Source organism: Oerskovia flava (assembly GCF_026163685.1).
Classification (GTDB): Bacteria; Actinomycetota; Actinomycetes; order Actinomycetales; family Cellulomonadaceae; genus Oerskovia_A; species Oerskovia_A flava.
The window spans coordinates 1-112774 of the sequence record NZ_JAOXSR010000008.1 but is presented as its reverse complement, the minus strand read 5'-3'; the positions used below and the strand labels follow the sequence as shown (position 1 = coordinate 112774).

Annotated in this window: 104 protein-coding genes (1 of these 104 cut by a window edge); 66 read left to right on the top strand and 38 right to left on the bottom strand. The window is 73.0% G+C overall.

Annotation, left to right across the window (positions count from 1 at the left end):
- Both OHL10_RS13665 and OHL10_RS18665 read right to left on the bottom strand, forming a co-directional pair.
- Positions 1-746: the 5' portion of a hypothetical protein gene (locus OHL10_RS13665; RefSeq protein ID WP_265522778.1), read on the bottom strand. Its footprint begins 10 nt before the window's first position; 746 of the gene's 756 nt are visible here — the first part of the coding sequence; its start codon is at positions 744-746; its stop codon lies off the left edge, out of view.
- Between the two features lie 55 nt (positions 747-801).
- On the bottom strand, positions 802-1353 hold the full coding sequence (locus tag OHL10_RS18665; protein WP_322645562.1) for a sugar O-acetyltransferase: 552 nt from the start codon (positions 1351-1353) through the stop codon (positions 802-804).
- Between the two features lie 89 nt (positions 1354-1442).
- On the opposite strand from OHL10_RS18665, the gene OHL10_RS13655 reads away from it, so the two are divergent.
- Positions 1443-2372 carry a LysR family transcriptional regulator gene (locus OHL10_RS13655; protein ID WP_265522777.1) on the top strand — a complete coding sequence of 310 codons (930 nt, stop codon included), beginning with the start codon at positions 1443-1445 and terminating at the stop codon, positions 2370-2372.
- 97 nt (positions 2373-2469) lie between these two features.
- Here OHL10_RS13655 and OHL10_RS13650 read toward each other — a convergent pair whose 3' ends face one another.
- The gene (locus OHL10_RS13650; protein WP_265522776.1) at positions 2470-2922 is read right to left on the bottom strand and encodes a helix-turn-helix domain-containing protein; all 453 of its coding nucleotides are present in this window, start codon (positions 2920-2922) and stop codon (positions 2470-2472) included.
- A gap of 133 nt (positions 2923-3055) precedes the next feature.
- Between OHL10_RS13650 and OHL10_RS13645 the strand changes: the two genes are divergently transcribed.
- A complete protein-coding gene (locus OHL10_RS13645) occupies positions 3056-3922 on the top strand; it encodes an AraC family transcriptional regulator (protein WP_265522775.1) in 867 nt (288 codons plus the stop codon).
- 42 nt (positions 3923-3964) lie between these two features.
- On the opposite strand, the gene OHL10_RS13640 is transcribed toward OHL10_RS13645, so the two are convergent.
- Positions 3965-4531: a MarR family winged helix-turn-helix transcriptional regulator gene (locus tag OHL10_RS13640; RefSeq protein ID WP_265522774.1), complete on the bottom strand. Its 567-nt coding sequence runs from the start codon at positions 4529-4531 to the stop codon at positions 3965-3967.
- An 82-nt stretch (positions 4532-4613) separates the two neighbouring features.
- On the opposite strand from OHL10_RS13640, the gene OHL10_RS13635 reads away from it, so the two are divergent.
- A complete protein-coding gene (locus OHL10_RS13635; RefSeq protein ID WP_265522773.1) occupies positions 4614-6224 on the top strand; it encodes an LLM class flavin-dependent oxidoreductase in 1611 nt (536 codons plus the stop codon).
- Between the two features lie 14 nt (positions 6225-6238).
- Here the strand turns inward: OHL10_RS13635 and OHL10_RS13630 are convergent, their stop codons facing one another.
- Positions 6239-7507 (bottom strand): nucleotide disphospho-sugar-binding domain-containing protein, encoded by a 1269-nt coding sequence (locus OHL10_RS13630; RefSeq protein ID WP_265522772.1) that lies wholly within the window; start codon positions 7505-7507, stop codon positions 6239-6241.
- Positions 7508-7620: 113 nt separating this feature from the next.
- On the opposite strand from OHL10_RS13630, the gene OHL10_RS13625 reads away from it, so the two are divergent.
- The 3 genes from OHL10_RS13625 (at position 7621) to OHL10_RS13615 (ending at position 12830) form a co-directional block, all read left to right on the top strand.
- Positions 7621-8862, top strand: a complete 1242-nt coding sequence (locus OHL10_RS13625; RefSeq protein WP_265522771.1) for a MalY/PatB family protein — start codon at positions 7621-7623, stop codon at positions 8860-8862.
- Between the two features lie 38 nt (positions 8863-8900).
- Positions 8901-10898 carry a penicillin-binding transpeptidase domain-containing protein gene (locus OHL10_RS13620; RefSeq protein ID WP_265522770.1) on the top strand — a complete coding sequence of 666 codons (1998 nt, stop codon included), beginning with the start codon at positions 8901-8903 and terminating at the stop codon, positions 10896-10898.
- Positions 10899-11342: 444 nt separating this feature from the next.
- Positions 11343-12830 (top strand): dicarboxylate/amino acid:cation symporter, encoded by a 1488-nt coding sequence (locus OHL10_RS13615; RefSeq protein WP_265522769.1) that lies wholly within the window; start codon positions 11343-11345, stop codon positions 12828-12830.
- 83 nt (positions 12831-12913) lie between these two features.
- On the opposite strand, the gene OHL10_RS13610 is transcribed toward OHL10_RS13615, so the two are convergent.
- The 5 genes from OHL10_RS13610 to OHL10_RS13590 form a co-directional block, all read right to left on the bottom strand.
- Positions 12914-13399 (bottom strand): SRPBCC family protein, encoded by a 486-nt coding sequence (locus OHL10_RS13610; RefSeq protein ID WP_265522768.1) that lies wholly within the window; start codon positions 13397-13399, stop codon positions 12914-12916.
- Positions 13400-13446: 47 nt separating this feature from the next.
- Positions 13447-13869, bottom strand: a complete 423-nt coding sequence (locus OHL10_RS13605; RefSeq protein ID WP_265522767.1) for an MmcQ/YjbR family DNA-binding protein — start codon at positions 13867-13869, stop codon at positions 13447-13449.
- 85 nt (positions 13870-13954) lie between these two features.
- Complete coding sequence (locus tag OHL10_RS13600; protein ID WP_265522766.1) at positions 13955-14416, bottom strand: hypothetical protein; 462 nt, start codon at positions 14414-14416, stop codon at positions 13955-13957.
- A gap of 203 nt (positions 14417-14619) precedes the next feature.
- Positions 14620-14916: a hypothetical protein gene (locus OHL10_RS13595; RefSeq protein ID WP_265522765.1), complete on the bottom strand. Its 297-nt coding sequence runs from the start codon at positions 14914-14916 to the stop codon at positions 14620-14622.
- A gap of 171 nt (positions 14917-15087) precedes the next feature.
- Positions 15088-15990, bottom strand: a complete 903-nt coding sequence (locus tag OHL10_RS13590) for a quinone oxidoreductase family protein (protein ID WP_265522764.1) — start codon at positions 15988-15990, stop codon at positions 15088-15090.
- A gap of 249 nt (positions 15991-16239) precedes the next feature.
- Between OHL10_RS13590 and OHL10_RS13585 the strand changes: the two genes are divergently transcribed.
- From OHL10_RS13585 to OHL10_RS13575, 3 genes are read left to right on the top strand one after another with little or no spacing between them, the layout of a single operon-like run.
- A complete protein-coding gene (locus OHL10_RS13585) occupies positions 16240-16818 on the top strand; it encodes an ArsR/SmtB family transcription factor (RefSeq protein ID WP_265522763.1) in 579 nt (192 codons plus the stop codon).
- Positions 16815-18719, top strand: coding sequence for a S9 family peptidase (locus OHL10_RS13580; RefSeq protein WP_265522762.1), 1905 nt, complete (start codon positions 16815-16817; stop codon positions 18717-18719). The genes OHL10_RS13585 and OHL10_RS13580 overlap by 4 nt, the downstream gene beginning before the upstream one ends.
- Positions 18716-19054 (top strand): TraR/DksA family transcriptional regulator, encoded by a 339-nt coding sequence (locus OHL10_RS13575; protein WP_265522761.1) that lies wholly within the window; start codon positions 18716-18718, stop codon positions 19052-19054. The genes OHL10_RS13580 and OHL10_RS13575 overlap by 4 nt, the downstream gene beginning before the upstream one ends.
- 12 nt (positions 19055-19066) lie before the next feature.
- Here the strand turns inward: OHL10_RS13575 and OHL10_RS13570 are convergent, their stop codons facing one another.
- Entirely contained in the window at positions 19067-20317 is a 1251-nt protein-coding gene (locus OHL10_RS13570) for an amidohydrolase (protein ID WP_265522760.1), read from the bottom strand.
- Positions 20318-20403: 86 nt separating this feature from the next.
- Here OHL10_RS13570 and OHL10_RS13565 point away from each other — a divergent pair, with 86 nt between their 5' ends.
- The 3 genes from OHL10_RS13565 (at position 20404) to OHL10_RS13555 (ending at position 22544) form a co-directional block, all read left to right on the top strand.
- Positions 20404-21096: a Pr6Pr family membrane protein gene (locus tag OHL10_RS13565; protein ID WP_265522759.1), complete on the top strand. Its 693-nt coding sequence runs from the start codon at positions 20404-20406 to the stop codon at positions 21094-21096.
- 10 nt (positions 21097-21106) lie between these two features.
- Positions 21107-21796 carry a hypothetical protein gene (locus OHL10_RS13560; RefSeq protein WP_265522758.1) on the top strand — a complete coding sequence of 230 codons (690 nt, stop codon included), beginning with the start codon at positions 21107-21109 and terminating at the stop codon, positions 21794-21796.
- 85 nt (positions 21797-21881) lie between these two features.
- Positions 21882-22544: a copper resistance CopC family protein gene (locus tag OHL10_RS13555; protein WP_265522757.1), complete on the top strand. Its 663-nt coding sequence runs from the start codon at positions 21882-21884 to the stop codon at positions 22542-22544.
- Between the two features lie 297 nt (positions 22545-22841).
- Here the strand turns inward: OHL10_RS13555 and OHL10_RS13550 are convergent, their stop codons facing one another.
- Positions 22842-24005, bottom strand: coding sequence for a CobW family GTP-binding protein (locus tag OHL10_RS13550; RefSeq protein WP_265522756.1), 1164 nt, complete (start codon positions 24003-24005; stop codon positions 22842-22844).
- A gap of 164 nt (positions 24006-24169) precedes the next feature.
- On the opposite strand from OHL10_RS13550, the gene rpmB reads away from it, so the two are divergent.
- From rpmB to OHL10_RS13495, 11 genes are all read left to right on the top strand, one after another.
- Positions 24170-24406 carry a 50S ribosomal protein L28 gene (rpmB, locus tag OHL10_RS13545; RefSeq protein ID WP_265522755.1) on the top strand — a complete coding sequence of 79 codons (237 nt, stop codon included), beginning with the start codon at positions 24170-24172 and terminating at the stop codon, positions 24404-24406.
- Positions 24406-24573 (top strand): 50S ribosomal protein L33, encoded by a 168-nt coding sequence (gene rpmG, locus OHL10_RS13540; RefSeq protein ID WP_265522754.1) that lies wholly within the window; start codon positions 24406-24408, stop codon positions 24571-24573. Before rpmB ends, rpmG begins: the two co-directional genes overlap by 1 nt.
- 3 nt (positions 24574-24576) lie before the next feature.
- Positions 24577-24882, top strand: coding sequence for a 30S ribosomal protein S14 (gene rpsN / locus OHL10_RS13535; RefSeq protein ID WP_265522753.1), 306 nt, complete (start codon positions 24577-24579; stop codon positions 24880-24882).
- Between the two features lie 13 nt (positions 24883-24895).
- Positions 24896-25180, top strand: a complete 285-nt coding sequence (locus OHL10_RS13530) for a type B 50S ribosomal protein L31 (protein WP_265522752.1) — start codon at positions 24896-24898, stop codon at positions 25178-25180.
- A complete protein-coding gene (ykgO, locus tag OHL10_RS13525; protein WP_265522751.1) occupies positions 25177-25299 on the top strand; it encodes a type B 50S ribosomal protein L36 in 123 nt (40 codons plus the stop codon). The genes OHL10_RS13530 and ykgO overlap by 4 nt, the downstream gene beginning before the upstream one ends.
- Positions 25300-25406: 107 nt before the next feature.
- Entirely contained in the window at positions 25407-26906 is a 1500-nt protein-coding gene (gene aztD, locus OHL10_RS13520; RefSeq protein WP_265522750.1) for a zinc metallochaperone AztD, read from the top strand.
- Positions 26907-26999: 93 nt separating this feature from the next.
- Positions 27000-27950, top strand: coding sequence for a metal ABC transporter substrate-binding protein (locus OHL10_RS13515; RefSeq protein WP_265522749.1), 951 nt, complete (start codon positions 27000-27002; stop codon positions 27948-27950).
- 170 nt (positions 27951-28120) lie between these two features.
- Positions 28121-28402, top strand: coding sequence for an HU family DNA-binding protein (locus OHL10_RS13510; RefSeq protein WP_265522748.1), 282 nt, complete (start codon positions 28121-28123; stop codon positions 28400-28402).
- Between the two features lie 203 nt (positions 28403-28605).
- Positions 28606-28773, top strand: coding sequence for a 50S ribosomal protein L32 (gene rpmF / locus OHL10_RS13505; RefSeq protein ID WP_265522747.1), 168 nt, complete (start codon positions 28606-28608; stop codon positions 28771-28773).
- Between the two features lie 55 nt (positions 28774-28828).
- Positions 28829-30151 (top strand): YibE/F family protein, encoded by a 1323-nt coding sequence (locus OHL10_RS13500; RefSeq protein ID WP_265522746.1) that lies wholly within the window; start codon positions 28829-28831, stop codon positions 30149-30151.
- A gap of 29 nt (positions 30152-30180) precedes the next feature.
- Complete coding sequence (locus tag OHL10_RS13495; protein ID WP_265522745.1) at positions 30181-30519, top strand: hypothetical protein; 339 nt, start codon at positions 30181-30183, stop codon at positions 30517-30519.
- A gap of 97 nt (positions 30520-30616) precedes the next feature.
- Here OHL10_RS13495 and wecB read toward each other — a convergent pair whose 3' ends face one another.
- The 3 genes from wecB to OHL10_RS13480 form a co-directional block, all read right to left on the bottom strand.
- A complete protein-coding gene (wecB, locus tag OHL10_RS13490) occupies positions 30617-31822 on the bottom strand; it encodes a non-hydrolyzing UDP-N-acetylglucosamine 2-epimerase (RefSeq protein WP_265522744.1) in 1206 nt (401 codons plus the stop codon).
- Between the two features lie 95 nt (positions 31823-31917).
- On the bottom strand, positions 31918-32604 hold the full coding sequence (locus tag OHL10_RS13485) for a hypothetical protein (RefSeq protein WP_265522743.1): 687 nt from the start codon (positions 32602-32604) through the stop codon (positions 31918-31920).
- A gap of 69 nt (positions 32605-32673) precedes the next feature.
- A complete protein-coding gene (locus OHL10_RS13480) occupies positions 32674-33102 on the bottom strand; it encodes a hypothetical protein (protein ID WP_265522742.1) in 429 nt (142 codons plus the stop codon).
- 316 nt (positions 33103-33418) lie between these two features.
- Here OHL10_RS13480 and OHL10_RS13475 point away from each other — a divergent pair, with 316 nt between their 5' ends.
- Positions 33419-34372 carry an Ig-like domain-containing protein gene (locus OHL10_RS13475; RefSeq protein WP_265522741.1) on the top strand — a complete coding sequence of 318 codons (954 nt, stop codon included), beginning with the start codon at positions 33419-33421 and terminating at the stop codon, positions 34370-34372.
- A 224-nt stretch (positions 34373-34596) separates the two neighbouring features.
- Here OHL10_RS13475 and OHL10_RS13470 read toward each other — a convergent pair whose 3' ends face one another.
- Both OHL10_RS13470 and OHL10_RS13465 read right to left on the bottom strand, forming a co-directional pair.
- Positions 34597-35799 (bottom strand): MFS transporter, encoded by a 1203-nt coding sequence (locus OHL10_RS13470; protein WP_265522740.1) that lies wholly within the window; start codon positions 35797-35799, stop codon positions 34597-34599.
- Positions 35796-38378: a helix-turn-helix transcriptional regulator gene (locus OHL10_RS13465; protein ID WP_265522739.1), complete on the bottom strand. Its 2583-nt coding sequence runs from the start codon at positions 38376-38378 to the stop codon at positions 35796-35798. The genes OHL10_RS13470 and OHL10_RS13465 overlap by 4 nt, the downstream gene beginning before the upstream one ends.
- A 308-nt stretch (positions 38379-38686) precedes the next feature.
- On the opposite strand from OHL10_RS13465, the gene OHL10_RS13460 reads away from it, so the two are divergent.
- The 11 genes from OHL10_RS13460 (at position 38687) to OHL10_RS13410 (ending at position 50116) form a co-directional block, all read left to right on the top strand.
- Complete coding sequence (locus tag OHL10_RS13460) at positions 38687-39619, top strand: Ig-like domain-containing protein (RefSeq protein ID WP_265522738.1); 933 nt, start codon at positions 38687-38689, stop codon at positions 39617-39619.
- Positions 39620-39783: 164 nt separating this feature from the next.
- Positions 39784-40797, top strand: a complete 1014-nt coding sequence (locus OHL10_RS13455) for an Ig-like domain-containing protein (protein WP_265522737.1) — start codon at positions 39784-39786, stop codon at positions 40795-40797.
- 155 nt (positions 40798-40952) lie between these two features.
- Positions 40953-42869, top strand: coding sequence for an acyltransferase family protein (locus tag OHL10_RS13450; RefSeq protein ID WP_265522736.1), 1917 nt, complete (start codon positions 40953-40955; stop codon positions 42867-42869).
- A 114-nt stretch (positions 42870-42983) separates the two neighbouring features.
- Positions 42984-43892, top strand: a complete 909-nt coding sequence (locus OHL10_RS13445) for an Ig-like domain-containing protein (RefSeq protein ID WP_265522735.1) — start codon at positions 42984-42986, stop codon at positions 43890-43892.
- Positions 43893-44038: 146 nt separating this feature from the next.
- Positions 44039-44941: an Ig-like domain-containing protein gene (locus OHL10_RS18660; protein ID WP_322645561.1), complete on the top strand. Its 903-nt coding sequence runs from the start codon at positions 44039-44041 to the stop codon at positions 44939-44941.
- 200 nt (positions 44942-45141) lie between these two features.
- Positions 45142-45306 carry a hypothetical protein gene (locus OHL10_RS13435; RefSeq protein WP_265522734.1) on the top strand — a complete coding sequence of 55 codons (165 nt, stop codon included), beginning with the start codon at positions 45142-45144 and terminating at the stop codon, positions 45304-45306.
- On the top strand, positions 45303-45872 hold the full coding sequence (locus OHL10_RS13430; RefSeq protein ID WP_265522733.1) for an archaeosortase/exosortase family protein: 570 nt from the start codon (positions 45303-45305) through the stop codon (positions 45870-45872). Before OHL10_RS13435 ends, OHL10_RS13430 begins: the two co-directional genes overlap by 4 nt.
- Before the next feature lie 39 nt (positions 45873-45911).
- Complete coding sequence (locus OHL10_RS13425; RefSeq protein WP_265522732.1) at positions 45912-47372, top strand: glycosyltransferase family 2 protein; 1461 nt, start codon at positions 45912-45914, stop codon at positions 47370-47372.
- Positions 47369-48982, top strand: coding sequence for a glycan biosynthesis hexose transferase WsfD (wsfD, locus tag OHL10_RS13420; RefSeq protein WP_265522731.1), 1614 nt, complete (start codon positions 47369-47371; stop codon positions 48980-48982). The genes OHL10_RS13425 and wsfD overlap by 4 nt, the downstream gene beginning before the upstream one ends.
- Positions 48979-49266, top strand: coding sequence for a hypothetical protein (locus tag OHL10_RS13415; protein WP_265522730.1), 288 nt, complete (start codon positions 48979-48981; stop codon positions 49264-49266). Before wsfD ends, OHL10_RS13415 begins: the two co-directional genes overlap by 4 nt.
- 157 nt (positions 49267-49423) lie before the next feature.
- The gene (locus OHL10_RS13410) at positions 49424-50116 is read left to right on the top strand and encodes an RNA polymerase sigma factor (RefSeq protein WP_265522729.1); all 693 of its coding nucleotides are present in this window, start codon (positions 49424-49426) and stop codon (positions 50114-50116) included.
- Here the strand turns inward: OHL10_RS13410 and OHL10_RS13405 are convergent.
- The 3 genes from OHL10_RS13405 to OHL10_RS13395 form a co-directional block, all read right to left on the bottom strand.
- Positions 50113-50868, bottom strand: a complete 756-nt coding sequence (locus OHL10_RS13405) for a hypothetical protein (RefSeq protein ID WP_265522728.1) — start codon at positions 50866-50868, stop codon at positions 50113-50115. The genes OHL10_RS13410 and OHL10_RS13405 overlap by 4 nt on opposite strands.
- A gap of 129 nt (positions 50869-50997) precedes the next feature.
- Positions 50998-53694, bottom strand: coding sequence for a LuxR C-terminal-related transcriptional regulator (locus tag OHL10_RS13400; RefSeq protein WP_265522727.1), 2697 nt, complete (start codon positions 53692-53694; stop codon positions 50998-51000).
- A gap of 224 nt (positions 53695-53918) precedes the next feature.
- Positions 53919-54404, bottom strand: a complete 486-nt coding sequence (locus OHL10_RS13395; protein WP_265522726.1) for an Lrp/AsnC family transcriptional regulator — start codon at positions 54402-54404, stop codon at positions 53919-53921.
- 136 nt (positions 54405-54540) lie between these two features.
- Between OHL10_RS13395 and pdhA the strand changes: the two genes are divergently transcribed.
- The 11 genes from pdhA (at position 54541) to OHL10_RS13340 (ending at position 70171) form a co-directional block, all read left to right on the top strand.
- Positions 54541-55704 (top strand): pyruvate dehydrogenase (acetyl-transferring) E1 component subunit alpha, encoded by a 1164-nt coding sequence (gene pdhA, locus OHL10_RS13390; protein ID WP_265522725.1) that lies wholly within the window; start codon positions 54541-54543, stop codon positions 55702-55704.
- Positions 55701-56735 (top strand): alpha-ketoacid dehydrogenase subunit beta, encoded by a 1035-nt coding sequence (locus OHL10_RS13385; protein ID WP_265522724.1) that lies wholly within the window; start codon positions 55701-55703, stop codon positions 56733-56735. Before pdhA ends, OHL10_RS13385 begins: the two co-directional genes overlap by 4 nt.
- A complete protein-coding gene (locus tag OHL10_RS13380; protein WP_265522723.1) occupies positions 56735-58198 on the top strand; it encodes a dihydrolipoamide acetyltransferase family protein in 1464 nt (487 codons plus the stop codon). The genes OHL10_RS13385 and OHL10_RS13380 overlap by 1 nt, the downstream gene beginning before the upstream one ends.
- Positions 58195-59820, top strand: a complete 1626-nt coding sequence (locus tag OHL10_RS13375) for a carboxyl transferase domain-containing protein (RefSeq protein WP_265522722.1) — start codon at positions 58195-58197, stop codon at positions 59818-59820. The genes OHL10_RS13380 and OHL10_RS13375 overlap by 4 nt, the downstream gene beginning before the upstream one ends.
- Before the next feature lie 5 nt (positions 59821-59825).
- On the top strand, positions 59826-61952 hold the full coding sequence (locus tag OHL10_RS13370; protein WP_265522721.1) for an acetyl/propionyl/methylcrotonyl-CoA carboxylase subunit alpha: 2127 nt from the start codon (positions 59826-59828) through the stop codon (positions 61950-61952).
- Positions 61949-63115: an acyl-CoA dehydrogenase family protein gene (locus OHL10_RS13365; protein WP_265522720.1), complete on the top strand. Its 1167-nt coding sequence runs from the start codon at positions 61949-61951 to the stop codon at positions 63113-63115. Before OHL10_RS13370 ends, OHL10_RS13365 begins: the two co-directional genes overlap by 4 nt.
- A 135-nt stretch (positions 63116-63250) precedes the next feature.
- Positions 63251-63769, top strand: a complete 519-nt coding sequence (locus OHL10_RS13360) for a MaoC family dehydratase (RefSeq protein ID WP_265522719.1) — start codon at positions 63251-63253, stop codon at positions 63767-63769.
- Complete coding sequence (locus OHL10_RS13355; protein WP_265522718.1) at positions 63766-64638, top strand: HpcH/HpaI aldolase/citrate lyase family protein; 873 nt, start codon at positions 63766-63768, stop codon at positions 64636-64638. Before OHL10_RS13360 ends, OHL10_RS13355 begins: the two co-directional genes overlap by 4 nt.
- Positions 64635-65411, top strand: coding sequence for a CoA transferase subunit A (locus OHL10_RS13350; protein ID WP_265522717.1), 777 nt, complete (start codon positions 64635-64637; stop codon positions 65409-65411). The genes OHL10_RS13355 and OHL10_RS13350 overlap by 4 nt, the downstream gene beginning before the upstream one ends.
- Position 65412: 1 nt before the next feature.
- The gene (locus tag OHL10_RS13345) at positions 65413-66081 is read left to right on the top strand and encodes a 3-oxoacid CoA-transferase subunit B (protein WP_265522716.1); all 669 of its coding nucleotides are present in this window, start codon (positions 65413-65415) and stop codon (positions 66079-66081) included.
- Between the two features lie 85 nt (positions 66082-66166).
- A complete protein-coding gene (locus OHL10_RS13340) occupies positions 66167-70171 on the top strand; it encodes an SCO7613 C-terminal domain-containing membrane protein (protein ID WP_265522715.1) in 4005 nt (1334 codons plus the stop codon).
- 12 nt (positions 70172-70183) lie between these two features.
- Here OHL10_RS13340 and OHL10_RS13335 read toward each other — a convergent pair whose 3' ends face one another.
- Complete coding sequence (locus tag OHL10_RS13335) at positions 70184-70486, bottom strand: helix-turn-helix domain-containing protein (protein ID WP_265522714.1); 303 nt, start codon at positions 70484-70486, stop codon at positions 70184-70186.
- Between the two features lie 64 nt (positions 70487-70550).
- On the opposite strand from OHL10_RS13335, the gene map reads away from it, so the two are divergent.
- Positions 70551-71327, top strand: coding sequence for a type I methionyl aminopeptidase (gene map / locus OHL10_RS13330; RefSeq protein ID WP_265522713.1), 777 nt, complete (start codon positions 70551-70553; stop codon positions 71325-71327).
- Positions 71328-71370: 43 nt separating this feature from the next.
- On the opposite strand, the gene OHL10_RS13325 is transcribed toward map, so the two are convergent.
- Positions 71371-74202 (bottom strand): lysylphosphatidylglycerol synthase transmembrane domain-containing protein, encoded by a 2832-nt coding sequence (locus OHL10_RS13325; protein WP_265522712.1) that lies wholly within the window; start codon positions 74200-74202, stop codon positions 71371-71373.
- A gap of 194 nt (positions 74203-74396) precedes the next feature.
- Here OHL10_RS13325 and OHL10_RS13320 point away from each other — a divergent pair, with 194 nt between their 5' ends.
- Entirely contained in the window at positions 74397-75425 is a 1029-nt protein-coding gene (locus OHL10_RS13320) for an HdeD family acid-resistance protein (protein WP_265522711.1), read from the top strand.
- A gap of 11 nt (positions 75426-75436) precedes the next feature.
- On the opposite strand, the gene OHL10_RS13315 is transcribed toward OHL10_RS13320, so the two are convergent.
- A complete protein-coding gene (locus OHL10_RS13315) occupies positions 75437-76234 on the bottom strand; it encodes a CPBP family intramembrane glutamic endopeptidase (RefSeq protein ID WP_265522710.1) in 798 nt (265 codons plus the stop codon).
- 116 nt (positions 76235-76350) lie between these two features.
- Between OHL10_RS13315 and OHL10_RS13310 the strand changes: the two genes are divergently transcribed.
- The 5 genes from OHL10_RS13310 (at position 76351) to OHL10_RS13290 (ending at position 80515) form a co-directional block, all read left to right on the top strand.
- On the top strand, positions 76351-77631 hold the full coding sequence (locus OHL10_RS13310) for a hypothetical protein (protein ID WP_265522709.1): 1281 nt from the start codon (positions 76351-76353) through the stop codon (positions 77629-77631).
- A gap of 164 nt (positions 77632-77795) precedes the next feature.
- The gene (locus tag OHL10_RS13305) at positions 77796-78482 is read left to right on the top strand and encodes a hypothetical protein (protein ID WP_265522708.1); all 687 of its coding nucleotides are present in this window, start codon (positions 77796-77798) and stop codon (positions 78480-78482) included.
- Between the two features lie 19 nt (positions 78483-78501).
- Positions 78502-78807, top strand: a complete 306-nt coding sequence (locus tag OHL10_RS13300) for a transcriptional regulator (RefSeq protein WP_265522707.1) — start codon at positions 78502-78504, stop codon at positions 78805-78807.
- Complete coding sequence (locus tag OHL10_RS13295) at positions 78804-79727, top strand: ABC transporter ATP-binding protein (RefSeq protein ID WP_265522706.1); 924 nt, start codon at positions 78804-78806, stop codon at positions 79725-79727. Before OHL10_RS13300 ends, OHL10_RS13295 begins: the two co-directional genes overlap by 4 nt.
- Positions 79724-80515: an ABC transporter permease gene (locus tag OHL10_RS13290; protein ID WP_265522705.1), complete on the top strand. Its 792-nt coding sequence runs from the start codon at positions 79724-79726 to the stop codon at positions 80513-80515. Before OHL10_RS13295 ends, OHL10_RS13290 begins: the two co-directional genes overlap by 4 nt.
- Positions 80516-80599: 84 nt before the next feature.
- Here OHL10_RS13290 and OHL10_RS13285 read toward each other — a convergent pair whose 3' ends face one another.
- The 3 genes from OHL10_RS13285 to OHL10_RS13275 form a co-directional block, all read right to left on the bottom strand.
- A complete protein-coding gene (locus OHL10_RS13285; protein ID WP_265522704.1) occupies positions 80600-83059 on the bottom strand; it encodes a heavy metal translocating P-type ATPase in 2460 nt (819 codons plus the stop codon).
- 55 nt (positions 83060-83114) lie between these two features.
- On the bottom strand, positions 83115-83486 hold the full coding sequence (locus OHL10_RS13280) for a heavy-metal-associated domain-containing protein (protein WP_265522703.1): 372 nt from the start codon (positions 83484-83486) through the stop codon (positions 83115-83117).
- Positions 83487-83572: 86 nt separating this feature from the next.
- Positions 83573-83932 carry a metal-sensitive transcriptional regulator gene (locus tag OHL10_RS13275; protein WP_265522702.1) on the bottom strand — a complete coding sequence of 120 codons (360 nt, stop codon included), beginning with the start codon at positions 83930-83932 and terminating at the stop codon, positions 83573-83575.
- A 217-nt stretch (positions 83933-84149) separates the two neighbouring features.
- Between OHL10_RS13275 and OHL10_RS13270 the strand changes: the two genes are divergently transcribed.
- Positions 84150-86078 (top strand): glucoamylase family protein, encoded by a 1929-nt coding sequence (locus OHL10_RS13270; protein WP_265522701.1) that lies wholly within the window; start codon positions 84150-84152, stop codon positions 86076-86078.
- A 73-nt stretch (positions 86079-86151) separates the two neighbouring features.
- Here the strand turns inward: OHL10_RS13270 and OHL10_RS13265 are convergent, their stop codons facing one another.
- Complete coding sequence (locus tag OHL10_RS13265) at positions 86152-87162, bottom strand: LacI family DNA-binding transcriptional regulator (protein ID WP_265522700.1); 1011 nt, start codon at positions 87160-87162, stop codon at positions 86152-86154.
- 258 nt (positions 87163-87420) lie between these two features.
- Here OHL10_RS13265 and OHL10_RS13260 point away from each other — a divergent pair, with 258 nt between their 5' ends.
- The 7 genes from OHL10_RS13260 (at position 87421) to OHL10_RS13230 (ending at position 94422) form a co-directional block, all read left to right on the top strand.
- Positions 87421-88698, top strand: a complete 1278-nt coding sequence (locus OHL10_RS13260; protein WP_265522699.1) for a sugar ABC transporter substrate-binding protein — start codon at positions 87421-87423, stop codon at positions 88696-88698.
- 4 nt (positions 88699-88702) lie between these two features.
- On the top strand, positions 88703-89638 hold the full coding sequence (locus tag OHL10_RS13255; protein ID WP_265522698.1) for a carbohydrate ABC transporter permease: 936 nt from the start codon (positions 88703-88705) through the stop codon (positions 89636-89638).
- 11 nt (positions 89639-89649) lie between these two features.
- On the top strand, positions 89650-90564 hold the full coding sequence (locus OHL10_RS13250) for a carbohydrate ABC transporter permease (protein WP_265522697.1): 915 nt from the start codon (positions 89650-89652) through the stop codon (positions 90562-90564).
- A 72-nt stretch (positions 90565-90636) separates the two neighbouring features.
- On the top strand, positions 90637-91821 hold the full coding sequence (locus tag OHL10_RS13245; protein ID WP_265522696.1) for a glycoside hydrolase family 1 protein: 1185 nt from the start codon (positions 90637-90639) through the stop codon (positions 91819-91821).
- A gap of 80 nt (positions 91822-91901) precedes the next feature.
- Positions 91902-93041: a DUF2330 domain-containing protein gene (locus tag OHL10_RS13240; RefSeq protein WP_265522695.1), complete on the top strand. Its 1140-nt coding sequence runs from the start codon at positions 91902-91904 to the stop codon at positions 93039-93041.
- Between the two features lie 168 nt (positions 93042-93209).
- The gene (locus OHL10_RS13235; RefSeq protein ID WP_265522694.1) at positions 93210-93689 is read left to right on the top strand and encodes a hypothetical protein; all 480 of its coding nucleotides are present in this window, start codon (positions 93210-93212) and stop codon (positions 93687-93689) included.
- Positions 93690-93813: 124 nt separating this feature from the next.
- A complete protein-coding gene (locus OHL10_RS13230; RefSeq protein WP_265522693.1) occupies positions 93814-94422 on the top strand; it encodes an HdeD family acid-resistance protein in 609 nt (202 codons plus the stop codon).
- A 53-nt stretch (positions 94423-94475) separates the two neighbouring features.
- On the opposite strand, the gene hemL is transcribed toward OHL10_RS13230, so the two are convergent.
- From hemL to hemE, 6 genes are all read right to left on the bottom strand, one after another.
- Positions 94476-95822, bottom strand: coding sequence for a glutamate-1-semialdehyde 2,1-aminomutase (gene hemL, locus OHL10_RS13225; protein WP_265522871.1), 1347 nt, complete (start codon positions 95820-95822; stop codon positions 94476-94478).
- Positions 95823-95857: 35 nt separating this feature from the next.
- Positions 95858-96886, bottom strand: a complete 1029-nt coding sequence (hemB, locus tag OHL10_RS13220; RefSeq protein WP_265522692.1) for a porphobilinogen synthase — start codon at positions 96884-96886, stop codon at positions 95858-95860.
- Positions 96883-97788, bottom strand: coding sequence for a uroporphyrinogen-III synthase (locus OHL10_RS13215; protein WP_265522691.1), 906 nt, complete (start codon positions 97786-97788; stop codon positions 96883-96885). The genes hemB and OHL10_RS13215 overlap by 4 nt, the downstream gene beginning before the upstream one ends.
- Positions 97785-98855, bottom strand: a complete 1071-nt coding sequence (gene hemC / locus OHL10_RS13210) for a hydroxymethylbilane synthase (protein WP_265522690.1) — start codon at positions 98853-98855, stop codon at positions 97785-97787. The genes OHL10_RS13215 and hemC overlap by 4 nt, the downstream gene beginning before the upstream one ends.
- Positions 98856-98949: 94 nt before the next feature.
- A complete protein-coding gene (locus OHL10_RS13205; protein WP_265522689.1) occupies positions 98950-100488 on the bottom strand; it encodes a protoporphyrinogen/coproporphyrinogen oxidase in 1539 nt (512 codons plus the stop codon).
- Complete coding sequence (gene hemE, locus OHL10_RS13200; protein WP_425499012.1) at positions 100485-101483, bottom strand: uroporphyrinogen decarboxylase; 999 nt, start codon at positions 101481-101483, stop codon at positions 100485-100487. The genes OHL10_RS13205 and hemE overlap by 4 nt, the downstream gene beginning before the upstream one ends.
- A gap of 145 nt (positions 101484-101628) precedes the next feature.
- On the opposite strand from hemE, the gene OHL10_RS13195 reads away from it, so the two are divergent.
- The 4 genes from OHL10_RS13195 to OHL10_RS13180 all read left to right on the top strand — a co-directional run bounded on the left by OHL10_RS13195 (position 101629) and on the right by OHL10_RS13180 (position 105120).
- Positions 101629-103038, top strand: a complete 1410-nt coding sequence (locus tag OHL10_RS13195; protein ID WP_265522687.1) for a glutamyl-tRNA reductase — start codon at positions 101629-101631, stop codon at positions 103036-103038.
- A gap of 9 nt (positions 103039-103047) precedes the next feature.
- Positions 103048-103983 (top strand): Ppx/GppA phosphatase family protein, encoded by a 936-nt coding sequence (locus OHL10_RS13190; protein ID WP_322645560.1) that lies wholly within the window; start codon positions 103048-103050, stop codon positions 103981-103983.
- A gap of 85 nt (positions 103984-104068) precedes the next feature.
- Positions 104069-104410, top strand: coding sequence for a PadR family transcriptional regulator (locus tag OHL10_RS13185; RefSeq protein WP_265522686.1), 342 nt, complete (start codon positions 104069-104071; stop codon positions 104408-104410).
- On the top strand, positions 104407-105120 hold the full coding sequence (locus tag OHL10_RS13180) for an HAAS signaling domain-containing protein (protein WP_265522685.1): 714 nt from the start codon (positions 104407-104409) through the stop codon (positions 105118-105120). Before OHL10_RS13185 ends, OHL10_RS13180 begins: the two co-directional genes overlap by 4 nt.
- Positions 105121-105127: 7 nt before the next feature.
- Here OHL10_RS13180 and OHL10_RS13175 read toward each other — a convergent pair whose 3' ends face one another.
- Both OHL10_RS13175 and OHL10_RS13170 read right to left on the bottom strand, forming a co-directional pair.
- A complete protein-coding gene (locus OHL10_RS13175) occupies positions 105128-106513 on the bottom strand; it encodes a CoA transferase (RefSeq protein WP_265522684.1) in 1386 nt (461 codons plus the stop codon).
- A gap of 31 nt (positions 106514-106544) precedes the next feature.
- Positions 106545-106985 carry an NUDIX hydrolase gene (locus tag OHL10_RS13170; RefSeq protein WP_265522683.1) on the bottom strand — a complete coding sequence of 147 codons (441 nt, stop codon included), beginning with the start codon at positions 106983-106985 and terminating at the stop codon, positions 106545-106547.
- 196 nt (positions 106986-107181) lie between these two features.
- Between OHL10_RS13170 and OHL10_RS13165 the strand changes: the two genes are divergently transcribed.
- Entirely contained in the window at positions 107182-108927 is a 1746-nt protein-coding gene (locus OHL10_RS13165; RefSeq protein WP_265522682.1) for an SH3 domain-containing protein, read from the top strand.
- A 96-nt stretch (positions 108928-109023) separates the two neighbouring features.
- On the opposite strand, the gene OHL10_RS13160 is transcribed toward OHL10_RS13165, so the two are convergent.
- The 3 genes from OHL10_RS13160 to OHL10_RS13145 all read right to left on the bottom strand — a co-directional run bounded on the left by OHL10_RS13160 (position 109024) and on the right by OHL10_RS13145 (position 112565).
- The gene (locus tag OHL10_RS13160; RefSeq protein ID WP_265522681.1) at positions 109024-109977 is read right to left on the bottom strand and encodes an NmrA/HSCARG family protein; all 954 of its coding nucleotides are present in this window, start codon (positions 109975-109977) and stop codon (positions 109024-109026) included.
- Between the two features lie 62 nt (positions 109978-110039).
- On the bottom strand, positions 110040-110528 hold the full coding sequence (locus OHL10_RS13155; RefSeq protein ID WP_265522680.1) for a MarR family winged helix-turn-helix transcriptional regulator: 489 nt from the start codon (positions 110526-110528) through the stop codon (positions 110040-110042).
- 405 nt (positions 110529-110933) lie between these two features.
- On the bottom strand, positions 110934-112565 hold the full coding sequence (locus OHL10_RS13145; RefSeq protein WP_265522679.1) for a glycoside hydrolase family 10-like protein: 1632 nt from the start codon (positions 112563-112565) through the stop codon (positions 110934-110936).
- Positions 112566-112774 lie beyond the last annotated feature (209 nt).

Sequence of the window (112774 nt, the reverse complement as noted above, 5' to 3'; positions counted from 1 at the left end):
GCGAGGAGTCTCGTCGGGGCCGTGGCCAACGGCGCGAAGCCGTATCGCCGGTACACCACGACGTGCCGCTCCGTGGAGGCCTGGACGGTGATGGTCTGGCCGGGTGGGACGGTACGACGCACGTGCTCGCTGATGAGCGCGAGCCCGCCCCGGGGCAGCAGGGAGACCGCGCTGTCCAGCGACCACTGGGCGCCGCGTCGCGCTGCCTGGTCGACGCGCAGCTGGTCGGGGGAGTGTACACGGCGGGCCTCGGCCTCCCTGCGCTGGCTCTCCGCGAGGTCCGTCATGGTGACCGCGAGGAGCGTGGTGCCGGCCGTGAACAGCCAGCCGCAGACGAGCAGCATGCCGGGCAGCGCGAGCCACCACGGCGCCAGGCTCGCGAGGAGCCCGAGCAGGGCGCCGACCAGGGCGAAGAGCACGGCGGCAGCACCCAGGAAGCCGACGGCCACCAGGGCTGTCTGCGCCCGCGAGCGGCGCGCGAGCCGCACGACGACCTTCCGGTCGGCGTGCACGAAGCCCGGCAGCAGCAGCACCGTGGCCACCCAGATCGGCCACGTCGCGACGGCGAGCACCCGGCGAATCGTGGCTCGGCGTGCGGGGTTGAGCGACCACGCGAGCGTCCACGCGACCTCCGGCGCATCTGCTGGCCGGACGCGGCGCATGAGCGGGTCTGCACTGCGGTCCGTCGTCGCTGTCGTTCGGGCATCGTCGGGCCGGGGCTGCCGGGCCGTGGCTCGGAAGGTCACAGAACGAGCCTAACCGGGCTCGCACCCTGGGCAGCAGGGGGAGCGCGAGGACGCATCAGTCGATGCTCTTGATCACCCGTGCGGGCACGCCCGCGACCAGGGTGCGGGCAGGCACGTCACGGGTGACGACCGCGCCGGCTGCTACGACAGAGCCTGCGCCGATGGTCACGCCCTGGGTGACCACGGCGGTCGCGCCGATCCAGACGTCGTCCTCGATCGCGATCGGGGCGCTGGTGACGTACTCGCGGCGCTCGGCCAGCGGCAGGGGGTGCCCGCCGGTGATGAGGCTGACCTTCGGGGCGATCATGACGTTGTCGCCGATGCTGATGCCGCCGTTGTCCATGAAGGTGCAGCCCTGGTTGACGAAGACGTTCTTCCCGAACCGCGTGCCCAGGCCGTACTCGGTGAAGAAGGGCGGGTAGATCGTCACCGACTCCGGCAGTGGGCCACCGAACACAACCGAGAGTAGTTCCGTGCGGGCCTCGGTATCGCTGAAGGGCAGCGCGTTCAGCCGGGAGGTCGCGTCGGTCACCTGTGCGATCCTCTCCGCATAGCGCGCGAACTCGGGCGTGCGGACGTACATGACCTGCTCTGTGCGGGTGGACATGACTCTGATCCCAGCACCCGGCGAAGGCCTGATCAAACAACCGAGCACCCTACTGTCACAACTGTTGGTTGTGTTAGTAGGGTGGTGGCGTGGACATCGAAGCCCTGCGCACCTTCGTGGCCGTTGCCGAGGCCGGACAGTTCCAGGCTGCAGCCGACGAGCTCAGGGTCAGCCAGCAGGCGGTCTCCAAGCGGATCGTGGGTCTGGAGAAGAACCTCGGGGTCGCACTGCTGGTGCGCACCTCCCGCGGCTCCCGGCTGAGCCTGGACGGGCAGGTCTTCCTCCCGCACGCCAAGAAGGTCTTGGCGACGCTCGAGCAGGCAGAGCAGGCGGTGCGCCCCGGCAGTAGGCCCCTGCGCGTGGACGTCCTCAACCGGCGTATCGCCCCGGCCCAGGCCGTCTACCGCTTCTACCGCTCCCGCCCCGATGCCGCCCTGGACATGGTCACCCTCAGCGAAGAGAACGCCGCCCAGGCAGTCCGGGCCGTGCTCGAAGGAAGCATCGACGCCTCCTTCCGCGCTCTGCCGGCAGGCCAGGTCCCGGCCGGGCTCAGAGCCGAACGGCTTCTGGACGTGCCCCTGCAGCTCTTGGTCGGACCCGCCCACCCGTTGGCGGGCGAGGACCAGGTTCGGCCCACTGACCTCGTCGGTCACCGCATCTGGATCCCCGGCATCAGGCCGGGTACGGAGTGGGAGCAGTTCTACCGGTCGCTCTCGCAGGTCTTCGGTCTGAGCATCGACGCGCTCGGTCCCAACTTCGGCGACGAGGCCCTGATGGACGCCCTGGCCGATTCTGCGTCTCTGGCGACCCTGATCGGCAGCGGCGACCGGTACTTGTGGCCCGAGAGCTATGGCCTGCGGCGCATCCCGCTGCGCGAGCCGACGCCGGTATACCCGCACGTGCTGCTCACGCGCTCCGACCACCAGCATCCTGTGCTGATCGGGCTGCGTGACTACCTGCGAGCCTCAGAACCGGATGCCACCGACGATGTGTGGGTCCCGGAATGGGTGACCCGCTGACCGACCGCCCGATGTGGGGCGCGGCCGAGGGCTCCCAGGTCTCTGTACCCGCGACGTCGCCGTAGCCGGGCATGCGGTTGCGGGGAAGCGCCATCTCCTAGCGAGTCACCTCGAACCCGTCGCCGCCGACGTCATCAGTCGTCGCCTCGCGCGAGAGCTGGGCCAGGATCTCGCGGCGCTCGCGTCGTGAGCGCGCGTGGTACTCAACCAGGTCTGAGAGTCGAACCCGCCGGTGCCGATGAGGCTGCGTGAACGGGATCTCCCCGTCGGACAACAGCCGCACGAGAGTGGGACGCGAGATGCCGAGGAAGTCGGCGGCTCCTTGCGTGGTCAGGACGGTGTCATGGGGCGCCAGCGTGATCGCCTGGCCGCGAGCCATGGCGCGCACAGCGTCGCGCAGCACCAGGAAGACCTCGTCCGGCAACGCGATCTGCGAACCGTCCGGCCCCACGAGCGAGGACGATCCTGCTTCTTCCAGGGCCGCTGAGAGGTCTGGCAGCGTTGATCCGGCCGCGGGGGGAAGAACCGTGTGTTCGACGACCATGCTCATGCAACCACCCTCACTCGAAAGAAACGAAAGCTGCGAGGTGTGAGTGGTCCTGCCGTGTCGGTGATCGGATCGAACCGCGATAGTCGGGTGCAGGATCGCGTCAAGGACCAGGCTTGGTGCTGAAGGAGGAACCGTGATCGCCATTCTCAACCGGGTCGTCGATGTCGTCGAGGACCACCTCACGGAGGAGATCGACGTCGCCGGCCTGGCCGGCAGCCTCGGCACCACGGCGTACCACGTGCGCCGGATGTTCTCGTCGCTCGCCGGGATGCCGTTGTCCGAGTACGTCCGACGGCGCCGCATGACGGTCGCCGCAGCCGATCTGCTCGGAGACGGCGACCTGCTGGGCATCGCGGTCCGCTACGGCTATGGCTCGACCGAGGCGTTCGGCCGGGCGTTCCGGGCGGTGCACGGTGTCGGCCCTGGCACCGTACGGCGAGACGGTGGCCCCCTTCGCACACAACCACAGCTCAGGTTCCGCCTGACCGTCGAAGGGAACACCACGATGGACACCCGTATCTCAGACCGACCGGCCTTCCGGCTCGTCGGCCACGCTGCCCGCGTGCCGCTCATCCACCACGGCATCAACCCGCACATCCGAGCGCACATCGCCTCCCTGCCCGACGCCGAGCACGCCCGTCTCAAAGCGCTGAGCGACACGGAGCCGGACGGGCTGCTCCAGGTGAGTGCCGACGTCGACCCCGACTACACCGAGGGCAGCGAGCTGACCTACCTCCATGGCGTCGCCGTCAGCGAGGGTACGTCCGTGCCCGACGACCTGGACGCGATCGACGTCCCGGCCGGCACCTGGGCCGTGTTCCGCACCGCTGGTGCGTACCCGACCGTGCTGCAGTCGACCATGGCCGCGACGGCCACGGACTGGTTCCCGTCCAACCCCTGGCGGCTGAGGCCGGGCCCCTCGATCGTGGCCGTGCTCGACCGCGCGGCAGACTTCAGCTCGGCGACCTGCGAGCTGTGGCTGCCGGTCGAGCGCGCCTAGTGGGCCGGAAGTGGCAGGCGTCGGCGCGTCCGGTCCGGCGCGCTACCGGCCCGGGCTGTCCAGGTCGGCGGCTTCGGCGAGTGCTGCGAGTCGTTCGGGTGCGACGCTGCAGGCGGTGTCGAGCCCGGCGTTGAGGGTGTCGGCGATGTCGGTGAGGGCGGCGACCTGGTCCGGTGTGAGGCGGTCGAGGACGTGGCGATGGATGGATCGCACGCGTGCGCAGCGGGCGCGCGTGACGGCGTCGCGGCCCTCGTCGGTCAGCACGACGTCCCACGAGCGCAGGTCGTCCGAGCAGGCCTCGCGGGTGACGAGGCCGCGCTGCTCCATGCGGCGCAGCTGGTGCGACAGGCGGCTCTTCTCCCACTCGACGGCGAGGCGGAGCTCGATGGCGCGCAGCCGCCCGTCGGGGGCGTCGCCGAGCGCGTGCAGCACGTCGTAGTCGGCGTCGGACAGGCCGGTCTCCTGGGCGAGCTCGCGCGCGAGGTGCTGGCCGAGGCGGGCCTGCATGCGCTGGTAGGCGCGCCAGGCGCGCTCCTCGTCGGGGGCGAGCGTGGTGTGCCCGACGGCGTCCCCGGGCCGGGTGCGCCCGGCGTCGCTCGCGATGCTCATGCGGCCATCCTACCGTTTGGTTGATGCATCATCCAGGTATATGGTTGACACATCAACCGCACGACGTGAGAGGCATGCACCCATGGCCGACTACGGTCACGACCTGCAGTTCGGCACGTTCATCACCCCGGTCGCCGCCGGGCACGAGCACGTGCTCTCCCTCGCCCAGCTCACCGACCAGCTCGGGCTCGACCTCGTCACGGTGCAGGACCACCCGTACCAGGCCAAGTTCCTCGACACGTGGACCCTGCTGTCGGTCATCGCCGCGCAGACGGTCAACGTCCGCGTCGCGCCCAACGTCGTCAACCTGCCGCTGCGCCCGCCCGCCGTCCTCGCGCGCTCCGCCGCGTCGCTCGACCTCCTCAGCGGGGGTCGTGTCGAGCTCGGGCTCGGCGCCGGGGCCTTCTGGGACGCGATCGTCGCCAACGGTGGCCCCCGACGCACGCCCGGCGAGGGCGTCGAGGCGCTCGAGGAGGCGATCGGCATCGTCCGTGACGTGTGGGCCGCCGACGGCGGCTCGGTCCGCCGCCGCGGCACCCACTACGACGTGCACGGCGCGCACCCCGGCCCGGCACCCGCGCACGACATCGGCATCTGGGTCGGCGCGTACAAGCCGCGCATGCTCCGCCTCACCGGGCGCCTGGCCGACGGCTGGCTCCCCAGCCTCGGCTACCTGTCCTCGCCCGACGACCTCACCGACCTCAACCGCGTCATCGACGACGCGGCGCGCGCCGCCGACCGCTCGCCGCAGGCCGTGCGACGTCTGCTCAACGTCAACGGCCGGTTCACCGCCCCCGGTGCGGGCCGCGGCCTGCTCGTCGGCCCGCCCGCCCAGTGGGCCGAGCAGCTCACCGAGATCGCCCTGACGCACGGCACGAGCACCTTCATCCTCGGCAGCGACGACCCGGACGACATCCGGCGGTTCGCCACCGAGGTCGCCCCCGCCGTCCGCGAGGCGGTCGAGGGCGAACGCCTCGTGGAAGGCACCGCGCCCACGCCCGAGCCCGCGCGCGCGACGTCGGTCGCCGGGACCGAGCCCGGCGCACCGGCCGCACCCGACAGCCCGGCCGGCACCGCGCCGTCGGGCACCTTCGCCGTCGTGCCGACGCCCGACGACGGCGCGCGCCTGAGCGACGTGCGCGTCTGGGACGAGGACGCGCGGCCCACCGCGCCGCCGCCGCCCGCGGACCACCGGTACACCGCGCACGACAACGCGACCGGGCAGCACCTGATCGACGTGCACGACCACCTGCGCGCCGAGCTGACCCGGGTGCGGGAGCTCGTGGACCAGGTCGCGGCCGGGCACGTCGGGATCGGCGACGCCCGCGACGAGATCAACACGATGACGATGCGGCAGAACAACTGGACCCTCGGGACGTACTGCGAGTCCTACTGCCGGGTCGTCACGACCCACCACACGCTCGAGGACCGCAGCCTCTTCCCGCACCTGCGCGACGCCGACGCGGGCCTCGTGCCCGTGGTGGACCGGCTGGAGGAGGAGCACCGCGCGATCCACGGTGTGCTCGAGGGCGTGGACCGCGCGCTCGTCGCGTTCGTCGGCGAGGAGGACCCGACCGCCGGGACCGAGCGGCTGCGCGAGGCCGTGGACCTGCTCACGGACACGCTCCTGTCCCACCTGTCCTACGAGGAGCGCGAGCTCGTCGAACCGCTCGCCCGGCTCGGCCTCGGCTGACGGGTCGGCACCCGTCAGAGGTTCTCCAGCTCGTCCAGCAGCACGCTGCTCCGTGCGTCTCGCTCCACGGCCTCGCCGAGCCGTGCGGCGGCACGGCGGGTGGGCTCGGACGCCAGGACCGTCGCGACCGCGCGGGCGATCGTGCGCGACGACGCCCGACGTCGCACCGCGACGCCCGCGCCCCGCGTTGTCACCCGCACCGCGTTGTCCGCCTGGTCGCGGCCGTGGTGCAGGACGACGAGCGGCAGCCCGGCCGCGAGCGCCTTCATCACGGTGCCGTGGCCGCCGTGCGTGACGACGAGGTCGGCCTGGCGCAGCACGTCGCCGTGCGGGGCGGAGGTGACCACGGTGACGTGCGGGGGAGCGCGCAGCGCGTCGGGACGCACGGCGGGTCCGGTGGTGACGAACCCGCGCACCGGCAGGGTGCCGAGCGCGTCGACGATCCGCTGCAGGCACGCGACGTGGTCCTGGAACGTCGACGACATCGCGACGAGGACGAGAGGGCCGTCGCCCGGGGGCGCCTCCCACGGTCCTGCGGCCCACGACGGGTCGTCGAGGACCGGGCCGACGTAGCGGGCGTTGTCCGGCAGCCGGGCGGGGAAGTCGAACGCCGCCGACGTGAGCACGAGCTGGCGGCGGGCACGGCCCAGCTGGCCCCACGTGGTCGCGAGGGGTCCGAGGCGGTACTCGGCCCGGACCGTGTTGACCGGTGCGAGCGCGTACCGGTCGAACAGGCGCACGGACGCGGTGCTCACCACCCGGTCCCGGGCGCGCCCGAGCGGTCCGCGGGCCGGGGCGAGCCCGAGGCCGAAGGGCGGCATCCCCGGCGCGGGCATCGGGTAGACGTTGGGGAGCAGGACGTCGAACGGCAGTCCGCGCGCCTCGGCCGCGATCATCGCGCCCGCCGCGCCGAAGGACGCCACGACGAGGTCCGGCCGGACCCGGTCGAGGGCGGCCGACGTCTGGCGTGCCTGGTGCGGGGCGGGCGCGGCGTACAGGTGGTCCGCCATGGCGCGCGCGAGGCCTGTCGGTGACCGCAGCGCCCAGTCGCGCAGCTCGCCGGCGGGCTGCCACTCCCACGGCTCGTCCGTCGCCCCCGTGGCGCGCACCTGGTCGGTCATCGACGCGTCCGCGAGCACCGTGACGTGGTGGCCTCGGTCGACGAGCCGGCGCACGACGCCCAGCTCCGGGGGGACCGTCCCGCCACCGTCCGTGAGCGCGAAGAGGTACGTGCGAGGCCCGGGCGCGGGCCCGGCCTCGCGTCGTGCCGCACCGTCGTCCATCAGGGCGCCTCTCGTCGCGCCGTCGCCGACCGTTGCCAGCCGTTGTCGGGTCGTTCCCGACGCTACCGGCCGCGGACGCTCGCCGGAAGGGTGCGCCTCGTAGGCTGGCGTGCGTGAGCACCCCCGCCGAGCCCGTGACCACCACCCCGCTGGACGTCCTGTCGTTGGCCGAGCTCCGGCGTCGGACGTCGGTGAAGTGGCGCGCCTACCCGCCCGACGTCCTGCCCCTGTGGGTCGCGGAGATGGACGTGCCGCAGTGCCCCGCGGTGCTCGACGCCGTCACGCACGCCCTGCAGACCGGCGACACCGGGTACGACCACGGCGACGCGTACGCCCGGGCGCTGGCCGGGTTCGCGCAGCAGCGGTGGGACTGGACGTTCGACCCGGCGGTCACGCGCACCCTGCCCGACGTGATGCTCGGCATCGTCGAGGTCCTGCGCGTCCTCACCGCGCCGGGGGACGCGGTCGTCGTCAACCCGCCCGTCTACCCGCCGTTCTTCGCGTTCACCCGGCACGAGGGGCGCCAGGTGGTGCACGCCCCCCTCGGCGGCGACCTGCGGCTCGACCTGGACGCCCTCGACGCGGCGTTCGCCGAGGCCACCGGCCGGGCGCGGTTCGGCGACGGGGCCGGGACCGGTCGACGCGCCGTCTACCTGCTGTGCAACCCGCACAACCCCACCGGTACCGCGCACACCCCCGCCGAGCTGGAGGCCGTCCTGGCGCTCGCGGCACGCCACGGGGTGCGGGTCGTCGCCGACGAGATCCACGCGTCCCTCGCCGGTACGCCCTCGACGTACACGCCGATCCTCACGGTCCCCGGGTCCGACGACGCGATCGCGCTGCACTCGGCGTCGAAGGCGTGGAACCTCGCCGGTCTCAAGGCTGCGGTCGCCGTCGGCGGGCCGGACGCCGCGGCCGACCTGCGCCGCATCCCCGAGGAGGCGGGCCACGGCGTCAGCCACGTCGGGGCGATCGCGCACACGGCGGCGTTCACCGCCGGGGGCGCATGGCTCGACGACGTCGTCGCCGGCATCGAGCGCAACCGGACGCTGCTCACGGACCTGCTGGCCGAGCACCTGCCCGGCGTCGTGCACCGGCCCGCGGACGCCACCTACTTCGCGTGGCTCGACTGCCGCCCGCTCGGCGGTGCGTTGGCCACCGACCCGCACCGCGTGTTCCTCGACCGGGGCCGCGTCGCGCTCAACGCGGGGGAGACGTTCGGTCCCGGCGGCGCCGGGCACGTGCGGCTCAACCTGGCCACGAGCGCAGAGATCCTCACCGACGCGGTGCGCCGCATGGCGACGGCCGCGCGAACCGGCGCGGGGACCCCCGGTGGTGTCGGCGCGGTGGGATAGCCTCGCTCGCGAACCGGTCCGGTCCTGAAGGGGGTCTCGTGAGTCAGCGCGTGCACGGTGTCAGGAACGGTCGGCGTCCACGAGGGAGAGGACCGCTCGCGCTCGCGGCCCTGCCCTTCCTGGCCCTGGCGCTCGCGGCCTGCACCTCCGAGGAGCAGCCGGCGCCCGACGGCGCGGCGCAGGCCCTGGCCGACGGCCTCGCCTCCGGGGACCTCACGGCCGTGCAGTTCACCCAGACCGGTGGCGAGGACGCCCAGGCGCACCGCGAGGCCGTGTTCGAGCCGCTCGCGGAGGTCCCGGCCGACGTGACGGTCGCGAGCCTGGACGTCGAGGAGCCCGAGGAGGGCGACCCGCAGCACGCGACCGTGACGCTCGCGTACAGCTGGGAGCTCGACGAGGCCGCGACCTGGGAGTACACCACCACGGCCGAGCTCGCGTTCACCGAACCTCCCGAGGGGACGGACGGCCCGGGGTGGTGGGCGGTCGAGTGGGAGCCCGACGTCCTCGTCCCGGACCTCGACCACGGCGACCGCCTCGCGATCGAGCGCGTGCGGGCCGAGCGCGCAGAGATCCTCGGCGCGGGCGACGAGCCGATCGTCACCGAGCGCGACGTCTTCCGGATCGGCATCGACAAGACGCGGATCGACGCCGACGCCTGGGACGCCGCCGCCCGCGAGCTCGCGGAGGTCGTCGGCATCGACGCGGGTGCGTTCGCGGACCGGGTCGCCGGTGCGGGGGACAAGGCGTTCGTCGAGGCCATCACGGTGCGCCAGGCGAACACGGCGGGCATCGACGTCGACGAGGCGCGCGGCGTCGAGGGCGCGTCCGTCATCGAGGACACCATGCCGCTCGCGCCCTCCCGGGAGTTCGCGAGCGCGATCCTGGGCCGGGTGGGGGAGGCGACCGCCGAGATCGTCGAGGAATCCGAGGGCGAGATCGTCGCCGGGGACACCACCGGGCTCTCCGGCCTCCAGCGGCAGTACGACGCACAGCTGCGGGGCGTGCCCGGCCTGCGCGTCGAGATCGTCCCGGACGGCAGCGGGGGCGAGGAGGAGGCCGAGAACGTCGAGGTCTTCCGCAGCGACCCCGTGGACGGCACGCCGCTGCGCACGACGCTGCGCACCGACATGCAGCTCGTCGCCGAGGAGATCCTCGGCGACGTCGACTCGGCGAGCGCGCTCGTGGCGATCCGCCCGTCGACCGGTGAGGTTCTTGCTGCGGCGAGCGGCGCGGGCAGCGAGGGTCTCGCGACCGCGACGACGGGCCGGTACGCGCCCGGCTCGACCTTCAAGGTCGCCACGACGCTCGCCATGCTCCGCGAGGGCCTGACCCCCGAGAGCGAGGTGCCCTGCACGCCGACGCTGACGGTCGACGGCCGCACGTTCCAGAACGTGCCTGGCTACCCGGAGTCCGCGCTCGGCGACGTGCCCCTGCGCACCGCGTTCGCCAACTCCTGCAACACGGCTATGATCTCCCAGCGCGACGTGGTCTCCCAGGAGGCTCTGCACGACGCCGCGGCGGCCCTCGGGCTCGGCGTCGAGTCCGACCTGGGTGCTCCGGGGTTCTTCGGCAGCGTCCCCACCGACGGGTCCGGCGGCACCGAGCACGCGGCTTCGATGATCGGGCAGGGACGGGTGGAGGCCTCCCCTCTCGCCATGGCGACCGTCGCGGCGAGCGTCGTCGCCGGGCACCGGGTCGAGCCGCAGCTGGCCATCCCCGAGGTGACCGAGGTGGCGGACACCCAGGAGCCTGCGGGCGGGATCACCGAGGACGAGGCCGCCACGCTGCGCAGCCTCATGGAGTCCGTCGTCACCGACGGCAGCGCGACGGCCCTGCAGGGCCTGTCGGGGCAGGTCGGGGCCAAGACCGGCACCGCCCAGTACGGCGACGGCAGCGAGTCGCACGCCTGGATGATCGCGTTCCAGGACGACCTCGCGGTGGCGGTCTTCGTCGAGACCGGAGAAGGCGGCGCGGCCACCGCCGGTCCGCTGGTGCGCGAGTTCTTCGACGCGCCCGAGACGCTCGGCGGGGAGTAGCGCGCGCGACGGGGGCGCCGTGTGCGCCCCGTCACACCCGCCCCCGGGAATGCTCCCGGGGGCGTGTCGTGTTCGGGAGCATGGGTAGTATCGGTGGCCGCGGGCAACCATGCGCCCGCACCGCCGGACTGCCGGCAGCCGACCTTGGGAGCCGTTCTCGTGCTGACGTGGTACCTCACCGCACGCCGCGACGTCGATCTTCGACGTGTCGCCAGCGCGCTCTGTCGCTGACCACAGCACCGTCTCCCCCCGGCACGGCCACGTAGCAGGGCACGCCTCGCAGCCTCGTCCTCGCTGAGTCACGGCCTCACCACCCGCCCGACGCCTCGCACGACCTTCGGTCGTGCCTGCGCTGCTGCCCGGGTCGCGCCGCAGGGAGACAGACCCTCTCGACATCCCTCCCTCACGACCCGGCGCCGCACGGCGCCCGCGAAAGGTACCCCTGTGTCTGCCACACCACCCGCGTCCGGCGCCACGACCGACGGACCCGCGACCGAGCCCGCAGCGCGCCGACGGCTCCGGTTCCCGTCCTTCAGCGTCCAGATCCTGCTCGCCCTCGTCCTCGGTGTGCTCCTCGGCTGGGTCGCCCTGTCCATGGGCACGGTCGGCGCCGACGAGTCGCCCAACTGGCTCACGACGACGCTCTCCACGATCGGCAGCTCGTTCGTCACCCTGCTGCGGGCGATCGTGCCGCCGCTCATCTTCACCGCGATCGTCGCGTCCATCGCGAACCTGCGGACGGTCACGAACGCCGCGCGCCTCGCCGGCCAGACCATCATCTGGTTCGCGATCACGGCGCTCATCTCGGTCGCGATCGGCATCGGCCTGGGCCTGCTCCTGCAGCCGGGCAACAACACGACGCTCTCGACGGACGGCGGCGAGGAGCCGGGCCGCACGGGCTCGTGGCTCGACTTCCTCAACGGCCTCATCCCGCCGAACGTCCTCGGGCTCGGCGCGAGCACGAACCTCGAGTCCGCGGACGGCGCCGTGACCGGCGCCAGCACGTCGATCTCGTTCAACGTCCTGCAGATCGTCGTCGTCTCGCTCGTCATCGGCATCGCCGCCCTCAAGTCGGGCAGCAAGGCCGACCCGTTCCTCGCGTTCAACCGCTCGGCCCTCTCCATCGTCAAGAGGGTGCTGTGGTGGATCATCCGCCTCGCGCCGCTCGGCACGCTGGGCCTCATCGGCAACGCCATCGCGACCTACGGCTGGGACCTCCTCGCACCTCTGGCGACGTTCGCCGCCGCGATCTACATCGGTCTCGCGCTCGTGCTGTTCGTCGTCTACCCGGTGCTGCTGCGTGCGCACGGCCTGCGGATCCTCAGCTACTTCAAGGGTGCCTGGCCTGCGATCCAGCTCGCGTTCGTGTCGCGGTCCTCGATCGGCACACTGCCCGTCACGCAGCGGGTCACCGAGCGCAACCTCGGCGTCCCCAGCGAGTACGCCTCCTTCGCGGTGCCGCTCGCGGCGACCACGAAGATGGACGGTTGCGCCTCGATCTACCCGGCGATCTCGGCGATCTTCGTCGCGCAGATCTTCGGCATCGACCTGTCGGTGACGGACTACCTGCTCATCGCGTTCGTCTCCGTCGTGGGCTCGGCCGCGACCGCCGGCCTCACCGGCGCGATCGTCATGCTGACCCTCACCCTCTCCACGCTGGGCCTGCCGCTCGCCGGCGTCGGTCTCCTGCTCGCCATCGACCCGATCCTCGACATGGGCCGCACCGCGGTCAACGTCGCGGGCCAGGTGCTCGTGCCGACGATCGTCGCCAAGCGGGAGGGCATCCTCGACCTCGAGCAGTACGACGCGGCGAACGCCGAGGACCTGTTCTCCGAGGACGAGGACACCGACGAGGACGTGACGGCGCAGGCCGAGGTCGCGTCGTCCCGCAACCCGCAGGGTCAGGACGCGGAGCTCGCCCCCGCCCGCTGACCGGATGACCTCGCCGGGTGGTGTCCCACCCGGCGGGGTCAGCCTGAGTCGAGCCCGACGTCGGCCCGACGTCGGCCGCGACGTCAGCCGGTCAGGTCGGTGCTGACGGCCGCCAGCACCACGGGATCGTCGCAGCCACGGGCGAACCCGGCGATGCGCCGGTCGACGTCCCGGGCGAGCAACCGCGTGCCGATCCGCTCGGCGATCGGTGCCAGCCATCTCGGCCGGCAGGAGAAGCTGTAGCGCCAGGTCGCCCGGGTCCCGCCCTCCGGCTCGGGGGCGAACCGCCACCCGCCGGCGAGGTGCGCGAAGAACCACGGTCCGCGCACCATCTTCATCCCGACGTTCGTCGGCGGCCTGTACGACACGTACTCGCTGACCATGGCGAGCCCGCTGCGGTGCCGGGTCAGCGTCTGCACACCCTTGGCAGGGGCGGTGGCACCGTCGAGGAAGTGCTGGTGGCGGATGAACGGGTCCCAGCGCAGGCGGACCTCTCCCGTCGTCTGGGAGACGGCGAACGCCGTCGCCGGATCCACGGGGACGACCACGGCTGACTCGACGACGGGCATGCCTCGATCGTCCCACGCGCACTGCTCTCAGTGAGGGCGACTGCCGACTACTGCCGGTCGGCCGGGCTGCCCTCGGCGTCGAGCCGGGCGACCAGCGCCGGGCCGCTGACCTCGCGGTAGGAGGTGTCGACGAGCTCGGCGACCTCCTGCCAGTCGACGGGCGCCGCGCTGAGGTCCAGCCCGAGCCAGCCGTACGGGCCGTAGTAGGCGGGCAGGTAGAAGCGGGCGTCCTGCTCGAGGGCGGGCCGTTCGAGGTCGTCGACCTTGACGAGGAGCGAGTGCGGATACTGCTGGGCAGGGCGGTGGCCCGCCGGCGTCTCCTCCGACGCCGTCATCCCGGAGTAGACGGCGAAGATCACCCGCGCGCGGAAGGTGAGGCGCCCGTGCGACACCTTTTCCTCGGCCGCGGGGAAGGACAGGCACAGGTGGCGCAGCCGCTCACGCTCCGCGTCCTCGGGCAGGGGGTCCATGACCCCAGCGAACCACGGCCCGCCCACAGCACGACGCCCGCCCTCCCGCGTGGGGAGGACGGGCGTCAGCGCTACCGCAGGAGACTCAGGCCTTGTAGCCGGCGTCCGCGCAGAGCGACTTCAGCTCGTCGAGCGCCGGCTCGAGCTCGGACAGGTCGGCGTTCTGACCGCTGAGCGCGGCGTCGTACGGCAGGGCGATCGCGGTCAGAGCCTCGAGCAGCGACTCGTCTGCACGTGCCTGGATGACGCTGATCTTGTCGCGCGCCGTGCTGGCGGCGAGCACGCCGTCCTGGTCGAGCTCTGACTCGAGCAGCGGGCTGGTCTCGTCGATGCGCGTCGCGAGGGAGAGGTCGCCCCCGTCGTAGAAGCTGGCGCAGGACGCCGTGATCTCGACCGTCTCGACGGCCGGAGCGGTGCTCTCGGTGACGGTGGGGGTCGACTCCGGTGCGGCGGTGTCCTCCGGGGTGCTGGAGGAGTCGTCGCCCGAGCACGCGGTGAGCAGGAGGGCAGTGGAAAGGACCGCGGTAGCGGCTAGATACTTACGCATGCTAAGGATTTCACACCCAGGTGCCGAGGCTGCGCAACATCATTTCCGCCCCCTGGGTGCGCCCCGTGGCGGCATCGCGCCGATCCGCCCTCTGACCTGTGGGGAGGCTCACAGTCTGGCACGGGTGTACGGGTTCCGCGACGGTCCGGTCGGTCTGGCGCGACGACGACGCGGGGCCGTCCCCGGCCCCGCGTCCACGCGGATCAGACCGTGCAGCCACCAGTGACGGGCGCCTGGCTGCTCACGACGTGCCACTCGGCGATGCTCTGCCGACCCGTGATCACCTTGTAGACCGAGCCCATCTTCGTCGCCGTGTAGACGGTGCCGGGGTTGCTGGTGACGTAGACGCGCACCGAGAACGGCTTGGCCGAGGTGAACGACACCACCCGTCCGGCCGGGCACGAGATCCCGGGTGCGGCGTTCGCCACCCCGACCGGTGCGATCGCCATGCCGATCCCCAGGCCGACGCCGAGCAGGGCGCTCACAAGCCTCTTCTTCATGGTGGTGTCCCCTTCTTCGCTGCGCGGCCCACCGTCGGGCCGTCGTCGCCGGTGCAGCCCGTCATCGGGTTGCTCGACGATCGTGGCAGAGGCGCGAGCTCGCATCCAGGGTTTGTGAGGACTTCTCACGTACTGGACTCAGTGGGTTGTCGCGCGTCGACCAGCCCGGTCCTACGCGGTGAGAACGACCTTGCCGCGGGTGTGCCCCTGCTGGACGAGGCGCACGGCGTCGGCCGCGCGGTCCAGCGGGAGGCTCTCGGCGATCTCCAGGTGGAGCCGCTCACCCTCGGCGAGCGCGAGCACCTCGGCGAGCGCGCCCTTCTGGTCGACCTTGTCGGCGATACCGGCGGCGCGGGACGCGTCGGAGGACACGATCGTCACGGCGCGGGAGGCGTCCTCGAGCAGCTCGGTGGTCTGGGCCACGGTCTCGGGCGTGCCGACGAGGTCGACGACGGCGGTCACCGGGGAGTCGGGGGAGACGGCGCGGACGGCCTCGACGAGCCCGTCGCCGTAGACGACCGGTTCGGCGCCGAGGGTGCGCAGGTAGTCGTGGTTCGCCTCGGAGGCGGTACCGACGACCCGTGCGCCGAGGGCGCGGGCAATCTGCACGGCTGCCGACCCCACGCCGCCCGACGCGCCGTGCACGAGCACCGTGTCGCCGTCGGACACCCCGGCCTGGACGAGCGCGGAGAACGCGGTCGCTGCGGCCACGGGGAGGACGGCGGCCTGCTCGAACGGCACGTTCGCGGGCTTGGCGAGGACGTTCGCCGCGGGCACGACGGCGCGTGCTCGCTGGGCGCCCGTGCCGTGCCACAGCACCTCGTCGCCGACGGCGAGGCCGTCGACGTCCGGTCCGACGGCCTCGACGACCCCCGCGGCCTCGAAGCCGAGCACCCCTGGGAGCGGCCGGTCCCGGCCGAAGGCCCCGGCAAGGACCTTGGCATCGGCGGGGTTCACGCCGATGGCACGGTTCGCGACGAGAACCTCGCCGGAGCCGGGTGCGGGCACGTCCTCGTCGCCGACGCGCAGGACGTCGGCCTCACCGAACTGGTCGAAGAAGATGGCGGTACTCATACGATCCTTGATCTCGCAGCTACCCAGGCCCGAGGGGCAGGCATCGCCGCCGACGTGTGCCGGGGGAGTCGACGTGCCCGCCTCGCGCGCAGGTCGCGAGGCGGCTGCCACTCTCCCACCCGTCGGCGGGTCCTGTCATGCGGAACGGGCCGTGACGCGACGGGTCGCACGTCACACCCCGCGGAGCCTCCTCCTGCAGGAGTGGCCCATCCCTTGACGGTTCTTGTTTCGAAAGATACGTTTCGAAACGTGTCCTTCGACGATTCACCCCTCGGCTCGCTCCGCGCGCTCAGCCACCCGCTGCGCCTGCGGATCCTGAAGCTGCTCGAGGCGTCGGGCCCGCTCACGGCGACCCAGGTCGCCCAGCGGGTCGAGGCGTCACCCTCCAACTGCTCGTTCCACCTCCGTGTGCTCGCCCGGGAGGGCTTCATCACCGAGGCACCCGGGGGGAGCGGCCGCGCGCGGCCGTGGCGGCTCGTGCCGCAGGTGGTCGACGTCGACGTCGACACGCTGGACGACGACGGCCGCGCCCAGCTGCGGCACGCCGTCGTCGCGCTGGTCGAGCAGTACCGGCGCACGACGCTCGAGTGGCTCGACCGCCGCGACGAGCTGCCCGCGGACTGGCGCCAGGCCGCGACGTCCCGTCAGATGCTGCTGCGCCTGACCGCCGCCGAGCTGACCGAGATCAACGACCGGATCAGCGAGCTCTTCGCCCCGTTCGTCGATCGTGTCGGCGACGATCCCCACACACCCGACGACGCCCGCTCGGTCGCCGTCACGCTCGCCACCCTGCCCGTGCTGCCCACCACCCCGGAGCGAGACTCATGACCTCGACGACCAACCTGCCCACCTCGACCGCCGCCGTCCGTGCCTTCGAGCCCTTCGTCCCGCAGCGGCGGTTCGCGGACGCCGTCGCCCTCCACCCCGACGGCGGCACGGTCGCCTACGTGTCCAACGACGCCGGGGCGTACGACCTCGTGCTGCGCCCGGTCGCCGGTGGTGAGCCGCGCCGGCTCACCCGGTTCGACGACCGCTCCGTGCGGTCGATCGCGTGGTCGCCTGACGGAAACCGCATCGCCTTCACGGCCGACCGGGACGGCGACGAGCAGACCCAGGTCTATCTCGTCGACGTCGATCTCGACGCCGCTGTCGATGTCGAGCCCGCCACGGAGCCGGTCCGCCTCACCCCGGCGGACGACCGGCAGTACCAGCTCGCCGCGCAGCCGTTCCTGCCCGACGGTTCGGCGATCGTCTACACCGGCAACGACCGTGACCCCTCCGCGCACGACGTGCTGGTGCACCCGCTCGGACCCGACGGCCCGGCCGCGGCCCCCGCGCGCCGCATCGAGGTGGAGCCCGGGATGACCATGCTCGGCGCGGTCTCGCCGGACGGTCGGTACGTCCTCGTCCGCGTCCTGTCGACCACCTCCGACAGCGACGTCGCCGTCGTGGACCTGCAGGCGAGCTCACCGGCGCTCGAGATCCTCACCGGGCACGACGGCGTCGCGCAGCACGTGCCGGGCCCTTGGCTGCCGGACGGGTCGGGCTTCCTCGTCCGCACCGACCGCGGCGCCGACTTCACCGCGTTGGCGTCCTGCGCTCTCGACGGGACCCTGACGGTGCTGCACGCGCCCGAGGCCGATGTCGAGAGCGTGCAGGCCACGCCCGGTGGCACCTTCACCTGGGTGGTGAACGAGCCGACCGGTGCGGCGCCCTACGTGCTGGACCCCACGTCGTCGGGCACGCCGTCGGGCGACCCGCGGCGCGTGCCGCTGCCGTCCGGGGTCCTCGACGAACCGTGCCTCCTGCCCGACGGCTCGGCGCTGGTCGGGCTGTTCGGCACCGGCGTGCGCCCGCGCGAGCTGGTGGTCGTCGACCTGGCCACGGGCGAGGTGCGGTACCTCACGGAGAGCCGGCCTGCCGCGATCCGCGAGGGCGCGCCCGTCGCGCCCGAGCTCGTCTCCTACCCCACGCACGACGGCCGCCAGGTGCCTGCCTGGCTCTACCGTCCGCACCCGCGGCCGGGTGCGGACGACGCGCGGTTCCCCGTCGTGCTGTCGGTGCACGGGGGGCCGGAGTCCCAGGAGCGCGCCGAGTACAACTACGCCGGGCTGTACCAGTACCTGCTCGCGCAGGGCGTCGGTGTGCTCGCCCCGAACGTGCGCGGCTCCACGGGGTACGGCGCGGCCTACCAGCGCCTCATCCAGCGCGACTGGGGCGGCGCCGAGCTGGGCGACCTCGAGCACGCCGTGCGCTACCTGCACGGTCTGGACTGGGTGGACCCCGCGCGGGTCGGGGTCTTCGGCGGGTCGTTCGGCGGGTTCGCGGCGCTGTCGTGCCTGTCACGGCTTCCGGACCTGTTCGCGGTGGGTGTGTCCGTCGTCGGGCCGTCCAACCTCGTGACGCTCGGTCGTTCGGTGCCGGAGTCCTGGCGGCCGATCATCGCGGCCTGGCTCGGCGACCCCGACGACGACCACGACTTCCTCATGTCCCGCTCGCCCGTGACGTACGCGGACCAGATCGTCGCTCCGTTGTACGTCGTGCAGGGCGCGAAGGACCCGCGCGTCGTGCAGGCCGAGTCCGACCAGATCGTCGAGGCGCTGCGGGCGCGCGGCGTCGAGGTCCGCTACGACGTGTTCCCCGACGAGGGCCACGGCTTCACCAAGCGCGCCAACGAGATCCGGGCGATCGGCGACATCGCCGAGTTCCTCGTGACCCGGCTGACATGACCGGCCCCCGCGAGCTGCTGGAGGCGCAGCGGGCCGAGGCCGTGCGGCGCCTGGCGGCGCTGCACGGGGACGTCGCCGGGATCGTCGAGGCGTCGCGCGACTCCAACGCGGACGACGAGCACGACCCCGACGGCGCGACCATCGCGTTCGAGCGGGCGCAGCTCGGCGCGCTCGTGCGCGCGGCCACCCAGCAGCTCGCCCAGATCGACGAGGCGCTCGGCCGGCTCGACGACGGCACGTACGGCACGTGCGTGCGGTGCGGTCGGCCGATCGGGGCCGAGCGCCTCGTCGCCCGCCCGGCGGCGCGCGAGTGCATCGACTGCGCGCGCCGCTGAGCGGGTCGTCGGTCAGTCGGTGAAGCGCGCCCCGCGGTCGACCACGACGCCGGCGCCCCGGCCGCCGTTCGCCGTCGCGTCCCACGAGTAGACCTGCGTGCCGGTGATGAACACGTGCTCGGCGCGCGCGTTGACGTCGAGCGGGTCGCCCGACCAGATCACGACGTCGCCGTCGAGGCCCGGCGTCAGCGAACCCACGCGGTCGTCGAGGCCCAGGAACGACGCCGGGTTGGTCGTCAGCGCGGCGAGCGCCACGTCGCGGTCGAGGCCCTCCTTGACGGCGAGGGAGGCCTGGTGGACGAGGAAGTTGATCGGCACGACGGGGTGGTCCGTCGTGATCGCGACGCGCACCCCGGCGCGGGCGAGGGCGCCGAGGTTCGCGATGTCCCGGTTGCGCAGCTCGACCTTGGAGCGCGACGTGAACATCGGGCCGAAGATGACCGGCACGTCGCGCTCGGCGAGCACGTCGGCGATCGCCGCGCCGTCGGTCCCGTGATTGACGACGAGCCGGTAGCCGAACTCGTCCGCGAGGCGCAGGGCCGTCGCGATGTCGTCCGCACGGTGCGTGTGCTGGTCCCAGAACAGCTCGCCTGCGAGCACGCGCGCGAGCGTCTCCTTGCCGAGGTCGCGCGCGAACGGCTCGCCCTTGGTCTCCGCGGCGTCGCGTCGTGCGACGTAGTCCTGGGCGTCGAGGAACGCCTGCCGGATCACCTTCGCGACCCCGAGGCGCGTCGACGGCGTCTTCTTCTGGTCGCCGTAGACCCGCTTCGGGTTCTCCCCGAGGGCGGACTTCACGGACACGGCCTCCCGGATGACCTGCTCGTCGACGGTGCGACCGCCCCAGGTCTTGATCGCGACGGTCTGCCCGCCGATCGGGTTGCCGGAGCCGGGCTTGACGACGGCGGACGTCACCCCGCCGATCAGCGCGTCCCGGAAGCCCTCGTCCTCGATGTTGATCGCGTCGAGCGCGCGCAGGGCGGAGCCGTTCGGGTCGGTCATCTCGTTCGTGTCGTTGCCGGCCCACCCCTCGGCCTCCTCCATGACGCCCATGTGGGCGTGCGACTCGAGGAAGCCGGGCAGGACCCAGCGGCCGGCGGCGTCGATCGTCGGGACGCCCTCGGGGATCACGACGTCGTGCCCGACGGCGGTGATGACCCCGTCCTCGACGAGGACGGTCGCGTTCTCCAGGGGTGCGGAGGCGACGGGGACGACGTAGCCGTTCGTGATGGCGACGGAGCTGCGGGTGGTCTGGTGAACAGTCATGGACCCATCCTCTCCCGTCCGTCGGGACGTGAGAGAGGTCGCGTCTCGCGCTACTCTCGCCCCACCACTGACCTGGAGGACCGCACATGGACGTGCTCGTCGGGCTGTACCGTCTCGCGCTGGTGGGGCTCGCCCTCGTCGGCACCCGCCAGATCTGGCGGGACGGCGACGTCGAAGGGCTCGTGTACTTCACGAACCAGACGGGGTTCCTCGTCGCGGTGGTGTTCGCGTGGGCGGGGATCGCCTCGCTCACGCGCCGTCCCCAGCCGCCCGCCTGGGCGAAGGGCGCCGTGACGCTCTTCGCCGCGATCACGGGGCTGGTGTCGTTCTTCGTCCTCGCCCCCGAGGAGCCGGACGCCCCCGCTGTCCTCCTCGGGCTCACGGACGGGCAGATCGAGCACGAGCTGCTGCCGCTGGCGGTCTTCGTGGACTTCCTGCTGTGCGACCGTCACCGCCGGCTGCGCGTCCGGAACGCCGCGCTATGGCTGCTCTACCCGCTCGCCTACTTCGGGTTCACGACCGTCCGCGGCCTCGTCAGCCCGGGCAGCGAGTACCCGTACGGGTTCGTCGACCTCGGCGAGCTGGGCTGGGGCGGGCTCGTCACGAACGTGCTGATCTACGGGGTCGGGTTCTTCGTGCTCGGCCTCGTGATCGTCGGGATCGACCGGCTGCTGCCCCGTGGCCCGGTGCTCGGATCTGGCGGATCTGGCGGATCAGGCGGCGCGGGCGGTCGTGGCAGGGCCGCCCGCGCACGCAGCGAGGCGCCGGTCGAGAGCTAGGGTGGACGGCGTGCTCACGGTCGCCGGCCCCTTGCGCGTCACGCGCGCGGTGCTGCTGGCGACCCTCGTGCTGGCGCTCGCCGCGCTCGCGCACCACGTCGCGGGCGGCGTCCTGCCGCACCCCGCGATCCTCGCGGCCCTGACCGCGTTCACGGTCGCCGGCACGACGGCGGTCAGCAGCGTCCGCTTCACGGCCCCGCGCCTGCTGGTCGTCCTGGGCGCCGGACAGCTCCTGCTGCACCAGGCGCTCACGCTGCTCGCCGCGCCGGGGACCGGGGTCGCCAGGTCCTGCGTACCGGCGTCGGCGGCACTGCCTCCCGCCGCGCTGGGCCACGCGGGTCACGGGGCGTGCGGCACGGGCGCCGGTGTCGGCACCGTGCCGACCGGGTCTGTCGTGCCCGCTCTGCCGGAGACGGCCGCTCACCTCGCCCACAGCACCCCGTCGGACCTGTGGATGCTCGGTGCGCACGTCGTCGCCACGGTGGTGCTCGCGCTCGTCGTCGCCCGCGGCGAGGAGGCCCTCGCCCGACTGATCGTCTGGCTGGTGCCTCTCGCCAGGGTCGTGGTGCCGGTCGCACCGGCCCCCTCACGCCGGCTGCAGCCGGCGTCACCGGCCCCCGCCCCCCGGCGTGCCCTGCACGTGGTGGGGGTCGCGCCGACGCGTGGGCCGCCGTCGGGCGGCCGGCCCGTCACCGCCTGACACCCCTGCCGCACGCCCCGCGTGCGTGGTGACGAGGCCGAGCGCGCCCGCGCGCCCGGGGACCGACTCGACCGAAGGCACACACGTGAACACCCGAGACACCCGCACCACCCGACTCACGACCCGCAACGCCCTCGCAGCCGCGCTCGCGCTCGCCCTCGCGCTGGGGATGGCATTCGCGACCGTCCTGACGCTCGCGGCACCCGCGAGCGCGCACGACCGGCTGATCTCCTCCGACCCGGCCGACGGCGCCGAGCTGGCGGACCCGCCGTCGGCCATCACCCTGACGTTCAACACCGAGCCGCTGGACGTCGAGCCCCGGGTGATCGTCACCGACGCGGCGGGGGAGACCGTCGCCGAGGGCGCGCCGACGATGGACGGCACCGACGCGGTGCTGGCCCTGCCCGACGCGCTGCCGGGCGGCGCGTACTCCGTCGCCTGGCGGGTCGTGTCGTCCGACGGCCACCCCATCGAGGGCACCTTCGCCTTCGACGTCGCGGAGCAGGCCGAGCCCGCGACCGAGGACGCGACCGAGACGCCGGCCGAGACCGAGAGCCCGGCCGAGGAGACCCCGTCCGAGACCGCCCAGGCGACCGAGACCGGCGCTCCCGCCGAGACGCCGGCCGGGACCGACGGCTCGTCCTCCGACGACGGCGGCTCCGTGCTGCCGATCGTCGCGGGCGTGGGTGGAGTGCTCGTGGTGGCGGCCGTGGCGACGGTCCTCGTGCTGCGTCGCCGGGCCGACTGAGGGGTTTTCACCCGGTCGGAGGCGCTCCTGCCCGTGCAAGCCGCACGCGGAAGGCGCAACCTGTGACCTAGGTCACCTGTGGCGACATGTCACGAACCGGGGCGCCATCGCTCTCCTCACCCGAGATCGCCCGTGGTCGCGAACGACCGGTGTGTCGGGTCACGCGCCGGGTCGTGCGGCCACGGGCGACCTCCCGGGGGCGGCTCGTGACGCGAGCCCCGCAGGGGGGAGCTCACGCGGCGGTCCGCCCCCGGGGTCGTCTCCTCGTGGAGTCCTGCGACCTCCGGTGTCCCACGGTCAGGCGGCCTCGCTCCGTGCCCCGAGCCACGGAGCGAGGACGTCCTCCCGGCCGAGCCAGCGCAGCCCGCCGTCAGCCATCTCTTCGCCGGTCGCGAGGATCTCGTCGAACGCGGCGCGGAGCTCGGCCCGCAGCGCCGAGCCGTCGGGGTCCGGGCCGTCCGGGCCGTCCTCCCCGCCCGCGCCCACGAACACGAGCCGCGTGCGCGCGGTCAGTCCCTGCCACGGCCCCAGCTCGCCGATGCTCAGCTGGCCGCCGGCGCCGTCCCACGCGCACAACGAGTCCGGGCGGTTCGGTACCCAGAAGACGCCGCGGCTGCGCAGGCGCCCGGTGCCGAGGCGCTCGACCTGCTCCAGCAGGCGCTCGGGGTGGAACGGGCGGCTGGAGGTGAGCTCCAGGGTCCAGGACGCGTCACCCGGCATCACGGGTGCGTGCAGCGGGCCGCGGGCGCCGAGCGGGTGCGCCCGCCGCTCACCGTCGACCGCGTCGTACCTCCCGGCGTCGAGCAGCGCCACCGTGAGGTGGTGCAGGCCGTCGACCCGCTCGGAGCCCGCGGCGCGCAGGCGGTCGACGAGGCCGGAGCCCGTCGGCGCGGCGCGCAGGTCTCCGGACGTGACGACGAGGTCCGTGTGCTCGAGCTGGGCGGCGAGCACCTCGCCGATGGCCCGGCCGTCGTCCTCGGTGAGCGCGATGCCGCGCTCGGAGACGAGCTCGTCGTCGAGGAGATCGGTCTCGGCCGACTCGACGTCGAGCACCGTGAGGACCGTGGCGACCCGCAGCGCGTCGAGCTCGCTGCCGGGCTCGCTCGCGGCGCTCAGGGCGCGGGACACCGGGAGCGACTCGGCGGAGACCGGGAGCGCGAGCACCACCCGGTCCCACCGGCCGTCGCGGGCGAGCTCGCGCAGCGTGGGCAGCGCGTCCTCGCGCACCGCGCACGACAGGCAGGCGTGCTCGAGCGGGACGAGCAGGTCCTCGACGACGCCGGTGGCGTCGACGACCACCCGGCGCAGCTCCCCGCTCTCGGCGAGGATGTCGTGCCGCAGGGCGACCGTGCGCGGGGTGTCGACGACGATGCCGAAGACCGCGCTGTCGCGCAGGACGGGGTCGATCGACGTGAGGACGTGCAGGGGGATCCGGTCGTCGGACCGGGGCTGTACGGGCATCGTGCACTCCAGACTGACTGAGAACGATTCTCGTGTACAGTACCTCAGGTCGGGATAACGGTTCTCAGTGCGTTCTACGCGAGGCCGGTCCGACACCGCCCGTCGAGGACCACCGTCCCGACCCTCGTCCCGACCCTGACGGGTCCCGACCCCGAAGGATGACCATGTCTGCCGTCTGCCAGGTGCTCGGCACCCAGCCCGGCTTCGGCCACGCGATCTCGCACTCCCACGTGCGGACCAAGCGACGCTTCAACCCGAACATCCAGAAGAAGCGCTACTGGGTCCCGTCGCTCGGGCGGCACGTGACGCTGCGCGTCAGCGCCAAGGGCATCAAGACCATCGACAAGCGCGGCATCGACGTGATCGTCGCGCAGATCCTCGCTCGTGGGGAGAAGGTCTGATGGCCAAGCGCACCGATCTGCGACCCGTCATCAAGCTCCGCTCGACGGCCGGCACGGGCTTCACCTACGTGACCCGCAAGAACCGCCGCAACACCCCTGACCGACTCGTGCTGCGCAAGTTCGACCCCGTCGTGCGCCGCCACGTCGACTTCCGCGAGGAGCGCTGACCCATGGCCAAGAAGTCCAAGATCGCCCGCGACGCCCAGCGTCGCGAGATCGTCGAGCGCTACGCGGAGCGTCGCGCCGAGCTGAAGAAGATCATCGCCTCGCCGTCCGCCTCGGCCGACGACAAGGCCGCCGCGTCGACCGAGCTGCGCAAGCAGCCCCGGGACGCGAGCGCCACCCGCCTGCGCAACCGCGACGTGTCCGACGGGCGCCCCCGTGCGTACCACCGCAAGTTCGGCATCTCGCGCATCACGCTGCGCGAGATGGCGCACCGCGGTGAGCTGCCGGGCGTCAAGAAGTCCAGCTGGTGAACGGAGAACACCCATGAAGAAGGACATCCACCCCGAGTACGGCCCGGTCGTCTTCCGCGACCAGTCCGCCGACTTCGCGTTCCTCACGCGCTCGACCCTCGCGGCCTCCCACCCCGGCGGCCCGGGTCGCCCGGCCAAGACGATCGAGTGGACCGACGGGAACACCTACCCGGTGATCGACGTCGAGATCTCGAGCGCGAGCCACCCCTTCTACACCGGCACCGCGCGCGTCGTCGACACCGCAGGCCGCGTCGAGAAGTTCCGCCGCCGCTACGGCTCGACGGGAGGCACGCGATGAAGGTCCGCGCGTCGCTCCGCTCGCTGAAGAACAAGGAAGGCTCGATCGTCGTGCGCCGCCGCGGCAAGACCTTCGTCATCAACAAGAAGAACCCGCGCTGGAAGGCGCGCCAGGGCTGACCGCACCCGGTCCCCGCACGAACCCCCGCACGACCATCACGAGCACAACCAGTTGGAGAGGAGAAGGTGCCGCGAGGGCGCACGGCCCCGCGGCACCTGAGCCACGTATGTCTGTACACCACACGCACCCCCGCACCACCGAGGTCGCCGCGATCGGGTCCACCCGTCGCCCGCGCCGCTACCTCGCGCTCGGCCTGACGCTGCCCCTCGCCCTGATCGCCGCGTGCGGCACGGGCGAGAGCGGCGACGCGTCGTCGTCCGCCCCCGCAGAGGAGACGACGCCGGAGGTCGCCGAGGTCGTCGAGGCCGCCGCGGTCACACCGCGCCTCGCCCTCACCTACGACGGCGGCGTCCAGGTGCTCGACGCGACCACGCTCGAGACCGTCGGCGACATCGAGCTCGCGGGCTTCAACCGCATCAACGGGGCCGGCGACGGTCGCCACGTGTTCGTCTCGACGGCCTCCGGGTTCCAGCTGCTCGACGCCGGTTCCTGGGGCGAGCCGCACGGCGACCACGCGCACTACTACACGACCACCCCGACGCTGACGGACGTGACGTTCCCGGCCGAGAAGCCGGGCCACGTCGTCCTGCACGAGGGCCGCACCGCGCTCTTCGCGGACGGCACCGGGCACATCGCCGTCTTCGACTCCGACCAGGTCGCCGACCCCGACGTCGAGCTGCGCGAGTACACGACCCCCAGCGCCCACCACGGCGTCGCCGTCGAGCTCTCCGACGGCTCGCTCGTCGTCTCGGAGGGCACCGAGGACGCCCGGACGGGGATCCGCGTCCTCGACGCGGACGACGAGGAGATCGCGACCTCCGACGAGTGCCCCGGCGTCCACGGCGAGGCCGTGGCGGCCGACGAGGCCGTCGTCATCGGCTGCGAGGACGGCGCGCTCGTCTACGCGGACGGCGAGATCGCCAAGGTCTCCAGCCCGGACGCCTACGGGCGCATCGGCAACCAGGCCGGCAGCGAGCAGTCGCCGATCGTCCTGGGTGACTACAAGTCGGACCCCGACGCCGAGCTCGAGCGCCCCACGCGCGTCTCGCTCATCGACACGCGGGACGGCGGCCTGACCCTCGTCGACCTGCCGTCGAGCTACACGTTCCGCTCCTTGGGACGCGGTGACGACGGTGAGGCCCTGGTGCTCGGCGCCGACGGCCAGCTGCACGTCATCGACCCCGAGAGCGGCGAGCTCGAGCGCTCCGTCCCGGTGATCGACGCCTGGGAAGAGCCGATGGATTGGCAGGAGCCCCGCCCGACCCTCTTCGTCCTCGACGGTTCCGCGTACATCACCGAGCCGGCCACCAACACGCTGCACGCGGTCGACATCGAGACCGGTGAGGTGTGGAACTCGGTCGAGCTGACCGTGACGCCCAACGAGCTCAACGGCATCTCCGGCGACGTCCCGGCGGTCCACGAGGACGAGCACGGCGAGGACGGTGCGGACGGCGCCACGGACTCCGACGAGCACACCGAGGAAGACCACGAGGGCCACGACCACGAGGACGCGGGTCACGACCACGAGGGCGCCGAGGGCGCGGACGAGGGTCACGACGACCACGACCACGATCACGACCACGATCACGACCACGACGACGAGTGATCCTCTGACGGGCCCGGCCTCGCGGCCGGGCCCGTCGGCATGCCCTCGTCCGGACCACCGCTCGTGCAGCTCCCCGACGTTCTGAGGTAACCCGTGCACCACCCGAACCACCAGTCCCGCAGCATCTTCGGCCCGCCGCGGCGTTCTCGTCCTGCCGGCGTCATGGCTGGCGCCGTCGCCGGCGTGGCCGCCGTCGCGCTGCTCACCGGCTGTGCGTCGTCGACCGACGCCGGCACGCCCGACGACGGTCGTCTCGAGGCGCTCGCCGCCTTCTACCCCCTGCAGTTCGTGGCCGAGCGGGTCGGGGGCGACCTCGTCGACGTCACGAACCTCACGCCGCCCGCCGCGGAGCCGCACGACCTGGAGCTCTCGCCCGCGCAGGTCCGCAGCGTCGGCGAGGTCGACCTCGTGCTCTACCTCGAGGGGATGCAGCCTGCGACGGACGAGGCGGTCGCGGCCCGGGCGCCCGAGCACGTGGTCGACGCCTCCGCGGTGGTCGACGAGACGACCGGCGGGTCCGTCGCCGCCAGCGGCGACCCGCACTTCTGGCTGGACCCGACCCTGCTGATCCCGGTCGGCCACGCGGTGGCCGACGAGCTCGCGGCGGTCGACCCCGACAACGCCGACGCCTACGCCGCGGGAGCCGACGCGCTGGCCGACGACCTCACCGCGCTGGACGGCGAGATGGAGTCCGGGCTGGCGGCCTGCCAGGGCGCCACGGTCGTCACGTCGCACGAGGCGTTCGGCTACCTCGCGGACCGCTACGGCCTCGAGCAGGTAGGCATCGCCGGGATCGACCCGGAGGTCGAGCCGTCGCCGGCGCGACTGCGGGACGTGCGGGACGTCGTCGAGCAGGAGGGTGTCGAGACGCTGTTCTTCGAGGTCGCGACCAGCTCGTCCGTGACGGCGCGCCTGGCGAACGACCTCGGGGTCGCGACCGACGTGCTCGACCCCCTGGAGAGCAGGGTCGACGACGGCAAGGACTACCTCGAGATCATGCGAGCGAACCTCGCTGCGCTCGAGAGCGGACTCGCCTGCGAGTAGTGTGCGGCGCGTGCGGCAGGCGACCGGAGACCCTCCGCGGGGTGTCGGGTCGCACGAAACACCGCACATTCCTTAGTGTTGTGCCCGAAGTCCCGCCGAACGGCTGGCAAACTGAGACCTTGACGTCGGGCGGTGACCGCCATCCGACGTGAACCAATGAAGGGATCCGCATGTCGCTCAACAAGTCTGAGCTCGTTTCGGCCATCGCCGGCAAGTCCGGCCTCACCAAGGCTGACGCTGAGAGCGCCCTCAACGCCTTCCAGGAGGTCCTCGTCGAGTCGCTCGGTCAGGGCGAGGCCGTGAAGATCACCGGTCTCCTCTCGGTCGAGCGTGTCGAGCGTGCCGCTCGCACCGGCCGTAACCCCCGCACCGGCGAGGAGATCTCGATCCCCGCCGGCTTCGGCGTCAAGATCAGCGCCGGCAGCCTCCTCAAGAAGGCCGTCGCCAAGTGACGATCGCGGCGCGCTGAGGCGCGTCGCACCCGCGGCCTGGTGATCTCTGCCGGGCGCGTCCTCGCGTGACAGGGTCCCGGGTGGGTCGGCTTTGGCCGATGCACCCGGGGCCCTTCGCGTCTCTGGCCGGCGATTTGCTGATAACTGTTCCCATTATCTAGAGTGGGGTGCTCTGCTCGTCCGCCGTCCTGAGAGGTGCCCTCGTGGCCGTCCCGAAGCGCAAGATGTCCCGCTCGAACACCCGTGCCCGCCGGTCGCAGTGGAAGACGACGCTGCCCCAGCTCGTCCCCGTCCGTGTCGACGGCCGGACCGTCGAGGTCCCCCGGCGCCTCGCCCGCGCCGTGCAGCGTGGCCTGATCGACATCCCGTGACGACTCCGCTGCCGCGCCGTCCGCGCACGCGCGGGCGGTGTGCCAGCATCGTCGGGTGACTTCCACCGAGCCCACGCCGCGACGCCGTGACATCCAGCGTCGGGCTGCTCCCCGCAGGTCCGCGACGCCGTCCTCCGGGCATGTCCACGCGCACTCGCACGGGCACGCGCACGGTGGCGACGCGCCGCCGCTCCCGGCGACCCGTCGCGTCCGCGTCACGCTCGCCGCGTTCCTCGTGCCCGCACTGCTCGCGACCATCGCCGGTGTCCTGCTCCTGTGGCCCGCGTCGTCCGACGTCCCGCCCCGCATCCCGGTCGCCGCCGAGGGCAGCAGCGTCCTGTACGCCACCGTCACCGGCCCGGTCGAGGAGGTGACGGGCGCCGTCCCGGCAGACCTCGACGGCGAGGCCATCGAGGTGCTCGCGCCCCCCGAGTACGTCGCGTACGGGTTCGAGGTGGGCGACCGCATCAAGCTCCTGTACATCGAGCAGGCCGCCGCGTCCGGCAGCCCGTACGTCTTCCTCGACTTCGAGCGCGGCATCCCCATCGGCATCCTCGCGATCGCCTACGCGGCTGTCGTCCTCGCCGTCGCCCGATGGCGCGGCCTCGCCGCGCTCGCCGGTCTCGTCCTTGCGTTCATCATGATCGCGCAGTTCACGCTCCCCGCCCTGCTCACCGGGCAGCACGCGCTGGGGGTGGCGCTCGTGACGTCGTCGGCCGTGATGTTCGTCGTGCTGTACGTCGCGCACGGGTTCACCGCGCGCACCTCGACCGCGCTGCTCGGGACGCTCATCGGCCTGGGGGTCACGGCGTGGCTCGCCATGTGGGGCGCGTCGGCGTCGAACGTCACCGGGCTGACGTCGGAGGAGTCGCTCTGGTTGCCGCAGTACGCGCCGACGATCGACATCCGCGGCGTCGTGGTCTGCGGGATCGTCCTCGCAGGGATGGGTGTGCTCAACGACGTCACCATCACGCAGGCCTCCGCCGTGTGGGAGCTGCGCGCCGTCGCGCCGCTCGCGACCCGGCTGGACCTGTTCCGCCGGGCCATGCGGATCGGTCGCGACCACATCGCCTCGACCGTCTACACCATCGCGTTCGCGTACGTGGGCGCCGCGCTCCCGCTCCTCATGGCCGTCTACCTCTCCGACCAGAACATCGGGGCCAGCCTCACCGCCGGCGAGATCGCCGAGGAGGTCGTGCGCACGCTCGTCGGCTCCATCGGCCTCGTCCTCGCCATCCCCATCACCACCGCCATCGCAGCCCTCACCGTCCCCGACGCACCCGCCGCCGCGGACGACGCGCCGGACGCACCCCCGGAAGCGGACGGCCGGGAGTCTGGCGACGGGGTCCAGCGCGTAGTAGATTCCACTACACAATGAGGGTCGCGGGGCAGAGGAGGCGGTGAACGATGTCGAGTGACGAGCCGACGGTCGAGGAACTGCTGGTCGAGGTGGGGGAGGAGTCCGAGGCTGTCCGCCATCGTCCGCTGCCCGACGACGCCGTCGGCGTCCGACGTGGGGATGGCGCGGCGCCTCGAGTTCTGTCCGTGCGGCTGACCGCGCCGCAGTATGCGCGCCTGGCGGCTGCTGCCGAGGCGAGGGACCTGCCGGTCTCGACGATGGCCCGTCTGGCGATCCTGGAGCAGCTCGACGACGCGGACCGGCCGGCGTCGAGCCCGATCGAGCTGACGACGGTGGCCGCCGCTCTGCGCGAGGTCATCCGCCCGGAGTTCCTCAGAGCCGGCTGACCTCCTGGCAGCGAGGTGGCAGACGAACGGCGTGGCATCTGCATGCCACGCCGTTCGCTCGTCCCGCCGCGCTGTTGGACGGTCTGGTTCGTGGTGCTCAGACAGCCCCCACCACAGCCGGGACCTCGACCGGGACCTCTCTCGGGTCGCCGGCCCGGCTGGCGGGCGTGTGCACGCCCAGGACGTCCTCGACGACGTCGACGACGCGCTCGGACGCGAGACCGTCCCCGAACGGGTTGGGGGACTGGGCCATCCGTCGGTGGAACTCCTCGTTCGTGAGGAGCTCGCGGAGGGTGCGCACGATGCGCTGCTGGTCCGTGCCGACGAGGACGGCGCCGCCGGCCTGGACGACCTCGGGGCGTTCGGTCGTGTCCCGGGTCACGACGACGGGGATGTCGAGCGCCGGGGCCTCCTCCTGGACGCCGCCGGAGTCGGTGAGGACGGCCGTCGAGCGGGACAGGACGTGGCTGAACGCCTCGTAGCTGAGGGGCTCGGTGAGGTGGATGTTGGGGACGCCGCGCACGACCGGCGAGATCGTCGTGCGGACGAGCGGGTTGCGGTGCATCGGGAGGACGATCAGCAGGTCGGGGTACAGGTTCGCGACCCGCACGAGCGCCTCGGCGACGTCGCGGATGCCGGAACCCCAGGACTCACGCCGGTGCGCGGTGACGAGCAGGATCCGCCGCCCGGTGCGCAGCGCCTCGTCGATGATCGGGTCACCGACGTCGCTCTGGCGGGACGCGACCTGCACCAGGGCGTCGATGACGGTGTTGCCGGTGACGGTGACGTCGGAGCGGCGCACGTTCTCGGCGTAGAGGTTCTGCGCGGACGCCTCGGTGGGGGCGCAGTGGCGGGTCGCGACCACCGAGACGAACCGGCGGTTGGCCTCCTCCGGGAACGGGGAGTACAGGTCACCCGTCCGCAGTCCCGCCTCGACGTGGACGACGGGGATGCGCCGGTGGAAGGCGGCGAGCGCCCCCGCGAACGTGGTCGTGGTGTCCCCCTGGACGACGACGGCGTCCACGGGGTGCTCGTCGAGGAACGAGCCGAACCCGCGCACCGCGCCGGCCAGCACGTCGTCGAGCGTCTGCCCCTGGCGCAGCAGACCGAGGTCATGGTCGGGGACGATGCCGAACAGGGTGTTCACCTGGTCGAGCATCTCGCGGTGCTGTCCGGAGGTGACGACGACGGGGTGCAGCCCGTCGCGGCGCGTCAGCGCCTGCACCACGGGAGCGAGCTTGACGGCCTCGGGGCGGGTGCCGTAGAGCACCGCGACGCGACGACGCTGATCCACCAGGTCCATGGCTTGTCCTTCGTTCGTGCGATGCGCTCGCTGCGAGCGCGATGTCACACGGATCGACGCTGTGCGTCGCGGACGGTGACGGGTGACATCCGAGCTCAGGCGAGCGGCTCGCCGGGGATCCCGTCGCGCGCGGTCGCCGCACGCACCGCAAGCCGGAGCATCGCGGACGTCGCGTGCCGGACGCCGGCGGTGTCGTGGCGCCGGTCCGCCTCGAAGGCGGCCAGCAGGAGCTCGCGCGCGAGTGCTTGCTGGGACTCGTCCAGGACGTCCTCCGCGCCCTCGACGGCGCTCATCGCGATGAGCACGTGCACCCCTGCGGACGTACCGGTGACGGTGCGGGCCCGGCGCACCTCGAGGGCACTGCGCAACGCGTGCCGCTCGACCTGGCTCAGCCGAGGACCCATCAGGCGGAGGAAGAGGTGCACCGAGGCGGTGGTCGTGCCCGCCAGCGCGACGGCCAGGACGGTGACCAGCGGGCTCGTCACGAGCAGCCCGGGGACGAGGTGCCCGACGAGGAGGGTCGACAGCGCGGCGGCGGCGCCCGCGACGGTGCCGAGACGCGTCGGGTGGACGGAGGCGTACCAGTCGGCGTGGCGGCGCACCCGCTCGAGCTCTGCCGGCGTGAGTCCCGGCACGACGACGTCGGTGCGGCCCAGCAGCGTCTGCGGCAGTCCCGGGACCCCACCCGCGAGGCAGCGCGTGTGGCGCAAGACGGCGTACCCCCAGATGGTGGGGTGGATCCCGTCCGCGTCACGGCCCCGTGACAACACCTCGTGACGCATGGGCGCTACCTCCGTCGGTCCGGCTCGTGCCAGGACAGACGTCGTCGCGCCCGGTCGGTGACGGCCCGGTTACGCCGCGACGCCGCTCCGCGCGCGGCCCCAGCTGGTGGGCGGGGAGAAGACGGGGTCGCCCGGCGTCGGGTCGTGCGGGAGCGCGAGGGCGAACGTCACCGCGGACGCCCGGTCGAGCACACCGAAGTCGGGGTCGGACGGCCACGCGGTGGTCGCCAGCTCCAGGTCGGCGGCGACGGCCAGCACCCCCTGCTCCCATGCGGCGGACGCACCGACGCACCGCGCCCGCAGCGCCCTGGTCTGCTCGACCAGCAGCGCGTGCATACCCCGCGCGTCGAGGCCCGTCGCGTACGCGAGGGAGACGGGTTCGAGGGCGTCGATCACCCCACGGCTGAACAGACCTCTCTGCTTCCAGTGGGCGCGCTCCGCGCGCACCACGTACGACCCCACCATGCTGACGAAGCACGCCACCTTCACACCACTCACCGCAGCCTCCAGATCCCGAACCCCTGCACGACCAGAGACGCGAAACGGGCACGTGCGACACGCTCCGCAGCGGGTGAAATCTCGGCGGGGCGAGACCTTGCCTATCCGAGGATGACGCTGCGCGGGACGCCGAGCCCCAGGATTCGTCGGGACGGTGGCGACGTGGTGGGTCTGCTCGGTCTTTCACCCGCTCGGTCGGTCGGACGTTGCCGTCTCACGAGGTGTGCGCCTCTGTGGTGTACGTGTTCTCCCCTCCTGTCTCATGCGGTCCCCGGTTCCGCTCCGGCGAACGGATGACGCCGGGGCAGGACCATCCATGGAAGGAACCAGCATGAAACTCAAGAACACACGACGTGTCGCACTGGCGACGATCGGTGCAGGTCTGGCAGTCACCGTCGGGGCTCTGTCGGCTGCGGCCGAGACATACTCCGTCACTGACCACATCGTCGGCGAAGGCGACGGATCGACGAGCGGCACCACCCCGAACGGTGTCAGCTGGACCGCAGATCAACCAGTCGAGGCGGGGGGATTGACCTCAGTGTTCTCGGCCTCCACCCCGGAGGCAGCGGTACAGACGATCACGTTCGGAGAGACGGTGAACCAGGTTTCCTTCCGGATCATCGGTCTCGCCGGAGTGAACACCGAGACCGCAGAATGCGTCGTGCTTCCGGTCGGAGTGATCGCCGAAACGATCTCGGCGGACCACGTGTGGACACCTGCGACGAGGACGCTCTGCGGTGTCAACCCGGAAGGAAACACGCACAGCACGGGATCGACGTTCCGCCTCGAAAATGTCACGAGCATCTCGATGCAGAGTGCGAGCATCGGTCTCTCCGCAACCTGGTTCCTGGCGCAGCAGATGGATTCGATTCAGGTGACGGTCGATCGGGAGCGGGCTGTCCTGGTGGACGACTCGGCATCGACTGTCTCCGGCACTCCCGTGGCCATCGATCTCACGACGAACGACGACATCCCCGAGGGCTCCAGCGCTCCGTCTGTGGACACCACGACCGCGAACGGTGGCACCGTTGTCGACAACGGTGACGGCACGATCACGTACACCCCTCCGGCCGGGTTCACCGGGACGGACACGTTCACCTACCGGGTGACCGGGCCTGACGGTGCGGAGGTCGAGGCAACCGTGACGATCACGGTCACCGAGGAGGATGAGCCGCCGGTGCCGATGGTTGCGGGCGGTCTGGCCGTCGCGGGTCTGCTCGGCCTCGGCGGGGTCGGTGCTGCACGCCTGCGTTCACGCAAGGAGGTCTGACGGGCCGGTTCGCGGACCAGCAGTTCAGTTCGCCTCCGTGCTCTCGGGCACGGGGGCGTACTGCTGCCCGGGACTGATGTTGGGTCGTTCAGCCGAGGGTGCCTCTACGTCAGGACTCCGCGACGGCGTCGGTCTGCGCCCAGGCGCGGGTGTGCAGCGGCCAGACCTCGTTCGTCTGCATCTCGTCGCTCGGGGGTGCATCGGACGTGTCGAGGGGTGCCCCGTCAGGGCTGCGCAGAGGCTCGTGCTGTCAGCTGGAGCGCGGCAGCCAGCAGCGCGCACAGGATCGCGATCCCGAACACGGGTGCGTAGCCGACTCCGAGGGAGAGCGCACCGAGCGTGACGAGCGGCGCGACCGCTTGGGTCGCGGTCGTCGCGACGCCGAGCACACCGAGATCGCGCCCGGCGTCCCCGGTCTTCGGGAGCAGGTCGATGCTGTGGGCGAGCTGGACGGTGAGGAACGAGCCCATACCCAGCCCGCTCAGCACGATGAGCGCGATGACCGCGGGAACGGTCGTCGAGAACAACGGGAAGGACACGCCCACGGCGACCAGGAGCGGCGCGACGACGAGGAAGGGAGCGCGACGGCCGAGAGCGTCCGACCAGCGTCCCGTGAGCAGTCCACCGACGGTGACGGCCACGAGGTAGACGGCTGCGTTCACGCCGGCGAGGGCCGCCGCGCGTTCGAGCGGCATGCCCACGTGGTCGGTCAGGATGTAGACCTGGTAGGACGTGATCCCGTGCATGCCGAGGACGAGCAGGGCGCGTGCGCCGAAGACACGCCGGAGTGCCGGTGTGGTCGCGATCCGGCGGAAGCCCTCGAGGAGCCGACCCGGGCGGTATCGAGCGACAGGAATGCTGAAGCCTCGACCTCGGAGCGGGGCGAAGAGCGCGGCCCCGGCGACCGCCAGGCCACCCAGCATCGCGGCGGCCACCGTCAGATCGCCGACGGCGCGGCTCGCCACCAGGACGCCGATCCCACAACCGACGGCGGTGGCGACGCCCAGGAACGACACGGCCGTGCCGCGCCGAGCGGGTGCGACGTCGTCCGCGATCACGGCGGCCGCACCACCGTCGACCGCGTTGAGCGCGACCTGGGCGACGATCCACAGCCCGGCGAGCGCGAGGAGGGTCGTGACGCCAGGCATCAGGACGACGGCGAGCCCGCCGACGAGTCCGCCCGCGACGATCCACGGCGCGCGGGGTCCCCAGCGGCTGCGTGTCCTGTCCGACCACGCACCGATGAGCGGGAGTGACACCGCTGTCGCCAGCGAGGACGCGGCAGACAGCCAGGCGAGGTATTGCTCCTTGTCGTCCGGCGCGTGCTGCGCGATGAGGAGTGGCAGCAGGACGACGACCGCGCCGGCGAGCGGGACGTAGGCGGCGCCCTGGGCGACGGACGCGGCGAGCGCGCTCCGGAGCCTCATCCGAGGATTCCTCGGCGTCGGGACTCCACGAGCGCATCGGCGCTGCGCTGGACGCCGAGCTTGCGGTAGACGCCCTTGAGCTGCGTCTTGACGGTGTTCGGCGACACGTGGAGCTCGCGCGCGATCTCCGCGGTGCCGAGACCGAGCGAGAGGTGCTGGAGAACCAGGAGCTCGCGCTCGGAGAGCTCGGTGGTGCGCAGCTCGTCCGGGACCACGACGGGAAGACCGGTGAGCACGTCCGTGAGGTCGTCGTCGAGCAGCGCGGCGACGGACTCGCGGTCCGCACGCGTCGTCAGGCTCCATGGCGTGCGGCACCCGTGCTTGCGTGTCTGCGTGGCCGCTCGTCGCAGGTCCCGCGCTGCCGCCGGCCTGTCGCCGGTCGCGAGCACGCACAGGCCCCGCACGACGAGGTGCTCGATCTCGGCCCGGACACCGTGCGTGGGGTCGGGAGCCTGTCCCAGGACGCGGAGCGCCTGGTCGTCCTCGGTGCGCAGGTGGTGCAGGCGCGCGCGGGCCGTGCGGACGACGGAGTCGTTCGTCGGGAGTCCGCGCAGCACGTGGGCCGCCTCGTCGGGCCGGCCGCCCGCGAGCGCCAGGCACGAGCGTGCGACGTCGAGGCGACCCCGCCACAGCGAGGACGCGGTGACGCGCGCACCGGGCGCCGTCGCGTCGTCGAGGCGGGCACCGGCGTCGACCACCAGTCCGGTCACCAGGCCGAGCTGCGCCCAGGCGAGGGCGTGCAGCGGCCAGAACTCGTTCGTCTGCATCTCGTCGTCGAGCGAGGTGAGGTGGAGCCGGGCGTCGTGGTGCACGCCCCGTTCGAGCGCCACGATGGCGCGTGCAAGGGTCGCCATCGACGCGCGGTAGGGCCCGTAGGCGCGGATCAACGCGTCGGACGCCGGCACGCGGTCGAGGACGTCCGCCGCCCGGTCGATCTCGCCCGCGACGGCAAGGAGCCCGCTGATGCGGGCGTCGGCCTGGATCGTGGGGCCCTCGTCGTCGGGTGTCGCGACGGTCGAGGCCGCGGTCGCACGGATCGCCGAGCTGATGTCCCCGGCAGAGAGCAGCGACACCCCGAGCTGGCGCAGACCGAGCGGCCGCGCGGCGTCGAGATCCGGGTCGTCGCCCGGGGCCACGTCGCGGAAGATCTCCAGCGCCCGGCGCGCCACCTTCGCGCTCTGCTCACCGCGGCCGAGGAGGCGGTACGCGACGCTCTGGACCCCAAGCAGCAGCGCCCTCTCTCCGGGTGCGGCACGTGGGTAGCGCACGACGGCGCCTGCCGCGGCCACTGCCAGCACCTCGGCTGCGCGCACGCGGTGCGTCCGCTCGGCGAGGTAGCTCACGGCGAGCGCGATCGCGAGGAACGGTGAGCGGGACATCGCGCCGAGGGAGATGCTGCTCAGGATCCGGGCGACGCGGGGTGGGTCTTTGCGGGCGAGGGCCGCCCAGTGCGCGAGGAGGATGCGCTGCGCGGTGGTGTGGTCGCCCATCTCGACGGACGACTCGAACCCGAGGAAGAAGTCGCCCGTCTCGAGAGCCCACTCGGTGGTGATCTTCTGCGCGTCGGCCTCGCGTCCGGGGTCCGTGGACCGCAGTCGCAGCCGTAGCGCGGCCCTGGCGACCGGCGTGAGGACGAACGCGGGGTTCTCCTCGTCGACCCATGCGCCGAGGCCGAGCTGTTCGCACGTCTCCAACGCCTCGGGGTGATCGGGCGCGAGCCGTTCCGCGAGATCCTCGGTGACGCCTGCCGGTACGGCCAGCAGCTGCAGTGCGTCCCGCAGTCCGTGGTCGTCCATCCGATCGAGCAACGCACGTCCGGACCCGGCAGCGGACGCCGCGATGGTGCGGGACGACGCGAGCGCGAGATCGAGCGCCCCGGACCGTGCGGCGAGGAGCGCCGCGCGGACGAACCGAGGGCTCCCGCCGGTCGCGTCCACGAGCTCACCGACACGGTCTGCGGAGACCTCCACCCCTGACCGGTGCGCCATCTCGACGATCTCGTCGGGCGTGAGCGTCAGCTCGTCCGGACCCATCGCGAGCACGTCCAGCTCGAGCGCGACGTCTGCGCCCTCGAGCCCGGTCCGCGCCCGCGTCGTCGTGAGGATCGTGAGCTGCGGGCACACAGCGAGCGTGTCGACGACGTCCGTGTCCGTGGTGTCGTCGTGCCGGGTGTCGTACGCGTCCAGGACGAGGAGCACAGGGCGGCCGACCTCCTCGACATCCTCCGCGAGCCGTTCCGGCCAGGCGTTCTCCGGCGGCGCGTCGGGTCGGCGGGTCGCATGCTCAGCGGAGTCTGTCGATCTGCCGCGGAGACGGTGGAGCACCAGCTGCCACAGGCTCGCGCGGTCGCGTGACCTGCTGACGTCGACCCAGACGACCTGGCACTCGTCGACGGCGGCGCGGTGGGCGACCTCGGTCGCGAGCGCCGACTTGCCCGAGCCTGCTGGCGCTCGCAGGACGACGAGCGCCGCCCCGGACCCCAGGGCGTCGTCGACCAGGTGCGGTCGAGGGACGTACCACGACGGTATGCGTGGCACGCCGCGGGCGCGCGAGGACGAGCGGTCAGGATCGACGGTCACCGGGCCTCCCAGGCACGTGAACGCGCTGGCCCGCGCGGGCCGCGTGAGCCGAGGCGACGTTGAGGGTTCGCGCCGAGCCTAGCGCGCTGGCATTCACGGTGCGGCGCAGATGTCCGTGTCGGCCTTCGGATCACCCCCAGTACGCCGTCGGACGGTGGCGAGGCGGTGGGATCGCTCAACTTTTCACCCGCTCGGTCAGTCGGACGTTGCCGTCAGACGAGGCGTGCACCCCGGTGGTGCATGTGTTTTCCCCACCTGTCTTATGCGGTCCCCGGTCCGGGGCAGGGCCATCCATGGAAGGAACCAGCATGAAGCTCAAGAAGACACGACGTGTCGCACTGGCGACTATCGGTGCAGGTCTGGTCGTCACCGTCGGCGCTCTGTCGGCTGCGGCCGAGACGTACACCGTTACCGATCACATCGTCGGCGAAGGCAGCCAATCGATGAGCGGTACCACCCCGAACGGTGTCAGCTGGACAGCAGACGGTTGGGTCTTGGCCGACGGAACTACTCTCGTGTCGTCGGGAAACGGCTCAGCGGGGCCTTCTCGGACCGTCTCCTTCGGTGAGACTGTTAATCAGGTCACCTTCAGGATCACCGGCTTGGTCGGCCGAGACGTCGGCAACGAGTGCGTCGTGCTTCCGGTCGGTGTGATCGCGGAGACCATCTCGCCGAACCACACCTGGACGCCGGCGACACGAACGATCTGCGGCGCCAACATCGAGGGAAACGCAACCCTCACAGGGTCGACCTTCCGCATGGAGAACGTCACGAGCATCTCGATGCAGAGTGCAAATACCGGTTCACTCGCTACAGCTGTCCTTGCGCAGCACATGGATTCGATTCGGGTGACGGTCGATCGGGAGCGGGCTGTTCTGCTCGATGACTCGGCATCGACGATCGCCGACACTCCCGTGGCCATTGATCTCACGACGAACGACGACATCCCCGAGGGGTCCAGTTCTCCATCGGTGGACTCCACGTCCACGGAGGGTGGCACGGTCGTGGACAACGGTGATGGCACGGTCACCTATACCCCGCCGGCTGGGTTCACCGGGACGGACACGTTCACGTACCGGGTGACGGGTCCGGATGGTGTGGAGGTCGAGGCGACGGTCACGGTCACGGTGACCGAGGACCCGGACGCCGGTGTCCCGCTGGTCGCGGGTGGGCTCGCTGTGGCGGGTCTGCTCGGTCTCGGCGGGATCGGCGCGGCACGCACCCTTCGCCGCAAGAGCTGACACCACGTTCTGACGACGACGGCAAGCAGGGTCGGGTTCTTCACCCGCCCTGCTTGCCGTCGGCCCGCGTCTGACTAGTAGTGCGTCGAACACGACGTGCGCGCTGGCTCGACTTCCCGAGGTTGTGGGCCCAGCGCACGGGGATCACGACCGGAAGGAACACCATGACTCTCAGGCACACGCGCCGTACGGCGCTCGGAGGGCTCGGAGCGGGGATGGCGGTGCTCCTCGCCGCGACGGCCGCGGCAGCAGCACCTCAGCCGGTGACCGCGACCAACATCACAGACGACGTCGTCCAACTGAACCCGTGGGGCCCTGGCCCCTGGGTGGGATATGACTTCTACGACGCATCGGCCTACGCCGGGACGCTCTGGTCGGGTGGCGAAGCCGAGATCCCCTTGCCCCCGACCCAGCTGCCCAACGAGTCGAACCAGATCGTCGCGGCGGTACTTTCGGCGCCTGCCATCCCGGCGTCGTGCGACGCGGCCGAAGTGGTCGTGACAGCCAGGATCAGTGCGACGAACGAGGGGCCGACTGCCGGAGTGGGGAACGACACCGCCTTCGCTCTCATGAGCCGGGCGCCCGTCGAGATCCTTGAGAGCCAAAGGACCCGGGAAACGGCGGTGGGGGCGACGAACACCTACGAGGTGACGACCACGGTGCTTGCGAGCGAGCTCCGGTCGGGGAACATCGCCGTGTCGTTGAGCCTCGAGGGCGCACAGCGTGCTGCCGGGAACCTCAAGGAGTGGACCGTCAGCGGCTTCAGCGCCGACTACGACCTCAACCTGGAGGAGTGCGCGGACCCGGCTGTCGTGGTGGATGACGCGGGTTCGACCGTTGCCGACACTCCGGCGACGATCGATCTGCAGGGCAACGACTCGATCCCGGACGGGTCGACCGGGTGGGACGTGGACTCCACGACGACGGAGGGTGGCACGGTTGTCGACAACGGTGATGGCACGGTCACCTATGCCCCGCCGGCTGGGTTCACCGGGACGGACACGTTCACGTACCGGGTGACGGGTCCGGATGGTGTGGAGGTCGAGGCGACGGTCACGGTCACGGTGACCGAGGACCCGGACGCCGGTGTCCCGCTGGTCGCGGGTGGGCTCGCTGTGGCGGGTCTGCTCGGTCTCGGCGGGATCGGCGCGGCGCGCACGATCCGTCGTCGGAGCTGATCGACACCCACTGAACGACCGGTGCCCCGCGACCATCCGTCACTGGTCGCGGGGCACCGTTGCGTCGACTCTCACCCGTCATCGCCTCGTCGAACCGACGTCAGTGCGTGCATGAGGACTTGTGGCATCAGGCCGTCCAGGCCGTGGGGGGACGCATGACCGCGATCATCGAGACGAGCCAGCCGGGCGGGCCGCCCGCGGCGGGAGCTGCCGCAGCGCCCGCACCGGAGGCACCGCGCCCGCTGCCGTCGACGTACTACCGCGCCGTCGACGGTCTGCGCGGCGTGACCGTGCTGTCGGTCCTGATGTACCACACGAACCTCTACCACAACGGTCTGTTCGGCGTGGACCTCTTTATGGTGCTGTCGGGGTTCCTCATCACGGTGACCCTGCTGCGCGAGCAGTCCCGCTCGGGGCGGATCAGCCTCAAGAAGTTCTACACCCGCCGCGCCAAGCGACTGCTCGTGCCGCTGATCGTCGTGCTCGGCGCGACCGCTGTCGCGGCGATCCAGCTCGGGCGCAGCGACGAGGCCGACCGCGTCTTCCAGCAGGGGATCGCGTCGCTCTTCTACGTCGCGAACTGGGAGCAGATCGCCCGTGGCGAGTCCTACTGGGACGCCATGGGGATCCCCGGTCCGCTCGCGCACATGTGGTCGCTGTCCCTCACGGAGCAGTTCTACCTCCTGTGGCCGCCGCTGCTCGTGCTCGTGTGCGCCGTCGTCGTCCGCCGCAGCGACGTCGTGGTCGCCCTGCTCGCCGGTTCGCTCGCCGCCGTGATGACCGTCGTCACGATCCTCAGCTACGACGGCACGAACGCGGACCTGCTCTACATGGGGACCCACACCCACGGCGTCGGGCTCATGGTCGGGGCGGGTGCGGGCGTCGTCGCGGTCATGACGGCCCGACGGCGCGCAGCCGGGGTGGGCAGTCGTCTCCCACGAGCCCTCGCGGAGCTCGTGACGACCGGGCTGCTCCTCGCGATCATCACCGTGTCCGTGGGGACCGCCACCTACGAGGACCCGTGGCTCTATGCCGGGGGTGGCATGACGATCGTCGCGCTGATGGGCGCCGGGCTGATCCTCGCGCTGACCCGTGAGGACACCCTCGTCGCCCGGATGTTCACCGCGGCGCCGCTCGTCGGGATCGGCAAGTTCTCCTACGCACTGTTCCTCGTCCACCTCCCGGTGTTCTGGGTGCTGCAGAAGATCCTCTCCGACCCCTCCCCGGTGTACATCGCGCTGTACGGGATCCCGCTGTCGATCGTGCTCGCCGCGTTCCTCCACCACATCGTCGGTGAGCCGGTCCGGATCCGGCGGTGGAACCGCGCCGGCGGCATCGCCTTCGTCACGCTCGCCGCCGTCGCGACGACAGGAATGGTGCTCGCGCCCACGATCGTGCGCCAGGCCGCCGGTTCCGGTGACCTGCGGGTGCTGTTCCTCGGCGACTCCCTGGGCCACGACTTCGCGTCGGCCCTCACGGACTTCCGACCGGACGACTTCACGGTGACCGACGGCGCGTTCAACGGGTGCGGCATCTACTCGCCCGAGACCAGTCGCACCACCGCGATCGAGCAGGGGCCGGCCCCTGGATGTCTCCCGTGGGAGGACCGCTGGCGTGACGCGGTGAACGAGAGCCAGCCCGACGTCGTCGTCATCAACGTCGCCTGGGACGGCGCCGAGCAGCGCGTCGACGGGCAGTGGGCGGACCCGTGCGCACCGGCGTACGCCGAGCGGTATGAACGCCAGCTCGACACCGCGACGCAGATCGCCACCGCGGCCGACCCCGACCGCCGTGTCCTGCTCGCGACGTCGCGCAAGTTCACCCCGATCGCCGCGCCGGAGTGGGCCGCCTGCCACACCGAGCTCCTGCGCGCTCACGCCGAGCAGCAACCGGCCGTGGACCTCCTCGAGCTGCACGACTTCGTCTGCACCGAGACCGAGTGCCTGCAGACCACACCCGACGGCGCGCCCGTCTACATCGACACCGTGCACTTCTCCCGGGCAGGCATGGCCTGGATCGCACCCTGGCTCGGAGACGCCATCAAGCAGGCCGCTGGAGGCGCCGCGGCATGAGCGCGCCGAAACGTCCACGATCCGGGTTTCACCCGTTCACGGGGCGTGTCGTACTCGTCAGTGGGTGTGTGCACCTCTCTGCGTGCATGGTCACCACGAAAGAGGAGAACTCACATGCATCGCAACAGGATGAGCCGCTGGGGTGCCAGTGCCCTCGGCGCGACACTGCTCGTCGGTCTCGTCGCCGGCGTGGGCACGACCGCGCACGCGGCCGAGGTCACCGATTCCATCCCGCTGAGCGAGATCGGCGACGGGCCGGTCTCGGTCGAGCTGGCCAGCGGCGTTGTCGCGTCGGTCAACGTGGGCCAGTGGTACGGCTCCCAGGGATATACGACGAGTCCGGAGTGGGGTCCGCAGACCTGGACGTTCAGCGAACCGGTCAGCCTGCGGTTCAGCATGGCCGGTCTCAACTGGTCCGGGGAGTGCGCCGAGCTGCCCGCAGGCGTGGTGGTCGAGAGCATCCACCCCGACCACGTGTGGGATGCAGCCACTCGTCAGGTCTGCTGGACTGCGGCTGGGAACCCGGCCGCTGAATCCGTCTTCGTACTTGAGGGTCCCGTTACGGAATTCACCTGGACCGCCCCGCCGGGCGGGGCCGCACACCATGGTCGCGGTCCTACCTTCATCGAGGTGACGGTGGATCGTGATCCTGCGGTTCTCGTGGATGACGCGGACTCGACGGTGGTGGACACGCCGAAGGTGGTGGAGATCCAGGGCAACGACTCGATCCCGGACGGGTCGACCGGGTGGGACGTGGACTCCACGACGACGGAGGGTGGCACGGTCGTGGACAACGGTGATGGCACGGTCACCTATACCCCGCCGGCTGGGTTCACCGGGACGGACACGTTCACGTACCGGGTGACGGGTCCGGATGGTGTGGAGGTCGAGGCGACGGTCACGGTCACGGTGACCGAGGACCCGGACGCCGGTGTCCCGCTGGTCGCGGGTGGGCTCGCTGTGGCGGGTCTGCTGGGTCTCGGCGGGATCGGCGCGGCGCGCAGCCTCCGTCGTCGGAGCTGATCCCGACCGCCTGATCACCGGTGCCCCGCGACGCCCGCCGGTCGCGGGGCGCCGGCATGTTCACCCGTCGGTGAAACGCGTCGTTCTCGTCAGAGCGAGTGTGCACGTCTTCGCGTGCATAGCCAGCACGAACGAGGAGAACTCACATGCATCGCACCAGAATGCGCCGCTGGGGGGCCAGTGCCCTCGGCGCGACACTGCTCGTCGGTCTCGTCGCCGGCGTGGGCACGACCGCGCACGCGGCCGAGGTCACCGATTCCGTCCCGCTGAGCGAGATCGGCTCAGGCCCTGCCTCGGTCGAGCTGGACAACGGCGTCACAGCCTCGGTCAATGCGGGTTTGTGGTTCCCCCCACAGGGCTACGTGGTGGTACCCGGAAACCCGCAGACGTGGACCTTCAGCGAGCCCGTGAGTCTGCGGTTCGGCATGGCCGGTCTGAACAGCAGCGCGGACCCCGAGTGCATTGACATGCCAGCTGGCGTCGTGCCGGAGAGCATTCACCCGCTTCATGTCTGGGACAGCGACGCGCTTCGACTGTGCCAGGCGGTTGCCGACCCTGCCGCGGAGTCCGTCTTTGTGCTCGCTGGTCCGGTCACCGAGTTCGCCTGGGTTCCGGTGGGGGGTGCTGAGCGAGGTCGCGGTCCTACCTTCATCGAGGTGACGGTGGATCGTGATCCTGCGGTTCTCGTGGATGACGCGGACTCGACGGTGGTGGACACGCCGAAGGTGGTGGAGATCCAGGGCAACGACTCGATCCCGGACGGGTCGACCGGGTGGGACGTGGACTCCACGACGACGGAGGGTGGCACGGTCGTGGACAACGGTGATGGCACGGTCACCTATACCCCGCCGGCTGGGTTCACCGGGACGGACACGTTCACGTACCGGGTGACGGGTCCGGATGGTGTGGAGGTCGAGGCGACGGTCACGGTCACGGTGACCGAGGACCCGGACGCCGGTGTCCCGCTGGTCGCGGGTGGGCTCGCTGTGGCGGGTCTGCTCGGTCTCGGCGGGATCGGCGCGGCACGCACGATCCGTCACAGGAACTGACCAGCACTCGACGACGCCCCCGCCCGACTCCTCGTCGGGCGGGGGCGTCGTCGTCGGCTCGCGAAATCTCACCCGTTGGCGGCGGGCCGTTCGGTGCGTCTATCGACTCAGACGCAATGGGCCAGATGCCTGGACGCGTCGCGAAGACGGCTTCAACACGGTTCCGAGGGAAGAGGACGACGATGTACAACACACCAGGAGTGACCGGAGGAATCGGCACGGGAGTCGTCGGTGCGGGGGCGCTGGCCCAGACGGGGTTCAGCTCGCTCGCCATCGTGTTCGCGGCGCTCACGCTCGTCGTCGGCGGGTTCGTCCTGCTGCGTGCAAGCCGCCTGCGGCGCGAGGCCCCGCAGGCGCAGCGGTGACAGCGGCTGTCGCTCCCGCACCGTCCTTCGCGGTGCGGGGGGCAGCGGTCGTGGCCACCGTGTACCGCGTGCTGCTCGGTGCCGCGCTCGCAGGGCTCGGGGTAGCGGCGATGGTGCGGATGCTGGACGTGCAGTTCCGAGAGGCCGCGCTCGCCGGCTGGGCGGTCGAGCTGTTCGGACGGCCCTCGCGGGTGCTCACCACTGGGCCGACGTTCCTGTTCCAGAAGACGCCCGGGGACGACTCGTCGTGGGCGGGGCTCGTCGTGACGGCCTCGTGCACGGCCGCGCTGTTCGTCGGCGGGACGCTCATCCTTGGCGGTGCCTTCATCGCCCTGTGGCGCCGCACATCTGCGACCCGGCTCCTCGCCGCGACCGTCCTCACGGTGCTCCTGCTCGTCGTCGTCAACACCGGACGCATGGTCATGATCGCCGAGGCCGCCTCGCGCTGGGGCGCGGAGGGGTTCGGGCTGATGCACACAGTCGTCGGCTCGATCCTCATGCTCGTGACGTTCTGCCTGTGCGCGGTGCTCTTCGCCCGCGTGGGCCTGCTCCGCTCACGGAGCTGAACCGCTCACGGACCTGACCCTGGACGACCCGGAGGACGCATGAACGCGCTCAACCTCGCCGCGACGGCGATCGTCTCGTGCTCGCTGGCCTACTTCGTGCTCCTCATGGCCTCCGGCATCCGAGAGATCCGACGGCGCAGCTCACGGCTCAGTGCTCAGGGCCGGACGCGCTACGGGGTCGTCCCCGGCGCCGAGCAGGACCACTACCCCGTGTACTTCCTCGTGCCCTGCCTCAACGAGGCAGAGGTGATCGAGCGCACCGTCAGGGGGCTCACGGTGAACCGTGGCACGACGACGATCGTGGTCGACGACGGCTCGGACGACGAGACGTCGGCGATCGCCCGGGCCGCCGGTGGCTCCCGCACGGAGGTGCTGCGGCGCGACCTGCCGAACGCTCGCCAGGGCAAGGGGGAGGCGCTCAACGCCGGGATCGTGCGGGTCCGGGAGCTTGTGGAGGATCGCGGCGAGGATCCTGCCCGCGTCATCGTCGTCGTCATGGACGCCGACGGGCGGCTGTCGGAGAACGCGCTCGACCACGTGCTCCCGCTGTTCGACGACGACGACGTCGGCGGTGCCCAGCTCCAGGTGCGCATCCGCAACCGGAACAGCTTCCTCACCAAGTTCCAGGACTTCGAGTTCTGGGGCGTCGCGAGCATCACGCAGATCGGCCGGTCCGCCACGGGCACGGTCAGTCTCGGCGGCAACGCCCAGTTCACCCGGCTCACCGCCCTCGACGACGTCGGCGAGCGCCCCTGGTCGGACTCCCTCACCGAGGACCTCGACCTGGCCCTGTCGCTCGCGCTGCACGGGTGGCGGCTGACGACGACGCCCCTCGCCTCCGTGGACCAGCAGGCCGTCGAGAAGGTGCCGCAGCTCCTGCGCCAGCGCACCCGCTGGTACCAGGGCCACATGATGGCGATCAAGCGTCTGCCGGACATCTGGCGCTCGTCGAAGCTGTCCCACGTCGCGGCGCTCGAGCTGTCGTTCTACTGCCTGTCGCCCTGGTTGCTCACCCTCCCATGGTCCGTGCTCTTCCACTACTGCCTCATCCAGCTGTTCATCAACGGGTCGCAGCTGCTCGAGTACGTCACCTCGGCGGGCGGCGTCGCGATCGTCGTGCTCGCGTGGTACCTCATGGCGTTCGCCCCCGCGGTGTTCAGCGGCTGGGTGTACTGGCGGCGCGACCGCCGCGTCGGCATCTGGCGTGGCCTCATGATGGGCAACTACATGGTGCTCACCAACTACATCTCCTTCGCCTGCGCCTGGATGGCCCTCGCACGCGTCCTGCGCGGGGAGACCGCGTGGGTCAAGACCAAGCGCAGCACCGAGCAGGCGGGTACCGGTCCGAGCACGGGCCTGCCGGCCATCGCCGCTGCCGTGCCCGACGTGCCTGGCGCGCCCAGCGTGCCTGTCGTCCCCGTGCAGAAGGTGCTCGCTCCGGCATCCGCCGCAGGTTCGCCCGTCAGCGTCGGCGCCGTGCTGCGTCAGACGGAGACGTGACCACACCACAGACCCCGGACGTCGCCGTCGAGACGGCACGTCGACCCGAGAAGTCCTCCTTCGACCACGAGGTGCTCCGGGCGCCGCGCCGCAGCGCGTCGTCCGCCGAGAGGCGCCAGCACGCCCGCCGGTACCCCTGGCTACCGAGAGGTGGCACGTCCGCCCTTGCGGGCCGCCCGGCCGTCCTCACCTTCGTGATCGCCACGTTCCTGGCCGTCCTCGGCACGGTGCGGATGCTCCTGCCGGTGGCCGTCGGACTCGCCGACAACGGCGAGGGCCGCACGGTCGCGTGCACGCTCGGCATCGAGCCGGTGGCAGAGGGCCCGCGCTACTTCACCTACTCGATCCTCGAGTGGACCGCGGCTGCGGAGGCGTGCTCAGGCACGACCGGTCTGCACACCGCGCTCCTGACCGTCGTCGGGTGGCTGACGCCCACCGCCGCGCTGGACCTGCGCGTCACCGCGGTCCTGTACTGCCTCCTGGTCGCCGCCGCCGCTGCCCTCGTGGGACACCTCGCCCGCGCACGGCGCTTCGGACGAGCCGCCACGACGACGCTCGTGTGGATCGTCCTCATGGACGTCGCCTTCGCCGGGTACGCCGGGAGCCTCTACCCGCAGGCCCTCGCGATCGGTGGTCTGGTGCTGTGCCTCGTGGGGTGGCTGTTTCTCGACGCGCAGGGGCGTGGCCGCTGGGTCGGCGCCGGCGCCGTGCTCGTCGGCGGTGCCGGGCTCGTCGCCGCCGGCCCCGTCATGGCGACCGCGGCCGTCCCCCTGGTCGGCCTCCTCGTCTGGCGGGCCGTGCGCGCGGTCCGGACCGCCGGCACGAGCCTCGAGACCCGTGTCGTGCCCGCAGCCCTCGCGCTGCTCCTCGTCGTCCCTGCCGTCGTCGGTGCCACCTCCGCCACGGCGGAGCAGCGCAAGCACAACGCCTGGGAGATGGTGAGCGTCGGGCTGCTCGCCGACGCGGCGGACCCCGCCGGCGAGCTGGACAGCATGGGCCTGCCGCCGGACGCCGGACGGTTCGTCGGCATCCCGGTGTGGTCGGCGTCCTCGATCCGCGGCTGGTCGGGCTGGTCGGACCTCGAGATCGAGCAGGGGGCGGTCCTCGGGTACATGGCCACGCACCCGGCTCTCGCCTACGAGCGCCTTGACACCACCGTGCGGGCCTCGGCGTCAGGGCTCCCCGAAGGGCTCGGCTCCTACACCGTCGACAGCGGGAACCCTGCCGGGGCGCAGGAGGCCCGCCTGACCCTCTTCAGCTCCTTCCAGGGGGCGTTCCTCGGGTTCGGCGCCCCGATCGCCGCCCTCGCCTGGGGGTTCCTGCTCTGGGTCGCCCTCGCGACGCGACGGACGCACGGCGTGCGCGAGCCGGCGCGCCGCCTCGCGGAAGCCGGGATCCTCGCGCTGGGTGTCGCCGCCACGCAGGTCCTCGCCGTGATGCTCACCGAGGCGACGGACGTCTCGCGACACGTGGTCGTCGGCAGCCTCGCCGGCGGGCTCGCCCTGTGCCTGGTCGTCGCGGCGGGGTTCGCGACCCGAGAGGGCGCAGGGCCGACCTCGTCCGCGGAGCCGGCGGCAGAGCCGGCCGTGGGGTCGAACGGCGCGCGATGAGCGACCGACCAGCGCACCCGCCGATCGTCCCGTGGAGCTGGGGCACCGGTCCGCAGACGCGTGAGATCCCGCTGCCGGTCGTGATGCGCGCGATCCGGACGGGTGACTTCACCGACTTCGACCGGGCGGAGCAGTACCGCCCGGTCGAGGTGGTGCGCCCGCCGGTGAGTTCGTGGTCGCTCATCCTGCCCCGCGCGGCTCTCGCCCGGCTCTCCGGGGTCGCGGCGGGCGTCGTCGGGGGAGCCGCGCTCGTCGTCCTGCTGGTGCTCGTCGGCGGGGCGTGAAAGGCCCTTCTCACCCGTGGTCACCCCTGCGGATCACCCCCCGGATCACCACCGTGATCCGCAACACGATCCGCGTGCTGAGGCATCTCCTGGGAAGACGCAACAGTGCGTCGCCGACGCCTGCACCACGGCAGGTCGACGAAAAAGGGGCTACCGCATGACACTCACGACGAGCACACCGCCGACAACCGGGAGCGCGCCCGACCGTGTCCTGGAGACCGCACCGCAGGACGGCTCGGCGACGCACGACCCCGCCGAGCTCCCCCTCGAGCCCACAGACGTGGAGCTGTTCGACCGGGCGCGCGAGGGTGACGCGGAAGCGGTCGACGTCGTCTGGCGGCGGTACTACCCGTACGCGCTCGCGGCGGCGCGTCGCTTCACCCGCAACGCGTCGGACGCGGACGACCTCGCCGCGGAGTCGTTCACCCGCATCCTGGCGCTGCTGCGCAAGGGGAAGGGCCCGCGCGAGCACGCCCGCACCTACATCGCGCGCACGGTGCGCAACGTGGCCACGGACCGGTCGCGGCGGCGTGAGCCGCTCACCGTGGTGATCGACGAGGCGCGTGACCTCCCCTCGTCCCACGACCCGGCGTGGGAGGCCGCGACGCTCGTCGAGCTCTTCGAGACCCTCGACTGCTTCTCGGAGTGCTCTCCACGGCAGCGCTACGCGCTCTACATGACCGCCTGCGAAGGGCGGCCCATCGCGGAGGTCGCCGAGGAGCTCGGCATCTCCACGAACGCCGTCGCCGCGCTGCTCGTCCGCGGCCGCGAGGCGATCCGGCGCGCGCTCTCGCGCCGGACCATGGAGCGCGTGGCGAGGAACCGTCAGGCAGCCCGCGAGACCCGCTAGCGGAGCGACCGCTCGATCGTCGCGTGCATCTCCTCCGGGTGGTCCAGCGGCGCGAACGCGCACACGATGCGTGCCGGGTCCCGCAGGACGCCGTGCCGTGCCTGAGCCCACCCGGCGAGCGTGTCGCTCAGCAGGTCCACCCCCTCGGCCAGCTCGGGTGCGTCCGTGGCCGACGCCGTCCAGGACAGGGCGAGCGCGACGCCGTCGCGGTAGCCGGTCGGCGACGTGACCGGGAACGCGACGCGGACGGCTTCACCGAGGAAGACGTCCCGCTCCCAACGGCGCAGCGTGCCGAGCACACCCGCACGGCCGTCGACCGTGACGACCACGGGTCGCCCGTCCGACCGGGCGCGCCGCACACCCTCTCCCACGCGCTCGCACTGCGCCCGGAACTCGTCGACGTGGTCGAGCCCGCTCATCCCGGCGCGGGCCACGGCCGGCTCGAGAAGGTCCGCCGCCTGCTCCCACCCGCGCGCGAAGGCGATGACCACGTCCGTCGGGATGACCTCTCCGCGTTCCTCGAACAGGGCGGCCAGGTCACGCAGCGACTCGCCGATCCCCACGCCGGAGTGGGAACGTGCCGCGCCGAGCGCGCGAGCATGGGTGCTGAGCTCCTTCCCGGACACGACCGCGCCGGCGAACAGCGCGGCGGCCGGCACCGCCCAGTCCTCCGGGAGGTTCCAGCCGTCGGCCAAGGACCTGGTGCGCCATCGGCGGCAGAGGTCGCTCACATCATCGGGGAGGCTCGTCATCGTGGGTTCAGACGATAGAGGATGTGGGCCGTGACGGCTGAGAAACCGCGCCCAGATCACCCCCGTCATCACCCGTCGCAGGCCTCGGCTCGGGATGCGCTCCCGGCCGTCCGGTGAGAGAAGGCGCCGTCAGCGAGGGGACGTCGGCGGCCGACGGTTGATCGGGTCGAGGAGGCCGAGCTCACGAGCGCGGCGGATCGCGGAGGCGCGGTCGTGCACGTCGAGCCGTCGGTAGATCTCGCGGACCTGCGTCTTGACCGTGTTGTGCGAGACGAAGAACGCCTGGGCGATCTCCGGCGCGGTCTTCCCGTCCGCCAACGCCTGGAGCACGAGGAGCTGTCGCTCGGGCAGGTGGGTGAACTCGACGTCGGCCGCCGGTGCGGTCGTGTGGTCGAGCGCGACGAGGTGGTCGCGGGTCGCGGAGTCCGCGATCTCGAGCAGGGCAATGAGCGACGCGGGGGCGGACCGGCGGAACGCGAGCAGCGAGCCGTGCCGGCGCGCGAACGACGCACCACGCGCGAGCTCGGCCCGGGCGCCCTCCTCGTCGCCGCTCGCGTGCAGCGCCTCGGCGACCACGACGTGGGCCTCGGTCCGCTGCCCGACCGGCAGGGCGTCCATCGACGTCAACGGCGTCGCGCTGCGCAGGGCGACGGCGGCGTCACCGCGTGCGAGCGCGAGCCGTGCCCGCAGGATCAGCCGCAGCGGGCACTCCGGTGGCAAGGCCGTCTTGACGGTCGTGGCGGTGGTCCCGTGCCCCAGCGCCAGGTACAGGCGGACGAGGTCGACGGTGACGATCACCGGCGTTCGGCGGAGGTCCGGGGCCTGAGAGGCGCCGCGGCGGCGCACCAGGCCGCGGCGCGCGAGCGAGGAGCGCAAGTGGTCGACGGCGGACATCGGCCGCCCGCATAGCACGCCCGCCCCGGCCTCGACATGCAGGCCGACGAACCACAGGTCGGTGCAGGCGCTGTCCCGGACAGCCGCAGATTCCGCTGCGCGCTCCGCCTGCACGGGGTCGACGGAGGCGACCGCCTCGAGAGCGTCGACGAGGCCCTTGACGTCGCCGACGACGGAGCGCCACCACCGTGGTGCCCGGGGGAGCGCCTCGGCCTCGTCGAGCCAGGCACGGGCACCGCGCAGGTCCTCGCCGAGTGCCTCCGCGAGCGCGGTGAGTCCGGCGCCGGCCGCGGCGAGTCGCAGCAGGCCCGCGCTCAGGGCCTCCCGGTGGGCGCGCTGCGCGAGGCCCGACGCCTCCCCGAGCCGCCAGTGCTCCAGGGCCGAGACGGAGGCCTGCAGCGCGACGAGGGCCGTTGCGGCGGGCTCTGCCGACGGTGTGGCGAACCAGGCGCGGGCGGTCGCGAGAGCGTCCTCGCGCCGCGCGGCTCGACGAAGCCCGGTGATCGCCGCGAAGGTCGCCAGGGCGTCGGGTGCACCGCCGGTGGGGGCGGCCTGCTGACCGGACGCGAGATCCGTGGGCCTCTCCACCAGCCCGAGAGGCGCGCGGGTGGTGCCGAGGAGGTCCACGAGGCTCGAGGGGACGTGCGTCGGCGGCACCTGCGTCGTCTTCGACCGCAACGCGTCCAGGGCGTGGTCGTCGTGCCCGTCGAGCAGCTGGGTCCACGTCCGCGAGACGGTCGCGTCTACCCGTGCGGTGTCGCCCGCCTCGAGCTCGAGCTGCAGCGCCCCCCGCGCGTCTCCCCGGGCGACCCGCGCCGTCGCCGCCGTGAGCGCCCGGTCGCGGAACCGACCCGGATACCGGCGGCGCGCGACGTCGACCAGCGCGGTGCGTAACCGGGGGCGCAGGGCGTACCCCACGCCACCGGCCCGCATGACACGGTCGACCGCGCCGACGTCGCGCAGCAGGGCGAGCTGTTCGCGGGGGCGGCTGACGCTCGTCAGCGCGACGAGGTCGAGGAGGTCGAAGTCCACCGCGACGGACACGTCCAGCAGGAACTCCACCACGTCCCGGGGCAGGCCCTTCAGCGCGTTCGTGCGCTGCCGTTGCACGGCCGACAGGACCAGGTCCTCGGTCGCATCTTGCCCGCGGGCCGCCGCCCGGGCGAGGTCGTCGACGGCGCCGTAGACACCGCCGGCAAGACCTGCGAGGTGCGTCGTCAGGTCCTCGGCGAGCTCGTCGTCCAGGTCGACGCCCATGACCTTCGCCGCCTCGACGGCTTCCTCCGCGGTGACCGCGAGGTCGTCGAGGGTGAGCTCGACCGCGCTGGGGCCGTCGCGGTGAGCGGCGTGCGTGCGGTCGTCGTGGGCGAGACGGTCGTCCGAGCGCAGCAGTCCGTGCCGACGGCGTGCTGAGGTGATGGCCACCACGCGCCCGCGGTGCAGACGCCGCGAGATGTCGTCGAGGGCGTCGAGCAGGCCCCGGGTGGCTGGGCCGAGGTCGTCGACGACGAGGACCGCGCCCTCGTCGTCGAGCCACGCCGCCAGATCCTGCGGGCTGCGCGTCGGCGCGACGGACCGAGCGTCCCCGACGACGTAGGTCATCGTCTGGTCGATCATCGTGGCGAGCGCCCGTGCGGCGGGCTCCGGGGTGGTCCGGTGGGGGGTCGGGGACGCGGGGTGCACGCCGTGGGCCGACACCCACAGGACGGGTGCCCCGCGCCGCACCTCACCACGCGCCCAGGCGCCGACCGCCGTCGTCGCGCCGTAGCCGCGCGGGGCCCGGAGCGTCGTGATCGGTGCACCCGCACGGAGTGCGTGCTCGACCCCGCGCCGCCGGTGGAGCCGGCGCGGTGCGGGTGGGAACAGCGTGGCGGCGCGCCGCAGCATCTCGGCAGGTGCGCCACCTGCCGCTTCGTCATCGTTGTCATGCATCGCAGACCGCCTGGTAGTCGACACGAGGCGCGGGTCCGGGACATTCCAGAAGGCGTCGTTCACCAGTCACAGTCCTTTCTGACGCACGGCCGCTCCGCCCCGGTATGGGTGAAGTCGACCTCTGCATCGATCGAACTCCACGCAGGGGTGAGCGACGCGTCGTCAGAGGGTGATCCGCAGGGTGATCGTGCCGCGCGGTCGTCCGGGACCGCGGCAGGGCGTGCTTACTCCGAGCGGCGGGCCTGCTCGGTGATGCGCTCCATCAGGGGCCGGACCCGGTAGGGGATGAGCTCGCCCATCGACAGCGAGGTCTCGGTGCGCTCCACGCCGTCGATCGCGAGGATGGCCGCGTCGATGCGCAGCAGGTGGTCGGTGTCGCGGCAGACCACCACGACGAGGAGGTCGGCGCGCCCGCTGCGCCCGTGCGCCTGCACGACCTCGGGGATCCGCCGCAGGGAGTCGACGATCTGGCCGAGCTCGCGCTGGTGGACCTCGACCTCGAGGAACGCCGTGAGCGGGTGGCCGAGGAAGTGCGGGTTGATGCGTCGGTCGAAGTCGAGGAACGCCCCGGCCTCCTCGAGCTGTCGCAGCCGCGCGTGCACGGTGTTGCGGGCCAGCCTCAGACGCTCGGCGAGCGCGACGATCGTGGCACGCGGATCGTCTGCGAGCGCAGCCAGGAGATCGAGGTCGACGGCATCGTAGCTGCGCACACCGATCAGCCTAACCGGTGGTCGATGAGCAGTCCGCTCAGCCGTTCGACAAGGACTGGAGCCATGTGCGCCGGGGGGTTACGTTCGGCTCATCGGGCCTCGACGAGGAGGGCCGGTAGAGACGTGAGGTGAGGCGATGACGCCCAGCGACCAGGCCCTGCGGCCCCCGCAGACAGAGCACGCGCTCCGCGCGGACGACGTCCAGATCCTCGACGAGCACGGCCACCGCCGTGCCGCGGCCGAGCACGACCGCTGGCTCGAGGGACTCAGCCGGGACGACCTCCTGGGCCTCTACGAGGACATGGTCGTCGTGCGCCGGATCGACGCGGAGGCGACCGCGCTGCAGCGGCAGGGCGAGCTGGCGCTGTGGCCGCCGCTGCTGGGCCAGGAGGCCGCGCAGATCGGGTCCGGGCGCGCGCTGCGCCCCGAGGACTTCGTGTTCTCCAGCTACCGCGAGCACGCCGTCGCGTACACGCGGGGTGTGGCGCTGGTCGACCTCGTCCGGGTGTGGCGGGGGGTGACGGCGTCGGGCTGGGACCCGTACGCCGTCGGGATGGCGACGCCGCAGGTCATCATCGGCGCGCAGGCCCTGCACGCGACCGGCTACGCCATGGGCATCCAGATCGACGGCGCGGCCGCGGCCGCCGTCGGCTACCTGGGCGACGGCGCCATGAGCCAGGGCGACGTGAGCGAGGCGTTCGTCTTCGCGGCGACGTACCAGGCGCCGGTCGTGCTCTTCTGCCAGAACAACCAGTGGGCCATCTCCGAGCCGGTCACGCTGCAGTCGCCCGTGCCGCTCGTGGACCGGGCGGCCGGGTTCGGCATCCCGGGCGTGCGGGTGGACGGCAACGACGTCCTCGCCGTCCTCGCCGTGACCCGGGCCGCGCTCGACCGTGCCCGCACGGGCGGCGGGCCGACGTTCATCGAGGCCGTGACGTACCGCATGGGACCGCACACCACCGCTGACGACCCGACGCGCTACCGCGACGCGGACGAGCTGGCGTCGTGGGCCGCGCGCGACCCGATCGCACGCTTCGCGACCTACCTCCGGGACACCGGCGTGCTCGACGACGCCGCGGAGGAGCGCGTGCGGGCCACGGCGGACCGGGTCGCGGCCGAGCTCCGCGCAGGCTGCGTCGCGCTCGAGGACCCGCCCGCGCTCACCGTGTTCGAGCACGTGTACGCCGAGCCGCACACCGGGATCGACCGCGAGCGGGCGGCGTACGCGGCCTACCTCGCGGGCTTCGACGACGGCGCCGCAGCCGACGACGAGACCACGACCAGGACGGAGGAGCGATGACCACGCTCACGCTCGGCAAGGCGCTCAACGCAGGACTGCGGCGCTCGCTGTCCGACGACGACAAGGTCGTCGTCATGGGGGAGGACATCGGCCGGCTCGGTGGTGTCTACCGGATCACCGACGGGCTGCAGGCCGAGTTCGGACCGCGCCGGGTCATCGACACGCCCCTGGCGGAGTCGGCGATCCTCGGCACGGCCATCGGGCTGGCGTACCGCGGCTTCCGGCCCGTGGTGGAGATCCAGTTCGACGGGTTCGTCTACGTCGCGTTCGACCAGATCGTCTCGCAGCTCGCGAAGATGCACGCCCGCACGAACGGCGCGGTGAAGCTGCCCCTGACGATCCGCATCCCCGTCGGCGGCGGGCTCGGCGCGGCGGAGCACCACTCCGAGTCGCCCGAGGCGTACTTCGTGCACACCGCCGGGCTGCGGGTCGTGACCGTCGCGACCCCGCAGGACGCGTTCACGGTCCTGCGCCAGGCGATCGCGTGCGACGACCCGGTGGTGTTCTTCGAGCCCAAGCGGCGCTACCACCTCAAGGGCGAGGTGGACGCGGGAGCCGACGGCGGGGGCGGGCCCGAGCTCGCGACCGCACCGTTCATGGGCGACGCCCGCGTGCTCACCACGGGATCGGACGTCACGCTCGTGACCTTCGGTTCGCTCGTCCCCACCGCGCTCGACGCCGCCGTGGCGGCGGCCGACGAGGGGGTGTCGGTCGAGGTGGTCGACCTGCGCTCGCTGTCGCCGGTCGACCACGCGACCGTCGAGGCGTCCGTGCGGCGCACCGGCCGGCTCGTCGTCGTGCACGAGGGCCCGCGCCAGGCCGGTGTCGGCGCCGAGATCGCCGCCGAGATCACCGAGCGCTGCTTCCACCACCTCGAGGCCGCTCCGGTGCGGGTCACGGGCCACGACGTCCCGTACCCGCCCGCGAAGCTCGAGCAGCACCAGGTCCCCGACCTCGACCGGATCCTCGACGGCGTCGACCGCGTCCTCGGCCGCGTCTCGGCCCCCACGTTCGAGGAGGCGAACCGGTGATGACGCTGCGCGAGTTCCGCCTGCCCGACCTCGGCGAAGGCCTCACCGAGTCCGACCTCGTCAGCTGGCACGTCGCCGCCGGCGACCGCGTCGAGCTCAACCAGGTGATCGCCGAGGTGGAGACCGCCAAGGCGCTCGTCGACCTCCCCTCGCCCTACGCGGGCGTCGTCGCGCAGCTCCACGCCGAGGCGGGCCAGACCGTCAACGTCGGCGAGCCGCTCGTCACGTTCGAGGTGCCCGACGCCGCGGGGCCGGCCGCGCCCGACCCGTCACCTGCCGCCCCCGAACCGGAGGAGGCGCCTCAGCCGAACCTCGTGGGCTACGGCGCCCGGCCCGAGCGGTCCGGGCACCCCACGCGCCGTCGCCGCCGGGGCGCGCCCGCGCACGATGTCGGTGACACGGCTGAGCGCAGGATCGATCACGCGGCCGAGCGCACGACCGAGCAGGCGCACGAGCCGGCGGAGCGGCCGCGCTCGACGCCGCCCGTGCGGATGCTGGCGAAGAAGCTCGGGGTCCACCTCGACCGGGTCGACGGCACCGGGCCGGACGGTCTGGTGACCCGTGAGGACGTGCTCGCGGCGGTGAGCTGCCACCGCGAGGTCACCCCGCGCGACGCCGGCGCCCCCGCTGCGCAGAACGGCGCCACCGGGAGCGGTGCCCGACCCCGCGCCGTCGGGCCACCGACCAGGTCGCCCGACCGCGTGCCGCCGAGCACGACGCAGGGCCGGGAGACCCGTATCCCGGTGCGGGGGGTGCGCAAGCACACCGCGGCGGCGATGGTCGCGAGCGCGTTCACGGCCCCGCACGCCACCGTGTTCCTCACGGTCGACGTCACCGAGAGCATCGAGCTGCTGGAGCGGCTGCGGACGAACCGGCTCACGCGCGGCACGCGGATCACGGTGCTCGCGCTCGTCGCCCGGGCGCTGTGCGTGGTCCTCGAGCGGCACCCCGCGCTCAACGCCCGGTGGGAGGAGCCGGCGGGTGCTCCGGCCGAGATCGTCCAGCCGCACGACGTGCACCTCGGCGTCGCGGTCGCGACCGACCGCGGCCTCGTCGTGCCGAACGTCCCGGCCGCGCAGGAGCTGTCGCTGCCCGAGCTCGCGGACGCGCTGGGTGAGCTCACGGAGACCGCGCGCGCCGGTCGCACGGCCCCGGAGCGGCTGCGCGGCGGCACGATCACGGTGACGAACGTCGGGGTCTTCGGCGTCGACGCGGGCACCCCGATCCTCAACCCGGGTGAGGCCGCGATCCTCGGGGTCGGCGCCGTGCGGCGGCTGCCCTGGGAGCACCGGGGCGAGGTGGCGCTGCGGCAGGTCGCGACGCTCAGCCTGTCGTTCGACCACCGCATCGTCGACGGCGAGCAGGGTGCGCGGTTCCTCGCCGACCTCGGTGCGCTGCTCGCCGACCCCGGCCTCGCGCTGCTCGGCGCCGCTGCCGCACCCGGCACGAGGAGCGCGTCGTGACGGTCCTGAGCACCGCCGTCGACCCGCGGTCGCCGGCCGCGGCCCAGAACGCCGCGGCCCAGCGCGCGCTCGTCGACGAGCTGCGCGAGCGCACCGAGCAGGCCGCGCTCGGCGGCTCCGAGGCGGCGCGCGTGCGGCACGTCGGTCGCGGCAAGCTCCTCCCGCGCGACCGGGTCGAGCGGCTCCTCGACGAGGGCAGCCCGTTCCTCGAGATCTCGCCCCTCGCGGCCCACGGCGTGGACGACGGCGCGTGGCCGGGTGCGGGCGTCATCGCCGGGATCGGCATGGTGTCCGGCCGGCAGGTGATGGTGGTGTGCAACGACGCGACCGTCAAGGGCGGCACGTACCACCCGCTCACGGTGAAGAAGCACCTGCGTGCGCAGGAGATCGCGCTCGAGAACCGGCTGCCGTGCGTCTACCTCGTGGACTCCGGCGGGGCGTTCCTGCCGCGGCAGGCCGAGGTGTTCCCCGACCGCGACCACTTCGGGCGGATCTTCTACCAGCAGGCACGCCTCTCGGCCGCCCGGGTCCCGCAGATCTCCGCCGTCCTCGGCTCGTGCACGGCCGGGGGCGCGTACGTCCCGGCGATGAGCGACGAGACGGTGATCGTGCGCGACCAGGGCACGATCTTCCTCGGCGGCCCGCCGCTCGTGAAGGCCGCGATCGGGGAGGTCGTCACGGCCGAGGAGCTCGGTGGCGGCGAGCTGCACGCGCGGCGGTCGGGCGTCACCGACCACCTCGCCGAGGACGACGCGCACGCGCTGGAGATCGTGCGCTCGATCGTCGCGACGCTCCCGCCGGACCCCGAGCCCGCGTGGGAGGTGCTGCCCGCTGAGCCCCCCGCCGTCCGGGACGACACCGCGCCCGAGGACTCCGGGCTGTACGCCGCGGTGCCGCCCGACGTGCAGGCGCCGTACGACGCGCGCGAGGTGATCGCCCGGATCGTCGACGGCAGCGAGCTGCACGAGTTCAAGCGCGAGTACGGCGAGACGCTCGTGACCGGGTTCGCCCGCATCCACGGCCACCGGGTGGGGATCGTCGCGAACAACGGGGTGCTGTTCAGCCCGTCGGCGCTCAAGGGCGCGCACTTCGTCGAGCTGTGCGACCAGCGGGGGATCCCGCTGCTGTTCCTGCAGAACATCTCCGGCTTCATGGTCGGCACCGACGCCGAGGCCGGCGGGATCGCGAAGGACGGCGCCAAGATGGTCACGGCCGTCGCGACGACACGGGTGCCGAAGCTGACGGTCGTCGTCGGCGGGTCGTTCGGCGCGGGCAACTACTCGATGTGCGGGCGGGCGTACTCGCCGCGCTTCCTGTGGTCGTGGCCCGCGAGCCGGATCTCCGTCATGGGCGGCGCGCAGGCCGCGGCCGTGCTCGCCACCGTCAAGCGTGACCAGCTCGAGGCCGGTGCGCAGGAGTGGGACGCCGACGACGAGGACGCGTTCCGCCGCGACATCCGCGACCGCTACGAGGAGCAGGGCAACCCGTACTACGCGACGGCCCGGCTCTGGGACGACGGCATCATCGACCCCGCCGACACCCGCCGGGTGCTCGGTCTCGCCCTCGACGTGTGCGCCCGCGCACCCCTGCCGGAGCCCGCGTTCGGGCTCTTCCGGATGTGAGGGCCATGACCGACCCGACCCTGCGCACCGTCCTCGTCGCCAACCGCGGCGAGATCGCGTGCCGGATCATCGAGACGCTGCGCCGGCTCGGCATCCGCGCCGTCGCCGTGCACTCCGACGCGGACGCCCGCGCGCGGCACGTCGCGCTGGCCGACGTCGCCGTCCGCCTCGGTCCCGCGCCCGCCGCGCAGAGCTACCTCGACGTCGACGCCGTGGTCGCCGCCGCCGTCGCGACCGGCGCCGACGCGATCCACCCCGGCTACGGGTTCCTCGCGGAGAACCCGGAGCTCGCGCGGGCGTGCGCCCGGGCCGGGATCGTCTTCGTCGGCCCGTCCGTCGCCGCGCTCGAGGTCATGGCCGACAAGATCGCGGCGAAGCGGCTCGTCGCGGGCCGCGGCGTCCCGGTCGTGCCGGGGACCACGTCCGCCGGCCTGGACGACGTCGACCTCGCGGGCGCGGCGGCCGACGTCGGCTTCCCGCTCCTCGTCAAGCCCTCGGCCGGTGGCGGCGGCAAGGGGATGCAGGTCGTGCACGACGCCGCCGGGCTCCCCGCGGCGCTCGCGTCCGCGCGGCGGGTGGCGGCCGCCGCGTTCGGCGACGACACCCTGCTCCTCGAACGGCTCGTCACCCGCCCCCGCCACATCGAGGTGCAGGTCCTCGCGGACCGGCACGGGAACGTCGTGCACCTCGGCGAGCGCGAGTGCTCGTTGCAGCGCCGGCACCAGAAGGTCGTGGAGGAGGCGCCGTCGCCCCTGCTCGACGACGCGGCGCGCGCCCGTATGGGGGCCGCGGCCTGCGAGGTGGCGCGCAGCGTCGATTACGAGGGGGCGGGCACGGTCGAGTTCCTCGTCCCCGCCGACGACCCGGCGACGTTCTTCTTCATCGAGATGAACACCCGCCTGCAGGTGGAGCACCCCGTGACGGAGATGGTCACCAGGCTCGACCTCGTCGAGCTGCAGCTCCAGGTCGCGGCGGGCGAGCCGCTCGGGCTGGTACAGGACGACGTCGTGCTCCGCGGCCACGCGGTCGAGGCGCGAATCTACGCCGAGTCGCCCGCGCGCGGCTTCCTGCCCGCGACCGGCACGGTGCTCGCGCTCCACGAACCCACCGGTCCGGGCTGGCGCCTCGACAGCGGACTCGTCGAGGGCGACGCCGTCACCGGGCACTACGACCCGCTGCTCGCCAAGGCCGTCGCGTGGGGCCCCGACCGGCCCGCGGCGCTCCGGCGGCTCGACGCGCTGCTCGCGCAGACCGTGGTGCTGGGCGTCGAGACGAACGTCGCGTTCTGCCGCGAGCTCCTCGCGGTGCCCGACGTCCGCGACGGCCACCTCGACACGGCCCTGATCGACCGCCTCCTCACCCCGTCCGACGACCAGACCCTCGGCGGGCCGGGACGGGTGGTCGAGGACGACCTCGTCGCCGTCGCCCTGCTTCTCCGTGCGGCTGCTGAAGGCGGGAGCTCGGTGTGGGGGGCGGGGGACGGGTGGCGGCTCAACGCGCCGGCGCGCCCGCGACGGTTCGTGCTGCACGACGCCGGCGCACCGGGCCGGGCGCGCACGTACGAGGTGAGCGTGGCGGGAGAGGCGGGTGCCGCCGTCGTGCAGGTGGACGACGGCGCCCCGCGCCCGGCCGCGCTGGTCGCCGAGGCCGGGGCGACGCACGCCTGGCGGTGCACGATCGACGGCGTGAGCGCGCGCGTGCACCTCGCGCTCGACCACGACGGGGTCGTGTGGCTCGCCCGCGCGGGTCGGACGGTCGCGGTCGCGGCCCCGGACAGGGCGGAACGGTCCGCCCGGCTGCGGGCCGAGCGCGGACGGTCCGTCGTCCCGGGGGCACGGTCGCCCGAGGTCCGGGCGGCGATGCCCGGCACGGTCGTGGCGGTCGCCGACCTCGACGGGGGCCGCGTCGAGGAGGGCGCCCCGCTCGTGACCGTCGAGGCCATGAAGATGGAGCACGCCCTCGTGGCCCCGCACGCCGGGACCGCGCACGTCAGCGTGCGCCCCGGCGACCTCGTCCGGCTCGACCAGGTGGTCGCCGTCGTCGACCCCGACCCCGACCCCGACCTCGTGTCCGGCTCTCCGACCGGGAGCCCGGACGGCCCACCCCACCCCGACACCCAGGGAGCATCATGATCGCCGAGCTCGACGACGAGCAGCTGAAGCTGAGCCAGGTGGTGCGCGACTTCGCCGACAGCGTCGTCGCCCCCGCCGCCTACCGGTACGACACGGAGCGGCGGCTGCCGCTGGAGATCATCGCGCAGATGGGTGAGCTCGGGCTGTTCGGGCTGCCGTTCCCGCGGGACATCGGCGGGCAGGGCAAGGACTACGTGTCGCTGTGCCTCGCGGTCGAGGCGCTCGCACGCGTCGACCAGTCCATCGCGGTGACGCTCGAGGCGGGCGTCGGGCTCGGGATCGTGCCGATCTACCGGCACGGCTCGCGCGAGCAGCAGGAGCGGTGGCTGCCTGACCTGCTCGCGGGGCGGGCGCTCGCGGCGTTCGGCCTGACCGAGGCGCAGGCCGGCTCGGACGCGGGCGGCACCCGCACGACCGCGCGGCTCGACGGCGACGAGTGGGTGATCGACGGGTCCAAGCAGTTCATCACCAACTCCGGCACCCCCATCACGAGCCTGGTGACGATCACGGCGGTCACGGGGGAGTCCACGCGACCGGACGGCTCGGTCCGCAAGGAGCTGTCCAGCATCATCGTGCCGTCGGGCACGCCGGGGTTCGAGGTCGGCCCGGCTTACGACAAGGTCGGCTGGCACACGTCCGACACGCACCCGCTCACGCTCACGGGCGTGCGGGTGCCCGCGGAGAACCTGCTCGGCGAGCGGGGCCGCGGGTACGCGAACTTCCTGCGCGCGCTCGACGAGGGTCGTATCGCGTTCGCCGCGCTCGCGACAGGTGCGGCGCAGGGCTGCCTCGAGGAGGCGCTGCGGTACGCGAAGGAGCGGGTCGTGTTCGGGCGGGCGATCGGCGAGAACCAGCACGTGGCGTTCACCCTCGCGCGGATGCAGGCCAGGGTGCACACCGCGAGACTGGCCTGGTACGACGCGGCGCAGCGGCTCGTGCACGGCAAGCCGTTCAAGGCCGAGGCGTCGATCGCGAAGCTCGTCGGGGGAGAGGCCGCGATGGCGAACGCCCGCGACGCGTCCCAGATCTTCGGCGGCTACGGCTTCCTCAACGAGAACCCGGTGGCCCGCCACTACCGCGACTCGAAGATCCTCGAGGTCGGCGAGGGCACGACGGAGGTGCAGCTCATGATCATCGCCAGAAGCCTGGGCCTGGACGCGTAGTCGGCCGGTCGCCGAACACGTGGTTGCTGTCGATATCAGGCCGTTGGCGACGGTAACCACGCGTTCGACGGCGAGGAAGTGCTTGGTCGAGGGCAGTGGGTGGGCAGTGGAGTCAGTCGAGGGGAGAGGGTCAGTATGCGCGAGGTGGTCCAGCGAGGCCTGTACTACGACGAGCTCGAGACCGGTGCGCTCTACCGCCACCGGCCCGGCCGCACCCTGACCGAGGCGGACGACGTCCTGTTCTCCACCCTCACGATGAACCACCAGGCGCTGCACCTCGACGCCGCGTGGGCGGCGACCCAGCCGTTCGGGCAGCGGTTGATGAACTCGATGATGACGCTCTCCACGCTCGTCGGGCTGTCGGTCGGGCAGATCACGCAGGGCACGATCGTCGCGAACCTCGGGTTCCGCGAGGTCGAGTTCCCGCACCCGGTGTTCCACGGCGACACGCTGTACGGCGAGACCGAGGTCGTCGACAAGCGGCTCTCCGCCTCACGCCCCGGGCAGGGCGTCGTCACGCTCGAGCACCGCGGCCGCAACCAGGACGGTGTGCTCGTCGCCCGCGCCGTGCGCACCGCCCTGTTCTGGACGCGCGCGGCCCACGAGGCCCACGAGGGTGCCCGGGACGCACCGGCCGACGAGGACGACGCATGAGCGGCGAGCGTCCGTTCCCCGCCGGCCCGGCGCTGCTCTTCTGCCCCGCCGACCGCCCCGACCGGTTCGCCAAGGCGGCCGACCGGTCCGACGTCGTCGTGCTCGACCTGGAGGACGCCGTCGCCCCGGAGCGGCGCGCCCGGGCACGCCAGGCGCTCGCCGACGCACCGCTCGACCCGGACCGCACGGTCGTGCGGATCAACGCCGTCGGCACGGCCGACCACGACGCCGACCTCGCGGCGCTCGCGGCCACGGACTACCGCACGGTCATGGTGCCGAAGGTGGACGCGGCGCTGCCCACCCTCGGGTACGCCGTCGTCGCGCTGTGCGAGACCGCGGCCGGCGTCCTGGCGGCCCCGCAGCTCGCGGCGCGCGACGACGTCGTCGCCCTCATGTGGGGCGCGGAGGACCTCGTCGCGTCGCTCGGCGGGACGTCCAGCCGGCGGCCCGACGGCGCGTACCGGGACGTCGCCCGCCTCGCCCGCGCGCAGGTGCTGCTGGCGGCGGGCGCTGCCGGGAAGGTGGCGGTGGACGCCGTGCACCTCGACATCGGTGACCTCGACGGGTTGCGCGCCGAGGCGCAGGACGCAGCGGCGTCGGGCTTCGGTGCGACGGCGTGCATCCACCCCTCGCACGTCCCGGTGATCCGGGCCGCGTACGCCCCCGACCTGGCGGCGGTGTCCGCCGCGCGCGACCTGCTCGAGGTCGCCGCCTCGCGCGACGGGGTGTTCGTGCACGACGGTCGGATGGTGGACGGACCCGTCCTCCAGCACGCCGCCGCGGTGCTGCAGCGGGCGCGTGCGGCAGGTGCCCTGACGGACGAGACGGTTCCCCGCACGACCCCCCACGAGACGGAGGAGCGACGATGACCACGACGAGCACGACGAGCACCGCGAGCGGGCCGGCGGTGGCTCGCCCGGCGAGCGCGGCCGAGGCGGTCGACGGGCTGCTGCGGGACGGGATGACGATCGCGGTCGGCGGGTTCGGGCTGTGCGGCATCCCGGCGGACCTCATCGAGGCGGTCCGGGACTCGGGCGTGACCGGACTGACGGTCGTGTCCAACAACATGGGCGTCGACGGCAAGGGGCTCGGGCTGCTGCTGGAGAGCAACCAGGTCGCGAAGGTGCTGTCGTCGTACGTGGGGGAGAACAAGCTGTTCGCGCAGCGCTACCTCGACGGCGACCTCGAGGTCGAGTTCGTCCCGCAGGGCACGCTCGCCGAGCGGCTGCGCGCGGGGGGCGCCGGCATCCCCGCGTTCTACACGGCGACCGGCGTCGGCACCCCCGTCGCGGAGGGCAAGCCGACTGCCCGGTTCGACGGGCGCACGTACGTGCTGGAGCGCGGCATCGTCGCGGACCTCGGGCTCGTGCACGCGCGCCGCGCGGACCCGTACGGGAACCTCACCTACCGGGCCACGGCGCGCAACTTCAACCCGCTCGTCGCGACGGCGGGCCGGCGCACGGTCGTCGAGGCGGAGACGGTGACCGACGAGCCGCTCGACCCCGACGTCGTCGTCACCCCGGGGGTGTACGTCGACCGGCTGGTGACAGCGAGCGACCGCGAGAAGGACATCGAGCAGCGGACGGTCCGGCCTCGTCCGGAGAGCGCAGACCCCGCCCGACCCGTGGCACAGGAGGCCTGACATGGTCTGGACGCGTGACGAGATGGCCGCGCTCGCGGCCTCCGAGCTGCACGACGGCGACTACGTGAACCTCGGGATCGGCATCCCGACGCTCGTCGCCAACCACGTGCCCGACGGGGTGCGGATCACCCTGCAGAGCGAGAACGGCCTGCTGGGCATCGGGCCGTTCCCGCTCGACGGCGACGAGGACGCCGACCTCATCAACGCCGGCAAGCAGACGGTGACCGCCCTGCCGGGGGCGAGCTTCTTCGACTCCGCGGTCTCTTTCGGCATGATCCGCGGCGGCCACATCGACATCGCCGTGCTCGGCGCGCTGGAGGTGTCCGGCGCGGGCGACCTCGCGAACTGGATGGTGCCCGGCAAGCTCGTCAAGGGCATGGGCGGGGCGATGGACCTCGTCGCCGGCACCCCGCGGATCGTCGTGCTCATGGACCACGTCGCGCGCGACGGTTCGCCGAAGATCCGCCGCACCTGCTCGCTCCCGCTCACCGGGCAGGGTGTCGTGGACCGGATCATCACGGACCGCGCGGTCCTCGACGTCGTCCGGGAACCCGGGGAGGCGTCCGGCCTGGTGCTGCGCGCCCTCGCGCCGGGCGTGACGGTCGAGGAGGTGCGCGGCGCGACCGAGGCGGACGTCGTCGTCGACCCGGCGCTGGAGGTGCAGCACTGACCCGACGGCGACCTTCACCGGATCGCCACCGCCTCGCCTGTGGATCACCTGCACGTCCGCTGGGCAGGTTCGCCATGATGAGCGCATGACAGAAGCCTGGGTCCACGCCGCGCTGACGCGGCTGCCCGACACCCGGTCGTGCCCGGCGTGCGCGGCGGTGCTCGCCTCGACGCGGTGCGACCGCTGCGGACTGCTGCTCACCGGTCAGGCCGCGCAGGACGTCGCCGACGCGTCCGAGGCGGCGTTCCGCGCCCTGCAGCAGCGGCAGCAGGCCCTCGAGGCCCTGCGCGCCGCGCAGCCCGCGCACGCCCGTTCGGCTCCGGGGTCCGCCCCGGCACCTTCCGCGGCGCCCCGCCCGGCCGCGCCCGGACCTGCCGCGACCCGACCGGTAGCCCAGGCCGCCGTGGGGCTCGCACCGGTCCCCACGACCCGGACCTACTCCGCGCCTCGGCCCGCGCCGCGCCCCTCCTCGTCGACGGTCGGGCTGCAGCCTGTCCTCGCCGCGGCGGGTGCGGGGCTGCTCGCGGTCGCGGTGATCGTCTTCGTGTTCTTCACGTTCGCCGACTCGCTCGCGCTGCGTGCGCTCGTCACGGGCGTGGTGACGGTCCTCGCGGCCGGTGCGGTCGCGCTCCTGCGGCGCCTGTCGCTGACGGCGTCGGCCGAGTCGGTCGGGGCGCTCGTCGTCGTGCTCCTCCTCGTCGACGCCGAGCTGGTGGTGCGCGCCGTCGACGTCGCGGCTCCGGGCGGCTCGGCGCTCCTGCGGTCCGGGCTGCTCACGGTGATCGTCGCCGTGCTCGCCGCGCTCGGGCAACGAGTGCGGGTGCGCACCTGGGTCGCCGGTGCGCTGCTCCTGGCGCCCGCGGTCCCGCTGGTGCTCGCCGCGGCGATCAGCCAGGCCGCGGCGGCGCCGTCCCCGGGCAGCGACGGTGATGCCGCCGCGGGTGCGTGGGCGGTCACCGTCGCGCTGCTGGCCTCGACCCTCCTGACGCTGACGGCCGGGCCCGTGGCCCGGTGGGCGGGACCCCGCGTGGGCAGCGAGCTGGTCGTCGAGCGCACGGTCCTGGCCGTCGCCCGTTGCCTGACCTTCCCCGCGGCTCTCCTCGTGGCGCTCGGGCTGCCGCCGGTCGGAGTGCTGTCGGTGGCGAGCGGGACGGCGATCGCGACGGCTGCCGCAGGCGGGACGGCCGTCGTCCTGGCGTACGCGACACGGCAGCAGGCGTGGTGGTGCGTCGCCGGCGCGGCGGGGGTCCTCGCGGCAGCGCTGCTCGGGGTCGACCCGTCGGCATGGGTCCTGGCCCTCGTCCCGGCGATCGCGCTCGTGACCTGGCTCGGGCTGATCGTCGCGAGCTCCCGTGCGACCACGGGCCGCGGGGCGAGCGCGCGCCGCGCCGTGCTCGCGGGCGGGTGCGGGGTGCTCGCCCTGGCCGCCGTGCCGGCCGGCGCCCTGGCCGCCGGGCGTCTGCTGTCCGTCCTGGTCGACGTCCGTCCGGGCGACGCCGCGTCGCGCGTCCCACGCGCACCCCTCGGCAGCGCCGGGGACGGCCTGGGGCCCTTCGCGGAGGTGGCGTGGGCGACCGCGTCCGTCACCGCTCTCGCCCTGCTGCTCGTGGGCGCGATCGTGGCCGGTCGGCTCGGGCTGACCGCCCCCGCGGGCGGGACCCCGGCGGCGGGCGGGCCGGGCGCCACCACCGAGGGGCCGGCCACTGCCGAGCGACCGGCCGCGGTGGTCGTGTTCGGTCGGGGGACGTCGCCCTGGATCGCCGGCTTCCTCCTGGCCGCGCTCGTGTTCCACCCGGCGTGGCACCCCGTGACGACCCTCGCGCTCGCCGCCGCCTCGGCCGCGACCCTGTTCCTCGCAGCGGGGCCGTGGCGCAGCGGCGCCGTCGTCGCGGCCGTCCGGGCGACGCACGTCCTGCGGCGCGTCCCCGGTCTGCGCGCACCGCTCACCGGCCCCGAGCTCCGGGGCTGGCGGGCGTCCGCCCTCACGACGGCGTTCGGCGTCACCGCGCTCGGGACGCTCGCCTCGTGGGTCTCGCGCCCGACGGTCCTCGCCGGCGCCGCCGTCCTGCTCGCCCTCGCGCTCCTCGCCCGTCGTGCGCTACCGACGGCCGTGGGCCCGTACCTCGTCGCGGTCGGGTACGGCTACGCCCTGCTCGCGCTCGGGGTCGGCCTCGGCTGGGCTGGGCTCGGCGCGATCCCCGCCCTGAGCACGGTGTCGGCCGCCGCGTCGGTGACCGCGCTCGTCGTCACGCTGGTGCGCCGCGTGGACCGGGACACGTGGTGGGCCGTCCTCGCGACGTCGGCGCTGCCCTTCGTCGCCGGCGTCGCGACCGTCGTCACCGAGCGCACGTGGTGGTCCGCCGGCGCGGCGGCCGTCATGCTCGCCCTCGAGATCGTGCTCGTCGTGACCCGGCGCCCGGGGACCTCACCGGTCCTGCGCGCGGGTTCCGCCTGGCTGGTGCTCCCGACCGCTGCCGTCGTCCTCGTGAACGTCGGCGCCCAGGTCCTGCGCAGCGGCTCACCCGTCGTTCTGCCGATCGTGGCCGTCGCCTGCGCGGCCGTCGCGATCGCCGCCCGCCCGCTCGCCGACCGCCTCGCCGCCCACGGTCTCGACCGCGAGGCGTCGAGGAGCGTGCGCGTCGCCGTCGAGACGAGCGTCCTCGCCACGGCGGGCGTCACCCTGCTCCTCGCCCTCGTGCGGGAGGCAGCCGGGACGCAGACGACGGTCGTCGTCCTCACCCTCCTCGCCGCGGGCGCCGCGGTCGTGGCCCGCGAACCCGACCGGCACCCCACCTGGTGGCTCAGCGCCGTCCTGTGGGTCGGCGCGCTGTGGACCACGCTGTTCGAGACCGGCGTGGGGCTCGTCGAGGCGTACACCGCACCGCCGGCGCTCGCCGCGGTCCTCGTCGGTGCGTGGCTCGCGCGCCGGAACGATCGCTGGTGGCGGCTGACGAGCACCGGCCTGGTGCTCCTCGTCGGGCCCTCGCTCGTCGCCCAGGTCCTGCGGCCCGACGTCGCGGGCGTGCGCCCGGTCGTGCTCCTCGCCCTGGCAGCGGCCGGGGTCGCCGGCGCGGCGTGGTCCCGCCTCCGTGCGGGGCGTCCGACCGCTCGGGCGACCTGGTGGCGCGGTCTCGCGCTCCGGCTGGCGGTGACGGCCGCGGCCGTCACCGTGACGGGCGCCGTCGAGGCGCTGCGGATCGCCGCGCAGTCGTCCGCCGCGGACGACCGCGGCACGGCGCTCTTCCTCGCGGCGCTCGGCTGGTCGCTCGTCGCCGCGGGCATCGCCGCGCTCGCCATGCGGCTCGTCGCCGCGCTCGCGACGGACCGGTGGCGGCTGCGGGCCGCCCGGTGGTGGGCCGCGCCCGCGCTGGCGCTGGGTGTTGTCGGCCCGGTCGCGGCGGTGCAGTCCTCGTGGGCCGTGATCACGATCCTCTGGACGGTCGAGATCGCGCTCCTCGTCCTCGTCGTGGTGGCCGTGCGTCGCGCCCTGCGGGGCGACCTGGACCTGCCTCCGGCGTGGTTCGTCTGGCTGCTCGCGCTCGCGACGGCGATCGCCGCCTGGTCGCCGCGCGAGCTGCGCGTCGAGGTCTTCTCGCTGCCGCTGGGCGTCGGCCTCCTGGCCGCCGGCCTCCTCGCGGCGCGCATGCAGGGTCTGGTCGGTACAGGTGCACCCGGCGCGCCAGGAGCGCCCGGTGCACCCGCCCGCGCCGGCGGCGGGTGGCCGCTCGGGTTCGTCGGGTCGTGGCCCACCCTGGCGCCGGGGATCCTCGCGCTCCTGGGCCCGTCGGTGCTCGCGACGTACACCGACGCCCGCACGTGGCGGGCCATGCTGGTGGTGGCGATCGCGCTCGCGCTCGTCCTCGCCGGGACGCGCCGGCACCTGGCGGCGCCGTTCTGGCTCGGGGTGGTCGTGCTGCCCGTCGAGATCCTCGTCGTGTTCCTCACCCAGCTCGGCACCGCGATCTCGGCCGGACCGTGGATGCTCACCCTGGCCGCGGCCGGTGGTCTCCTGCTGATCCTCGCGACGTACTACGAGCGGCGGATCGCCGCGGCGGGCGGCGCCGGGGCGTACCTGCGCGACCTTCGCTGACGTCGTCGGGCGCTACGAGGCCAGCGGCTCGCGGACGCGGAGACGGGCGTCTGCGGGCACGGCGTCGTCGTCGGTCCGGGTGATCTCGGCCCATACGTCGTCGAGGGAGAGGCCGAGGACCTCGGCGATCGCTGCGACCGTCGGAAAGGCAGGGGTCGCGACGCGGCCCGACTCGATCTTGCGGAGGGTCTCCGGTGAGACGCGTGCGGCGAGCGCGGTCTCGAGCATCGAGCGCGTACCCCGGGCGCGGCGCAGCAGAGCGCCGAGACGCCGGCCGCGCTCGACCTCGGCGGGAGTGAGCGGCAACCTGACCATGATCCGATACTAGACCGGGATACCCTTACCGGGATAGTTATTGGTCACTCCAGAAGGGCGTCCCATGATCGAGATCCTCCACCCCACCGAGCTTGCCCAGGCACGGGTCACGGGCGCCCTGGTGGGCGACATCCTGCAGACGCTGAAGCGTCGCAGCACGGTCGGCACGAACCTCCTGGAGATCGACCGGTGGGCGCGGGACCTGATCGTCGAGGCGGGGGCGCAGTCCTGCTACGTCGACTACGCGCCGTCGTTCGGGCGCGGGCCCTTCGGTCACTACATCTGCACGGCGGTCAACGACGCGGTACTCCATGGGATGCCGCACGACTACGCGCTCGCCGACGGCGACCTGCTGACGCTCGACCTCGCCGTCTCGCACGGCGGGGTCGCCGCGGACTCGGCGATCAGCTTCCTCGTCGGCGAGGCGAGGCCCGCGGAGAGCGTCGCGATGATCGCCGTGACCGAGCGGGCGCTGACCGCCGGGATCGCCGCGGCCAGGCCCGGGGCCCGGACCGGCGACGTCTCCCACGCCATCGGCACGGTCCTCGGCGAGGCGGGGTACCTCGTCAACACCGAGTTCGGCGGTCACGGCATCGGGTCGACGATGCACCAGGACCCGCACGTGTCGAACACCGGTCGGCCCGGCCGGGGGTACCGGCTGCGCCCGGGTCTGCTGCTCGCCCTGGAGCCGTGGGTCATGGCGGACACCGCCGACCTCGTCACCGACGCCGACGGGTGGACGCTGCGCAGCGCGACCGGCAGCCGGACGGCGCACAGCGAGCACACCATCGCGATCACCCCCGACGGTGCCGAGATCCTCACCGCACCGACGAGGCCCTGACCCCGCGCCGCGTTCTCGCCGTCGCCCAGGGACAGGTGGTGGGCTAGAGGTCGCCCTTGCGCTGCAGGAACCGCATCGCCGCCCAGCCGAAGGGCACGCGGCCCCAGTAGGTCGCGACGCGGAAGAGCACCGAGACCGACGTCGCGATCGCGGCGGGCACACCGGCCGCGATCAGGCCGGAGATGAGGGCGAACTCCACGGTCCCGAGCCCGCCGGGCGTCGGCACGGCGGCGCCCAGCGCGTTGCCGACCAGGTAGATCACGGCGGCGTCGACGAGCGAGAGCTGCTGGCCGAACGCCGCGAGCGCGGCGTCGAACGCGAGCACGTAGCCGAGCGTCATGATGACGTTCCCGCCGAGCCCGAGGGCGAGGCGGCCCGGCTGGCTCAGCATCGCCGACAGCCGCGGCCAGACCTGCGCGAGGGTGGGGCGGATCTTCCTGACGACCCACCGGCGCACCGCGGGAACGAGCAAGGTGGCGAGGATCGCGACCGCCACACCGCCGATGGCGAGGAGGACCGTCGTCGACGGCAGGCCGCTGAGCCCGCCGGACCCGGTGAAGATCGAGAGCACGACGAGCAGCAGGATCGTCACCACGAACTGGGACACCTGGACGAGCCCGACGGTCGCGACGGCGAGCGGCACCGCCACCCCGCGCCGGGTGAGCATCCGCAGGTTCAGCGCGGCCGGGCCGATGCCCGCAGGGGCGGCGAGCGCCACGAACCCGCCCGCCGCCTGGGTGAGGATCGCGCGCCACATCGGCAGGCGCACGGGCGAGAACGCGACGAACGTCAGCGCCGCCCCCACCCACGTGACGAGGCCGAGCGCGAAGGCGATGACCGCCCACCACGGGTTCGCGTCCGCCACGGCGTCGGCGATCTGGTCGAAGTTCAGCGTCGTGACGATCACCGTGACGGCGATGATCGTCACCGTCAGCGTGATGACGGTGCGGGCGCCGAAGCGCGTGATGCGCTGCGGCTCGACGTCCGCCTCGGGCAGGCGCTCCACGAGCGCGCTGCGCAGCTCCTTGAGCAACTCCTTGTCCTGGCGCATCTCGATGCGTGTGCTGCCCGGCAGGGCCACGGACTGCAGGAGCGGGCCGATCGCGGCGATGTCGTCGTCGGGCAGGACGCTCACGGCCGAGTCGACGGCCCGCCGCGCGCCGACCCGCAGCGCGAGGAGGGCGACCATCTGGGTGAGGTCCATACGACGGGCGAGCTCGCTCGAGGCGATGTCGCCCTGCTCCCAGCCGGTGAGCCAGACCGCGGGCGCACCGCCGGGGGTGCGGTCCCGCGTGACGAGCATGACGTCGGACGTCAGGGCCCGGTGGGACAGCCCGGCGGCGTGCGCACGCTGGAGCTGGTGCCATGCCTCGTTGAGGACGTCGTCGGTGAGCTGGTCGACGGGCAGGTCGCGCAGGGAGACGGCGTCGTCGGCGTGCTCCTGGACGAGGACGATCGAGTCGTCGGACTCCGCCACACCCAGCAGGCGCGGGGTCCGGACGCCGGCGGCGCGGGCGGCGTAGGCGAGCAGCGCGGTGCGCTCGGCGACCGCGCGCAAGGAGATCGCGTTGCGACCCTCGATGCCGCGCAGGCGCAGGGACCGCCACAGCCGGGTGAGGAAGCCGACGACCTGCCGGTCGCCGTCGAGCACGACGACGTCCCGCCGCGTGCCGTCGTCGGAGAACATGGCATACACGCGATTGCCGCCCGCGCGCATGAGCGCGATCGCGGAGGGGTCGGACGGCGCGGCGGCGGCGGGTCCGTCGGTGCCGTTGTCGGCGGCGCGCGCGCCGGGCAGGTGGTGGCCGGCGAGGTCGGCATCACCGGTGAGGACGGCGCCGGCGTCGGACCCTGGTCGGCGGACGACGCCGACGTGGACCTCGCCCGTGATCTCCCCCGCGGCGTTGACGTCGGTGATGGGGTCGCCCGCGGCCTCGGCGCGGGTGGCGGAGTCCGCGACGTCCCGCACGCGGACGAGCGCGCTGGGACGGAAGCCTGCGCGCTGGACGCCCGCGACGAGGTCGGGGCCGTACGCCCGCTCGCTGCGGACCCCGGAGACGTAGCGCACGGTCTGCCCGGCGAGGCGGCCGAGCAGGAGGGTGATGAGGATGCCGGGGAGCGAGACCTGCCCGGTGACGAGGACGACACCGAGCGCGATGAACAGCAGGTTCCACGACACCCCGACCACGCGCCGCCGCGTCCGGGGGCCTGCCGCGGTGAGGAGCCCGCTGATCGCGGCGACATAGCCGGGGATGGTGACCTGCCACTCGCCGTCCACGCGGGCCGACAGGCCGAAGAGCAGCTCCGTGGAGCCCCACGCCTGGACCGCCCAGGACACGAGGAACCCGAGCAGCAGGCCCAGCGTGGCGGCGGCGATCGACTCGACGATCTGCCGGCCGAGCCGCCGTACGCCGAGGACGATGAGGACCGCCGTCGGGACGAACAGCGTCACCAGGCCCTCGAGCACGGCGACGGGGACGAACAGGATACGGACCAGCAGGGTGGAGAAGCCCTGGACGTCTTCCGTGACACCGGCGGTCGTGCCGTGCGCGTAGACCGCGAGGACCATGACGAGCGCGACGCCGAGGGCGCACAGCACCATCCCGACGAGGTCGCTCGGGTGGCGCACCCGCTGCTCGGGCGTGTCGACGACGCGCACGAGGCCGACGTCGTCGGTCGGGGGTGTCCGGCCGAGGAGCGACTCGAACGTGCCGGTCGTTGGTCGCGGCTCGTACCCCGGACCTCCGCCGCCGTCGGCGCGCGGACCAGGCCCTTCCTGGGCGCCCGCGTAGTTGCCGACCGTGTGCACCCGCACGGTGGGTCGCGTCGTGCCCGGCACGGCGGTCCCGGCGGGCTCGGACGGTGGAGCGGGCATGTTTGCGAGTGTAGGACGCACCTTCCCGGCAGGCTCGGCATTTGGCCGCAGGCCCCGGGTGATTTGACCGCTTCGCCGTGGTGTCGCGGGCCACAGTGACGGACGTCGACCTACGATGAGCGAGATCGCCGCGTCTTCGACGACGCACTTCCGACGATGCACTTCCGACGACGCACACGGACAGGTGGTTGGCCATGGCCAGGAGGAAGAATCGCGCGGCCGAGGGCGGCGCCGACGCGGCGACGGCACCCGAGCTGCCGAACGCGTTCCGCAACGTGTGGTGGCTGCCGGTCATCCGGGGTGTGCTGCTCATCGTGCTGGGCCTGCTGCTCATGATCGAGCCGCTGGAGTCCCTCGAGATCCTGCGCCTGGTGTTCGGGGCGTTCCTCGTCGCGGACGGCGTGCTCGTCGCGGTGCAGGGGCTCGCGCACCGCCAGCAGGTGGGGTGGACGTGGTGGCTGGCCCAGGCCGTCGTCAACATCGTCTTCGGTGCGGCCGTCGTGTTCTGGCCCGAGCTGTCCGTGACGGCGCTGTACTACGTGCTCGTCGTGTGGGTGCTCGTGCTCGGCATCGTCTCGATCGTCGGCGCGGCCGGGCTCCTGCGCAACCGTGACCTCGGCTGGGCATGGATGCTCACCTTCGGCATCGTGTCGACGCTGTTCGGGCTGCTGCTCGTGACCCGGCCGCTCGACGCGGTGGACGTGCTGACGCTCGTCGTCATCGTCTTCGGTCTCTACGCGTTCGTGTCCGGTGCCGTGCACATCGTGTCGGGCTTCGCGGTGCGGTCGGTCGCACGCGAGCTCGCCGACCTGCGCGGCCAGGCCCAGGCCGCCGGCGTCGTCGTCACGGGCGGGTCCGTCCTCGGCGCGAGCGCCAGCGCACCCTCCGTCCGCCCGGCGCACGCCTCCGGTCCGGTCCCCGCGACCCCCGAGGGTGCCGTCGCGGCGAAGCCCGGCGGGCCCGACGTCCCTGCCGTCCCTGCCGGACCTGTCGCGCCCGCCGAGCCCTCCGAGCACACCGGGGCCGCTGCGTCGACCGGGGCCACTGAGCCGACCGGTCCTGCCGGGTGGACCGGGCCTGACGGGCCCTCCGGCCCCGCCGCGTCGTCGGGCAGGATCCCGCGCCGGACCGGAACGACGCCGGTGGACGGGGCGTCTGCCGGCACACGGGACACTGACGACGGCGGGACGCCGCCCGGTGGCGAGGGCGACGGCTCTCGCTGAGGAGCCGTCGCTCAGACGATCCCGAGCGCAGCCCGCCACTCGGGCGGGACGAGCGCGTACCCGACGAACGCGACGACGTCGAGCAGCGTGTGGGCGATCACCAGCGGCATCACGCGGTGCTTGCCCCAGCGGGACGTGTACCACCACGAGAACACGACACCCATGACGACGTTGCCGATGAACGGCCCGATGCCCTGGTACAGGTGGTAGGAGCCGCGCAGCAGCGAGCTCGCGACGATGAACTTCAGACGGTTCCACCCGAGGTCACGGGTGCGCTCGAAGAGGTAGCCGACGGCGACGACCTCCTCGAGCAGGCCGTTCTTGAGCGCCGCGAGGAGGAGCACCGGGACGGTCCACCACTCCGCGCCCAGCGCGGAGGCCTGCACCTCGACCGTGATCCCGACCGCGCGCCCGAGGGCGTAGAACGCCAGGCCCGGGATGCCGATCGCCGCGGCGAGAGCGAACCCCCAGCCGGTGTCCCGCAGCGGCCGGGCGCCGTCGAGCCCGATCGCGCGCACCGCCGAGCGGCCCCGCGCCGAGAGCAGGTAGAGCGCGAGCGCGACCGGGACCAGGGCGAACGCGATGCCCAGCAGCTGGTAGGTGAGGTCGAGGTACGGACGCTCGGACCGGCTGACGTTGAGGCTCGCCGACTGGTCGCGCAACGCGGTGTCGGCGGTGAGGCGGGCGACGATGTTGACGATCGCGTACAGCGCCGACTGCCCGAGGCTGAGCCCGAGGACGATCCAGATCTCGGCGCCGATGCGGCGACGCTCCGACCGGGTGGGTGAGGTCTCGGATGGCGTCGGCACCCTCCGGTTATAGCACCGCGCGGTGGGCTCGTGACGGAGGTCTTCACACAACCCCCGGGGAACAGTCCACACCCGTCCGAGGGGTCTGCCAACAGGTTCGTTAGCGTGGTCGTATCGTGACTCCACCGCATCCCACCCTCCTTTCCACCCGCCCGTCCTCGTCCCCTTCTCGTCCCGCCGGTTCCGATGCCGGCGGCTCGGGCGCCCCGCGCCCCGGGAACGACCCCGCGACCCGTGAGCTGCCGGTCGGCGCGGCCGAGGATCCGCCCGCGCCCGAGGTCCCGAAGATCTCCGTGACGCAGGTCTCTGCGAGCGCGCTGGCCGCGGTGAGCACGACGTTCGCCCTGTCGTACCTCGGTGTCGCCGGCACGATCATCGGCGCCGCCGTCGCGAGCGTCCTGACGATCCTCGCGAACCACCTCTACACGCGCTCGATCCTGCGCACGCGTCGACAGATGCAGGGGGCGTTGCGCACCGTCGTCGTGCGACCCGTGGCCCGCTCGGCGCGGACCGCCGCCGCGCGGGACTCCGCGGCGGTGACCACCGCGGTCCTCACGACCGTGTCGTCCGGCACCGGCACCGGCACTGATACCGGCACTGATACCGCCACTGAGAGTGCCACGCGCCCGCTCCCCGGCCTCGCCGTCACCGGCGAGATCCCGGTCGTCGACCCGGCCTCCGGCGCGGACGAGGCCGACCCGGCCGAGGACGAGGCCGACGCGACGGTGGACGCTCCTCGGTCCGAGCCGGACGACGAGGGTGGGGACGACGAGGGCGCTGCGGACGACCCCCGGTCGCGGTGGTTCCGGTTCCCGCTGTCCCGTCGGGCGCTCGTCGCGACGACGGTCGGGCTGTTCCTGGCGATCCTCACCGCCGTGACGGTGGTCGAGGTCGTCATGGGCCGCTCGATCAGCGACCTGGTCCGTGGGGAGGAGGGGTCGGGCACGTCGGTCGTGCGGGTCATCACCCGCGAGCAGCCGGCCGAGACCTCGGAGGGTACTGGTGGGGGCACCGGGACGCAGGACGGGACGGACGGCACCGGTGGCAGCGGGACCGACCCGGAGACGGGCACCGGCACCGGCGGCGCGGGCACCGAGGGCGGCGGGTCGACGCGGCCCGGGGAGACGACCGACCCTGCCGAGCCCACGGACCCCGGGCCGGCGGACCCGACCGACCCCGTCGAGCCCACCCCCGATCCGACCGAGCCGACCGACCCGACCGACCCGACCGACCCGGTCGAGCCGGAGCCCGTCCCGACGGAGCCGACGCCGGCTCCCACCGATCCGAGCACCTCGGCGCCCGGGGGCTCGTCGAGCGGTGGCTCGGGCACGTCCGGTGGGTCGGGCGCGGCGTCCGGCGAGTCGTCCGGGACGTCGTCGGGCACGACCTCGTCCTGAGCACCACTTCTCCCTGAGCCCCGCCGCCGCGAGGCGCGCCTCGGCGGGACCTCCGGCGGGCGGGGCTCTTGCCCGACCCGTCCGAGCCTGGCAGAATCGCCAACAAGTTTGCACTACAAACCAGTTGGCCCTTCCACACCGCATGCCGAGCTCACGGAGATCTCATGGCGACCCCGCTCAGCCCCCCCGACGACGCCGAGGACGCCCCGCTGGACCCTGCCGCGAGCATGCGGCTCATCCAGGCGCAGCAGGAGCGGGCCCAGTCGCTCGAGGTCGACGGTCGTCTGCTGTACGGCGTGTGGGGCGTGGCGTGGTTCGTCGGCTACCTGCTGCTGTTCGGCAGTGCTCGTGGCGACATCGGCCCGCGCGGCCCGGAGCTGGGGGAGAACGAGCCGGCGGGCTGGGCGTTCGCCGTCTACGGCTCTCTGCTCATCGGTGCGCTCGTCGTGACGCTCGTGCACGTCATGGTGCGCTGTCGCGGCATCCGGGGCGCGAGCGCGCTCACGGGCGCGATGTACGGGTGGTCCTGGTTCCTCGGGTTCGGCGCGATGGGTGCCGTGCTCGCCGGGCTCGCGCGGGCCGGCGCCGACGGCGAGCTCATGGGACTCGCGAGCAACGCGCTCGCCAGCCTCGTCGTGGGACTCATCTACCTCAGCGGCGGTGCGCTGTGGAGGACCAAGCGCCTGTACGTCCTCGGCGCGTGGATCCTGTGCGTCGCCGCCGTCGCGACGTTCGCCGGCCTCCCGACGACCTACCTCGTCATGGGTGCCCTCGGCGGCGGCGGGTTCCTCGTCCTGATGGCCGTCGAGCACGTGCTCAGGGTCCGGGCGCGGCGGGCGATCGACCGATGACCCCCTCCGGAGGCCACCGATGACCGACGGCACGCTCGATCCCGTCATCCACGCGCAGGCGCGCCTGCGGGTCGTCGCGACCCTCGCCGTCCTGCCTACGGGTGACGAGCTCGCCTTCCCGCGACTGCGGAAGCTGCTCGACATGACCGCCGGCAACCTCTCGACGCACCTGCGCAAGCTCGAGGACGCCGGGTACGTCGCCGTCACGAAGACCCACGAGGGCCGCACGCCGGTCACCTACATCGGACTCACGCCCCGAGGGCGGCGCGCGTTCGAGGAGTACACCGAGTCCCTCGCGCAGCTGTTGAGAGGAGCAGGAGCATGACCGACCAGGACACGCCCGTCGTCGAGGTCACGGGCGTCACCCGACGCTTCGGGAAGGTCGTCGCGCTCGACGACGTGACCCTCACCATCGGGGGCGGTGAGCTCGTCGGGATGCTGGGGCCCAACGGCGCCGGCAAGTCGACGCTGCTCTCGCTCGTCAGCGGGCAGCGCACCCCGGACACCGGCACGGTGCGGCTCTTCGGCGGCAACCCGCGTGACGCGCGCAGCCGCACCAGCCTGGGTCTCACCCCGCAGGAGACGGGCCTGCCCGCCACGCTCAAGGTCCGGGAGGTCGTCGACTTCGTCGGCGGCCACTACCCCGACCCCGTGCCCACCGGCGAGCTGCTCGAGCAGTTCGGGCTCGCCGACCTCGCCGGCCGCCAGACCGGCGCGATGTCCGGCGGGCAGAAGCGGCGCCTCGCCGTCGCGCTCGCGCTCGTGGGCCGCCCGCGGGTCGTCCTGCTCGACGAACCGACGACCGGCCTCGACGTCGGTGCACGCCAGTCGCTGTGGGCGGCGATCCGCGAGTACCACGCTGCCGGCGGCACGGTGCTGCTCACCAGCCACTACCTCGAAGAGGTGCAGGCGCTCGCCGAGCGGGTCGTCGTCATCGACCAGGGTGTGGTCCGGGCCGACGACCGGCTCGACGACGTCCTCCAGCGAGTGGCGCTGCGCCGCGTCGTCGTGCGCAGCAGCGCACCCCTGGGGGAGTCGCTGGCGGGCGTCGTCCGGTTCGAGCGCGAGCGGGAGAGCCGCGGGGACCGCTACGAGCTCTTCACCCCGGACGCGGACGCACTCGTGCGCGACCTCGTCACGTCCGGCCTGCCGTTCCACGACCTCGAGATCCGGGGCGCGTCGCTCGAGGAGGCTTTCGAACAGATGGTCGCGCGCGACGCCGACCCGCAAGGAGCCCTCCGATGACCACGACCACCGCACCGAGCGTGCACCTGCGAACGCCCGGTCCTGTCGCCCTGACGTGGCTGCACCTGAAGTACCAGTTCCTCGAGACCGTGCGGGTGCCGATCGCGGTGCTCGGCAACCTGCTGTTCCCGGCGCTCGCGATGTTCTTCTTCGTCGTGCCGCAGGAGGAGGTAGGGGGCAACCCCGTCGCGGCGACCATGGCCGTGGCGTCCCTCGGTCTTTTCGCGATCTGCTCGGCCAGCCTCTTCACCTACGGGCTCGGGGTCGCCGAGGACCGGCAGCTCCCGTTCGACCCGTTCCTGCGGTCCCTGCCCGCCGGTCCCGCGCCGCGGATGATCGCGCGCATCCTCAACGGTGGGATCTTCTCGCTGTTCGGGCTCGTGCCGCTCATCGGTATCGCCTGGCTGTTCACCGAGGCGACGGTCTCCTGGTCGGAGCTCCTCGCCGGCGTCGGGACCGTGCTCGTGGTGTCGGTGCCGTTCGTGCTCCTCGGCATCGGGATCGGGTACTCCCTGACCGCGAAGGCCGCGCTCCCGGTGGTCCAGGTCATCCTCTTCCCGCTGGCGTTCGCGGGCGGCCTGTTCCTCCCGCCGATGATGTTCCCGGACTGGCTCAACACCATCTCTGAGCTCACGCCGACACGCGCCGGGCGCGACCTGCTCGTCCAGGCGCTGACGGGCGAGCCGGCGTACGGCATGGCCTGGCCGGTGCTCATCGGCTGGACGGCGCTGTTCGCCGCCCTGGCGGTCGGCGCGTACCGCCGCGACGAGGGCCGCCGCTTCCGCTGACCCGCCCCGCCGAACACGAGCCTGCTGCCGTTATCCCGGTGATAACGGCAGCAGGCTCGTGTTCGGCGGCGAGGAAGGGCGTGGTCAGGTTGTGCGGCGCAGGCGGAGCGAGTTGCCGACGACGAGGACGGAGCTCGCGGCCATCGCGGCGCCGGCGATCATCGGGTTGAGCAGCCCCGCCGCGGCGAGGGGGATCGCGGCGACGTTGTAGGCGAACGCCCAGAAGAGGTTCTGCTTGATGATGCGCAGCGTCCGGCGCGAGAGCCGGATCGCCGTCGCGGCGCTGCGCAGGTCGCCCCGCACGAGCGTGAGGTCGCTCGCCTCGATCGCGACGTCGGTGCCCGTCCCCATCGCGAGGCCGAGGTCCGCCGTGGCGAGGGCCGCGGCGTCGTTCACGCCGTCCCCGACCATGGCCACGACACGGCCCTCGGCGCGCAGCCGCGCCACGACGTCGACCTTCTCGTGCGGCAGGACCCGCGCGACGACGTCGTCCTCGGCGATGCCGACGGCGCGCGCCGCGACCCGCGCCGCGCCCTCGCCGTCACCGGTGAGGAGGTAGGGCCGCAGGCCGAGGGCCCTCAGCTCGGACACGGCCTCGGCGGACGTGGCCTTCACCGGGTCGCGCAGCACGAGGACTGCCCGCGCGGCACCGTCCCAGCCGACGACGACGGCGCTCGCCCCGGTCTCCTCGGCCGCTGCGAAGGCGTCGGCCAGGGTGGGCGGGAGGTCGTGGCCCGCCGCGGCGAGCCACGTCGGCTGCCCGACGAGGACCCGGCGGGCGTTGAGCGACGCACCGGAGGCGGGGGACAGGCCCGCGTGCGCGGTCCGCACCACGGCCTCGACACCACCGCCGGGGGTGCTCGCGAAGTCGAACGCCTGCAGCGAGCCGATCACCACACCGTCGGCACCGGTCTGCGGTGCCGCGCCGTTCTGCTGCGCGGCGTCGGCTGCCGCCGCGGCGATCGCCCGGGCGATGGGGTGCTCGCTCATCGCCTCGACGGCGCCGGCGTGGCGCAGCGCCTCGTCCTCGCCCGTGCCGTCGGGCGTGACCACGGCCTCGAGCCGCATCGCGCCCTCGGTCACGGTGCCCGTCTTGTCGAGGACCACGGTGTCGACGCGGCGGGTCGACTCGAGGATCTCGGGGCCCTTGATGAGCACCCCGAGCTGCGCGCCGCGGCCGGTGCCGACGAGCAGCGCCGTCGGGGTCGCGAGCCCTAGCGCGCAGGGGCAGGCGATGATGAGCACCGCGACCGCCGCGGTGAAGGCGAGCTGCGTGCCGCCGCCCGCGAGCAGCCACCCGCCGAGGGTCGCGAGCGCGAGGACGAGGACGATCGGCACGAACACGGCCGAGATGCGGTCCGCGAGCCGCTGTACCGGCGCCTTGCCCGTCTGCGCGCGGCTCACGAGGCGGCCGATCTGGGCGAGCGTCGTCTCCTCACCCACGCGTGTGGCGCGCACCAGCAGGTGGCCCGAGGAGTTCACGGTCGCGCCCGTCACGTCGTCGCCCGGCGAGACGTCGACCGGCACGGGCTCACCCGTGAGCAGCGACGTGTCGAGCGCGCTCGACCCCTCGACGACCACGCCGTCCGTCGCGACCTTCTCGCCCGGGCGGACGGTGAACACGTCGCCCACCCGCAGCGCGGAGACGGGGACACGCTCGGTGACCCGTGCGCCGTCGGGCCCGACACGCGGTGAGCCGTCCGGGCCGAGCGCGACCCGCTCGGCGTCCTTCGCGCCGAGCTGCAGCAGCGAGCGCAGCGCGTCCCCGGCCCGCCGTCGCGAGCGGTGCTCCGCGTAGCGGCCGGCGAGGAGGAACGTCGTGACGACCGTCGCGACCTCGAGGTAGAGCTCCGGCATGCCGCCCCCGGCGCCGTGGTCCCGGGACGGGATGAGGACCGGCTGCATCCGCATGCCGATCTCGCCCGCGCCGCCGAGGAGCAGCGCCCACAGGGACCAGGCCGTCGCCGCGATGACGCCGAGCGAGACGAGGGTGTCCATGGTCGACGCGCCGTGCCGCGCGGCCCGCGCCGCCGCGGTGTGGAACGGCCACGCCGCCCACGTCACGACCGGCAGCGACAGCGCTGTGACGACCCACTGCCACCCGTCGAACTGCAGCGCCGGGACCATCGACAGCGCGACGACGGGCGCCGTGAGCACGGAGGCCACGAGCAGACGGCGGCGCAGGTCCGTCCCGCGTGCGTCGTCCGGCGCGGAGGTGTCGTACTCCGGGCCGTCGGACGCGGTGCCCTCGGAGGTGGGGTCCTCGGAGTCGAGGTCCGCGGGCGCGTCCGCCGACCGGCGCGCGGTCACGTGCGCGACGTAGCCCGCCTTCTCGACCGCGGCGACGAGCGCGGCGTCGTCCACCGGCGTGGTGAGCACGACGTGCGCCGACTCCAGCGGCAGGTTGACCGTCGCGGTGACGCCCTCGACACGGTTGAGCCGCTTCTCGACCCGCGCGACGCACGACGCGCACGTCATGCCCTCCACCGCCAGGTCGATCTCGGCGAGGGGTGGTGGGGGCGCGATCGGGTGGGTGGTGCTCACTGCGACTCCTGGGTGGTGGAGGTCCGGTGGTCCGGCGGGCGGTTCGGGCGGCAGGTCAGGCGGGCGGGACCTGGAGGTCGTAGGTCTTGCGGGCAGGGGTCGCGGACTCGCCCGGCTGGGACCCGCAGCCGCAGGCGCAGTCGTGCGCCTTCTGCCGCTCCTCGGCCTGCTCGGCGTACTGCGCGGCGAGCGCGTCCTGCTGGACCTCGACGGCGGTGACCTCGTAGCCCGCCTCGGCGACGGCCTCGCGCAGGGCTGCCTCGTCGAGGGGCTCGTCGGAGAAGACAGTGACCTCGGACGCCTCGCCGACGCGCAGCTCGACGCTGACCTTCTCGACGCCCTCGACCTCCTGCAGGTCGCTGGTCACGTGCGCGACGCAGTTGCTGCAGGTCATGCCGGTGACGCCCAGGGTGGTGACGGTGCTCATGGTGCTCCTCGTTCGGGGGTGGTGCCCGACGGCGTCGGGCCTGCCGGGTTCTCGGGTGACGCCGGGTGGCGCTGTGGTGGGGAGGGTCAGCTGCGGACGAGCCGTGCGATCGCGTCGGCCGCCTCACGGACCTTCTCGGCGCCCTCGGCCTCCGAGGAGCGTGCGGCGTCGACCACGCAGTGGCCGAGGTGGTCCTCGACGAGGCCGATGCTGACAGCCTGCAGCGCCTTGGTGACCGCCGAGACCTGCGTGAGGATGTCGATGCAGTACACGTCCTCGTCGATCATGCGCGCGATCCCGCGCACCTGCCCCTCGATGCGGCGCATCCGCTTGAGGTAGGCGTCCTTGTCGGAGGCGTACCCGTGCGGCCCGGTGTGCGGGGGGTGGTCGGGTGCGGCGTCCGGGGACTGCTCGGGTGCTGCCGTCGGTTCGTGGGTCTCGGTCATCGTCTGCTCCTCGTCCCCCGGGTGCGGCGCGGGGACCACATACCCCGGGTGGGTACTGGTTCGAACATACCCCTCGTGGGTATGAATGCCAAGCGGCGGCCATTCTCGGGTGCGCACCGTTGACGCCCCCGGGTCCACCGCCTACCCTCGTGGCGCCATTTCGGAAGCGCGCGTCGAAATTTCGGTGCTGTCCGAGGACGACACGAAGGAGTGCCTGATGGAGACACGAACGATCCCCGGACCACGACGAGCGCGGAGGTTCCGGCGCTCGATGGTCACCGCCGGTGTCCTCGCCGCGACCGTCGGCGTCACGTCCGCCGTCGCGGTCGCCCCCCGCAGCGGCGAGCACCCCGGTGCGGTGATCGCCGCGGACACGACGTCCCCGCTCGACCCTGCGCAGCGGGAGACCCTCGAGCGCTACCTCGTGGACACGTACGCCTCGCTCGTCGCCATGACGGACGAGGACACCGGTCTGCCGGCGGACAACATCGAGGGTGACCTCGACCCCGGTGCACGCAGCGCGTACACGTCGCCGACGAACATCGGCGGGTGGCTCTGGTCGACCGTCGCCGCGCGCGAGGCGGGGCTGCTCGACGACGCCGCGGCGTACGAGAGCCTGTCGCGCACCCTCGAGTCGGTCGAGGGCCTGGACCGGCACGAGCCGTCCGGCATGTTCTACAACTGGTACGACCCGGCGACCGGTGACCGCGTCCTGACCTGGCCGGACAGCGGCGACACGGTCCACCAGTTCCTCAGCTCGGTGGACAACGGCTGGCTCGCCGCGGCCCTGCGCATCGTCGCGGCGGCCGAGCCGCGGCTCGCGAGCGAGGCCGACGCCCTCTACGACACCATGCACTTCGGGGCGTTCTACAACCCGGACGCACGACCCGGCGTCGGCGCCGGCCTCCTGCGCGGCGGGTTCTGGGACGTCGAACCGCCCGGATGCTCGGTCGCGGGCGACTACCTCGGAGCCGGGACGGACGTCTTCTACACGTGCCACCACTACGACACGACGGTCTCCGAGACTCGCATCGCGACCTATCTCGGCATCGCCGACGGCGAGATCCCCCCGGAGGCGTACTACGCGAGCTACCGCACGTTCCCGGATTCCTGCGACTGGTCGTGGCAGAAGCAGAAGCCGGTCGGTCAGACGGAGACCTACCTCGGCATCGAGGTCTTCCAGGGTGCCTACCCGTATCGGGACTTCGCCGTCGTGCCGGGCTGGGGCGGCTCGATGTTCGAGGCCCTCATGCCGGACCTCCTCGTGCCCGAGGCAGAGTGGGGCCCGACGTCCTGGGGCGTCAACCACCCGCTGTTCGTGCGGGCGCACAAGGAGCACGGTCTCGACGAGGCGGGGTACGGGTACTGGGGCTTCTCGCCCGCGAGCAACCCCTTCGGTGGGTACGCGGAGTACGGGGTGGACTCGATCGGCCTCCGTTCCGACGGCTACCTCTCCGACGGGGTCACCGTCATCGACCACGGCTACGAGGGGTGCCGGGAGGCGACCAACCCGACGCCCGAGTTCGGTGACGGTGTCGTCACGCCGCACGCGTCGTTCCTCGGCCTGCCGTACGACCCGGACGCCGTCCTGGAGAACCTCGAGAACCTCGCCACCGACCTCGACGCGTACGGCCCCGGCGGCTTCTACGACGCGGTCGCCGTCCGGTCCGGGACCGTCGCCGAGCGCTACCTGTCGCTGGACCAGTCCATGATCGTCGCGGCGATCAGCAACGCGCTCGACGAGGACGTGCTCAAGGGCTATTTCGTCGACGAGACCCTGGAGTCCCGGCTGCGCCCGCTGATGGCGGCGGAGACCTTCTCCGCGACGGCGGACCTCACGCCTGCCGTCGCGGCGGACGTCACGGCCGAGCCGCGCTGCGTGGCAGGACGCGCGTACGTCGCCGTCCGGGTGACCAGCACGGGCGAGGTCCCGACGGACGTCGAGCTGCGCACGCCCTACGGGGCCCGGTCGGTCGCCGGTGTCGAGCCGGGCCGCTCCGCCTACCAGGCCTTCGCGGTCCGGGCGGGCACCGGGGCGGGCACCGTCCCCGCCGGGACGGCCACCGTCGTGCTCTCCGCCGTGGTCGACGGCGCACCGGTCACCGAGGAGGTGACCGCGCCGTTCGCGGCACGCACCTGCGGCTGACCCGGCGCTCGTCCTGGTTGGCCGGCACGGGGGGTGGACCCGCCGCGCCCGCCCCGCGTGCGGTGAAGACCGCTCAGCGGGGCGGGGCGGTCGAGTCGCGGACCACGAGGCTCGTGGCGAGCTCGGTGCGCAGCGTGTGCCCGCTCGCGGTGCGCGCCCGGTGGACGAGCTCGACGGCCGACGCGCCCATCTCGGCGAGCGGCTGGCGGACGGTCGTCAGGGGCGGGTCGGTCCACGGCGCGACCGGGAGGTCGTCGAAGCCGACGAGCGACACGTCGCGCGGCACGGAGAGCCCTGCCTCGCGCAGCGCGCGGAGCGCGCCGAGGGCGGTGTCGTCGCTGCTCGCGAAGATCGCGGTCGGCGGGTCGTCCAGGGCGAGGAGCTGGCGGGCGGCCTCGTACCCGGCCGTGACGCCGTAGGTACTGACGTGGACGAGGTCGTCGTCCACGGGGACGTCCGCCTGGATCATCGCCGCGCGGTAGCCGGCGAGCCGGGCGATCGCGTTGTCCTGCTCCAGCGCGCCGGTGATGGTCGCGATGCGGCGATGGCCGAGCGTCAGCAGGTGCGCGGTCGCCTCGAGGCCGCCCTGGAAGTTCGCCGCGCCGACGCTGAGCATGCCCTCCGGGGGGCGCTGGCGCGGGTCGACGACCACGAGCGGCACCCCGGAGTCGTGGAGCAGCTCCCGCGCCGCGTCGTCGGGCACGGCGACCACGCTCACCAGCCCGTCCGTGCCGCGGCGTAGCGCGTGGCGCACCCAGGCGCTGCAGTCGTCCGGGTCCGGCTCGACCGACAGGACGACGTCGAGGCCGAGCCGCCGCGCGCCCGCGACCGCTCCGCGGACCACGGCCTCGGACCAGGTGCCCTCGAAGTCGACGATCCGCACGTCGAGCAGGCCCGTCGGCTTGGTCGCGACGGTGCGGATCTCGTAGCCATGCCGACGCAGCACGCCCGCCACGCGGTCCCTGGTGGTGGCGGAGACGTCGTGGCGGGCGTTGAGGACCTTGGACACGGTCGGGACGGAGACCCCGGCGTCGGCGGCGACGACGGCGAGCGGGACGGGCGTGCGGTCGAGCTCTCGCTTCATCGGTGCCTCCTGTGCGGGTTGGCTCGGAGCGACGCATCGCTTTCCGAAAGTGGATCGTAGCGAACCCTGGCCCGAAGTCAGCCATCCGTGGCGCGCCGCCCGCGCCGCTGCTGACACCGCCACCCGTGCGACCTCACCGCCGAGAGGTGTCGGACCGTTGACAGGTCCGAGAAACAGGCCTACTCTCCGTGCGTCGTTTCGACAACGTAGTACGAAATTTCGGTGTCTCGCACACCGGATCGACAAAGGAGTGGTCTGATGCAGACATCTCGTCTCGCCGTGGCGACCGCCTCGGCCCTCGCGCTGGTCCTCACGCTCACCGCGTGCGGTCGCGACGACGAGGACGGCGGCGCAGCGGCCGCCCCCGCCGACAGCATCTCGGAGGGTCCCGCGACCGGGACCGTCGAGGTCTGGGCCATGGGCACCGAGGGTGAGCTGCTCCCCGAGCTCGCCGCCCAGTTCGAGGCCGACAACCCCGACGTGACCGTCAACGTCACGCCCGTCCCGTGGGAGTCGTCCACCGAGAAGATCAACACCGCGATCGCCACGGGGGAGGTGCCCGACGTCATGCAGGTGGGCACCACGCTCATGAGCGGGTTCGTCGAGCTCGGTGGCCTCGCCCCCACCCCCGAGGAGATCGACTCCGCCGCGTTCTTCCCCGGCGCCTGGGACACGACCGTCGTCGACGGCACGTCGTACGGCGTGCCGTGGTACGTCGAGACGCGTGTGCTCTACTACCGCTCCGACCTCGCCGAGGAAGCGGGCGTCGAGGCCCCCGAGACGTGGGAGGACCTCACCGCGTTCGCGACCGGCATGCAGGAGGCCGGCGCCGAGCACGGCATCGCCCTGCAGACCACCGGGAACGACACGAACCTCGCCTACTTCCCGTTCTTCTGGCAGGCCGGGGGCGAGATCATGAACGAGGACGGCACCGAGTTCACCCTCGGCTCCGACGCGCAGGTCGCCGCCCTCGAGTACTACTCGTCGTTCATGCTGGACGGCCTCGCACCCTCCCCCCTGGTGGAGGACGAGAAGGTGCAGGACTTCATCGAGGGTGAGCTCGGCGCCTTCGTCTCCGGACCGTGGGAGCGTGCCAACCTCCTCACCACGGCCGGTGAGGAGTTCGCCGACTCCTTCGACGTGACCGCCCTGCCGGCCGGGGAGCAGCCCGGCTCCTTCATCGGGGGATCCAACCTCGCGGTGCTCCAGGACGCCGAGAACCCTGAGGCGGCCTGGAAGTTCGTGCAGTTCGCCGTCGACCCCGCCGTGCAGGTCGAGTGGTTCGGCATCTCGAACGACCTGCCATCCGTCGAGGCGGCGTGGGACGACCCGGCGCTCGCGGACAACGAGGCAGTCGCCGTCTTCGGCACGGCGCTCGAGACTGCGCGATCCACCCCGGCGATCCCGACCTGGGGCGAGGTCGGCCACGAGCTCGACCTGATCCTCGAGCAGGTCATCGCGGGGACGACGACCCCCGAGGAGGGCGCGGCGCAGATGCAGGACGCAGCGGCCGCCATCGGTACCGGGCTGTCCTGATCCCATGGCGACCCCGGTCATCGACGGCTCGCGCCGCACACCCGTGCGGCGCGAGCCGGGCGCCCGACGCCGACGCCGCGGGTGGGCCGCATGGGGCTTCGCGCTCCCGTTCACGGTGCTCTTCGCCGTCTTCCTCGTGCTGCCGGTGGTCTCGTCGCTGTACATGTCCTTCACGGACATGCGCGGCGCCGACCTGCGCGACCCGCTCGCCGTGGAGTTCGTCGGGTTCGACAACTTCGCCACCGTCCTCGCCGACGACAAGTTCCGCCAGGCGATCGGCAACACCATCTACTTCGTCGGTGTGGCGATGCCCCTCACGCTGGCGCTTGCGCTCTTCCTCGCGGCCCTCCTGAACTCGGGTCTCGTCTGGTTCCGGTCCGTGTTCCGGGTGGGCTTCTACGCTCCGTTCGTCACGTCGATCGTGGCGGTGGCCGTCGTCTGGCGGTTCCTGCTCCAGCCGGAGTTCGGCGCCGTCAACTCGATGCTGGGCCTCGTCGGGATCGACGGGCCGAACTGGCTCACCGACACGACGTGGGCGATGCCCGCCCTGATCGTCATGGCGACCTGGCGCAACGTCGGGTACTACGTGATCATCCTGCTCGCCGGCCTGCAGGGGATCCCGCGGGACCTCTACGAGGCGGCGTCGCTCGACGGGGCCGGCGCGGTCAAGAAGTTCCGCTCGATCACCGTGCCGCTGCTGCGGCCGACGCTCCTGTTCTGCGCCGTGATCATGGGTATCGGCTACCTGCAGTTCTTCGAGGAGCCGTTCGTCATGACGCAGGGTGGCCCGCTGGGCGCGACGACGTCGGTCGCCTACGAGATCTTCAACCAGTTCGGTTTCGGCAAGTACGGCGTCGCGGCCGCGATGAGCTACCTGCTGTTCATCGCCATCGTCGTCCTGTCCCTCGTCCAGTTCCGCCTGCTGCGGTCCAAGGCCTGAAGGAGCCCGCCATGACGACACCTCTCGCCGCACCCGGGACCGCCGCACCGGTCGTCCCCGACGGTTCGCCGCCGCGTCACGGCCGCGGCCGTCGACGCCTCACCGGTCGTCTCACCGGGAAGGCGGCCCTGCTCAACCTCGCCCTGTTCGTCGGCCTCGCCGCCTCCATCGGCCCGCTCCTGTGGATGGTGACGTCCTCCGTCAAGCCCGAGGGGGAGATCCGCCAGTTCCCGCCGACGTTGCTCCCCGACGAGGTCACCTTCTCGAACTACACCGACCTGTTCTCGCGGCTGAACTTCCCGCAGTTCTTCTGGAACTCCACCGTGGTGGCCGTCGTGGTCACTGCCGGCGCGGTCCTGTTCAGCGCGATGGTGGGGTACGCGCTGGCGAAGATCGACTTCCCGGGGCGCAAGCTCCTGTTCGGGCTCGTCCTCGCGACGCTCATGGTCCCGGGGGTGGTCACGTTCGTGCCGCTGTTCGTCCTCGTGGCGAACCTCGGCCTCATCAACACCTACGCGGCGCTGATCCTGCCGTTCCTCGCGGCCCCGTTCGGTGTCTTCCTCATGCGCCAGTTCATGATGGACGTCCCCGACGAGCTGCTCGACGCCGCGCGAGTGGACGGCGCGGGGGAGTTCCGGACGTTCTTCCGGATCGTGCTCCCGCAGACGCGGCCGGCGCTCGCGACCCTCGCGATCCTCACCTTCCTCGGCTCGTGGAACAACTTCCTCTGGCCGCTGGTGGCCGCGCAGTCCGCGGACATGTACACGCTCCCGGTCGCGCTGGCGCTGTACACGACGGGGCAGAACACCGTCCGCTACGGCCTGATGGTCGCGGGCGCGACCGTCGTCGTCGCCCCGATCCTCGCCGTCTTCCTCGCCCTGCAGCGCCACATCGTCCAGGGCGTGGCCACCACCGGCCTGAAGTGACCACCGGCCCGACGTGACCACCGGCCGACGTCGCCATCGACCAGACCCACGACCCATCCAAGGAGCCTCGCCGTGTCCCACGACCTCACCCTGCCCACCGGGCCCGACTTCCTCTGGGGCGCCTCGACGGCGGCCCACCAGATCGAGGGAGGGAACGTCAACAGCGACTGGTGGGTCAAGGAGCACGCGCCCGGCTCGCTGTGCGCGGAGAGCTCCGGCGACGCCGTCGACAGCTATCACCGGTACCCGCAGGACGTGCGGCTCCTCGCGGACGCGGGCCTGAACGCCTACCGGTTCTCGATCGAGTGGGCGCGCATCGAGCCCGCCGAGGGGGAGGTGTCGAGGGCCCAGCTCGCGCACTACCGCCGCATGATCGACACGTGCCTCGAGGCCGGCGTGACGCCGGTGGTCACGCTGATGCACTTCACGTTGCCCCGCTGGTTCGCGGAGCGCGGCGGATGGCTGTCCGACGGCGCCACGGACACGTTCGCCCGGTACGTCGAGACCGCCACGACGATCCTCGACGACGTCGACCACGTCGTGACCATCAACGAGCCCAACATCACGTCGATGATGCTGGGCGCGGACCGGCGCGCGAACCTCGATGCCGGCGGGCTCGCCGCCCCCGACCAGGAGGCGTCCGACGCCCAGACGAAGGCACACCGCCGCGCCGTCGAGATCCTGCGCGGGCTCGGGCACGTCCGTGCCGGGTGGACGATCGCCAACCAGGTCTTCCAGGCCGCGCCCGGCGCGGAGGCCGAGCGGGACGCGTACGCGTACCCGCGCGAGGACTACTTCCTCGAGGTCTCGCGCGACGACGACTTCGTGGGCGTGCAGAGCTACCTGCGCACCATCATCGGCCCTGACGGTCCCGTGCCGTTCGGCGACGACGTCGAGCGCACCCTCACCGGGTGGGAGTACTACCCGCAGGCGCTCGGCGAGGCGCTGGAGTACACCCATCGCCTCACGGGCGGCGTCCCGATGATCGTCACCGAGAACGGTATGGCCACCGCGGACGACTCGCGCCGCATCGACTACACGCGCGGTGCGCTCGAAGGCATGGCGCGTGCGATGAGGTCCGGCTGCCGCGTCGACGGGTACCTGCACTGGTCGTTGCTCGACAACTTCGAGTGGATGAGCGGGTTCGCCCCGACGTTCGGCCTGATCGCGGTCGACCGCACCACGTTCGAGCGCACGCCGAAGCAGAGCCTCGCCTGGCTCGGGCAGGTCGCCAGGACGGGCGCACTGCCCGCCTGACGACGGCACGCGGGTCACGGAGACGTCACGATTCCGGGCTCGCCGGGCGCCGGGTCCGGCCCCGACCTAACCTGCCGGACATGGGGACACGACGGGGCGTCGCGGCGCGGCGGTGGGCCAGGGCGGCCCTCGTGGCCCTCGCGCTCGCCACCGGTGCCGTCGCCGTCGCCCCGGCCGCGAGCGCGTGCGCGTGCGGCGGTTTCGTCGAGACGCCGGGCCATGACACGGCCATCACGGCGGAGACCGCCGTCCTCCAGTGGGACGGCAGCACGCAGACGATCCTCCTCGAGCTCGCGGGGCTCTCGACCGCGCCCGAGGTGGGACTCCTGCTGCCGACGCCGGCGCCGGCGGAGGTCGAGCTCGGGGACCCGCAGACCTTCGTGGAGCTCGACGAGCTCACCCGCCCCCAGCCGGTCGTCGTCGGCTACCGCTGGTGGCCGCGGCTCGGCTTCGGGGACGACGGGGTCGCGGGCGGCGCACCCGGTGCGGTCGAGGTCCACGACCAGGTGCGCCTCGGCCCGCTCGACGTCACGACCCTCTCGGCGAGCGACACCGATGCCCTGGACGCGTGGCTGGAGGAGAACGGGTTCGTCCTGCCCGACGGGTTCGGCGGGGCGATCGCGCCGTACGTCGACGAGGGCTGGGCGTTCGTCGCCGCCCGGATCGCGCCGGAGGAGGAGGGGTTCGACGGCGCCCTGCAGCCGCTGCGGGTGACGTTCCCGACCGAGGAGCTCGTCTACCCGATGCGGATGTCCGCGGTCGCGACCGAGACGCAGCGCGTCCGCACCTACGTCCTGGGTGACCAGCGCGTCGACCGCGCGGACCCGACCGCGGAGGCCACGGCGCCCGAGGTCAGGTTCGCGGGGCGCGTGGACCCGGCGAGCGTCACGACCCCCGAGCTCGCGGCGCTGCTGCGCGCGGGCGACTACGTCACGTCGCACGAGCAGACGTTCACGTCGCCCGACGAGGAGGTGCTCTCCGACTTCGTCTTCGCACCCTCCGACGGCCCGGACGTCGCCCGCACCTACACGATGGTGGCGGACCGGCGCATCGGCGCCTTCTACGCCGGCCCGGTGCTCGCGTTCGGCGGGTTCCTGCTCCTCGCGGTCGTCGTGGTCGTGGTCGCGCACCGGCACCTCACCCGCGACCGAGCCCGCCGGGCGCGCCTGCGCGCGGAGGCTGCGGCGCAGACCGGGTCGCCCGCGCGCGCACGGGTCTGACGCGCGACCCCGCGGGCCACGCGGCCCGCCCGTGCGGAGCGGCGCGTCGGGTGATGACACCTGTCACCGGTCGGCCGTGCACCACGCACCCACCCTGGTGAGGGTCCGCACTACCCGCGGGCGGAGTGCGACGGCAGTGTGGAGGGACGACCACACGAGAGGCTCGCCATGAACGACATCATCACCACCCTGCAGGACTTCACCCTCGACCTACCGCCCCTCCTGCGCTGGGTCGGCATCCTCCTCGCCGGGATGATCCCCTACGTCGAGGCGGAGGGCGGTGCCATCCTCGGCATCGTCGCGGGGGTCGACCCGTTCGTCGCGATCCCCGCCGCCATCGTGGGCAACGCCATCGCGCTCGCCGTCGTCGTGTGGGTGATCAGCGCGGCGCGCACGCGCCTCTCCCGCAACCGGGCGGTGGAGACCGACCCCAAGCGCCAGCGGATGCGCCGGGTCTTCGACCGGTACGGCGTCCCCGGCGTCAGCCTGCTCGGCCCGCTCCTCCTCCCGAGCCACGTCACCGCTGCGGCGATGGTCGGCTTCGGCGCTCCCCGCCGGAGCGTGTTCGTCTGGGGAGTCGTCGCCGTCTCGCTGTGGGCCGTGCTGTTCGGCGTGCTCGCGCACCTCGGGGTCCAGGCGCTGTCCTGATCCCGCCGGTGGACGCGACATGAGCGTCACCTGGGTGTTCTATGGGAAGTGAAGCGGGAGGCGAGCGGGGCCGCCAGGGCGGGGACCGACGTCGGACCCGATGGCACGACGCCGGGAGCAACCGATGGCAGCGCAGAACCCGATGCAGAACCCGATCTTGTCCACCTTCGCCACGACCGCACGGCAGGTCTGGTACTGGCCGGTGATCCGCGGTGTCATCGCGATCATCTTCGGCATCATCGCGCTCGTGGCGCCGATCGACACGGCTGTCGCGCTCGCCGTGGTGATCGGGATCTTCGCGATCATCGACGGCATCGTCGAGATCGTCGACGGGATCCGCTATCGCGACCACGGCGGGGTCGCGCTCCGGGTGACGATCGGTGTCCTCACGCTGATCTTCGGCATCGTCGTGCTCGCGTGGCCGGGCATCACGATCGCCGTGCTCGTCTACACCGTGGCGATCTGGTCGATCGTCGTGGGCCTCTTCCAGGTCGTGGTGAGCATCGGGCTGCGCTCGGTCCCGGGCAGCGGGTGGGGTTGGGGTGTGCTCGCCGGCGTGCTGGGGATCGCGTTCGGTGTCCTGGTGCTCGTCAACGTCGGCGCCGGTCTCGTCACGATCATCTGGATCATCGGCATCTACGCGATCGTGCTCGGTGTGGCGCTCGTCGTCCTCGGGTTCTCGCTCCGCAGCCTCGGCAAGAAGGCGGCCGCCGCGACCGAGACGCCCAGGTAGAACCCCGGTCGCCCAGGTAGAACCCCAGGGGTTCTACCTGGGCGACCGGTGTTCTATCTCGCGGGGAGAGAGGCCGCGGCCGCGGCCTTCGCGCCCGCGGGGAGGGCCGCGAGGATGCGCTCGACCGCCGCGTCGTCGTGCGCGGCGCTGACGAACCACGCCTCGAACACCGACGGCGGCAGCGTCACGCCCGCGTCCAGCATCGCGTGGAAGAACGCCGTGTACCGGAAGGTGTCCTGCGCCTTGGCCTGCGCGTAGTCGTGGACGCCGTCGCGCTCGGCGGCGTCTCCGAAGAACACCGAGAAGAGGTTGCCCGCGCGCTGCAGGCGGTGCGGCACACCCTCCGCGGCGAGGGCGGCGCTCGCGGCGTCGCCCACCACCCGGGCGACGTGGTCCACCCGGGCGTACACGGCGTCGTCGGCGAGGTGCAGCGTCGTCAGGCCTGCGGCGACCGCGACGGGGTTCCCCGACAGGGTCCCCGCCTGGTACACCGGCCCGAGCGGCGCGAGCTGGTCCATGATCGCGGCCGGGCCGCCCAGCGCGGCGACCGGCATCCCGCCGCCGACGACCTTGCCGAACGTGAACAGGTCGGGGGTGTACCCCTGCCCGCCCGCCGCGTTCTCCAGACCCCACCAGCCGCTCGGGCCGACGCGGAAGCCCGTGAGCACCTCGTCCATGATCATCAGCGCGCCGTGCTCGCGGGTGAGGCGGCGCAGCCCGGCGTTGAAGCCCTCGTGCGGCGGGACGACGCCCATGTTCGCGGGGCTCGCCTCGGTGATGACGGCGGCGATCTCGGAGCCGCGCTCGGCGAACGTCCGCTCGACGGCCGGCAGGTCGTTGTAGGGCAGGACGAGCGTCTCGGCGGCGCTGGCCTCGGTCACCCCGGCCGACCCGGGCAGCGCGAGCGTCGCGACGCCCGACCCCGCCTCGGCGAGCAGCGCGTCGACGTGCCCGTGGTAGCAGCCGGCGAACTTCACGACGAGGCTGCGCCCGGTCACGCCGCGCGCGAGCCGGATCGCGGTCATCGTCGCCTCGGTGCCCGTGGACACCAGCCGGACGTGCTCGGCGGCGGGGACCCGACGGCGGATCTCCTCGGCGAGCTCGACCTCGCCGACGGTCGGCGCCCCGAAGGACAGCCCCCGCGTCGCCGCGTCCTGCACGGCGGCCACGACCTCGGGGTGGGCGTGGCCGAGCAGCGCGGGCCCCCAGGAGCAGACGAGGTCGACGTACTCGCGCCCGGCGACGTCCGTGACGTACGGGCCGCGGGCGCTCGCGACGAACGTCGGGTCGCCGCCGACCGAGCCGTACGCCCGCACGGGCGAGTTCACCCCACCGGGGATGGCGGTCTGCGCGCGCAGGAACGCCGTGTGGTTGTCGCCCGGGGTGCGGGCGGCCGCCAGTGCTGTCTCGGTGAGGCCGAGGCCTGCCGTGTCGGTCAAGAGATCCACTCCGCGATGTCGAGGGCCCAGTAGGTGAGGATGATGTCGGCGCCGGCCCGCTTGATGCCGAGCACGGACTCGAGGACGGCGCCGCGCCGGTCGATCCAGCCCTGCGCCGCGGCCGCCTCGATCATCGCGTACTCGCCCGACACCTGGTATGCCGCGACCGGCACGTCCGAGCGTTCGGCGACGGCGGCGAGGACGTCGAGGGAGGAGCCCGCGGGCTTGACCATGACCATGTCGGCGCCCTCGGCGAGGTCGAGGTCGGCCTCGCGCAGCCCTTCGCGGGCGTTCGCCGCGTCCATCTGGTACGTCCGGCGGTCGCCGCTCAGCGTCGAGTCCACGGCCTCGCGGAACGGCCCGTAGAACGCGCTCGCGTACTTCGCGCTGTAGGCGAGGATGCTCACGTCGTGGTGCCCGGCGTCGTCCAGCGCGTCGCGGATCGCCGCGACCTGGCCGTCCATCATGCCCGACGGCGCGACCACCTCCGCGCCCGCGTCAGCCTGCGTGAGGGCCATGGCCGTGTACCGCTCGAGCGTGGCGTCGTTGTCGACGCGGGTCAGGCCGTCCGGGCCGGGAGGGGTCAGCACACCGCAGTGGCCGTGGTCGGTGAACTCGTCGAGGCAGGTGTCGGCCATGACGACGGGGCCGGGCCGCTCGTCGCTGCGCAGGTCGGGCGACCGGGCGGCGTCGCGCGCGATCGTGATCGCCCGGTTGAGGATGCCGTCCTCGGCGTCGGCCTGGCTCCCGGTCGCGTCCCGCTCCGTGGGGATGCCGAAGAGCATGACGCCGCCGATCCCGGCGACGGCCGCGGCGCGGACCGCGTCGGGGAGGGTGTCGAGCGTGTGCTGCACGACACCCGGCATCGACGAGATCGGGTGCGGCTCGTCCAGGCCCTCCTTGACGAACAGCGGCAGGACGAGGTCCGCCGGGTGCAGCCGGGTCTCGGCGACGAGCCGCCGCATGCGCGCGGTGGTGCGCAGCCGGCGAGGACGGTACGGGGTGTAGCGCGGGGCGCTGCTCACGTGGGGTCTCCTGCGTCGTCGGGTCGGTCGGGTGGGCTGGTCGGGTCCGCGCCGGCGAGGGCGCTGAGCACCGCTGCCGCGAGCGCGTCGTCGGTCGCCGCGGCGGCGACGGCGTCGAGCCGGAGCCCGGCGGCGCGCGCGGCACGGGCGGTCGGTTCGCCGATCGCGACGCCGGCGACGGCCGGGTCGGGGCCGAGCTGGCGGGCGACCTCCCGTGCGACGGAGCCGGACGTCAGCACCACGGCGTGGATCGTGCCGGACCGCCAGGAGCGCACGACGGCCTCGGGGAGGTCGTGGGCGACCGTGCGGTAGACGGTCACGACGTGCGGGGCGTAGCCGAGCTCGGCCAGCCCTTCGGCCATGGTCGGTGCTGCGAGGTCGCCCTGCGGGACGAGCACGAGCGGCGCGTCAGTGCTGCCGGGCGCACCGGACGAGGTCGGCCCGCCGGCCTCGCCGAGCTCGCCGAACGCGGCGAGCAGGCCGCGCGCGGAGTTCTCTCGCGGCTCCAGCGCGACCTGGACGCCCTGGGCCTCGAGCGCCCGCCGGGTCGCCGGCCCGACGGCGGCCCATCGCACGCCGTCGGCGGTGTCGGGGGGCGCGAGGGGGACGCCGAGCCGTGCCGCGGCGTCGCGCAGCTCGTCGATCGCGTTGACGCTCGTGACGACGACCCACGCGAACGCGCCGTCGGCCAGGGCCTGGACGGCGGCGTCGACCGGTGCGGTGTTCGTGATGGGCGCGCGCTCGATCGCCGGGGCGAGCACGACCCGGGCTCCTTGTGCCCGCAGCAGGCCGGCGAGGCGGGCGCCGCGGTCGGCGGGCCGGGGGACGAGGACGGTCCGACGGTCGAGCGGACGCGCGGGGACCGGGTGGCGGGCCGGGTCCCGCAGGCGTCCGGGCGTCACCGGGGGTCCCCGCGGTACCCGCCGTCGCGCAGCGTGGTGCGCGCGGTCTCGATCGCGTCGCCGACACCTTCGGTGCTCTCGGGGGTCGTGTCGGGTGCGGTGCCCGGGCCGGTGGCCCGCAGCGGCGCGAGCGCGCCGGCGCCGTCGGCCAGCAGCGCGTCGGCGACACGTCGCCCGAGGTCGTCCGCGACCTGGTCGAGCTCGTCGCGTCCCGCCCGCGACGGCAGGGTGGCGCGCGCGGAGTGGGTGAGCTGCTCGACCCCGTCGAGCCGTGCGACGACGGCGTACAGCGTGAGGACGTCGTCCTCGACCGTCGCGTGGGCGCCGACGGGCGCGGCGCACCCGGCCTCGAGCTGCGCGAGGAGCGCGCGCTCGGCGCCGACGGCGAGCCGGGTGGGCAGGTGGTCGAGGGCGTCGAGCGCCTCGGCGAGCGCCGTGTCGTCGAGGGAGGCGGTGCGCACCTCGACCGCGAGAGCTCCCTGGCCCGGTGCCGGTGCCATGACGCGCACGTCGATGACCTCGGTGACCGCGTCGAGCAGACCGAGCCGCGCGAGGCCCGCGTGGGCGAGGACGACGGCGTCGAGGTCGGCGTCGGGGCCCTGGGCGCGGGCGAGCCGGGTGCCGACGTTGCCGCGGATGTCGACGACGTCGAGGTCGGGCCGCACGCCGCGGAGCTGCGCCGCGCGGCGGGGCGAGCCGGTGCCGACCTTCGCCCCGCGGGGGAGCGTCGCGATGGTCCACCCCTCGCGGGCGCACAGGGCGTCGCGCGGGTTCTCCCGCTCGGGCGTGACGATCGTCAGTCCGGGGTGGGGTGTGGTCGGCAGGTCCTTGAGAGAGTGCACGGCGACGTCGCAGCGGTCGGCGAGCAGGGCGTCGCGCAGCGCGGTGACGAAGACGCCGGTGCCGCCCATGGAGGAGAGCGAGCCGGTGCGGACGTCGCCCTCGGTGCGTACGCGGACGAGCTCGGTGGTGCGGCCGGTCAGCTCGTCGAGCCGCCGGGCGACGAGTCCCGTCTGCGTCGTCGCGAGGGCGCTGCCCCGGGTCCCCACACGAATGCTCTCGGTCATGCTCACCGTCCCAGTCTCTCGCGCGGGCAGGAATTGTCGAAATGTCGGCGGGTGACGTCGTCGTGACAAATAGTCAGGACGACGCGACATTGTGTCAGGACGAGAGTCCGGGTGTTCTCGGACGGTCCGCCGCGTGCATTTTCCGGGGGTCCGCGGGGTCCGGCTCGCCACCCGCACCGGTGGCGATCGTCCGGGCGCACTCCTGCGCGTGCCCGACGATCGCGGCGAGCCCGGTCCCGGCGACCCACCCACCGGCCACGCCCAGTCCGGGGGTCGCACCGACGCGCTCGACGAACGCGGCGACCTCGCGCCGGTAGGCCGGGGTCGGGGGCGGCAGGGAGCCGTTCCACCGGGTCGACAGGTGGTCGAGCACCCGGCCGTCGAGGTCGGTGCCGAGCAGGCGCGAGGCGTCGGACGTCACGAGCGCGAGGTCCGGCTCGACGCCCACCTGGCCCATCCGCCCGTAGCTCAGCCGCACCACGTGGTGCCCCGGCCCGACGGCGGTGCGCAGCCGGTCGGCCAGCCAGGGCCATTTTGCCGTGGAGTGGGTGAGCGCCTTGGCGGTCACGTCCTCCCGTGCCCGGACGTGCGCCGAGCCCTGCTCCGACCAGCTCCGCCGGGCCGGCGCGACGAGCAGGCCGCTCCCGCGCGGCGCGGAGTCGAGCGCGGGGGCGTCCAGCAGGAGCGTGACCAGGCGGATGTCGGCGCCCGGCTCCGGGTCGGGCACCGGGTCCGTGGCGCTCCCGACGAGCGGTGTGAGGAGGTCGACGACGGCCGGGGTCGCTGCGACGACGCGTGGCGCTCGCAGCGCGAGCGGCGGGCCGTTCGCGTCCGTGCCGGGCGGCGCCTGCACGCTCACGAGCCACCCGTCGGAGGTCCGTTCCAGCCCGACCACCTCGTGGCCCGTGCGGATCTCCCCGGCCGGGCCGCCGGCGTCGGGCGACGTGACGGCCGCGGCGAGGGCCTCGACGAGGCGGTGCATCCCGCCGTCGATGCCGCGGACGGCGGAGCCGGCGGGCGCGAGCGCGCGCAGCGACGCCACGGCCTGCGAGAGCGACCCCTCGCGCTCGTAGGCGGCGCGCAGCCCGGGGGCGACGGCGTCCACGTCGAGCCGGTCGAGGGGCGCGGAGTGCACGCCGGTCGCCACGGGCGCCACGAGACGCTCGGTCACGCGCCGCCCGACGCGCGAGCGGGCGAACGTCTCGAACGTCTGCGTGTCGACCCACGAGCGGGGTGCGACCCGGTCGAGCGCGGCCCGCAGCACACCGGGGACGCCCACCGCCCGCAGCACGTCGCGGTCCCAGGGGCTCGCGGGGATGCCCAGCACGCCGGCGCGCGGCAGGGGGAACGACCGCCCGTCGGCGTGCGCCCACGCGCTCAGCGGGGCGGGCTGCACGACGTCGAGCCCCAGCTCCGCGGCCAGCTCGCCGACTGCGCTGCCGCGGGCCGCGAAGGACTCGGCGCCGACGTCCAGCGAAAGTCCGGGCAGCGCGGTGAACGCGTCGCCCCGGACCGGCCCGCCGACGGCGTCCGACGCCTCGAACACCACGACGGCGAGCCCGGCGCGGCGCAGGGTGTGCGCGACCGTCAGGCCGGCGACGCCGGCCCCCACGACGATCGCGTCGGGGGTCATGACCGGACCGAGTGGATCAGCTCGACGACGCGCGTCAGGACGGTCGGGTCCGTGTCGGGCGGGACGCCGTGGCCGAGGTTCGCGACGTGCGCGGGAGCCGCGGTCCCGCGGTGCAGGACGTCGCGCACGTGCGCCTCGAGCGCGCGGTCGCCCGCCGCGAGCAGGGCCGGGTCGATGTTGCCCTGCAGCGGGGTCGTGCCCCCGAGGAGCCGGCTCGCCTCGTCGAGCGGGGTGCGGTAGTCGACGCCCACGACGGGGTGCGTGATCCCGGCGGCGGTGACGGCCTCCAGCATGGCGGGCAGCAGGTGGCCCGTGCCGGTCCCGAAGTGGATGGCGGGGACGTCGAGGTCTGCGACGTGGGCGAGGGCGCGGGTGCTCGCGCCCTGCGCACCGCCGAGGTAGTCCGCCAGGGACAGGCTGCCGGCCCAGGAGTCGAAGAGCTGGGCCGCGCTCGCCCCGGCGAGCACCTGCGCGCGCAGGAACGTGCCCGTGAGGTCAGCGGCCCACTCCACGAGCCGTGCCCACGAGTCGGGGTCGGCGTGCATGAGGGCGCGGGCGGCGAGGTGGTCCCGCGACGGGCGGCCCTCCACGAGGTAGGCCGCGAGGGTGAACGGGGCGCCCGCGAAGCCGATGAGCGGCGTGCTGCCGAGGGCGTCGACCGTCATGGCGACGGCCTCGGTGATCGGCGCGAGGGCGTCGGGGGTGAGCTCGCGGTCCACCAGGCGCGCCACGTCGTCGGGCGTGCGGTAGGCCTGGCCCATGACCGGGCCCACGCCGGGCGCGATCTCCACCTCGACGCCCGCCAGGCGCAGCGGGACGACGATGTCGGAGAAGAAGATCCCCGCGTCCACGCCGTGCCGGCGCACGGGCTGCAGCGTGATCTCGGAGGCCATGTCGGGGCGCAGGCACGAGTCGAGCATCGTCGTGCCCTCGCGCAGCGCCCGGTACTCGGGCAGCGAGCGGCCCGCCTGGCGCATGAACCACACCGGTGTCATTTCCGGGCGCTCACCGCGCAATGCACGCACGAGGGGAGAAGTCGTCGTGCGACCGTCGATCAGCGGGTGGGACGAGGAAAAGGCGACGGAATTCACAACAACCGATTCTGCCCCGCGCGTACCGGAATGATTAAATCGAACCACTGTGGTTCTCCTCTCCATGACAGCCAGCCACCACGAGCTGGACCTCGACACGCTCGAGCGGCTCTCCAGCGGAGCCGGCTCGCTCGGCAGGTCTGCCGTCGGTGCCTGCGACGCCATCACCGGTGCCGTCGTCGTCGCGACGTGCAACCGGTTCGAGGTGTACCTGGACCTCGACGCCCCCGTCGAGAGCGCCGGGGTCCAGCATGCCGTGCGCCACCTCGCGGGGCTCGTCGCGGACGCCTCCGGCGTCGACAGCGCCGTCGCGGAGGCCTCGTTCCGCACCCGGTCCGGCACCGAGGTCGCCGAGCACCTGTTCGCCGTCGCGTCCGGGCTCGACTCCATGGTCGTGGGGGAGCGGGAGATCGCCGGGCAGGTCAAGCGCGCGCTCGAGGGCGCCCGCAGCGAGGGCACCACGTCCAAGACCCTCGAGCTGCTCTTCCAGACCGCGTCGCGCACGTCCAAGCGGGTCAGCAACGAGACGTCGCTCGGCGGTGCGGGCCGCTCGGTCGTCGCTCTCGGGCTCGACCTCGCGGGCGCCGAGCTGCCGCCGTGGCGCCAGGTCCGGGTCGTGCTCATCGGCACGGGCTCCTACGCCGGTGCCAGCCTTGCCGCGCTGCGCAGCCGTGGGTGCTTCGACGTGCGGGTCTACTCGCAGTCCGGCCGCGCCGAGATCTTCGCCGACTCGCACGGCGTCGAGCCGGTGGACGACCTCGCCGTGGCGCTCGAGGACGCCGACCTCGTCGTCTCGTGCAGCGGTGCGCGGGGCCGCGCGGGCGCCGGGGTCGCACGCGGGCACCAGCCGAGCACGGACGCGGCTGGGCCTGCCGGCGAGACGGCTGACGAGAGCATCGGGCACGTCCTGGACGTCGCGGCGCTCGTGCGGGCGCGCACGCGTGCTGCCGAGGCCGCGGGCGACGCCGAGCCCGGTCGGCCCATGGTGGTCCTCGACCTCGCGCTGCACCGTGACGTCGACCCGCGGGTCGCCGACGTCGAGGGGGTCCTCCTCTACGACCTCGCGACGCTCAAGGCCCACTCGCCCGCGCTGGGCTCGGTCGTCGTCGCGCAGGCGCGCCGCATCGTGGACGGCGCCGCCGAGGCGTTCGAGGGCACACGCCTCGGGCGCACGGCCGACGCCGCCGTCGTGGCGCTGCTCGACGAGGCCGAGGTGCGCATCGGCGACGAGGTCGCCCACCACGTCGCCGCGGCACGCGCCGCGGGTCGGGTCCTTCTGGAGGACGAGGTCGCCGAGCTCTCGCGGACGGCCCGCCGCCGCGTGCACGCCGAGCTGCACACCCGGATCGTCGAGGCGCGGGCGGAGGCCCTCGCCGCGTCCCAGGCCGAGCTGGCGGCCGTCGTCGCGGGCGCTGAGGCCGCCGTGTACGAGGCCGAGTCGGAGTCTGCCGGGCGGTAGCGTGTCGGCGTGACCGCAACGCTGCGCCTGGGTGTCCTGGACATCGGCTCGAACACCGTCCACCTCGCCGTCGTCGACGCCGCGCCCGGCGCGCGACCGATCCCTGCCGCCGGTGCGCGCACCGTCGTGCGCATCATGCGGTACCTGCAGCCGGACGGCTCGTTGTCCGACGAGGGTGTCGCGGCGATGCTCGCTGCGGTCGACGACGCCGTGCGCCTCGCACGCGAGTCCCACGTCGACGAGATCCTCCCGATGGCGACCTCCGCCCTGCGCGAGGCGACGAACGGCCCGCAGGTGCTCGCGGCGATCGCCGACCGGATCGGGCAGCCGGTGCGTGTGCTGTCGGGCGAGGACGAGTCGCGGCTGACGTTCCTCGCCGCCCGGCGCTGGCACGGGTGGGCGGCCGGTCGGCTGCTCGTGCTCGACATCGGCGGCGGGTCGCTCGAGATCGCGACCGGCCTCGACGAGGAGCCCGAGCTCGCGGTGTCCGTCCCGCTCGGCGCGGGGCGCATGACGATGGACTTCCTGGCGCAGGACCCGCCACCGACCGGCGACCTCGACGCGCTGCGCGAGCACGTGCGCTCCACGCTCGAGGGCACGGTGCGGGCGTTCAAGGAGCTGCCGCGGCCCGACCACGCCGTCGCGACGTCGAAGACGTTCCGCTCCCTCGCGCGGCTCGCGGGCATGCAGGTCGAGGTCGTCGGTCCTGACGAGCGGTGGCGTATGCGCCGGTCGCAGCTCGCGGACTGGGTGCCGCGGCTCGCGCGCATCCCGGCGGAGGGCCGCACGGCGCTGCCGGGTGTGACGCCGGAGCGCACGTTCCAGATCGTCGCGGGCGGCATCGTGGCCGTCGAGACGATGAAGGCGCTCGGGGTCGACGAGGTGGAGATCTGCCCCTGGGCGCTGCGCGAGGGCGCGATCCTGCGCCGCCTCGACCACATCTGACGGACCGGTCGGCCCGGCAGGCTCCTGCGTCGGGCCGACCCCAGGCCACTGCCCGGACGCGGTCTGTTCTGCTATCGTGTGTCGCATGGTACCTGGTGACGAGGGCATCCTCACGAACCTCCGACGAGGAGCGCTCGAGTACTGCGTGCTCGCGCTCCTGGCTGACGGCGAGTGGTACGGCCTCGACATCGCCCGGCGGCTGGGTGCCGACGGCATCCTGCTCGGCGGCGAGGGCACGCTCTACCCGCTCCTCGCCCGCCTCCGCAAGGGCGGGCTCGTCGAGACGCAGTGGCGCGAGTCCGCCACCGGGCCGCCCCGCCGGTACTACGCGCTGACCGACGCGGGCCGCCGCGCCCTCGACGCCTTCGCCCGCACCTGGGCGCCCTTCCGTGACGCCGTCGACTCGACCCTGGGGAGCCACCGATGACCGACACCCGACCCGACCCGACCGGTAGCGCTGCCGGACCGCCGCCGGGCACCAGCCCTGCGACGCACGCCGTCGACGCCTACCTCGACGAGCTCGCCCGCATGCTCGCCCACGCCGACCCCGTGGAGCGGGCCGACGTGCTCGGCGGCGTGCGGGAGCACGTCGACGCCCGGCTCGCCGAGCTCGGACGGCCGCCCACCGAGGCTGACGTCACCGCCGTCCTCACCGCGCTCGGACCGCCCGAGCAGGTGGCGGGCGAGGCGTCCGCCGGCGCACCGGCGCCGTTCGCGCCGCGACGCAAGCGGCCGGGCACCCTGACCGGGACCTGGGTCCCGCTCGTCACGACGCTCGCCCTGTTCCTCGGGTTCCTCGGCTCGGCGCTCGTCCTGCCGTGGGTCGTGTGGCTCGTGGGGGCCGTCCTGCTCGGCGTCTCCACCCTGTGGACGGTCCGGGAGAAGGTGCTCGGCATCGGCCTGAGTCTCGTGGCCGGGATCGGGCTCATCGCACTCCTGGCGGCATCGCTCCTGGTGGCGGAGGTGTGCACCACCATCGGAGTCGAGGGAGGCGAGACGACGACCACCTGCGAGGGCACCACACCGGTCGACGGCATCGTGCTCGTCGCGATCATCGGCGCGGTGGTCGTCGCGGCCGGTGTCACGCTCGTCGTGCTCCTGCGCCGCGGCCACGCCCGGGCACAGGCCCTGGCCTGACGCCCCCTCAGCGCCAGCGGGCCTCGTCCGCGCCCCAGGGTCCGGCCACGGTGCCGTAGTCGTCGTGCTCGACGACGGCCGGCCGGGCCGTCGTGAGGACCTGCTCGCGGCCGTCGAGCGGCACCCGGTGCTCGACGACGGTCCTCGGCCCGGGCGCGACGGGCGCCGCGTGCGCGGGATCACGCCCGGCGGCGTCGAGGAGCCAGGCGCCCGTCCGGGCGAGGGTCACCGCGACGTCGCGGCCCCGGCCGTCGAGCGCCCGCGCCGTCAGCGCGTCGGTCACGGCGGCTGCGAGGAGGTAGCCGCTCGCGTGGTCGAGGGCCTGCGCGGGCAGGGCGCCCGGACGTTCACCGTCGGGGCTCTCGACGAGCGCGACGCCCGAGGCCGCCTGCACGATCGAGTCGAACCCTCGCCGCCCGCCCCAGGGCCCGTCGCCCCAGGCGCTGACCCGGGCCAGCACGCACGCGGCCGGCGGGCGCAGGCCCAGCGACTCGACGGAGCCCGGGCGGTACCCCGTGACGAGGACGTCGGCGCGGTCCAGCAGCTCCTGCGCACGCCCGTGGTCCGCGGGGGTGCGCAGGTCGAGGAGGGTCGAGCGCTTGCCCTGGCCGGTGTCGCGGTGCTGGAGCTCGATCTCCAACAGGTGCGGCGGGTCGACCCGCAGGACGTCCGCCCCGAGCCGGGCGAGCGCGCGCGTCGCGACCGGTCCCGCGATCACCCGCGTCAGGTCGAGCACGCGCACCCCCGTCAGCGGCGCGGTCCCGCCGAGGAGCGGCACCGGTCCACCACCGGCCCTACCGCCGGTGCGGACGCGCCATCGCACCAGCGGGCCCGACGCCGCGGCCCGGCCCGGCGCCGACCTTCGCCACTCGTCCTCGGTGCGGACCCGGACGGCTACGGCGCCGCGGGCCGCCGCGGCGTCCTCCACGTCCTGGGCCGACCACCGCCCGAGGTGCGCGACGAGCTGGTCGCTGGTCGCGCCGTCGGGCAGGCCGAGGGCGTCGAGGAGGCGGGTGCGATGGTGCGGGTAGTTGGCGTGCGTGCGCACCCAGCCGTCCCGCGTGCGGAAGAAGCCCGACATCGGGGCGAAGCCGTCCACGGGCTCGCCGCCGACCCGCAGCAGCCGGTCGCCGGCGAACGCCGCCGCGACCCGCTCGGGGTCGAGCACGGCTCGCGGCGCGACGTCCGTGGTGCGCCCACGGGCGGGTGCTGCCGCGGCCCGCGCGCGAGCCGTCGCGGTCTCGAGCGCCGCGACCGAACCGAGGGCGAGCCCGAGGACGGGGAGCGTCGCGGCGAGCAGCCCCGGGGGAGCGGGCGCGACGCGGGGGAGCGGCGTGCGCGCGGCGCCGGTGGCGTCCTCGTACTCCGCGAGCAGCGACGGCCAGGCGTCCATGGCACGACGCTACGTGACCGCCGGTGCCGCGTCAGGCCGTCAGGACCGGGGCCAGCCGTTCCAGGACGATCCGGCCGGCGGGCGGGACCAGGTCGGCATCGGCGGCGGTGAGCCACGCCAGCTCCGCGATCTCCGCGTGCGGAGCGGGCTCCGGCGACGAGGGCTCCGGGTCGGCGTACAGGCAGTGCATGCGCACCAGGCGCCCACCGAGCCCGTGCCCGGGGGCCTCCGCGACGAAGCCGGGGCGGACCGTCGTCGGGTCCAGGAGGACACCCAGCTCTTCGCGGATCTCCCGGACGAGGGCCTGCGCGTCGCTCTCGCCGTCCTCGACCTTGCCGCCCGGCATGAAGAACCGGTCCTTACCGGTGCTGCGCACGGTGAGCAGGCGCCCGTCCCGGACGTTCACCCAGCCCACGGTCCGCAACGGGTCGAGCAGAGGCAGGTCGCGAGGGTGAGGTACCGGGTGGTTCACGAGGCTGATCCTGCCATGTCGGACTGGCGCTCAACCGGAGGAATGTGCGTTCGGCGCGCGCAGAACCCGAATGGCTCTTATGGTGCAACGGGGGCCTGATGTCCAGTCGACACGCCGTGGCGAATGCAGGTTCCTCTCGGTGTGGCCTCCAGGGGGACGGTCGCGGCCGGGGCAGCTCAGCCTAGGGGTGGTCACCATGCAGAACAGCTCTCGAACCGTCGTCCGGACACGCCTCGTGGCGATCATCACCGCGATGCTGCTCGCGATGGTCCCCGTGCTCGTGGGGCCCGCGACCTCCGCGACCGCCGCCGGCACCAAGGTCGTGGCACCGCTGCCGTCGAAGTCGTACTCCATCTCGTCCTACTACGGACCGCGGTGCATGCCCATCGCCGGTGCCTCCACGAGTCACCTCGGGCAGGACATGGGCGCGGCATCCGGTACGCGGATCAACGCGATCGCGTCCGGCACGGTGATCCGCGCGGGAGCAGCCGCCGGGCTGGGCCAGTGGGTCGTCATCAAGCACACGATCGACGGCAAGACCGTGTCCTCCCTCTACGGGCACGTCATCTCGGGCAGCAAGTACGTGCGCGTCGGGCAGACGGTCTCGGCCGGGCAGCGCATCGCCGACGTCGGGTCGACGGGGAACTCGACCGGACCGCACCTGCACCTCGAGATCTGGAACGGCACCTACGGATCCGGCGCGAAGGTGGCCGACCCGATCCCGTTCCTGCGAACCAAGGGCATCGACCTCGTGCAGTCCGCGACCCGGGCCGCACCGCGGGTGGTGCCGGCGTCGTGCACGTACTACCCGACGGCGAACACCAACCTGCGCTCGGGTGCGGGCACGGGCTACTCGTCCCTCGTGGTGGTCCCCAAGGGCTCCACCCTCACCGCGAAGCCCGGCGACGGGTCGGGCCAGTGGCGCAAGGTCACCTACGGGTCCCGCACCGGGTGGATGCTCGCGACCGCGATCAGCCCGAAGAAGCCTGCCGGTGCGACCCCGGTCAGCAAGCCCATCGGCACGCGCTACGTGACGGTCGACAACCTCAACCTGCGGGCCGGCGCGACATCGTCGTCCGCCTCGCTCGCGAAGCTGAAGCGGGGCACGGCTGTCTCGATGCTCGCCCAGCCCACCAACGGCTGGCTCAGTGTCAGCACCGGCGGCAGGACCGGGTACGTCTCCACCGCCTACTTGTCGACGACGAAGCCCGCGACCGCGAGCAAGCCGGCTCCGAAGCCGGCGGCGAAGAAGGTGTCGTACGTGACGGTGGCGAACCTCAACCTGCGGGCGAAGGCGACGACGGCCTCCACGTCGTTGGCGAAGCTCAAGCACGGTGCCGCGGTGACGCACGCGGGTACGGCGTCCAACGGATGGCTGAAGGTGACGGTGGGCGGGAAGACCGGGTTCGTCTCGACGTCGTACCTGTCGTCGAAGAAGCCCGCGGCCGCTCCCAAGCCCGCGCCCAAGCCGGCTCCGAAGCCGGCTCCGAAGCCCGCGGCGAAGAAGGTGTCGTACGTGACGGTGGCGAACCTCAACCTGCGGGCGAAGGCGACGACGGCCTCCACGTCGTTGGCGAAGCTCAAGCACGGTGCCGCGGTGACGCACGCGGGTACGGCGTCCAACGGATGGCTGAAGGTGACGGTGGGCGGGAAGACCGGGTTCGTCTCGACGTCGTACCTGTCGTCGAAGAAGCCCGCCGCGTCGTCGACCGCGAGCAAGCCGGCTCCGAAGCCGGCGGCGAAGAAGGTGTCGTACGTGACGGTGGCGAACCTCAACCTGCGGGCGAAGGCAACCACCGCGTCCACGTCGATGGCCAAGCTGGGGAAGGGCGCGACCGTAACCCATGCGGGCACGGCGTCCAACGGATGGCTGAAGGTGAGCGTGGGTGGCAAGACGGGGTTCGTCTCGACGGCCTACCTGTCCTCGACCAAGCCCCGGTGACATCGCCGCTCCCGTGACCGTGAGGGTGGTACCGCCGACGGGCGGCGCCACCCTCACGGGGTGAGCTCGGCTGGGCTCGGATGAGGTCCTCTGCGGTCAGAGGGCGGCCTTGAGCGCCTCGGCGTTCTCGGTCGCCCAGGTGCGGAAGTCCTTCAGCCCCGGGTGGAGCTCGCGGATCTGGTCCAGGTCGCGCGCGCCCGTGAACTCCTGGTCGAAGTCGCCGTAGTACTGGAACATGTTCCCGATCTCGTCGGCCGCGGGGATGTCGAGCCCGCGGAAGACGTCGTAGGGCACCGCCTGGAACCGCACCGGCTCGCCGATCGCCTCGCCGAGGATCTCGGCGTACCCGGCGCCCGTGAGGTGGTCGCCGGCCAGGCCGATGGTCTGGCCGACGTGCTGTGCTCCGCCGGTGAGGACGGCGTGGGCGGCGTGGCCGATGTCGTTCACGTCGATACCGGCGAGGAGCTTGCCGTCCTCGATCGGCAGGGACAGCGTGACCGTGCCGTCCTCGCCACGCTGAGGGCCGAGGCCCTGCAGGAAGCCCTGGTAGTAGAACGTCGTGTTCAGGAAGGTCGTGGGTACCCCGGCGTCGAGGAAGAGCGTGTTCCCCTCGCCCTTGGCGTCGAAGTGCGGCACGTTGTACGTGTCCTGGAGGACGGGCATGCGCTCGTCGTCCAGCGGCAGGAGCTCGCGCGTGTCTTCCAGGGTTGACCACACCACGTGGCGCAGCCCGGCGGACTGCGCGGCCGAGGCCAGGTTGTCGATCTCCTGCGTCTCGCGCTCCGCGGACGCGTGCGCCCAGAAGTTCGTGACGAGGAAAGCCCCGTAGGCGCCCTCGAGAGCCGTCCGGACGCTGTCCCGGTCGGCGAAGTCCGCCCGGACGACCTCCGCGCCCTGCTCGACGAGGGCGCGGGCGGCGGCCGAGTCAGGGTCCCGGGTCAGCGCGCGCACGGCGAACTGGCCGCTCGGGTCGGACAGGATCGCCCGGACGGTGCCACCTCCCTGCGCCCCGGTGGCACCTGCTACGGCGATGATCTTCTTGTCGTTCATGGGAGGACTCCTCAGATCGTGAGCCGGGCGAAGACCGCTCCGGCGGGGAAAGTGGTTCGGGGTCAGGCGGTGGGCTTGTGCTCCGGGTCGAGGTCGAGATGGTGGCGGAGCGCGGCGGCGATGTCGTCGACCTGCGCCAGCTGCTCCGGGGTCAGCGCGTCGATGAAGAGCTCCCTGATCGCGCGCAGGTGCGGGACCGAGCTGCTCCGGAACGCCTCCGCTCCGGAGTCGGTCAGCAGCACGTCGATGCCGTGGACGTCGTCGGGACAGGCTTCGCGGCGGACGAGCCCGCGCTTCTCCATCCGCCCCAGGTGGTGGGACAGGCGGCTGCGTTCCCACCCGACGAGTGCCGCGAGCGACGAGGAGCGCAGACTGTGCTGGTCCGCCTCGCTGAGCGCGAGCAGCACCTGGTAGTCACCCGGGGACAGGGACGACTCGCTCTGGAGCCGACCTGCCAGCCGGGTGCGCAGCACCTCGGAGGTCTCGATGAAGCTCCGCCAGACGCGCAGCTCGTCCCGTGTGGGCATCGCTCGTCGCTTCTGCTGAGTCATGGCATCTCCTGGGTCGTACGTCCTGTCGGATTGACGTGTCAACTCTAAGGGCAGGGGATTGACGTGTCAACCCCCTGGGCGGGCCTGGGCCTGGAGGGCCGGAGACGGCCCGGACGCCGTCGTCAGTGAACGACCGTGAGAAGTGCGCCGGCGAGAGCCCTGCCTCCGCGGCCACGCGCGCCACCGTGAGCGGCTCCGCGACGTCCCGGTCCATGAGGTCGTGCGCCCGGCGCAGGTGCCGCAGCGTTGCTCGGGTCGGTGACACCACCAGACCGTGGCGCCCCGCTGCCCATGCCGCCCACTCTGCCCCACAACGACCCTACGAGGCGCCGAACACGACCTTGCTGCCGTTCTGGACGCCAGAACGGCAGCAAGGTCGTGTTCGGCGCGGGGGTAGGCGGGGGGTTAGGGCGTCCAGCGGGGTCGGCTGGGTGCGGATTCGTTCCAGAGGCGGTCTAGCGCGGTCACGACGTACGTGTAGGAGCGCCCGTGCACCGCGGTGGGGTCGACGAAGTGCTGGACCACCCCGTTCCTCGCCCGCTGGGTGGCGAGAAGGTTGGCGGGGTTCTCCGTGTCCACGTGGTGTACCTGGCCGTCGGCGCGGTAGATCGCGAACGACGTCGCCGCCGACCGTCGGGGTCCGGCGTCGTTCCAGTGGACGCGGATCCCGTCGTCGTGCCGGGCGACCCGGGTGAGGGTCGGCGTGCGGACCGTGGTGCCGGGCAGGTGCGGCATCGCGGGCACCAGGGCCGGGTAGCGGTAGTGGTCGTCGCGCACGCGCGTCATCGAGCCCTGAGGGTCAGCCGGGATGTGCTTGGCCGAGAAGTACGCGTTGCCGTGCACTGGGTGCTCCTGCTCCTGGCAGAACGTCAGATGGTTCGAGAGCTCCGCCGGGTCGGTGAAGACGCCCGACGTCACCTTGTACAGCGCCTCACCGATGTAGAGCTGGGTGCCGGACTGCGCGGCGAGCTCCGCCCACCACGGGACGAGCTTCGCGTAGTCGGCGACAGCGAGCCCGAACTGCCAGTAGATCTGCGGGTTGATGTAGTCGAGCCAGCCCTCGAGGACCCACTTGCGCGTGTCCGCGAACTGCATGTCGTAGGACTGCGAGCCGCCGGTCTCCGAGCCCCGCGGGTCGGTCGACGCGTTGCGCCAGATGCCGAACGGGCTGATCCCGAACTTGACCCACGGCTTGGCCTCCTTGATGCGCGCGGAGATGCTGCGCACGAACTCGTCGACGTTGTGACGCCGCCAGTCGTCGATGCGGTCGAACCCGGCCCCGTGGGTCGCGAACGTCCCCTCGTCCGGGATGGTCTCGCCCGCGACCGCATAGGGGTAGAAGTAGTCGTCGAAGTGCACACCGTCGATGTCGTAGTTCTCGACGCTGTGCAGGATCGCGTTCTTGATGTGCTCCTGCGCCTCGGGCAGCCCCGGGTCGAAGTAGAGCTTGCCGCCGTACGCCCACACCCAGTCCGGGTGCTGACGTGCCGGGTGGTCCGGGACGAGCTGAGTCAGGTCCGACTGCATCGACACGCGGTACGGGTTGTACCAGGCATGGATCTCGAGGTTGCGCCGGTGCGACTCCTCGACGACGAAGCCCAGGGGGTCGTACCCGGGGTCCTGGCCCTGCGTGCCGGTGAGGTACTGCGACCAGGGTTCGTACGGGCTCGGCCAGAAGGCGTCCGCCGTCGGGCGGACCTGGACGAACACGGTGTTGAGCCGGAAGTCACGCGCGACGTCGAGCCAGTGCAGGAACTCGGCCTTCTGCTGGTCCGCGGACAGGCCGGACGCGGACGGCCAGTCGATGTTCACGACGCTGCTGATCCACATCGCGCGCAGGTCGCGCTTGCGGGGAATCGGGGTGCCCGACGTCGCGGCGTGGGTCGATCCGGCGAGTGCGGCCGCCGGGGTGAGGGAGCCGACCATCACGGACAGCGTGCTCGCGGCGACCGCGGCCGTGGCGAGCGTGAGGAACTGGCGTCGTCCGAGACCGGCCGGCGCCGGTGCGGGGGACGTGGGGGAGTTGTCGAGCGTCATTGCTGAGCCTCCGAGTCGTCGAGGTGTTCGGCAAATACTTTCACAGGTAACGAAGTCTGCAAAAGTTTCCACCACACCTCGCCACGACGAGGCCCAGGAAGCCGCCGAGAACGACCTTGCTGCCGTTCTCGACGTCAGAACGGCAGCAAGGTCGTGTTCGCCGACGGGGCTCGGCGGGGGGCGGGGCGGGGGGGGGGGGGGGGGGGGGG

Excerpts from the sequence above, each read along its gene's own strand:
- OHL10_RS13235 (WP_265522694.1), top strand. The coding sequence starts at position 93,210 with ATGAACGACATCATCACCACCCTGCAGGACTTCACCCTCGACCTACCG.
- OHL10_RS13325 (WP_265522712.1), bottom strand. The coding sequence starts at position 74,202 with ATGCCCGCTCCACCGTCCGAGCCCGCCGGGACCGCCGTGCCGGGCACG.
- OHL10_RS13630 (WP_265522772.1), bottom strand. The coding sequence starts at position 7,507 with ATGGACGACGGTGCGGCACGACGCGAGGCCGGGCCCGCGCCCGGGCCT.
- OHL10_RS13305 (WP_265522708.1), top strand. The coding sequence starts at position 77,796 with ATGGCGACCCCGCTCAGCCCCCCCGACGACGCCGAGGACGCCCCGCTG.
- wecB (WP_265522744.1), bottom strand. The coding sequence starts at position 31,822 with ATGGACCTGGTGGATCAGCGTCGTCGCGTCGCGGTGCTCTACGGCACC.
- OHL10_RS13605 (WP_265522767.1), bottom strand. The coding sequence starts at position 13,869 with ATGGACCCCCTGCCCGAGGACGCGGAGCGTGAGCGGCTGCGCCACCTG.
- OHL10_RS13155 (WP_265522680.1), bottom strand. The coding sequence starts at position 110,528 with ATGACTCAGCAGAAGCGACGAGCGATGCCCACACGGGACGAGCTGCGC.
- OHL10_RS13415 (WP_265522730.1), top strand. The coding sequence starts at position 48,979 with ATGAGCGACCGACCAGCGCACCCGCCGATCGTCCCGTGGAGCTGGGGC.
- OHL10_RS13595 (WP_265522765.1), bottom strand. The coding sequence starts at position 14,916 with ATGAAGAAGAGGCTTGTGAGCGCCCTGCTCGGCGTCGGCCTGGGGATC.
- OHL10_RS13425 (WP_265522732.1), top strand. The coding sequence starts at position 45,912 with ATGAACGCGCTCAACCTCGCCGCGACGGCGATCGTCTCGTGCTCGCTG.
- OHL10_RS13355 (WP_265522718.1), top strand. The coding sequence starts at position 63,766 with ATGAGCGGCGAGCGTCCGTTCCCCGCCGGCCCGGCGCTGCTCTTCTGC.
- OHL10_RS13280 (WP_265522703.1), bottom strand. The coding sequence starts at position 83,486 with ATGAGCACCGTCACCACCCTGGGCGTCACCGGCATGACCTGCAGCAAC.
- OHL10_RS13640 (WP_265522774.1), bottom strand. The coding sequence starts at position 4,531 with ATGAGCATCGCGAGCGACGCCGGGCGCACCCGGCCCGGGGACGCCGTC.
- OHL10_RS13360 (WP_265522719.1), top strand. The coding sequence starts at position 63,251 with ATGCGCGAGGTGGTCCAGCGAGGCCTGTACTACGACGAGCTCGAGACC.
- OHL10_RS13350 (WP_265522717.1), top strand. The coding sequence starts at position 64,635 with ATGACCACGACGAGCACGACGAGCACCGCGAGCGGGCCGGCGGTGGCT.
- rpmG (WP_265522754.1), top strand. The coding sequence starts at position 24,406 with ATGGCCAAGCGCACCGATCTGCGACCCGTCATCAAGCTCCGCTCGACG.
- OHL10_RS13450 (WP_265522736.1), top strand. The coding sequence starts at position 40,953 with ATGACCGCGATCATCGAGACGAGCCAGCCGGGCGGGCCGCCCGCGGCG.
- OHL10_RS13410 (WP_265522729.1), top strand. The coding sequence starts at position 49,424 with ATGACACTCACGACGAGCACACCGCCGACAACCGGGAGCGCGCCCGAC.
- OHL10_RS13575 (WP_265522761.1), top strand. The coding sequence starts at position 18,716 with ATGACCGGCCCCCGCGAGCTGCTGGAGGCGCAGCGGGCCGAGGCCGTG.
- hemE (WP_425499012.1), bottom strand. The coding sequence starts at position 101,483 with ATGACACCGGTGTGGTTCATGCGCCAGGCGGGCCGCTCGCTGCCCGAG.
- OHL10_RS13175 (WP_265522684.1), bottom strand. The coding sequence starts at position 106,513 with ATGGACGCCTGGCCGTCGCTGCTCGCGGAGTACGAGGACGCCACCGGC.
- OHL10_RS18665 (WP_322645562.1), bottom strand. The coding sequence starts at position 1,353 with ATGTCCACCCGCACAGAGCAGGTCATGTACGTCCGCACGCCCGAGTTC.
- OHL10_RS13295 (WP_265522706.1), top strand. The coding sequence starts at position 78,804 with ATGACCGACCAGGACACGCCCGTCGTCGAGGTCACGGGCGTCACCCGA.
- OHL10_RS13255 (WP_265522698.1), top strand. The coding sequence starts at position 88,703 with ATGGCGACCCCGGTCATCGACGGCTCGCGCCGCACACCCGTGCGGCGC.
- OHL10_RS13570 (WP_265522760.1), bottom strand. The coding sequence starts at position 20,317 with ATGACTGTTCACCAGACCACCCGCAGCTCCGTCGCCATCACGAACGGC.
- OHL10_RS13270 (WP_265522701.1), top strand. The coding sequence starts at position 84,150 with ATGGAGACACGAACGATCCCCGGACCACGACGAGCGCGGAGGTTCCGG.
- OHL10_RS13300 (WP_265522707.1), top strand. The coding sequence starts at position 78,502 with ATGACCGACGGCACGCTCGATCCCGTCATCCACGCGCAGGCGCGCCTG.
- aztD (WP_265522750.1), top strand. The coding sequence starts at position 25,407 with ATGTCTGTACACCACACGCACCCCCGCACCACCGAGGTCGCCGCGATC.
- OHL10_RS13600 (WP_265522766.1), bottom strand. The coding sequence starts at position 14,416 with ATGCGTAAGTATCTAGCCGCTACCGCGGTCCTTTCCACTGCCCTCCTG.
- OHL10_RS18660 (WP_322645561.1), top strand. The coding sequence starts at position 44,039 with ATGCATCGCACCAGAATGCGCCGCTGGGGGGCCAGTGCCCTCGGCGCG.
- OHL10_RS13290 (WP_265522705.1), top strand. The coding sequence starts at position 79,724 with ATGACCACGACCACCGCACCGAGCGTGCACCTGCGAACGCCCGGTCCT.
- OHL10_RS13345 (WP_265522716.1), top strand. The coding sequence starts at position 65,413 with ATGGTCTGGACGCGTGACGAGATGGCCGCGCTCGCGGCCTCCGAGCTG.
- pdhA (WP_265522725.1), top strand. The coding sequence starts at position 54,541 with ATGACGCCCAGCGACCAGGCCCTGCGGCCCCCGCAGACAGAGCACGCG.
- OHL10_RS13580 (WP_265522762.1), top strand. The coding sequence starts at position 16,815 with ATGACCTCGACGACCAACCTGCCCACCTCGACCGCCGCCGTCCGTGCC.
- rpmB (WP_265522755.1), top strand. The coding sequence starts at position 24,170 with ATGTCTGCCGTCTGCCAGGTGCTCGGCACCCAGCCCGGCTTCGGCCAC.
- OHL10_RS13275 (WP_265522702.1), bottom strand. The coding sequence starts at position 83,932 with ATGACCGAGACCCACGAACCGACGGCAGCACCCGAGCAGTCCCCGGAC.
- OHL10_RS13205 (WP_265522689.1), bottom strand. The coding sequence starts at position 100,488 with ATGACCCCCGACGCGATCGTCGTGGGGGCCGGCGTCGCCGGCCTGACG.
- rpsN (WP_265522753.1), top strand. The coding sequence starts at position 24,577 with ATGGCCAAGAAGTCCAAGATCGCCCGCGACGCCCAGCGTCGCGAGATC.
- OHL10_RS13365 (WP_265522720.1), top strand. The coding sequence starts at position 61,949 with ATGATCGCCGAGCTCGACGACGAGCAGCTGAAGCTGAGCCAGGTGGTG.
- OHL10_RS13265 (WP_265522700.1), bottom strand. The coding sequence starts at position 87,162 with ATGAAGCGAGAGCTCGACCGCACGCCCGTCCCGCTCGCCGTCGTCGCC.
- OHL10_RS13460 (WP_265522738.1), top strand. The coding sequence starts at position 38,687 with ATGAAGCTCAAGAAGACACGACGTGTCGCACTGGCGACTATCGGTGCA.
- OHL10_RS13470 (WP_265522740.1), bottom strand. The coding sequence starts at position 35,799 with ATGAGGCTCCGGAGCGCGCTCGCCGCGTCCGTCGCCCAGGGCGCCGCC.
- OHL10_RS13380 (WP_265522723.1), top strand. The coding sequence starts at position 56,735 with ATGACGCTGCGCGAGTTCCGCCTGCCCGACCTCGGCGAAGGCCTCACC.
- OHL10_RS13445 (WP_265522735.1), top strand. The coding sequence starts at position 42,984 with ATGCATCGCAACAGGATGAGCCGCTGGGGTGCCAGTGCCCTCGGCGCG.
- OHL10_RS13530 (WP_265522752.1), top strand. The coding sequence starts at position 24,896 with ATGAAGAAGGACATCCACCCCGAGTACGGCCCGGTCGTCTTCCGCGAC.
- OHL10_RS13400 (WP_265522727.1), bottom strand. The coding sequence starts at position 53,694 with ATGCATGACAACGATGACGAAGCGGCAGGTGGCGCACCTGCCGAGATG.
- OHL10_RS13230 (WP_265522693.1), top strand. The coding sequence starts at position 93,814 with ATGGCAGCGCAGAACCCGATGCAGAACCCGATCTTGTCCACCTTCGCC.
- OHL10_RS13320 (WP_265522711.1), top strand. The coding sequence starts at position 74,397 with ATGGCCAGGAGGAAGAATCGCGCGGCCGAGGGCGGCGCCGACGCGGCG.
- OHL10_RS13385 (WP_265522724.1), top strand. The coding sequence starts at position 55,701 with ATGACCACGCTCACGCTCGGCAAGGCGCTCAACGCAGGACTGCGGCGC.
- OHL10_RS13590 (WP_265522764.1), bottom strand. The coding sequence starts at position 15,990 with ATGAGTACCGCCATCTTCTTCGACCAGTTCGGTGAGGCCGACGTCCTG.
- OHL10_RS13650 (WP_265522776.1), bottom strand. The coding sequence starts at position 2,922 with ATGAGCATGGTCGTCGAACACACGGTTCTTCCCCCCGCGGCCGGATCA.
- map (WP_265522713.1), top strand. The coding sequence starts at position 70,551 with ATGATCGAGATCCTCCACCCCACCGAGCTTGCCCAGGCACGGGTCACG.
- OHL10_RS13455 (WP_265522737.1), top strand. The coding sequence starts at position 39,784 with ATGACTCTCAGGCACACGCGCCGTACGGCGCTCGGAGGGCTCGGAGCG.
- OHL10_RS13165 (WP_265522682.1), top strand. The coding sequence starts at position 107,182 with ATGCAGAACAGCTCTCGAACCGTCGTCCGGACACGCCTCGTGGCGATC.
- OHL10_RS13185 (WP_265522686.1), top strand. The coding sequence starts at position 104,069 with ATGGTACCTGGTGACGAGGGCATCCTCACGAACCTCCGACGAGGAGCG.
- OHL10_RS13635 (WP_265522773.1), top strand. The coding sequence starts at position 4,614 with ATGGCCGACTACGGTCACGACCTGCAGTTCGGCACGTTCATCACCCCG.
- OHL10_RS13250 (WP_265522697.1), top strand. The coding sequence starts at position 89,650 with ATGACGACACCTCTCGCCGCACCCGGGACCGCCGCACCGGTCGTCCCC.
- OHL10_RS13260 (WP_265522699.1), top strand. The coding sequence starts at position 87,421 with ATGCAGACATCTCGTCTCGCCGTGGCGACCGCCTCGGCCCTCGCGCTG.
- OHL10_RS13240 (WP_265522695.1), top strand. The coding sequence starts at position 91,902 with ATGGGGACACGACGGGGCGTCGCGGCGCGGCGGTGGGCCAGGGCGGCC.
- OHL10_RS13475 (WP_265522741.1), top strand. The coding sequence starts at position 33,419 with ATGGAAGGAACCAGCATGAAACTCAAGAACACACGACGTGTCGCACTG.
- OHL10_RS13405 (WP_265522728.1), bottom strand. The coding sequence starts at position 50,868 with ATGACGAGCCTCCCCGATGATGTGAGCGACCTCTGCCGCCGATGGCGC.
- OHL10_RS13340 (WP_265522715.1), top strand. The coding sequence starts at position 66,167 with ATGACAGAAGCCTGGGTCCACGCCGCGCTGACGCGGCTGCCCGACACC.
- OHL10_RS13550 (WP_265522756.1), bottom strand. The coding sequence starts at position 24,005 with ATGCCCGTACAGCCCCGGTCCGACGACCGGATCCCCCTGCACGTCCTC.
- OHL10_RS13145 (WP_265522679.1), bottom strand. The coding sequence starts at position 112,565 with ATGACGCTCGACAACTCCCCCACGTCCCCCGCACCGGCGCCGGCCGGT.
- OHL10_RS13610 (WP_265522768.1), bottom strand. The coding sequence starts at position 13,399 with ATGCCCGTCGTCGAGTCAGCCGTGGTCGTCCCCGTGGATCCGGCGACG.
- OHL10_RS13160 (WP_265522681.1), bottom strand. The coding sequence starts at position 109,977 with ATGAACGACAAGAAGATCATCGCCGTAGCAGGTGCCACCGGGGCGCAG.
- OHL10_RS13370 (WP_265522721.1), top strand. The coding sequence starts at position 59,826 with ATGACCGACCCGACCCTGCGCACCGTCCTCGTCGCCAACCGCGGCGAG.
- OHL10_RS13180 (WP_265522685.1), top strand. The coding sequence starts at position 104,407 with ATGACCGACACCCGACCCGACCCGACCGGTAGCGCTGCCGGACCGCCG.
- OHL10_RS13485 (WP_265522743.1), bottom strand. The coding sequence starts at position 32,604 with ATGCGTCACGAGGTGTTGTCACGGGGCCGTGACGCGGACGGGATCCAC.
- OHL10_RS13495 (WP_265522745.1), top strand. The coding sequence starts at position 30,181 with ATGTCGAGTGACGAGCCGACGGTCGAGGAACTGCTGGTCGAGGTGGGG.
- ykgO (WP_265522751.1), top strand. The coding sequence starts at position 25,177 with ATGAAGGTCCGCGCGTCGCTCCGCTCGCTGAAGAACAAGGAAGGCTCG.
- OHL10_RS13510 (WP_265522748.1), top strand. The coding sequence starts at position 28,121 with ATGTCGCTCAACAAGTCTGAGCTCGTTTCGGCCATCGCCGGCAAGTCC.
- OHL10_RS13565 (WP_265522759.1), top strand. The coding sequence starts at position 20,404 with ATGGACGTGCTCGTCGGGCTGTACCGTCTCGCGCTGGTGGGGCTCGCC.
- hemC (WP_265522690.1), bottom strand. The coding sequence starts at position 98,855 with ATGACCGAGAGCATTCGTGTGGGGACCCGGGGCAGCGCCCTCGCGACG.
- OHL10_RS13335 (WP_265522714.1), bottom strand. The coding sequence starts at position 70,486 with ATGGTCAGGTTGCCGCTCACTCCCGCCGAGGTCGAGCGCGGCCGGCGT.